The sequence below is a fragment of the Streptomyces sp. NPDC004539 genome (genome assembly GCF_040610055.1).
Classification (GTDB): domain Bacteria; phylum Actinomycetota; class Actinomycetes; order Streptomycetales; family Streptomycetaceae; genus Streptomyces.
Window position 1 is genome coordinate 1 of the sequence record NZ_JBEXLS010000033.1, and the last position, 114,828, is coordinate 114,828.

Consider the following 114,828-nt stretch of genomic DNA (forward strand, 5'->3'; position numbering starts at 1 on the left):
CGGCTGGTGCTGATGGCGGAAGTCCTCAGGGAGCGCCGCTCCCGGAGGCAGCCTGAGCTAGGAATCCCCCTGCTTTAGCTGGGGGAGGATGTCAATGTTCTGTCACAGGCCCGTGTGGGGTACAACCGACGTGTTGGGGTGGGGGTCTAGACAGGCGAGGAACATTCCGAGGGAGGCAGGGCATGGGGGACATACGCAGACGAGCCGCGATCGTGGCCGGGGTCACGGGACTTGTGGCGCCGCTCACGATCGGGCTCGGGGCGGGCACGGCACAGGCGGCGAGCTGTACGACGTCGGCGGGGCCGTACCAGAAGCAGGTGGAGAAGTTCCTGGGGCGGCCCGTGGACGGCAAGCAGTCCAGCGCGGACTGCAAGGCGATCCAGTCGTTCCAGACCAAGCACGGCATCACCCCGAACATCGGGTACGCGGGTTCCGTCACCTGGGGCGTGATGGATCTCATGAACAAGCAGAAGGCCGTGGGGAACAACCCCAACAAGGACGGCAAGTGCCCGACGAACAAGGGCCGGATCGCCTGTGTGAACCTGACGCTCCAGCTCAGCTGGATACAGGACGGCAAGAAGCTGGTCTACGGACCGGTCCCGGTGCGCACGGGCCGGGACGGCTTCGAGACCCGTACGGGGCTGAAGAAGATCTACTGGCGGAACATCGACCACGTCTCCACCATCTACAACGTGCCCATGCCGTACGCCCAGTTCTTCGACGGCGGCCAGGCGTTCCACTCGGTGGGCCTGAGCATGTGGAACCCGCCGGGCTCGCACGGCTGCGTCAACATGACGCCCACGGTGGCGAAGAAGTACTGGTCGCTGCTGCGCAACGGGGACGACGTCTTCGTCTACGGCCGCAAGCCCGGCACCTGACCGATCGCCGGTTTGTTCCGGGCAGTTGACGTGATCAGTAACACGGTCCGATATGCCCGGAATGAAACCTATTAACTCACGCGGTCTTCACCCCCCGCGCCGTAAGATTCACACCATGTCCATCACTGTTGAACCCCTTACCGAGCGATCGGCCGCGGAGGTCAACGAGGAGATCAGGGCCCTGTGGCTCAGGTCGGGCGGGATTCTGCGCGGAGACCAGCGCGAGGAGTACCAGCGGCTGGTGACGGAGTGGGCCGCTGTGTCCCACCGATCGGCCGACGCGGCCTGACGCCTCCCGCCTCCCTTACCTCGGGCACCCACCACGCGGTGGGTGCCCTTCTGTGTGTCCCCGGCCCCGCACCGCTCCCGGCTCCGCAACCCGCCGGCCCCGCCAACCCCCGGCCCCTCAGCTCCAGTTCGCCGAGTAGTACCGCTGGTACTCCTTGCGCTCCCGCTCCTCGCGCATGTACCGCGTGAAGAACAGCGCCCCCATGCTGGCCGCGATGATCATCAGCCCGGGGCCCACCGCCAGCGGATCGGTCAGCTTGGAGGCGAGCGTGGAGCCGATCCCGCCCACCGGAGTCGTCGAACCCGGCGCCGCCGCGCCCGGGGCGATCGCCGCCTGGGTCGCGGCGGGGGCCGGCGCCCCGCCGTTCTGCTGGGTCCCGTCCGCCTGCGCGGCCACGATCAGCTGCATCTTCGTCGCCGCCAGCGCCGCCGACACCGGCTGGAAGAACGTCGTCCCGCCCGAGGTGCAGTCACCGCTGCCGCCCGAGGTGACGCCGAGCGCGATGCCCTCGGAGAACATCGAGCCGCCGCTGTCGCCGGGTTCGGCGCACACGTTCGTCTCGATCAGGCCGGTGACCGTGCCCTCCGGGTAGTTGACCGTCGAGTTCAGCGCCGTGACCTGGCCGTCGCGCAGGCCCGTCGTGCTGCCGCTGCGGAACACCTTCTGCCCGACGACCGGGTCGGCGAAGCCGGTGATCTTGACGCCGTTGCCGTTGCCGATCGCGACGATGTCGGCGCCGTCGCCCGCCTTGCCGTTCGCGTACTGGATCAACGAGTAGTCGCCGCCGGGGAAGTTGGAGTCGACGGTCTGCCCGATCTCCTGCGACGCCTGGTTGTCCGAGAACCAGATCGAACCGTTCGGCCCGCAGTGTCCGGCGGTCAGGATGAAGTCCTGCTGCCCGTTGGTCACGTTGAACCCGGCCGAACACCGCCCGCTCGTCGACAGGATGGGCAGCGCGCCGTTGATCCGGGTGGTGAACTTCCCCTGCGTGCGCTCCATCTGGACGAAGCTGCCGATGCCGGAGGCGACCTTCGTCATCTTCGACCAGTCGTCCGCCGAGACCGTGCTGTCCGCCTGCACGACCACCTTGTTCGTGCGGTAGTCCACCGACCACGCGGTGCCCGGCACCCGGGGCGCCGCCGTCAACGTCGAGGTCGCGGACTTGAGTTCGTTCATGCTGTGGCCGACCAGCTTCGCCTGCGCGCCCGCCGCGCGGACCGCGTCCGCCGCGCTGTCGTCGGTGACCGCGACCACCGGCTTGCCGTCCGCCCCGATCCAGCTGCCCGCCGTCCGGGCCGTCCCCAGCTTCTTCGTCAGCTCGGTGCCGGTCTGCCCCGCCTCGTCGGCCGAACTCCGCACCAGCGCCGACGAGTTCGGCGTCTCACTCGCCATCGCCACCTGCGCGACCATGGCCCCTCCCAGGAGGAGTCCGCCGACGGCCGCCAGCCGTGTCACTCGCCGGACGGTGCGTCGTCGTACGTGCCTCATACCTGGCTCCCGAACCCGAACACGCGACGCTCGCCGCCGCGGGGCGCCGTGGTCGTGGAGCGCCCACTGTTCATACGCGCGCGACCGTACGGGTGTTCACCTCAAGTGATCGCGTTCTTCAGGTCGTTGCTCCCGAGATACGGCCGCAGCAGCTCACCCAGCACCGGGTCCCCCGCGCCGCTGATCTCGTCCCCGGCGATCTTGCGGGCGATCCCGGCGAGGAAGTCCGCGAGCTGGACGCGGGGGTCGCTGCGGGCCTGTACGAGCCGCATGCCGGCCAGGGCGGGGGCGCGTTCCCGGAGCCATTCGATGCGGGCCGGGGTGAGGAGGGTCTGGCGGTCGTGGACGAGGTGGACCGGGGCGGCGTCGGCGGACCAGTGGGCGGCGGTGGTGACGATCGCGGGGAAGAGGGGGTCCAGGAGGGGGATCAGTGCGGGTATTCCGGCGCGATAGGCGTACGCCTTTTCCCGGCGGTCGGTGAGGTGGGCCGGGAAAACGCTGGTAGCGGTGCGGCGGAGTGTGTCGAGAGTTCCGAAGAATTCCGATACGAGCACTGGGGAATCGACGTCGGCCCGTACCCGGAGCAGTCGATTGGCGGCCCGGAGAAAAGCGGTCCACTCCCGCGCCCCGAACTCCTCCCGCGACAGCGCCACCGCGTCCCCCGGAGTCCCGCCCAGCACCTCCACCACCCGCTCCACCAGGAACGACTCCTTGTGCACGAGCACCACATGCGCCGACCCGCACAACTCCCCGAGCAGCCACTCCAGCACCGCCCGGTGTTTCTCCCTGAGCAGGTGATTCGCCTTGTACTCCTCGGCGGGCGACCGAATGCGCCCCCTGATCTCCTCGATGATCCCCGCCGCGGATTCCACCGGGACGTCCACACTTCCGTGCGCGAAGAACAAGGTGTTCCCACCGACGAGATTCTCCCCGTCGGCCCCGGACTCGTCACAGGCGATCTCCCTCACGCCCCCATCCTGCTCTGCGGGGGTGGGGGTCGGACAGGGAATTTCCGCCGGGCGGGGTGACGAGGGCCAGCGGGGAACGGTGAGGGCCGACGAGGTCTGGTGGAGGCCGGTGAAGGGAGGTGACGGCGAGCGAAGGGGTTGGAGGCGGGGGAGGGGAGTTGGAGGCGGGGGAGGGGCGGCCAGTGCGGGGGGCTCAGCCGTTCCCGCGTCTCAGCCGTCCCCGCGCGGCGGCCGTTTTCCACGCCCTCAGCCGTTCCCGCGCGCTGCGCGTCAGCCTCTTCGAGCGCCGCCTGTTCTCCGCGCCCTAGCCGTTCCCGCGCTGCGGGTCAGCCTCTCTGCGCACCGCCTGTTCTCCGCGCCCTCGGCCGTCCCAGCGATCGTCGACACCGCCACGCGTCAACCTCCTCGCGTGCCGCCCGCTTGCCGCGCCGCAGCCCCCCCGCGTCGCCCGTCTACCGCGCTTCAGCCGCCCCCTGCACCCGCCCTCCCCTGCACCCACCCCCCTCCTGCTCTTCAGCCGTCGCCCCTCGCACCCACCCCTCCCACCCCTCAGCGGCCCCCCCCGCAACCCCCCTCTCACCCCTCAGCCACCCCCCTCCACCAACCTCGCACCCACGGCATCAAGCACCCACTCCAAGCCGCTCGTGAAGGTCGTCTCGGCGTCCACCTCCGTCCCGTCGTGGACGGCCTTGGAGAGGGCCGGGAAGCGCCCGGTGGCCAGCATGCGGGTGACGTGGGGGCCGGAGGCGCGTTGCCAGTCCTGGTCGGTCTGGCCGGAGGCACGTTCCGCACGGAGGTGGGCGATCTCGCGCCGGAGCGCGCCGGTGACGTAGGCGCTGACGGTCTCGGTGGCGCGCAGGGCGGTGTCGATGTCGGTGAGGCCGTCGAGGGCGGCGAGTCTGGCCTCGGTGACGGCGAGACCGTTGGGGCCGAGGGTGGGACGGCCGCCCAGGAGGTCGGTCAACCATTCGTGGCGCAGGGCGGTCCGCCGGGTGCGCAGGGCGAGGACGCGCAGCGCCGTCCGCCAGTCGTCGGAGGGCTCCTCGGGGAGGATCTCGGCCTGGACCTCGTCCACCATGAGGTCGAACAGTTCGTCCTTGGTGGCGATGTAGCCGTACAGCCGCATCGGACCGGCGTTCAGCCGGGCGGCCACCTTGCGCAGCGACACCGCGTCGAGACCGCCCTCGTCGGCGAGTGCGACGGCCGCGGCGACGATCCGCTCCCGGTCGAGCGGCACGGGGCGAGTCGGCGGCTCCGGCCGGTCCCAGACGGTCATGGTCACATCGTACTGTTGCGATACGTCGTAGCGCCTCAATACAGTGTATCGGCATGAGACAGCGCATCGCCGTGGTCGGCGCAGGCCCCGCCGGACTCACCTTCGCCCGCGTCCTGCACCGCCACGGCCACCCCGTCACCGTCCTCGAACGCGACCTCGCCCCCGACGCACGCCCACCGGGCGGCACCCTCGACCTCCACGAGGGCCTCGGCCAACTCGCCCTGGACAAGGCCGGGTTGTCGGCGGAGTTCCGTGCCCTGTCCCGCCCCGAGGGACAAGCCATGCGCATCCTGGCCCCCGACGGCACCGTCCTGCGCGACTGGAAACCGGCCCCAGGCGACCTGGCCAACCCCGAGATCGACCGCGGCCAACTCCGCGACCTGCTGCGCGCCCCGCTGGACGTCCGCTGGGGCCGGTCCGTGACCCACGTGGCGCCGGGCGTCCGGAACGGCGTACGCGTCCGGTTCGCGGACGGCCGCGAGGAGGTGTACGACCTTGTCGTCGGCGCGGACGGCGCCTGGTCCCGGGTCCGCCCGGCCCTCTCTCCGGTGACCCCGCACCACACCGGCGTCACCTCGGTCGAGACCTCCCTCGACGACGTCGACACCCGCCACCCCGCCCTCGCGAGGCTGATCGGCGACGGCTCCCTGGCGGTGTACGGCGTGAACCGCGGCCTGGTTGCCCAGCGGGGCGGTGGCGGTCACGTCAAGGTGTACGCCAAGTTCCGCACCCCCCTCGACAAGTGCCGCACCCCCCTCGACCAGGACGTGAACCTCGACCCGGCCGACCCCGAAGCCGTCCGGTCGAGCCTGCTCGCCCTCTTCGACGGCTGGGCCCCGCCCCTCCTCGACCTCCTGCGCCACGGCACCGCCTTCGTCCCCCGCCCCTTCCACACCCTGCCCGTCTCCCACACCTGGACCCACGTCCCCGGCGTAACGCTCCTGGGCGACGCCGCCCATCTGATGCCGCCGCTGGGGGCGGGCGCGAACCTCGCGATGCTGGACGGCGCCGAACTCGCCGAGGCGGTCCTGGCCGCCGACGACGCCGAGGACGCGGACGACGCCGACGACGCCGTCCGCGCCTTCGAGGAGCGGATGTGGGCCCGCGCCGAGCGGTGGGCCGCGATCACGACCGCCGGCCTGGAACGCCTGGTCGGTCCGGACCCCGCCGAGGCCCTCGCCCACTTCGACCGGGTCCAGCCGTCCTGACCCCCGTCCCCGCGCCGACCTCCACGTCACATCACGGCAACGTGCGCGCCATGTCTTGACATGCGGCCGAAACCGTTCGTAGCTTGAGCGCCTAATTTAGATTCGTGAAGCGAGTTCACGGATATGAACGGAGAGTGCCCATGGTGGATCGCCGACGAAGTCGTCGCCTGGCCGCCAGCCTCGGTGCCGCGGCGCTGATGTTCGGGGTCGCCGCGTGCGGCGGCTCGAACAGCGCCGGCAGTGGTGACCCGAACACCCTGGAGGTCTGGACCCGCAGCAACCCGGACCCCGCGGAGACCTACAAACGCGTCTTCGCCGCGTTCACGAAGAAGACCGGCATCAAGGTCGACTACCAGCCGGTCGTCAACTTCGACCAGCAGCTCCAGGCCCGCGCGTCCACCAAGGACCTCCCCGACGTCATGATCAACGACACGGCGCTGATGGGCAGTTACCAGAGCCAGGGCCTGCTCAAGCCGATCGACCCCGCGACGATCGCCGGCAGCGACCAGATCGACGCGAAGACCTGGGCGTCGACCGTCGGCCTGGACGGCACCCACTACGGCATCCCCTACTCCCGCCAGGCGTTCACCCTCTTCATCCGCAAGGACTGGCGCGAGAAGCTCGGCCTGCCCGTCCCGAAGACCTGGTCCGACCTGCTGACCCTGGCCAAGGCGTTCGCGGACAAGGACCCGGACGGCAACGGCAAGAAGGACACCTACGGGATGGTCGTCCCGGGCAGCGCCACGAACGGCTACGTCGCCTGGTGGGGCGCGAGCTTCCTGTGGCAGTCCGGCGCCCGCATCATCGAGCCCACCAAGACCGGCGGCTACAAGCCGGTCATGGACTCCGACGCCGCCGTCAACGCCGTCACCTGGCTGAAGAAGAACCTGTTCTGCACCGACGACAACGCTGTCATCCAGCCCGGCGCGATCACCGCCGTCACCGGCAACGCCACCAACTTCCAGGACGGCAACGCCGGGATGTACCTCACCGGCCCCTACAACATCGCCACCTACGACACCGCCCTCGGCAAGGACAAGTACGAGGTCGTCCCGGCCCCCGCGGGCCCCGCCGGCAACAACGACGTCCTGGCCGACGGCGAGAACATCTACTTCGGCGCCAAGACCGGCAAGACGAAGCAGGAGCAGGCCCTCGCCGCGTTCCTCGTCTCGCCGGAGGGCCAGGAACTCGCCATGACCGGCGACCACCAGCCCGTCGTCCGCATCCCCGTGAACTCCACGCTGAACGCGGCGACCGTCCACGACGACCCGCGCTGGGGCGTCGTGCAGAAGGCGTACGAGGACGCCTCGGTGCAGTTCCCGAACGCGCTCGACTGGGCGCCGTTCCGCCAGGACACCGCCGACGCGCTGAACTCGATCTTCACCTACTGCGGAGGGAACGTCCGCTCCGGTCTCAAGGAGCTGAACGAGACCCTCGCCGGTGACCTCAAGGACCAGGACCTGCTGAAATGACCGCGACCACCCCGACCCCGGTGCGCCGCGCCACGGGCATCGGCAGGAGAAGCGTCCTGCCGTGGGTCTTCCTCGCCCCCGCGCTGCTGCTCGCGCTCCTCTTCAAGTTCTGGCCCATGGCCAAGGGAATCTGGCTCAGCTTCTTCAAGGTGCGCCCCTTCCTCGGCGACCAGTGGGTCGGCCTCGACAACTACACGCGGGTTCTGAGCGACCACCGCTTCCAGGACGCCGTCGGCCACACCCTCTTCCTCGGCATCGGCCAGTCCCTCGGCGGCATCCTCGTCGGCTTCGCGCTCGCCCTGCTCCTGGAGGGCCAGAGCCGCTCCCTGAAGATCATGCGGACGGCCGTCTTCCTGCCCGTCGTCACCGCGACCGCCGTCGTCGGTGAGCTGTGGCGGCTGCTGTACTACCCGACCTCCGACGGCCTCCTCAACCACGTCCTGGGCTTCGTGGGCCTGGGACCGACCCAGTTCCTGGACAACCCGGGGACCGCGCTGTGGTCGACGATGGCCATGGGCATCTGGATGAGCGCCCCCTACAACATGGTGATCATCCTCGCCGGTCTCGCGGGCGTCGACCGCTCGCTGTACGAGGCCGCCGCGATGGACGGCGTCTCGCTGTGGCAGCGCCTGCGGTACATCACGCTCCCCGCGATCCGCCCCGCCCTCGGCATCGTCCTCACCCTCGCCGCCATCCGCGGCCTGCGCGTCTTCACCGAGGTCTACGTCCTCACCAACGGCGGCCCGGCCGGCTCCACCGAGGTCTGGATGACCCGCGCCTACACCCTCGGCTTCACCCGCAACGACATCGGCGGCGCCTCCGCGGCCTCCGTGGTCCTCCTGTGCGTGACGCTCCTGCTGACCGTCACGGTCAACTACTTCCGCAAGAGGGGAGACGTCCGATGAGCGCACCTGTCATCGACCCCGTCCGCGCACCGAAGACCCCGGCCGGCGCCAAGCCCGGCAAGGCCGCCCGCACCACCCCGGCCCGCTTCGACACCGCCCTCGGCTGGAGCGACCGTCCCGGTGTCGCCTGGGCCCTGCGCGTCCTGCTCTGCCTGATCGCCCTCGGCGTCTTCGCGGCCCCCTTCCTGACCATCTTCGCCGGGGCCTTCACCAAGAACCCCAGCGGCTCCTCGCTCTCCTTCCTCCCGCACCACCCCACCCTGCTCAACTTCAAGGTGGCGAACGAGCGCAGCATCTGGGACTACTTCACCAACTCCCTCGTCATCGCGGGCGGCGCCCTCCTGCTCCAGCTCGCCGTCTCCGTCCTCGCCGCCTACGCCCTCGCCCGGCACCGGTTCCGCGGCCAGGCGCTGATCATGACCCTGTTCATGCTGACGATGATGCTCCCCGAGGAGGTCATCGCGATCCCCCTCTCCCTGGTCCTCGGCCACGTCCCCGTCGTCGGCCTCGACCTCAAGGGCACCGTCTGGGGCGTCATCCTGCCGCTCGGCACCTGGGGCTTCTCGATCATGCTCCTCACCGAGTTCATGAAGGACATCCCGGACGAGATCGAGGAGGCCGCCCGCCTCGACGGCGTCGGCGAGTTCCGGATGCTGTGGCAGGTCGTCCTCCCGCTGTGCAAGCCCGCCCTCGGCGTCGCCGGCGTCCTCGGGTTCGTCATGATCTGGGACCAGTACCTGCTGCCCCTCATCGCCTCCAAGGACCCCACCGACTACACCGTCACCGTCGCCCTGTCGGTCCTGCGCACCGACCCCGAGGTCGGCTCCGGAGTCCTGCTGGCCGGCGCGGTCATCGCGCTCGTCCCCAGCCTGATCGTCTACCTGCTCCTCCAGCGCTCGCTGGTCACCGGCATCGCCGCCGGTGCCACCAAGGGCTGACCCGGACCCCCACCTGAGAGAAGACATGAAGTTCCACGGAGTGCTGTTCTTCCCGGTCACCCCCTTCGGAAAGGACGGCGGCCTCGACGAGGAGCGCCTCGCCCAGCACATCGACAACGGTGTGCGGGCGGGCGCGGGCGGTGTCTTCGTCGCCTGCGGCACCGGCGAGTTCCACGCCCTCACGCCGGACGAGATCGAACGCGCCACCGAGGTCGCCGTCAGGACCACCGCCGGACGCGTCCCCGTCCTCGCCGCGGCCGGCGGGCCCACCCCCGTCGCCCGCGACCACGCCGTACGCGCCGCCCGCGCCGGAGCGGACGGCATCCTGCTGCTCCCGCCCTACCTGGTCACCGCCCCTCAGCAGGGCCTCGTCCGGTACACCGCGGAGGTCACCGGCGCGGTCGGCCTGCCGACGATCTTCTACCAGCGCGGCACCGCCCGCCTCACCGAGGACACCGCCGCCGAGATCGCCGCCCTGCCCCACGTCGTCGGCCTCAAGGACGGCCTCGGCGACCTGGAACGCCTCCACCGCATCGTGCGCCGAATCCGCGCCGCGCGGCCGGAGTTCCAGTTCTTCAACGGCCTGCCCACCGCCGAGATGACCGCCCCCGCCTACCAGGGCATCGGCGTCGACCTCTACTCCTCGGCCGTCTTCGCCTTCGCCCCCGAGATCGCCCTCGCCTTCCACAAGGCCCTCGCCGAAGGCGACACCGCCCTCGTCGCGACCCTCCTCGACGAGTTCTACGCCCCCCTCGTCGCCCTGCGCGACGAGGTCCCCGGATACGCTGTCGCCCTGGTCAAGGCCGGGGTCCGGCTGCGCGGCCTGGACGCCGGCGGCGTCCGCGCCCCCCTCGTCGACCCCACCCCCGACCACCTCGACAGGCTCGCGAAACTCCTCGACCACGGACTGGAGACCGTCGCCGCATGAGCGCCACCCGTATCCGCGAACTGATCGTCACCCCGATCGCGTTCTCCGACCCGCCGCTCCTCAACTCCAACGGCTGCCACGAACCCCTCGCCCTGCGGATCGTCCTCCAACTCGTCCTGGAGGACGGCACGGTGGGCCTCGGCGAGTCCCCCGGCGGCACCGTCCGCCTGGAGCGGCTGGAGATCGCCGCGCGGACGGTCGTCGGCATGGACGTCTTCGACGCGACCGCCGTCAGCGCGGCCATCGACACCGCGCTGCGGCCGACGGTCGACTCCTCCCACGAACGCGGCTGGACCTCCTCCGCCGTCGAGGTCGCCTGCCTCGACGCGCAGGGCAGGCTCCTCGGCCGCCCGGTCAGCGACCTCCTCGGCGGCAGGGTCCGCGACGCGGTGCCGTTCGCCGCCTACCTCTTCTACAAGTGGGCCGAACACCCCGAGCTGAACGGCCGGCCCGCGATCACCGACGACTGGGGCGCCGCCCTCGACCCCGCCGGGATCGTCGAACAGGCGCGCCTCATGCAGGAGCGGTACGGGTTCAAGTCGTTCAAGCTGAAGGGCGGCGTCTTCCCGCCCGACGAGGAGATCGCCGCGATGCGCGCCCTCGCCGAGGCGTTCCCGGGGCAGCCGCTGCGCCTGGACCCCAACGTCGCCTGGACGGTGGAGACCTCGCGGTACGTCGCCGAGCGGCTCGACGGCGTCCTGGAGTACCTGGAGGACCCGACCCGGGGGATCGAGGGCATGGCGGAGGTCGCGAAGACCGCTCCCATGCCGCTCGCGACCAACATGTGCGTGATCGCCTGGGAGCATCTGAAGCCGGCGATCGAACAGAACGCGATCCAGGTCCTCCTGACGGACCACCACTACTGGGGCGGACTGCGCCGCACCCGTGAACTCGCCGCCGTCTGCGAGGCGTTCGGGATCAAGCTGTCCATGCACTCCAACTCCCACCTCGGCATCAGCCTCGCCGCGATGACCCACGTCGCCGCCGCGATCCCGAACCTCGACCACTCCTGCGACACCCACTACCCGTGGAACAGCGGCGACGAGATCATCGTGGGCGGCCCCCTGAAGATCGAGAACGGCGAGATCGCGGTCCCGACCGGACCCGGTCTCGGCGTCGACCTCGACCACGACGTCCTGGAGCGGCTGCACCGCCGCTACCTCGACTCGGGGATGAAGGGCCGCGACGACACCGGCTACATCCGCAACTTCCAGCCGGAGTACGAGCTGAGGCTCCCGCGCTGGTGAGTACCTAGACTGCGGACATGACACAGGACACGCCGATCGACCGGCTGGCCGCGGGCAAGTACCTGCTGATCACCAGCTACCGCAAGAACGGGACCGGGGTCTCCACGCCGGTCTGGGTGATCCGCGACGGTGACGCGCTGGGCGCCTGGTCCGCGGCCGACTCGTGGAAGGTCAAGCGGATCAGGGCCCGCGCGGACGTCATGGTCGGACCCTGCGACGCTCGGGGCAACCCGACCGGCGAGCAGGTCCCGGGCACGGCGGTGATCTGCGACGCGCCGACCTCGGCCCGGTACCGGACGCTGATCGCGAAGAAGTACGGGATCTTCGGCCGGCTCACGCTGCTCGGGAGCAGGCTGCGGCGCGGGACGGACGGGACGACGGGCATCAGAATCACCTTGTGACATGCCTGAGGGGCACGAGCCGATCAGCTCGTGCCCCTCAGGCCGTGAGAGAACTCAGGACGCGTCCGTCACCGTCCCCGTCACCGCCGTCCCCGGCACCTCCTTGCCGTCCTCGTCGGTCCGCACGATCCGCACCGACTCGGCGGGCTCCGTCACGGAGTCCTTGACGGTCTTCACGTCGAAGTCGGCGGTGGTCTTCCCCGCCTCGACGACGAGCCACACCCAGACGTCGGCCTTCGACAGGGCCCGCTCCGGGTCCGGCGACTGCCCCGAGTAGTCGGCGAGCCACCGCGGATCGACGTCCTTCGTCGACAGTTCGGTCCCCGAGGTCACCGGCACGACCCGCAGCGGGTAGTAGATGTCGACGTCGGCCGTCTGGGCGAGCGTCATCCGCCACAGCAGCGTCCCGCCCTCGGTCACCTGGTCCGTGACCGGTACCAGCGTCGACTTCGGCTCCGGGTCGTCGTTCAGCGCGGTGACCCCGCCCCGGTGGTTCCCGACGACCGCGCCCCGCACCGCCTTCACGACGATGTCCTGCTGCCGGTCGTACCCGAACCGGGTGTCGCCCTTCACCCGCACCGGTACGTCGATGGTGTTCGCGCCCGGCCGGACGGTCACCACCTTGTCAGCGACCTTCCCGGACACCGGGTCGATGACGTAGTACCGGACCTGCCCGCTGCCCTTCCCGGACACCTTCACCGGCACCCGGTAGGTACGGACCCCGGAGTCGCCCTCCTTGACGGTGAGCCGGCCGACGTCGACTCGGGGCAGCGCGGCGGCCTGCGTGGCGGGGGTACCGGGGCGCCAGCCCCACGCGTCCACCAGCCACGCCTTCCCGGACGCCGAACGCGGCGTGATCTCCAGGGACTTGACGCGCTTGAGGTCGAAGGTCTTCGCCGTCTTCAGCGGCACCCGCACCTCACGCGCCCAGTAGGAGGCGGTGCTCGCGCTCCCCGGCAGCCCGTCCACGGCGACCTGCCCGAGCTTCGCCCGGCGGTTCGCGGAGTCGACGAGGGTCACGTCGAGCTTGGTGCCCCTGCTGTTCGGCGGGACGAAGACGCGCAGCGCGAGCGCCTGCGAACCGGCCAGCGACAGCGGCTTCGCGGGGCTGATCCGCGCGGCCGTGCCCGGCTTGGACCAGGAGACGGCGACCGCGCGGCGGCCGGACTCCCGCTCGGTCTCCCACTGCGCGAAGTGCGGGGAGGACCCCTTGGCCCGGTCGAGCCCGCACGTCTTCTTCGTGTCGGGGTTGACCGCGTCGCACAGCCGCGCGCCGGACACGGTCACCGAGGCGTCCGGCAGGAACCCGGCACCCCGGTTCGCGCCGACGGCGTGCGTGAGCACCTGCGCCTTCCCGGCCGAGGGGGCGCGGACCGCGCTGCCGTCGAGGAGCGGGCGGACCCGGTCGTCACCGGCGACGAACAGCCGCGCGGCGGCGGCTATGTAGACCGCGCCCGCCTGGTGCTGCTGGTCGGCGGTCAGCCGGGTGGCCTTGCCGGGGGTGCAGACCGGGTCCGGGTGGTCGGGGTCGCTGCCGAAGTCGTCCCAGGCGGGGGCCTGCGCCTTGCCGGGCGTCCACTCCGTGTTGAAGTAGTTGTGGTTCGCGCCGACCACGTAGACCGCGCTGTGCAGGGCCTTGCCGTTGCTGACGGCGCGCGTGCCGTCGACGTACACCTCGCCCTGGAGGTCGGAGACGTCGCCGTCGCAGCCGGGCAGGATCGTCGCGGAGGGGACGTCGGCGACCGGGTTCTGGCCGAAGATCGTCGGTCCGATCAGGACGGTCCCGCTGATGTGCCAGCGCGCCTTGCCCGGTGCGCCGTCCTGCGCGGCCGGCGGCGGGTACAGGGTGTCCATGGCCGCCCGGTTGACGCCCTCGCCGCCGCGCGAGTGCCCGACGAGCAGCACCTTCGACAGGTCGGTCTTCGGAGCGCCGCGGACGACGCCGGGTGCCGACGACGGTTTCGCCGCCCAGTCGGCCCAGCGGGCGAGGTGGCGGCGGACGAGCGAGGAGCGGGCCTGCGCACCGGCGTCCGCGGCCTCCCAGTCCTGGCCGTTGATGCCGTTCGCGGAGATGGAGACCGTCACATAGCCCTGGGACGCGAGGAGTTGCTGGTCCTTCACGTACCCCTGGTAGCTGGGGATCTCCTTGTAGCCCTTGGCGCAGGGCCAGGCACCGGACGTGTCGTCCTCGGCGCCGGGCTTGTAGCAGGTCGAGTGCCGGCCGTGCAGGAAGAGCGCCACGGGACGCTTGCCGGCGGCGCCCTTGGGGGCGATGACCAGGCCCCGCATCTCCACGGGCACCTTGAAGCCGGGGAGTCTGACGGAGGGCAGGGAGTACTCGCCGCGCGTCGTGCGGTACGGGCCCGGCTTGCCGGGGTCCACCGGGTTGGCCGGCGGCGCGGGGGCCGCCGCCGGGGCGGCGAGGCCGGAGGGGGCCGCGGACTCCTCGGTGTCCAGCCGGCGTCCGCTCGCCTGGACTTCGAGGTTCTGGAGGTCCGCGAGCTGTTCGGCGGGGGACGCGTCGTCGAGGGCGAGCTTGAACGTACGGCCGTCGGCGGCCGGTCGCGGGACGCCCAGGAGACGGCCGTTCGCGTGGAACTCCACGCGGGCGTCGCCCATGGGCACGGGCTGCGGCGCGCGCCACAGCAGATCATGGCCGGAAACGCGCCAGCCGGGCGGAAGCGTGTTCGCCGCCGACGGCTCCTGCTGCGCCGCGGCCAACCCCGGTGAACCCGCCAGGACCGCGAGCGCGGCCACGGCGGTGACACCTATTCGCCGGGAACGGGACAAGGGAGTTCCCTCCTCGCACATGGAGTGCGGGCGTCCCGTCGGAACCGGGCGCCTCGCACGTCACGAAGGATGCGAAGCGCCGTCTGTGGGTTGACTGTGAGCTGACTGTTCAGACTATTGACCGAACATTTCGAGCCAGTCGACGAGTCAGCTCCAGGAGCGGTACGGCTCGTCGAGCAACTGGAACACCGGCTCGCCCCGCACCGGGTCGTGAGCGGTCGTCAGCCGCACCCGGTCCCCGCTGTGGATGCCGATCGCCGGACCGATCACCCGGCCGCGGACGACGAACCCCTCGGTCATCTCGACCATCGACACGTTCCGCGCGGCCGGGGTGTTGCGGTGCACGACCGTCGAGTGGCGGACGGTGCCGGTGCCCTCGCTGCGCTCCGTGCGCAGATCGCTGCCCCGGCAGACCGGGCACAGGACCCGGTGGTACATGGCCGTACCGCAGTAGTTGCAGCGCTGGAAGAGGATCGCCTCGTGGTCGGCGGTGCGGCGGTCGAGTACGGCGGCCCCGCCGGCCGCCCGCTGCGTGGCGTTCGTGTGGTGGTACACGCTGATCGACTCCCTGCGCTCGCGCGGACGGAACGCACGGTGCGCTGTCCGTGCCACCGTGCACACGGTCAGCGTATGGCACTCAGTGCCAACCGTAAAGGCACTGCGTACCCCTGAATTGGGGTCACCTACCCCTACTGGAGACCCCGACCCAGCGTCGTCTCGATCTCCTGGACCACCCGCCACAGCGGCGCGTCGCGCCGGGAGACCACCACGACGACGTCCTCGGCGCGTTCGGCGGAGCGCGCGGGGGAGCCGTAGGTGCTCTGCACGTACGTCAGCGCGTGGTCGACCATCGCGTTCGCGTCGCCCGTGCCGTCCGAACGCAGCCACGAGCGCAGGGCGTTGTTGTGCGCGGCCACCACGGCCGCCGCGATGACGTCCGCGCGCAGGATGCCGTCCGGCCGGCCGGCGAAGCGCGCGCGGAGGTACTCGGCGAGGGCGCGCTCGTAGCGCCACACCACGGACAGCTCGTAGGCGCGCAGCCCGGGGACGCGTTTGGTGAGCCGGTAGCGCTGGACGGAGAAGGAGGGGTTCTCGGCGTACATCCGCAGGACCAGGCGGGCCGCGTCGCAGACCCGGCGCACCGGTTCGCGGCCGGGGTCCTCGGCGGCGAGGAACGCCGTCATGTCCGCGAGACAGCGCTCGTGGTCGGGGAAGACCACGTCCTCCTTGGAGGGGAAGTAGCGGAAGAACGACCGCCGTCCGACCCCGGCGAGCGCCACGATGTCGTCGACCGTGGTCTGTTCGTACCCGCGTTCCAGGAAGAGCCGGAAGGCCGCCGCGACCAGCGCGTCCCGCATGGAGGGCTTGCTCATGGCACGGAACGTAGCACGCGACGGCACTCAGTTCCCTGAACCGGGGGGCCGGGAGGGAACTGAGTGCACCGTGGGGCGTTACTGGCGCTCGGCCGCCTCGACCACGTTCGTCAGCAGCATGGCGCGCGTCATCGGGCCGACCCCGCCGATCGGCGGCGCGAAGGAACCGGCGACATCGCTGACGTCGGGGTGGACGTCGCCGAGGATGCCCTCGACCGTGCGGGTCAGGCCGACGGACAGGACGGTCGCGCCGGGCTTGATCCAGTCCGGGGTGACGAGGTGGGCGACGCCCGCCGCGGCGACCACGACGTCCGCCTCGCGGGCGTGCGCCGCGACGTCCTGGGTGGCTTCGTGGCACAGCGTGACCGTGGCGTGCTCGGTGGCGCGGGTCAGCATCAGGCCCAGCGGGCGGCCGACGGTGATGCCGCAGCCGATGACGCAGAACTGCTGGCCGGTGATGGCGACGTTGTTGCGGCGCAGCAGGTCGATGATGCCGCGCGGGGTGCAGGGCAGCGGGCCCGGGATGCCGAGGACGAGACGGCCCAGGTTGGTGGGGTGCAGGCCGTCGGCGTCCTTGCGGGGGTCGATCAGTTCGAGGACCGCGTGCGTGTCGATGTGGGCCGGCAGCGGGAGCTGGACGATGAAGCCGGTGCAGGCCGGGTCCTCGTTGAGCCGCAGGACGGCCGCCTCGACGTCGGCCTGGGAGGCGTCGGCGGGGAGTTCGACACGGATGGAGGCGATGCCGACCTGCGCGCAGTCGCGGTGCTTGCCGCCGACGTAGGAGCGGCTGCCCGGGTCGTCGCCGACCAGGACCGTGCCGAGGCCGGGGGTGATCCCGCGCTCCTTGAGCGCACTCACCCGCAGGGCCAGCTCGGTCTTGATGTCGGCTGCGGCGGCCTTGCCGTCGAGAAGTGTCGCGGTGGTCACGGGAGCGGGACCCTTCGGGTGAGGAGGGGGAGGACGGCGAAGAGACGGTCGGGAGCCGGTGACGTCCTCGGCCCCCGTCCCTCCATGTTACGTCGTCCGGGTGAAAGATCGGATATCGAGCCGGGCCTGAACCCCGCCGCCCGCGCGCCCGTATCTCTCCCCGGGGATTCGTAGGAGAGGGGAGAGCGGCGTGCCGACACCGCAGGGCGGCGGCGAGAACTTCGAGCGTGAGGTCCTGGAACCCATCGTGGTCCTCAGGCCCCGCCGTACCGACGCGCTCGCGGACCTGTTCCGCGAGCTGACCGAACTGAGCACCGAGGACACCCCGGGCCAGGAGAAGACCCGTACCTACGAGGCGGTGAACGTCTCCGCGGAGCCCGAGACCCAGCGCATCCCGCCGGTCCCGCCGCGCCCGCGCCGCACCCCGCCTCCGCCGCCCCCGCCGGCCACCGGCAAGGGGGTGCGCCGCGCGGCCGGCGTCATCGCGATCTCGGCCGCCGTCCTGGTCGGCTTCGCGGCGGCGATCCTCCTGCTGCCCGGCCGCCAGAGCGACGCGGTGGCGGCCCAGCCCCCGGTCAGCAGCGCCCCCGTCGAACAGGCCCCGGCCCCGACCCCCGCCCCGAGCGCCCCCGCCGAGGACCCCGACGGCGCCGGCGTCCTGCGCGAGGGCGCCAGCGGCGCGGAGGTCGTCAACCTCCAGGAGCGCCTGCGCCGTATCCCGAACGTGTACGACAACGGTTCGACGAACGGTGAGTACGACGCGACGCTGACCGAGGCCGTGGCCCGTTTCCAGCTCTGGTACGGCATCCGGGGCGACGAGTCCGGGGTGTACGGCGACAACACGCGCCAGGATCTGGAGTCGCGGACCTCGTGACACCCGGGACGCGGTGAGTGTGTCCCATGTCACAATGCGCGCTGGGCCGGTGGGCGTTCGGCACTCCGGCCCACCGAGCCGAAAGCCGTGCCATGAACGTCACCCGCGTCCCGGGCCTCGTGCTGCCCGTGATCTCCCTGGTCTCTCTTCTCGTGGGGCTGATCTGGTACTGGCGTCAGCGGCGCAAGGAGGGGGACTGAGCCGCGAGCGCCTCGGCCACCGCCCGCACCCCGCGCGCGAGGTGCTGGAGCTGCGTCAGCTCGGCCGCGTACATCTTGATCGTGTGCTCGATCGCCGCCTCGTGCAGGCCCAGGGCCGGGAGGTCCGCGCGGGCGGTCTGGAGGGCGGTGCGGGCCACCCGGACCTCCTGCTGGACCTGGAGGTGCGCGTGCCGGGCGAGCAGGACGGGGTGGCGCAGCAGCGCCGGATACCCGGCGTAGCGGGCGGGGACCAGCTCGCGCAGCCATTTGACGGCGGAACGCTCCCAGTCGTAACTGCCGGGCGTTTTGACGTGCCGGGGCCAGTCCGGGCTGAGGCGCGGCGTCGTGAGACTCATGGGCGTGGCTTCCGATGTGCGGCGGTGCGACCGTCAGCAGTATTTATATATGCCGTCACCTTTGCAAGCAGTATGAAAACATTCACGCTTTCACGCGGTGCCCCACACGTTCCGGCTACCCGCCCGTAACGGGGATCGGCCAGGTCAGTCGGGCAGGAAGAACCGGTGCCGGTCCGCCACCTGCTCGTACTCCTCAAGACGCGCCTGCGTCCGCTCCGGGCCCGCGTCCGTCATCGCCTGGAGGAGCGCCGCCGCCATCACCCCGGGCGCCGCGTACGAGTCGAACACCAGCCGTGAACCGGTCCCCGTCGCGAACGTCACGTCCGCCTCGTCGGCGATCGGCCCCAGCGCCAGGTCCGTGATCAGCGCGACCTTCAGCCCGGCCCCGCGCGCCACCCGCACCGCCGTCAGCGTCTCCTGCGCGTGCCGGGGCATCGAGAACGCCAGCACCCACGTCCCGCCGGCCTCCCGGGACTGGAGCAGCGCGTCGTAGGCGACGCTCCCGCCGCGCGTCACCATCCGGACGTCCGGATGGACCCGGCGGGCCGCGTACGTGAAGTACTCGGCGAGCGACGCGGAGATCCGCAGGCCGAGGACGGTCAGCGGCGTCGACCCCGACAGGGCCCGGCCGACCTCGATGACCTGGTCCGGGTCGGCGAAGTCACGCCGCAGGTCCTCCAGGTTGCGGATCTCGGCGTCCACCGCCGCCTGGAGCTCGTTGCCCCGGTTCACCTCGGCCGGGCCGCGCGCACCGAGGGCGAGCGTCTGGAGCCGCTCCCGCAGCGCCGGGTAGCCGCTGAAGCCGACGGCCGCCGCGAACCGGGTCACCGAGGGCTGGCTGACCCCGACGCGTTCGGCGAGGTCGGTGATCGACAGGAGGGACGCCTCGGTGAGGTGCTCGATCAGGTACTGGGCGATGCGGCGCTGGCCGGGGGAGAGGTGGGGGCCGTCGAACAGGGCCCGCAGCTGGGAGGTCGGGGAGAGTTCCGTCTCCGGGACGGCCTTGCCCGAGGTGATCGCCGACGCCTGGGCACGGGCCTGCTGCGGCGAGGGTCCGGGCCCGTCTCCTTTGTCTGCCACGCGCCTCAACATAACCCACTCCAAGATCGGCTCACCGCCGGTAGACGGTGATCGAGTGCCCCACGTCGGCCACCGCCCGGCTGGTCCGCAGCAGCTCCGCCAGCCGCCCCCGCGCCTTGGCCGCCGCCGAGTCCGACACGACCAGCAGCCCCCGCACCCGCGCCTCGGGCACCGCCAGCGGATCTCTCCCCCGGACCCCGTAGTACGACGGCACCCCGGCCCCCTTGTAGACCAGCCACATCGGCTCGTCCCCGTACCTCTCCGCGAGCCGCCCGAGGTCCTGCCCCCAGTCCACGTTCGAGTCGTGCAGCCGCAGATGCGTACGCGCCGGACCTCCGAACGCCTCGTTGGAGTACGGCAGATAGTAGGGAAACGTGCGCAGCGAACTGACCGCGACGAACATCACCAGCGCCCATGGGACCCACGCGGCCGACAACGCCGGCCAGGGGCGCGGGGAACTGCGCGAACAACCACGAAGCACCCGCGGACGGCCGGCGGCCCACAGCGGCACGCACCCCGCCGCCACCGCGAGGAACATAGGCAGGAAGACCGCGTACCGCGTCCCCAGATCCCGCGACCCCGTCATCGCCGACGCCAGCAGCACCCCGGCCGGCAGCAGCACGAACACCGCCGCCCGCCGCAGCCTCGGTACCGCCAGCATGGCCGCCGCGCCCGCCGCCCACAGCGCGAGCATCCCCAGCGGCGTCTTCACCAGTAGCGCGGCCGGCAGGTAGTACCAGCGCGCCCCGCTGTAGAGGTGCCCGAACAGGAACCCCTCCCAGTGCTGGTTCTCGAACCGGAACTGCACCCGCATCCCGTCCCGGTAGGACGGCGGCACCGGCAGCAGCCGCACCACCAGCCCCCGCATCCCCCGCACGACCGGGATCTCACCCGGCGCGGGGCTCCACCGCAGCCGGGGGTCCACCACGAGGTACGACACCCACACCACGGCGAACGCGCCCGCCGTCACCCCGGCGGCCCCCACCAGCGCCGTACGGCGGCTGGTCCGCCACAGCGCCACCACCGCGAGCCCCGCGAACACCGGAACGGCCGTCAGCGTGCTCATCTTCGTCGCCAGTGCCGCCCCCAACGCCAGTGCGGCGAGCGGGAGATACAGCCGTGGACGCCGGTCCGCGCGCCACAGCAGCCACGCCGACGTCAGCAGGAACCCCGCCGCCGGGACGTCCAGCGTCGCCAGGGAGCCGTGCGCGATGACGTCCGGCGAGAACGCGTACAGGGCGAGCGCGACGAACGCGCCCGCGCGGCCGGCGACGTCCCGCGCGAAGAAGAAGACGACAAGCCCGAACAGCAGGGTCAGGGCGATGACGGGCAGCCGGGCCCACAGCATCAGGTCCCACGGGTCGTTGCCGGACTCGTAGAGGAGGTGACGGCCGAGCGCGCCCTGGTCGCCCGCGAAATCAGGGTCGACATGAGGGTCCGCGAGCGCCACTCCGGCGGCCACGATCAGCTTGCCCAGCGGCGGGTGCTCGGGGTTGAAGCGCACCTCGTGCGCGTGGAGGTAGTCGGCGGCCGTCCCGACGTACACCGGCTCGTCGATGGTCGGCGTCTGCTCGACGGCCGTCGTGACCATGACGGCGGCCATCTGCGCCAGTAACAGGAAGACCAGGAGAGGCGCCCACCAGCGGCGGGTGAACGTCCGTAGTGCCGTGTTCGCCATCGTCCGTCCTGGGGAGCCGCACGGAGGCGGGAGCGGCCCGGGCCGCTCCCGCCCCTCAGCACGTCACCGCTTCACGAGTCGTACCGACAGACCGTCCGCCGTGTAGAGGGGTACGGCCCGCAGGTGGGCCGAGTTCAGCTCCACCTTGTCGAACTGGCCGCGCAACTGCGAGGCGTCCAGGACGGGGACGACCGTCCCGGCGGCCGGCGGCTGCTTCGCGTCCAGCCGCAGCACCAGCGTGGCGCCCCGCTCCAGCCGGGCCCGGCCCGACACGGTCAGGACGGCGCCGTGGCTCTTGCGGATCGTCAGATCGAGCGTGGCCGCGCCCTGCGTCCAGGTCCCGCGCACCCGCACCGGCAGCGCGGCGCTCAGCGTGCCGCCCGCGAGGGTGACGTCGCCCTGGCCGAGCGCGTTCGCGTGCCCGGCGGCCAGCGTGCCCTCCTTGACGACCGTGCCGCCGTGGTAGCGGTTGTGGCCGGTCAGGGTGAGCGTGCCGGACCCCTTCTTGGTCAGGCCGCCGTCGCCGTCGATGTCGTTGCGCCAGGCGTCCGCCGCGTGGAAGCCGCCCTTGGCCGCGTCCAGGGTGACCGTGACGTCCGACTCGAACGTGCCGTAGCCGTCCGCCGCCGCGAACAGGTTGAGGCGGCCCCACTGCTCGAAGCCGTCCAGCAGGACGTACCCCGACTCCAGCGCGGTCGAGCGCAGCACCGCCCGGCGCTGCTCGGCGCTCAGGTACGGCTGACGGGTCTCCAGCAGGACCTCGGCGCCCTTGGGCACGGTCAGCGGGTAGGTACGGCCCTTGCGGTTCAGGACGTACGTCAGCTTGGGCTCGACCAGGCAGGCGTTGGCCTCGCGGTCGGCGTACTTGTCGGCGGCGTCCGCGTGGGCGTATCCGAAGAGGGTGTCCGGGGTCGTGCCGGTCTTCGCCGTGAAGTACGCCAGCGCCTGGGCGCGTGCGGCGGCCTTCAGCTCCGCGTTCGCCGGGTCGGCGAGGGTCGCGGCGGCGAGCGCGGTGGCCATGATCCGGCCGCCGAGGACGTCCATCGTGGAGTGCATGCCGGCCATGATCCGGGTGTGGCTCAGCTCCAGGGCGCGGGTCACCAGCTCCTGGAACCGCTCCGGCACGGCGTACGCGTAGGCGAGCGCGGCCAGGTGGAAGGCGTTGGTGTGGCCGCTCGGGAAACCGCCGTCGTCGACCGGCGAGGTGGAGCGCTGGCGCAGCAGCTGCTTCACGACGACGACCTTCGAGTCGTAGACCGGGTAGCCGAGTTCGTCGGTCTTCCCGGTGTCGACGACCTGGCTGTTCTCGTTCATGCGCCACGGACGCGGGTACTGGAACGCGTACTTGCCGGGGTTGCCGGACGCGAACGGGCCGCGCACGGTGTCGACGAGCTTGGCGACCTGGCCGAGGTCGGAGGTGTACGAGCCGGCGCCGAGCGCGGAACCGGCGGGCGCGTCGGCGGGGACGGCGTCGTCGATCTTCGTCGGCGGGGTGGTCTCCGGGGCGGCGGTGATCGAGGTGACCGCCTTGGCGCCGGTGCGGTAGAGCGCGGCCAGCGGGCCGAGGCCGCCGATCATCGCGTAGCTCTGGTGCTGGCGGTCGTAGACGAACGCCTCGCGGGCCTGCGCCTCGGTGCGCCGGGTGGTGAGCTGGATCGAGTACCGCACGTTGGCGCGCAGCAGCTCCCGGTCGAGGACCGTGCCGGTGTTCCAGGCGGTGCCCGTCTTCCAGATCTTCGTCATGCCGCCGAGGACCCGCACTACGGCGTTCGTCTCGGGCGTCAGGTTCGCGGTGATGTTCGTCTTGTAGTCGTCGACGAACGCCGCCGGTACGGCGGTCGCGGCCTTGGCGTCGGCGGCGCCGAGCCACGACACCAGCGTCGGCGCGGCCACCAGCGCGGCCGAACCGCCCACGGACGTCTTGAGGAAGCGCCTTCTGTTCACTGCGGCGGGGGACGACATGCGTGTGCCTCTCTGGAAGTGACGGAGATCGTGCGATCAAGGCGGCTCGGAGGCAACTGCCGTCGGCTGAGCCGGTGATGCGTACGAGCGAAGATCTACGGCGGAGTCGTGACCGTTCCGGGTGGGAACGGCGACCGGACCGTGTCCCGCGGGTGAACGGGAAGGTCCGGCACGGCTCTTTCTACGAACACATGTACAAGGAGAGGGAGTTCTACAGGAGTCCGCGCGCGAGCGCCACCGCCCCGTCGACCGGGGCGACCGTCAACGGCCGTGCCCTGGCGCCCGGTACGGCCTCGGCGAGGCCCGCGGTGAACGCGTCGTACAGCACGGGCTGGCCGAGGACGGTGCCGCCGGCCACCACCACGTCGTCCACCGGCACCCCGCGCGCGGCGAGCCGGGCGACGAGCGCGGCCAGGGCCTGGCCCGCCTCGGCGATCACGGTGTGCGCGAGGGGGGAGCCGGAGGCGGCGGCGGAGAAGACGACCGGCGCGTGCCGTCCCCAGTCCGAGGAGGCGTCGGCCGCGCTCTCCAACGCGGCCCCGAGCGCGGGCACCTCGGGCACGCCGAGCGCCTCGACGAGACCCTGGGCGAGCGGATCGGGTGCCTCGCCCCGGTCGTGCGCGGCCCAGGTGGCGCGGGCGGCCTCGCGGACGAGTCCGGCGGCACCGCCCTCGTCACCGAGGACCGCGCCCCAGCCGCCCACCTGGACCGCCGAGCCGTCGGAGAGCCGGCCCACGGCGACCGAGCCGGTGCCGGCGACGAGACCGACACCCGCGGCGAGCCCCGCGGCGGGGACGAGGAGTTCGGCGTCGCCCACGACGGCCGCGGGAACACCGAGGAGTTCTTCGAGAGCGGTACGGATGTCCGCGCACTGGCGCGGGGTCTCGCAGGCGTGCGCGCCGACCGCCACGGCAGACGGCCGCGCGCCCGCGGGCAGCGCCTCTCGGACGAGGTCGGCGAGCCAGCGGGCGGCGGAGGCGGTGTCGTGCGGGCGCCAGCCGCTGCTGGCACGGACGTGGTCGGCGACCGTCTCGTCCCCCGCGAGCGCGCGGAGGTGCGTCTTGGTGCCGCCCACGTCGATGCCGACCAGAAGCGGGCACGAGGGGGGTGCGTCCTGCACGGGTTCTTCCTTCGTCGAAAGCGCTGAGCTGCGACGGCGGGCGAACCGTGCGAAGTGTGAACGGATCTTGAACTTTTCTCGGGAAGCCCCGGGACGGGCTTCAGTTGGCCACGGCAGGCGAGTACCGTGGGGATTTCGTTAGGAAGTTAACTAACGAACTAGGGTGCGTCAAGAGGTGGTGTACACCCGGCGAGAGACTGTTTCTCCCGGCCGTGAGGCGTGAATTCCGGCTGACGGAAGGCGTGTTCCGTCGAGTGCCTGATGTCTAGACATTCAATCATTCGTAACTTCGACGACACAAGACGTCTTAGTGCTTGCCGACCGAAACTGTGGGGGAGTTGTGCAGCACCTCAGTGAGAGCGCGGGCGCGGTGTTCGCCGTGCTGGCCGCCTCCGGCGACGCGACCCGGCCCCGGCTGGCCCAGCTGGCGGGGCTCTCCAAGCCGACCGTCTCCAGCGCCGTCGCCGAACTGGAGACCGCCGGCCTCGCCGCCCGCACCGGCACCACGCACGGCGCCACCGGCCGCGCCGCCGCCGTCTACCGGCTCGGCCCCGCCGCCGGCACCGTCCTCGCCGTCGACCTCGGCTCCACCCATACGGCGGTACGCGCCTGCACGCTCGACGGCACCGTCGTCGCGTCCCACACCGCCCGCGACCAGGGCCACGCCGCCGACACCGTACGGGCCGTGCTCTGGGGGCTCGCCCGGGAGGCCGCGGGGCCGGTGCGCGGGGTGGTGGTGGCGGTACCGGACGTGGTGCGGCCCGGCATCCGCCCCGCGACCCCGGCCGTGGCCGCCGCCGTGGACGCCCTCGCCCTGCCCTCCCACCTCCCCGTCCACATCGAGAACAACGTGAACTGCGCGGCCCTCGCCGAACTGCACGAGGGGGCGGCCAAGGGGCGGCACACCTTCGGATACCTCCAGGTCGGCTACGGCATCGGCCTCGGCATCGTCGTCGGGGGCGAGGTGCTGCGCGGCGTCGGCGGGGCCGCCGGGGAGATCGCCCGGCTGCCCTACCCCTGGCTGCCGGAGCGCGAGGCGGTGCTGGAGGGCATGGAGGCGTACGTCGGGGCGGGCGCGCTGATGCGCAGGGTGCGGGAGGGGTGGCCGGACGCCGGGGCGCCCGAGGGGGCCGCCGAGCTCTTCGCGCTGGCCGGCGGCGGGCACGCGGCGGCGCGGGGGTTCGTCGCCGCGCACGCCCGGGAGGTGGGGAGACTGGCCGCCGCGACGGTCGCCGTACTGGACCCGGGGCTGATCGTGCTGGGCGGCGGGATCGGGGCGAATCCGCAGCTCCTGCCGGGGGTGCGGGCCGAGCTGGCGCGGCTGAGCTGGCCCACCGAGGTGGTCGGCAGCGAGATCGGCGAGGAGGCCACGGTGGCCGGTGCGGCCCGGCTCGCGGTGGCCCGGGGAATCCAAACCGTGACCGAGGGGTCGGACAAGAAGCATTGACGGACTCCGTCCGCTTCTGCCAATGTCCGGACAAGCGCTTTCTAGCCGGGCGGGACCCCGGCGCAGAGCGGAGAATCCGGCCGTACGGACCGTACGGACCCACGACGGCGTGTTCGTGGGGGACTCCGCTCGTTCAGGTGGCGCGGCCGGGCGAGGCCGCAGACCATGAGCGCACTCCACTCAAAGGAACCCGAGCCGCCTCACCGGCCGGAAGATCCGTCACGCACATCCAGGGAGGGACCCGGTGGGTCACGAGATCTCGCGCAGAACCATCTTCCGCGCCGCGAGCGGCATCACTGTCGCGACGGCGCTCGGCACCACGCTGAGCGCTTGCGGCGGCGGCACGGGCGCCGGCAGCAGCAACAGCAAGCTGACGATGACGTGGTGGGGCAGCGACCAGCGCCACGCCGCGTACAAGAAAGCGCTTGCTACGTTCCAGAAGGACAACTCGAAGATCAAGATCCAGGAGACCTACCAGGGGTACGACGGATACTTCGACAAGTTCAACACCAACGTCGCCGGCGGCAGCGCCCCCGACCTGATGCAGATGGACACCGCGCTCGTCGCCCAGTACGCCCGCAAGGGTGTCCTCGCGCCGATCGACGAGTACGTCGGCAAGTCCCTGGACCTCACCGGCTTCTCCAAGACGCTCCTGGCCGCCGGCACCGTCGACGGCAAGCTCTACGGCGTCCCCTCCGGCATCGGCGTCAACCAGCTCACCGTCAACCGCAGCGCGCTGGAGAAGCTCGGCCTGAAGCTCCCGGACCGCGAGTGGACCTGGAACGACCTCAAGGCGATCGGCCAGGAGGTCTACAAGAAGAGCGGCGGCAAGACGTACGGCGTCGACGACGGCGGCGGCTCCACCCTCCAGTGCTTCGAGATCTTCGCCCGCGAGAAGGGCCAGCAGTTCTTCTCCGACGACGGCAAGAAGATCGGCTTCACCCCGGACACCCTCCAGGAGTGGTGGGAGTTCTGGGCCGAGATGCGCAAGACCAACGCCTCCCCGCCGGCCGCGATCACCTCGGCCGCGCACAACGACCTCACCAAGAACGCGGTCGTCATCGGCAAGGCGCTGTTCACCTTCGACTCCGGCGTCTACGGCGCGGGCGGCTCGATCACCGACGCGCAGCTCGACTTCCTGCCCACCCCGCAGGGCTTCTGGTCCGGCGCGCGGGAAGGCAACTACGTCAACGGCGGTGTGCTGCTGAGCGCCACCAAGACCAGCAAGCGGATCGCCGACTCCGTCAAGATCATCTCCTTCTTCGCGCAGAACGACTCCGCGATCAAGGACATGCAGCTGCTGCGCGGCATCCCGCCGACCGAGAAGGCGCGCAACCTGATCGCCTCCGGCCTCACCGAGACCGACAAGCTGAACATGGCGAGCGCCGACTACATCTCCCAGCGGGTCGGCAAGGCCACCAACGTCCTGCCGAACCCGGTGCCGCCGCCGCAGGGCGCCGACCAGATCTGGGACCTGCTGTTCCAGTCGAACCTCGCCGTGGCCTTCGGCAAGGCGAGCATCAAGTCGCAGTCGGGCAAGTTCTTCGACCAGGCGGCAGGCATCCTGTCCGCCTGAGCGGACGCACGTACGGAAGAGGGCCAGGGAGATGAGTATGACCACCGCGAAGACCGACGAGGTCGTGAAGGAGTCGCCCGGAGCGACCCCCTCCGACCAGCGGGAGCGCGAACGGCAGCGGCGCCGCCTCGCGAGGAAGCGAGGCGGCGGCTGGTGGCCGTACCTCTTCCTGGCCCCATGGTTCGTCGGCCTGTTCGGCCTGACGATCTATCCGATGCTCGACTCGCTGTACCTGTCGTTCACCGACTTCGATCTGCTCACCCCGGAGAAGTGGGTCGGCACCGCCAACTACGAGCGGATGTTCACCGACGACCCGGTCTTCTGGGACTCGGTCCACGCGACCCTGCTGTACGTCGTCGTCTCCGTCCCCCTCAAGCTCGGTCTCGCGCTCGGCGTGGCCATGCTCCTCAACCGGGACATCAAGGGCATCGGCCTCTACCGGGCCGCGTTCTACCTGCCCTCGCTGCTCGGCGGCGCGGTCGCCATCGCCATCGTCTGGCGCCAGGTCTTCGGCGGCGACGGCCTCTTCAACGACTTCCTCGCCTGGTTCGGCATCAAGGGCCAGGACTGGATCTCCAGCCCCGACACCGCGATCTACACGCTGATCCTGCTGGCCGTCTGGCAGTTCGGCACCCCGATGGTCATCTTCCTCGCCGGCCTCAAGCAGCTCCCCAAGGACGTGTACGAGGCCGCCGCGCTCGACGGCGCGAGCCCGGTGACCCGGTTCTTCAGGATCACCCTGCCGCTGCTCACGCCGATCGTCTTCTTCAACGTCGTCCTCCAGATCATCGACGCGTTCAAGACGTTCACGCCCGCGTTCGTCATCAGCAACGGCTCCGGCGGACCCCTCAACTCGACGATGCTCTACTCCCTGTACCTCTACAAGAAGGGCTTCACCGACCTTCAGATGGGGTACGCCTCGGCGCTGGCCTGGGTGCTGTTCCTGGTCATCGCGGGCTTCACGGCGGTCAACTTCATCGCCAGCCGCTACTGGGTCCACTACGACGACTGAGTTTCTGACGACCGAGCGAGGAAGCAAGAAATGTCCGCCATCACCCCGTCGCCGTTGCAGAAGCTCCGCTCCGCCACCGGCGCCCGCCGTATCTTCATCCACACCGTGCTCATCGGTGTCGCGATCGTCATGCTCTACCCGCTGATGTGGATGCTCAGCAGCTCCCTGAAGCCCGACACCGAGATCTTCACCCACCCCGGGCTGATCCCGAACAAGCTCAACCCCGAGAACTACAGCGACGGCTGGAGCGGCTCCGGCAACTCCTTCTCGCTGTACATCACCAACTCGCTGATCGTCACGATCGGCGCGGTCATCGGCAACGTCATCTCCTGCTCGCTGGCCGCCTACGCCTTCGCGCGCTTCGAGTTCCGGGGCAAGAAGATCTGGTTCGGCCTGATGCTCGGCACGCTGATGCTGCCGACGCAGGCGGTGCTGATCCCGCAGTACACGATCTTCTATAACCTGACCTGGATCAACACCTACCTGCCGCTGATCGTGCCCAAGTTCCTCGCGGTGGACGCCTTCTTCATCTTCCTGATGGTCCAGTTCATCCGCTCCATCCCGCGCGAGCTGGACCAGGCCGCGATGGTCGACGGCGCCAACCCGTGGAAGATCTACTGGAAGATCATCCTGCCGCTGATGAAGCCGGCCCTGATCACCACCACGATCTTCACGTTCATCTGGACCTACGACGACTTCCTGCACCAGCTCGTCTACCTCCAGCAGAACGACAAGTTCACCGTCCCCCTCGGCCTCACCCTCTTCATGGACCAGACCAGCGGCTCCTCCTACGGCGCCATGTTCGCGATGTCGACGATCGCCCTCGCGCCCACCCTGATCTGCTTCCTCATCTTCCAGAAGCGACTGGTCGAGGGCATGGCCACCTCCGGCATGAAGGGCTGAGCACGCGTGCACCTCCTCCACCAACGAGGCTCCCTGCACGACCTTGCGGACACCCCCGAGGCGTACGACGCCGTCCTCGCCGACGTCGTCGAACAGGCCCTCGCCCGGCTCACCGCCGAGGGCAGCCTCGAACACCCCGACTGCACCGACGACATCGGCGACACCTCCCTCGGCGTCACCTCGCTGCTGGCGCTCGCCTGGCAGCGCTCCAAGGACCCCCGGCTCCCCGAGGCGGTGCGCCGCAGCCTCGCCTTCCACCTCGACGAGCGTGTCTACACCGAGGACAACCCCGGCTACCCGAACCTGCGCCTGCGCAACTCCGGGTTCCCGTACGCCCGTTACGTCCTCGCCCCCGGCGCGCACCCCATCGGGGACTGGCCGAGCACGGTGTGGGCGCTGCTCCAGGCCGTGAACCTCCTGGAGCTGTCGGACGGACTGGTCCCCGACGAGCAGCGCGCCCGGCTCCTCGAAGTGGCCCAGGGGTACTGGTACTGGCTCACCGAGGCGACCTTCTTCAACCCGCAGGAGGCCGGCAACCAGGCGATCGGCTGCGTCGTCGGCGGCCTGATGCTGGCGGGGCAACTCCCGCGGGAGCAGGCGGAGTCGGTCCGGGCCACGGCCCTTGAGCTGTACCGCTCGAAGATCCGCGCGCACCGCGTCGCCGACCGGGGCGCCCTGCTGCCCCCCGAGCACGGCGGCGCCTACGACAACAACTACGGCCCGATCTCCCTCTCCTTCCTCGCCCAGGCCCACCGGGTCAGCGGCGAGGAGATGTTCGCCGAGGACGGGGAGGCGCTGGCCCACTACCTCGACGCCCGCCTGACGGGCGGGGGCTTCGACAACGGCGGTCCGCGCTACAGCGAGCAGCACTCCGGGTTCGAGTCCGTCCTCGGGCTGCGCTACTTCGGCGCCCGCATCGGCGCCGACATCGGACGCTACCGGGGCGACACCCGCTGGGGCCGCTACGCCGTCAAGCCCGACGGCGGGGTCGACGGGCACTTCGCGTGGATGCTGGTCTGGCAGATCCAGGACGACAGCGCCTGGCACCGCGAGCCGTCCACCGACCCGGCCAGGCACCAACTCCGGGCCGGTACGGTGTCGGTGGCGTTCGACTCGAAGATGACGCCCTCGCTGGTCGAGGCGGCCGGCACGTACTACCTGCCGGCCGCCGTGAACCGCCAGCACGGCTTCGGGCCCGTCCTCGACGGGTTCCTCTTCACCCGCCCGATGGGCGAGGTCCGCGTCCGCGACCTCGAAGTCGACGGCCTCACCGCCAAGTCCGTGACCAAGCCGGTCGTCGGCCGTGACCACGTCCTGCGCAGCGTGCGCTCCCTGTACGTCACCGACGGCACGTCCCTCTGGACGACCGTCGCGGTCGAACGCCTCCCCGGCGAGGCGTACCTGCTGGCCGGCCTGCCTTACGCGGCGGACGACGGCGACCGGGTCCTGCGCACGTCCGAGGCGGCGGTCGTGTCGGCGGGGGAACTGCGCCTCACGCACCCCTCGGCCGAAGGGCCCGACCACTTCGACGCGCGCTCCGAACTCAGCCAGCAGGAAGCGGCGTTCGTCCTCGCCGCCGACCCGCGCGGCTACGGCAACCCCGACGAGGGCTGGGCCCACCTGATCAGCTCCACGGCGATCGAGGCGGGCCCCGTCACGGACGCCCCCGACGATCTGCACGTCTTCGCCGTCCGCCACGGCGGCACCGGACCCCTCACCCTGCACGCCGAGTGGACCGACAGCGGCCTCCTCCTGCGCACGGACGCCTTCACGGCCGTCCTCGGCGGCCTCGACCCGTCGGCGGAGCCGGAGGTCAGGCTCAGCCGCTGAGCCCACGCGGTTCTGTCTCTTCTCTGTCTCTTCGAAATCCCCCGCCGAAATTCCCGGCGGGGGATTTTTTTGATGAGCAAATTTCTTGCACGGACGCAAGCACCTCCGGTCAAGGGTGTCCTTTGTCTCATTTTCCGCACCCCTTCTTGCGCGTCCGGGGGGTGTTATGTTTTCGGCCTGGCCCAGGAACTCGCTTTCCTTTCGGGTCGATTCCTCCTTTTCTCTGGAGTTCTTTCTCATGCCTTCCGAAAGTGCGACCAGCACTGCCGCAATCAATGTCGACACATCGACAAAAACTCCGACCGGGACCCGGCATCTCGGGCTCGCGCTGTTCGTCATCGCGGCGGCCCAGCTGATGGTCGTCCTCGACGCGACCATCACCAACATCGCGCTCCCCGCGATCCAGACCGACCTGGACGTCTCGGACGCGAACCTCGCCTGGATCGTCAACTCCTACGCCCTGGCCTTCGGCGGACTCCTCCTGCTCGGCGGCAGGGCCGGCGACCTCTTCGGCCGCCGCCTGATGTTCCAGGCCGGCATCGCCGTCTTCACCCTCGCCTCTCTGCTCGGCGGACTCGCCCCCGGCGAGGGCCTCCTGATCGGCGCCCGCATCCTCCAGGGCGTCGGCGCCGCCCTCGCCGCGCCCAGCGCGCTCGCCCTGATCACGACGACGTTCCCGCAGGGCAGGTCCCGCAACACCGCGATGGGCGTGTACGCGGCGATGGGCGGCGTCGGCGCCACCGTCGGCCTGCTCCTCGGCGGCACCCTCACCGATCTCCTCGACTGGCGGTGGGTGTTCTTCGTCAACATCCCCATCGGGGTGGCCGTCCTCGCCGGCACCCGGACCTTGGTCGAGGCGGAGCGCCACCCCGGTCGCCTCGACATCCCCGGCGCGGTCACCGGAACGGGCGGTCTGATCGCCCTGGTGTACGGCATCACGCGGGGTGGCGAGCACGGCTGGACCGACACGGTCACCCTGGTCTGCTTCACGGCCGCCGTCGCGCTGCTCACCGCGTTCCTGCTGCTCCAGGCCCGCACCTCCGACCCGATGATGCCGCTGCGGCTGCTGAAGGACCGCAGCCGGTCCGGGAGTTACGCGACGATGCTGTTCATCGGCGCGGGCATGTTCGCCACGTTCTACTTCCTGACCCTCTACATGCAGCTCATCCTGGGCTACAGCCCCGTCCGGACCGGATTCGCCTACCTGCCCTTCAGCTTCGGCATGGCGGTCGCCGCCGGCGTCAGCTCCAAGCTGGTCACCCACTACGCGCCCCGGCTCATCGCCGGGCCCGGACTGCTCGTCGCCGCCGTCGGCATGTTCTGGTTCGCGACCCTGGAACCCGGCTCCTCCTTCACCGCCCACCTGATGCCCGCGATGTTCGTCACCGCCCTCGGCCTCGGCATGAGCTTCGTGCCCATGACCCTCGGCGCGGTCGCCGGCGTCGACCACCACGACACCGGTATCGCCTCCGCCCTCCTCAACACCGCCCAGCAGATCGGCGGCGCCCTCGGCCTCGCCGTCCTCACGACGATCGCCACCTCGGCGGCCGACGACAAGCTCCCGCACGCCGCCGCCTCCCTCTACCGGGGGCTCGCCACCCAGGACGCGGGCCTCGTCAGCCGCGCCGGTGAGGCCCTCACCCACGGCTACACCGTCGCGTTCGCGGCAGCCGCCGTGATGTTCCTGGCGGGGCTGCTGATCACGGCCCTCGCGATCAACGCGGGACGCCAGCACGCGGCGGACGGCGCGGGAGCCGTCCACATGGGCTGACCGGCCAACCGGGACACGGCGCCGAGCGGGGTACGTGACCGCTCGGCGCGGTGCGCTGTCAAAGGCCGGGTCCCGGCTTCGTACGTCTGCGGTCGGCCACCAGGCACAGGGCCGCCGCGAGAGTCGTCGCGAGGCCGCCGAGCCACAGGCCCGAGCGGGGGCCCAGGGGCGCGGCGAGGGCGCCGACGAGGAGGGAGCCCAGGGGAGTGGTCCCTTGCAGGATCAGGGTGTAGAGGGCCATCACCCGGCCGCGGAAACGGGGGTCGCTGCCGAGCTGGACGCGGTGGTTGGCGGCCTGGGCGAAGTACGTGGACGCCAGGCCCGTGAAGAACAGGGAGACCATCGCGAGGCCGAGCGTCGGGGCCGCTCCGGCGAGCGTCTCCAGCACGCCGAACACGAGCGCGGACCCCGCGACCAGCGTGCCCGAGGGCCGGTCGCGGCGGGCTGTCCCGGCGAGCGCGGCCAGCAGTGAACCGGCGGCCAGCGCGGTCGTCAGCAGCCCGAAGGACGTCGCGTCGGCGTCGTACACCGTTCTCGCGATCAGCGGCAGCGTCACCTGGAAGTTGAGGCCGAACAGGCCGACGGCCGCGACCAGGGACAGGGGGAGCGTCAGGTCGGGGCGGGAGGCGACGTGCCGCAGGGCGTCCACCACCCGGTGCCGGCCCCGGGCCGGCGGGCCCCTGAGCAGCTCCGCCGGCCGCATCAGGAGCAGACCCGCCACCGGGGCGGCGTAGCTTACGGCGTTGAGGAGCATGACCGGTCCCGTGCCGAGCCAGGCGATCAGCGCGCCCGAGGCCGCCGGGCCCACCACCCGCGACACGCTGAAGTAACTCGTGCTCAGCGCCGACGCGTTGGGCAGCAGCGCCGGGCCGACCAGTTCGCTGACGAACGAGATCCGGGTCGGCGTCTCGATCGCGCTGACCGTGCCGAGGAGCAGGGCGAACAGGCAGAGGTGGGCGAGCCGGACGGTCCCGGTGAGGGTGAGGAGCGCGAGGAGCAGGGCGAGCGTGCCGGACACCAGGTTCGCGCCGAGCAGCAGGACGCGCTTGTCGTGGCGGTCGGCGAGCCGTCCGCCGTACAGCGTGAGCAGCAGGACGGGCGTGAACTGGAGGGCCGTCACCAGCCCGAGCGCGCTGCCGGAACCGTCCGTCAGGGACAGCACCAGCCAGTCCTGCGCGGTGATCATCATCCAGGTGCCGGTCACCGACACGACCTGGCCGGCCGCGAAGAGCCGGAAGTTGCGGACGGCCAGGGAACGGAAGGGGGAAGAGGAGTCGAGGGCCGGGGTCACCCGCGCTTTCTGTCACGCCCGCCTCGCGCCGGACCACGGCACCGGCTCGAGAGCTGCCGGGAGCCTCGGGGACCGGCCGATCGCCGTCGCGGAGGAGGGCGGCGCACGGCACGCGCACTCAGATCGGCAGCCCCAGCAGGCCCCAGCCGCGCCGGGCCGTCTCCTCGACGACCGTGCCCCATTCGCCGATCAGCGCGTGGAACGCGTCGAAGCCGGGGAACCAGTCGCGGTCGGGGGCGTAAGCGGAGCGCAGGGCCGGCAGGAGCGGTCTCGCGCGAGACCAGTGGGCGGCGGTCGCGCGGACCAGGCCGGGCGGGCAGGCGAGGAGGGGGTGGGGGAAGCCGGGGAGGGGCTGGGGTTCGGGGGGCTCCTCGGGGCCCTCCCAGATGAGGGGGAGGAGGAAGGCGTCGAGGGACTCCCGCAGCGCCGGGTCGGCGGTGGCGCGCGCGGAGTCCCAGGCGTCGGCGGCGAAGAAGTGGGGTTTGTAGGAGCCGGTCGTGCCGTGGAACTCGTACCGGCCCGCCCAGGGCACCTCTGGCGACGCCGGGAACACCCAGCCGCGTTCCGGGACGTCCGGCCACGGCTCCGAGTCCGGGCAGGCCGCCTCGTACAGCAGCGCCTCCAGTTCCCGCTCCGGCGTCCCGCCCAGCCGCTCCCAGTCCAGCGCGAGCACCGTGATGTCCAGCCCCATGTGATCCACCCTACTCAGATCGACGTTATCGGCAGGGAACGGACGTGCGGGAGCGAACCGTTGGAAGAGGTGCACCGATGAAAGGTTCAGCCTCCTCACAGGAAGACGTATCACTCTCGTGTCCGTGAGAGAGGGGGAGAGGAAAGGAGCGTCCGCCGTGAGCCCGACCCAGGTCTCCGCCGCCGTCGTCGACGACGAGGCGCGCATCCGCGTGCTGATCGCCCGCTGGGCGCAGTCCGTGCACCGGGGCGACATCGACGGCGTGCTCGCCGGCCACGCCGAGCGGCTCGCGATGTACAACGTCGCCCCGCCCTACGAGGGCATCCGCTCCCGCGCCGCCTACCGCGTCATCTGGCCGCCCCTCTTCGCCTGGCAGGCCCTCGGCGCCCGCTTCGACATCGAGTCCCTGGACGTCACGGCCGGCACGGACGTCGCCTACGCCCACGCGCTGGTGCGCTGCGGCACCCCGCAGGAACTGGCCGAACGGCCCGAACTCCGGCTGCGGCTGACGTTCGGGCTGGTCAAGGAGCGGGGGGAGTGGGTGATCGCCCACGAACACCACTCGTTCCCGCACGACTGAGAACGACCGGCCGCCGTGGCGTGAACCCGTCTCCGCCGCCTGGGGGAACCGGAGACGCCGGATCGGGTCACCGCGGGTTACGTTGACGAGGGTCTCCGCACCCTCAGTGACAGTCGTCGGCCGTGGAGAGGGGCAGCGCGCATGACGTCCGAACCGTGTGTCGCTGTCGCCGCGCCGGTCCGGCGCCGGGTCCCCTGGCCCCTGCTCGGCTCGTTCGCCGTCCTGCTGGGCGTGGTCTGGCTGGCCCGACGGCACTGGTCGGTCGTCTCCGACGGGGCCGGCCGGCTCGTCGTCGCGGACCAGGGCTGGCTGCTGTGCGGCGCGTTCGCGACCGTCGGAACCTGGGGCTGCGCGGCGCTCACGCAGCAGGGCGCGGTCACCCCGAGCCTGCCGCGCGGGAGGCTCGTCGCCACCCAGTTCGCCGCCTCCGCCGCCAACCACCTGCTCCCCGCCGGGCTCGGCGCGAGCGCGGTCAACCTCCGCTTCCTGATGCGCTGCGGCCTGACCGCGACCCGCTCCGCGACGGCCCTCGGCGTGAAGGCGAGCGCCTCCGCCGTCGCCCGGATCACCCTCATCGTGGCCCTCGCCCCGCTGGCCCCCGGCATGCTGCGGATGCCCGAGGTCCCGGCGACCGTCGTCCTCGGCGTCGCCGCCGTGCTCCTCCTGCTGCCGGCGCTGCTGCTGTGGACGCGGTGCCGCCGGGCCCTGTCCGCCGTCGTCGCCGACATCCGGACCGTGCACGCGCGGCCCTGCCGGGCGGCGGCGCTGTGGGGCGGGGCGTTCGCGTTCGCGCTGCTGCACGCGTGCGTGCTGATCGCCGTGACCCGTGCCATCGGGCTCGCGCTCTCCCCGGTCCACGTCGCCCTCGTCTACCTCGCCGCCAGCAGCGCCGCCGCCCTCCTGCCCACCCCGGGCGGCATCGGCTCCCTCGACGCGGTCCTCGCGCTGTCGCTGACGGCGACGGGGGCACCGGCGGTCGCGGCGACCTCGGCGGTGCTGGGTTACCGGCTGCTGACGGTGTGGCTGCCGCTGGTGCCGGGGCTGCTGATGCTGGCGGTGCTGATCAGACGGCGGGCGCTGTGACCGCCTGCCGTCTCAGCGCGACTGCGTGAGCACCCTCTCCAGCACCCTCCGCTGTACGCCCTCCGGGTCCGGGCTCGACAGCCCCGCCAGCACGACCAGGGCCTTCCACAGCGCCCACCCCCGGGCCCGCCGCCACGCGTCGTCCGGCAGACCGACGGCCTCCCGGAACGCCTCGCGCTCGGCGCCCTCGAAGTACGTCCAGGCGATCACGAGATCGCACGCCGGGTCCCCCACACCGCACGTCCCGAAGTCGATGACCGCCGACAGACGTCCGCCCCGGACGAGGAGGTTGCCCGCGGAGACGTCGCCGTGGAACCACACCGGCGCCGACGGCCACGCCGACACCAGCGCCTCGCCCCACACCGCACGGCACGCGGCCACGTCCACCTCGTCGGCCAGCGTCACGAGGGACTCGGCCACCTGGTCGCCGTACACGCTGGGATGACACCCCCGGAACCACGAGTGCCGCCCCGCCGCCGGCCCGCCCTCGGCGGGGACCTCGCGCAGGCGGCGCAGGAACTCGCCGAGATCCCGGGCGAGTCGGACCCGGTCGACGGCGTCGGCGTCGGCGGCTTCGACGGTCTCGCCGGGGAGCCAGCGCCGTACCGACCAGGGGAACGGGTACGCGGCCGACGGGCGGCCGACGGCCACCGGCGCCGGGAGCGGCATCGTCAGCTCCTTCGCGAGGACCGGCAGCCAGCGGTCCTCCTTGGCGACCGCCGCGACGTACCCCTCGGCGCTCGGCAGCCGCACCGACAACTCCTCGCCCAGCCGGAACGTACGGTTGTCCCAGCCCTGACGGGCCACCGGCCGGACCGGGAGGCCGGACCACTCGGGGAACTGCCCGGCGATCAGGGAGCGGACGAGTCCGGCGTCGGGATCGGTCATGGGCGCAGTCTGCGCGAGCGCCCCGCGCGCTGTCCTCACCTTTTCGCGAGGTCCCTGCGGCAGCGCAGGATCTGCTGCGCCGGATCTCCCGTGTACATCCAGGGCGTCGGCGTCGCTCGGCGCCCCAGCAGATCGAGGAGCACCCCGGCGATCTCCGCCTCACCCGCCCGGCACGCCGCGTGCGCGAGATGGTTGACGTCCCGCAGCTCCGCGGGGGAGACGGGCAGGTATTCGGGCCGCGCGGACAGCCAGCGGTCCCAGGTCCGGCGTACGTCGCTGACGGCGCCGTCGTTGGTCCAGTGCTGGGCGATGCCGACGGCCGCCGGGCGGTCCTGGGCCAGGTCCAGGCTGTGCCGGTACTCCTCGACGCGCGCGTACTGGACGAGCACCGGCAGCGGACAGCCCGGCGGGGAGACCCCGGCGGCGTCGCGGGCGAAGTCGTACATCAGGCCGTGGGTGCCGTGCCAGCGGGCCGAGTAGTAGTGCAGCACCTGGAGGTGGCCCTCCATGCTGTACGGGTCCCGGCGGTGCAACTCGTCCCACCAGCGGGCCAGTTCGGACCGGCGCACGCCCGCCGGGTACAGCCGCGCGACCGAGATCAGCGACACCCACGGCGTCGGGTCCTCGGGATACGCCTCGCTCGCCGCCCGGCACGCCATGACCGCCGCGTCGACCCGGCGGGGGTCGATGGAGGTGCCCCGGCCCGCCTCGATCGCCAGGTTGAACGCCCGGGTCGTCTCCGTCGCCGCGCGCAGCACGAGCGCGTCCGCGTCGTACGGCTCGGCCGCGAGCCACGACTCGACCGTGGAGCCGCCCGCGCACACCTGCGCCAGCCGCCGCACCCGGTGCCCCCGCGCCGCCCAGTCCGGGCCGGTCGCGCGCAGCAGGTCGCGCAGGCCGTGCCATCTGCCGATCACGAGATCCGGCCGGGTCGCGGTGAGGGCCTCGTCCCCGCAGTCGGGGTCGAAGTCGGGCGAGAAACGGTCGCGCGCCATGGGGCCTGCCTCAGGGTCGGGGTCGGGGAGCGGAGGGGGCGCCGACGGGCCGGCCGCTGTGGGGAGACGGCCGGGGCGTCGTGCGCGGGGGGACGCGGGGCGTTCGGAAGAGGGGTCAGAAGTCCGTCGGGAGGCTGTCGTACGCGCCTCTGTGGCCCGGGACCGCGTGGGCGGGGATCGCGCAGGAGGCGTCGAGACGGGTCGGGCGGTAGTAGTCGCTCGTGCGGTAGCGCAGCAGGGGGACCAGACCGAGGGCGAGGCCGCCGAGACCGATCACGATCGCGGGGCCGCTCAGCTCGCCGAGGGACTCGACGAAGATCCAGAACATGAAGAGGGCACCGCACAGCGGCCACACCCCGCCCAGCAGGAACGCCGCCGGCGACCTGAGCAGCAGCTTCCGGTAGGCGACGACGGCGGCCAGCCCGGTGAGACCGTAGTACAGGGCGATCTGGAGCCCGATCGCCGAGATCGCGTCGGAGAGGATCTCGCCCACCGACCCGAGCGCGTTGGCCGCGACGAGCAGCACCAGCGCCACCGCCCCGACCACGGCGACCGCCACCCACGGCGTGTTCCAGCGCCGGTGGACCCGGCCGAACGCGGCCGGCATCGTCCGGTCGCGGCCCATCGCGAACAGCGAGCGCGTGACCTGCACGAGCGTCGTCTCCAGCGTCGCGATCGTCGACAGCATCACCGCCACGACCAGCAGTTTCCCGCCCCACCCGGGCCACACCGCCTCCCCGAGCGCGCCCAGCACGTTCGCCGCGTCCCGGTCGATCTCGTCCCGCGTCAGCACGACGTTGACGGCGATCGTGTAGACCTCGAACAGCACGAACACGACCCCGAGCCCGATCAGCCCGGCGAGCCCCGTCGTCCGGCGGCTGTCGCGCGTCTCCTCGCTGAGGTTGCTCGTGACGTCCCAGCCCCAGTAGTAGAACGCGGCGACCAGCGCCCCCGCCGCGAACCCGGAGACCCCGTCGAACTGGCCGAGCCCGAACCAGGACCAGTCGAAGGCGCGCGCCCTCCCGGAGTGCAGGAAGGCCAGCACGGCGAAGAGCACGAGGATCGCCAGCTCCACGCCCGACATGACGAGCTGCGCCCGGACCGTGAGCCGCGCCCCGCCGAGGACGACGCCCAGCATCAGCAGGAACCAGCCCGCGCCGACCGCCGTCGACCAGGCCGTGCTGTCCGCGAGCCCCTCGTCGAAGAGGGCCAGCGTCAGGGAGCCCGCGGGCAGCGAGCCCGCGACCATGAAGAGGGTCGTGGAGACCACCAGCGCCCAGCCGCTGAGGAAGCCGAGGAAGGGGTGGAGCGTGCGCCCCACCCACGAGTAGGCGGCGCCCGCGTTCGTGTCGATCCGCCCGAGATGGCGGTAGGCGAGCGCGATGCCCAGCATCGGGAGCGCGCAGTAGAGCAGGGCGGCCGGGCTCGCCAGACCCACCGCCCCCACCAGGACCGCCGTCGTCGCGGCGATCGAGTACGCGGGGGCGCTGCCCGCGATCGCCATCACCGCCGTGTCGAACGTGCCGAGGACGTTCGCCTGAAGCCCTCGACCACTGCTGTTGCTCATGGTGCGCTGCTTTCGTCGTGCACACCGCGCGGCGGGAACTGCCCGGCGGCGCGTGGGGGGTGGGGGGTTGCGACCGCCGCGTGCCCGCAGGGATGGCCTGGGGCGGCGACGGGAAAAGGCCGTGCGGAACCAGCCGCACGGAGGGGCGTGCCACCGCTCCGTCGGCGGCCGATCACACCGAGTGTGCGAGTGATGATAGTCCCAACGATTTAGCTTTCAAGATTGACCGTCGGGTAACCTCTACGACCGTTTTTCCCGAACTCCCGTGCCCCGTACGACGGTTCAGTCCCCGATCCGGTCCAGCTGACGCAGCCGGTTCGTCGCGTCGAGCGCCGCGACCTTGTACGACTCCGCCAGCGTCGGGTAGTTGAACACCGCGTCGACCAGATAGTCGACCGTGCCCCCGCAGCCCATCACCGACTGGCCGATGTGGATCAGCTCCGTCGCCCCGCTGCCGAAGCAGTGCACCCCGAGCAGCCTGCGGTCCTGCGGCGACACCAGCAGCTTGAGCATGCCGTGCGCGTCCCCGATGATCTGACCCCGCGCCAGCTCCCGGTACCGGGCCACCCCCACCTCGAACGGCACGCACTCCTCGGTCAGCTGGTCCTCGGTACGGCCGACGAAGCTGATCTCGGGGATCGTGTAGATCCCGATCGGCTGGAGGTCGTGCATCTGCCCGACCGGCTCCCCGAACGCGTGGTACGCCGCCGCCCGCCCCTGCTCCATCGAGGTCGCCGCGAGCGCCGGGTACCCGATGACGTCCCCGACCGCGTAGATGTGCGGGACCTGCGTACGGTAGTGCTCGTCGACGGTGATCCGGCCGCGCGGGTCCGCCGCCAGCCCCGCGTTCTCCAGCGCGAGTTCCTCCGTCAGGCCCTGCCGTCCCGCCGAGTACATCACCGCGTCCGACGGGATCTTCTTGCCGCTCTCCAGCACCGTCAGCGCGCTGTGCTGATGCCGCTCCACGGCGGCGACGGTCTCCCCGAACCGGAACGTCACGGCCAGGTCCCGCAGGTGGTACTTGAGCGCCTCGACGATCTCCACGTCGCACATGTCCAGCATCGCGGGCCGCCGCTCCACGACGGTCACCTTGCTGCCGAGGGCCGCGAACATGCTGGCGTACTCGCAGCCGATCACGCCGGCGCCGACGATCACCATCGAGCGCGGGACCCGTTCGATCGTCAGGACGTTGTCCGAGTCGAGGATCGTGCGCCCGTCGAACTCCACGGTCTCCGGACGCGCGGGACGGGTGCCGGTCGCGATGACGATGTGGTCCGCCGTCAACCGCCGCTCGTGGCCGGTGACTTCGCGCAGGGCGACGGTGTGCGGGTCGAGGAAGCGGCCGGTCCCCGCGAACAGGGGGACCTGGTTGCGGGACAACTGGCTGCGGATGACGTCGACTTCACGGCTCACGACATGCTGGGTGCGGGCCGTGAGATCGGCGACGGTGATGTTCTCCTTGAGCCGGTAGCTCTGCCCGTACAGATCCCGCTGGGTGAGCCCGGTGAGGTACAGCACCGCCTCCCGCAGGGTCTTGGACGGGATCGTGCCGGTGTGCAGGGAGACACCGCCGACCATGTCACCACGGTCGACGACGGCGACGGAGCGGCCGAGTTTCGCCGCGGCGATGGCGGACTTCTGGCCGCCGGGACCGGAACCGAGCACGAGCATGTCGAAATCGGGCACGGTCGGAGTGTGTCAGCGGGGAGGGTTTTCGGAAAGAGGACGTCTGTTTCAGGGCAGCAGCTTGTCCAGGGCCGCGGGGCCCTCCGCCGCCAGTTTCCGCTCGGCCCACGCGAGGTTCTGGGGGGTGAGGTCGCGACCGGAGGCGAGGACGAGGTCCTCCGCCGTCACCTCCGTACCGGTACGGGTGTGGAGCAGGGCGTCAGGGGTGGCGTGTTCCTCGGAGGGGTTCGTCATGGCCTGGACTCCTCTGGTGCGGTCGTCGAATCCACTATCGCCACACATCGGGCGGGCCGCATGTGCGCGTGCCCGGACGCGGACGCGGATACGTGGGGCGCGTGCCCGAAGCGGACGCCGGAAAACGCTTGGACGCCGTTCACCCGGTTGTCGTATCGTCTGACCGCACGCCCGAGACGAACGGAAGGAGGCGAGTGCCATGCAGTCCACGACGACCCCGCGCTCCCTCCCCGTCACCGTCGCGTGCCACGTCTGACCTGCCCGGGAGCGCCACGCAAGCATTCCGCTACCCGGAGGAACCGTGACCGACCTGGTCATCCGCGCGCTCGACGAGCGCGACGTCCATCTGTTCGACACCCTGCCCGACCCGCTGCGCGCCGCCGAGGCCCTGCGGACGGCCCACTACCGCCCCGGCTGGAAGCGGGTCGCCCTGCGGGACGGCCGCGTCGTGGCCCGCGCCGCCTGGTGGGGCGGCCCCGACGACACCGAACCCCTCACCGCCGAGCTGTTCGACTTCGCCGACGGCGAGGAGGAGGCGGGCGTACAACTGCTGCGCACGGCTCCCTGGCAGGTCGGCCTGGAGCTGAACCTCCCGGGCGGCTGGCGCGACGACCCCGCCCTCAAGGCCGCAGCCGAGGCCCGCTTCGACGCGGCCCGGCGGGCCGGACAGCGGCTCCTCGTCGAGCGGTACCTCTACCGCTGGACCCGCGAATGCGGGCTCCCCGACCGCCCCGGCCGTCTGGAGTTCGCCCCGGAACCCGACGACGCCGTCTTCTTCGACGCCCTGCGCCGCATCCACTCCGTCACCTTCGACGCGCACGCCCGCAAGGCCATCGAGGAGGGCGGCCTCGACCTGGCGGCCCAGGAGGAGATCGACTTCTTCCGCTGGTGCCCGTCCCCGCGCGAGTGGTGGCAGACCGCCCGCACACCTGAGGGAGACCTGGCCGGCATCCACATCCCCGCGCACAATCCGAGCGGCCCGTGCATCGGGTTCATCGGCGTCGTCCCGGAGCGGCGCGGGCACGGGTACGCCTATGACCTCCTCGCCGAGTGCACGCACTACCTCGTGGAACGGGGTGCGGAGTTCATCGCCGCGGCCACCGACCAGGGGAACTTCCCGATGGCCGCGCACTTCACGAAGGCCGGGTATCCCGTGGTGCGGGAGCGGGTGCACTTCGTGTGACGGGGCGTGTGGCGAGGTGTGTGACGGGGCGTTGTCAGTGGCGGGTGACAGGCTGGGTGACATCGGCGGCTGACTGAGAGGAGCGGGGGCCATGGGGTTCGACGGTGAGATCTGGCGAGTGCGGAGCGGCGCGGAGGAGGTCGGGGAGATCGCGATCGACGACAGCGACTTCCCGTGGCTGTCCGGCCGCTTCACGCCCGGTCCGGGGTACGCGGCCGTCGAACCCCTGTTCGTGCGCGAGCTGGCGCAGCTGAACGACGAACGGACCGAGGAGTGGGAGGCGCTCTACGACGAGATCACGCGGCGCGTCTCCCTCTCCTCGCCGGACGGGCCCGTGCCCGAGTTCCTGCTGCACATCGAGGGGGAGCGGGCCTGGTTCCGGTGGAGCGACGAGCCCTTCGACAGGGAGTGACGCAGGTCACACGCGAGGCTGTCACACTCCGGCGGCCCCGGTTGTCTAAGGGGTGTACTCAACGGTCACCGCATCAGGAGGACACCATGGAAGCCCGCCTCGACCTCTTCGGCAACCAGCTCTTCGGCAAGGTCCTGCGCCACGTCAACTCCGCCGGCAAGGTCGTCTCCGACTCCACCCTCCCGCTCGCCACCCAGGAACTGGTCAAGATCCGCGCCAGCCAGATCAACGGCTGCGGCTTCTGCACCGACATGCACACCAAGGACGCCACCGCCGCCGGCGAGACCCCCACCCGCCTCCACCTCGTCGCCGCCTGGCGCGAAGCCACGGTCTTCACCGACGCGGAACGGGCGGCCCTCGCCCTCGCCGAGGAGGGCACCCGCATCTCGGACGCCCACGGCGGAGTCTCCGACGAGGTCTGGCAGGACGCGGTGAAGCACTTCGACGAGGACCAGTTGGCTGCCCTGGTCTCGTTGATCGCGATCATCAACGCCTACAACCGGGCGAACGTGATCGTCCGCCAGCCGGCGGGGGACTACCAGCCGGGGATGTTCGGCTGAGAGGGGAGGGCAAGGGGGCGGCGTAGGGGTTGAGCGGGGCGGCGGAGTGGCGTGGCGAGAGTCTGCGCGGGGTGCGACGGGGGGAACCAGCGCGAGCCGCGGGGCGCGGCGGCGTGATGAGACGGGAGCCTGGGCTGGGAGCTGGGAGCTGGGAGCTGGGAGCTGGGAGCTGGGAGCTGGGGCTAGGCGAGAGGCGGGCCGAGGCGAGAGCCAAGGCTTGAGCCGCAGCCGCACCGGTATGGCGGCGAAGCCGCCTTCCAGGGGCGCGGGGAACTGCGCGACCAGCCACAACGAACCCGCACCCGCCAGACGAACAGGACGCCCCCTCCGCTGACGCGGACTCGCCTACTCCCCCACCCCCAAAACCCCCTCCGCCGCCTCCAACACCTCAGTCACCCGCAGAGCGAACCCCGCATCACAAGCATGAGGCCGCCCAGAAGCAACAGCCTCCAGCAGCGCGTCCACAGCCCCGCTCAACGCACCCACCGCATCACTCACCCCCTCCGGCAACACGGCAACCCCCGACTCCCCCCGCAACTCCACCGCGTTCCCCGAAGCGGCCTCAGGAGCCGTCAGGCTCAACGTCAGCGTGCTGGACGCCCCACCCGCATGCTCCAGCACCAGAAACACCGTGTCCCCGGGCCCGTGCACAGCCGCCCCCACCCGCGTCACATCCCCCAGCACCGGTAGCAGCACCGACAACGCATGCGGCCCCACATCCCACAACGCCCCCTTCTCCCGCCGCCACGCCGACTCCGCGAACGGACTCCCGGCCGACGTGAACACGGCCCCCAGCCACTCGGCCCGAGCCGTGAACCACCCGTCGGCCGCAGCCTGCTCCCCGATCCACGCGGAGATCACCGGATCGAACCGAGCCGTGAAGAACACCACCGACGCGGCCCCACTCTCCCGCGCCGCCTCCACCAGCTCCCGCCCCTCCCGCGAGGACAACGCGAGCGGCTTGTCGAGCAGCAGATGCCGCCCCGCCCGAGCCGCCCGCGTCGCCAACTCCGCCTGGATGTCCGGCGGCAACGCCACGGCCACGGCGTCCACATCGGAGATGAGCGCGTCGACGTCGTCGTACGCCCGCACCCCGTACTCCGCGGCGAGCGCCTTCGCCGCGTCCGCCCGCCGCCCCCAGACCCCGGCGAACTCCAGGGCGGGATGTGCCGCGAGGGCGGGAGCGTGGGCGAGGTGGGCCCAGGGCCCCGTGCCGAGCAGTCCGATACGCATGTTGACGTCCGCCTCTTCAGGGAACGGGCCAGGTCCGCACGAGCCTGACACATGCCCCGGGACTGTGCGCAAGCCCTGGCGAGAACGGTCTCATCCGCCGGACAACCCACCCGAAGCCCCCGATCCCTGATGTACTTCTCCCGACCGGATGGAAAGCGCTTACCACCCCGGTCGACAGTGAAGACATCCGTAGGTACACCGGAGGCCACCGCCCATGGCGTCGTCGTACGAGCGCCCGCTCGACCACCGCTACCGGGACGAGCACCCCGTCCGCACCCTCGCCTACCTCTTGCGCGCCGACCGCCGCAAACTCCTCGCGGCCGTCGCCGTGTTCACCGTGAAGCACAGCCCCGTCTGGCTGCTTCCGCTGATCACCGCGTCCATCATCGACACCGTCGTCCAGCACGGCCCGATCGACCGGATCTGGACCAGCACCGGCGTCATCCTGTTCATCCTGCTCGTCAACTACCCCCTGCACCTCCTCTACGTCCGGCTCCTGTACGGCAGCGTGCGCCGGATGGGCACCACCCTGCGCTCGGCGCTGTGCACCCGCATGCAGCAGCTCTCCATCGGCTACCACTCCCGGGTCAGCGCGGGCGTCCTCCAGGCGAAGGTCGTCCGGGACGTCGAGTCGGTCGAGCAGATGGTCCAGCAGAGCTCGGACCAGGGCCTCGGCGCGATCACCGTCCTCGTCGGCGGCCTGGTCGTCATCGGCGTGCGCACCCCCGAGTTCCTGCCGGTGTTCCTCGTGGTCGTGCCCGCCGCCGCGCTCGTCGTCGCCCGCCTCAGGGAGCGGCTGCGCAGCCACAACGAGAACTTCCGGCACGAGGTCGAGACCCTCTCCTCCCGCGTCACCGAGATGACCCGCCTCATCCCGGTGACCCGCGCGCACGGCCTGGAGCGCAAGGCGCTGCGCCGCATGGACGGCACGCTCAGCCGCCTCCTCGACTCGGGCCTCAGGCTCGACCTGGTCAACGGCCGCTTCGGCTCGATCGCCTGGGTCGTCCTCAACACGGTCGGCGTGCTCGTCCTGGCCGGCGCCGCGCTCGTCTCGTACTACGGCGCCTGGGGCGTCACCGCCGGCGACGTCGTCATGCTGAGCGCCTTCCTGACCACCCTCACCGGCTGCGTCACCACCCTCACCGGCCTCGCCCCGGTCATCACCAAGGGCCTCGAATCGGTCCGCTCGATCGGCGAGGTCCTCCAGGCCCCCGAGACCGAGGACAACGACGGCAAGACCGAAGTCACCGCCGTACGGGGCGCGGTGACCTTCCGTCAGGTCGACCACGCGTACGACACCGGCCGGGCCGCCGTCCGCGACTTCACCCTCGACGTCGCCCCCGGCGAGACCGTCGCCCTCGTCGGCGCGTCCGGCGCGGGCAAGTCCACCGTCCTCAACCTGGTCATCGGCTTCATCCGCCCGACCTCGGGTCAACTCCTGCTGGACGGCACGGACATGAGCACCCTCGACCTGCGCACCTACCGCCGGTACGTCTCCGTCGTCCCCCAGGAGTCCATCCTCTTCGACGGCACGATCCGCGAGAACGTCGCCTACGGGATGGAGGACGAGGCCGACGAGGGCGCCGTCCGCGCGGCCCTGCGGGACGCCAACGCCCTTGAGTTCGTGGACAAGTTGCCCCAGGGGCTGGACACGCTGGTCGGCGAGCGCGGCGCCCGGCTCTCCGGCGGCCAGCGCCAACGCCTCGCCATCGCGAGGGCGTTGATCCGGGACCCCAAGGTCCTCGTCCTCGACGAGGCGACCTCCGCGCTCGACACCCGCTCCGAGGCGCTCGTCCAACAGGCCCTGGCCCGGCTGCTCCAGGGGCGGACGACGTTCGTCGTGGCGCACCGGCTGTCGACCGTGCGCGGCGCTGACCGGATCGTTGTCATGGACGAGGGGCGTATCCGAGAGATCGGGACGCACGAGGAACTGTTGCGCCAAGGTGGGGCGTACACGGCCCTGCACGCGGGGCAGGTGGCCTGAGGAGGGGGCGGGTATGGCGGTCGAGGTGTGGCACGACTACGTCGCCCGTGAACTGGGGCCCGTGCTCGCGGTGTTGGCCGCGCGGCCGGGGGAGCGGAAGGAGGAGGGGGACGCCCTCGCCGATCCGGTGCCGGGGGCGCTGGAGTGGACGCTGCCGTGGGGGATGGACGACGGCAACGGGCTCGTCCGCGTCACCGTGTTCACCGAGATCGTGCCGGAGAGCTACGCGCGGCGCATCCGGGTCGTCGTCGCGGCTGCGGCCCGGGGGTTCCTGGAGGACGGCGGGCGGCTGGCGCTGCCCCGGTACGCCGACTGGGGTGCCGGGTACGGGAGCTCGCACGGCGAGACCGAGGCCGGCGGTCCGGGCCGGGTCCCGCCGCCGGACCGCGAGCTGACCCGGGGGATGGCCGAGCACCTGTGCCTGGCGCTCGGCGGCCTGCCGCACACGCTGAGTGACGAACCCGGCGGTGAGGTGGGCTTCTCGATAGCGGCCCGCCCCGTCTGATCCGGCGACCCAGGCCGGAAACAGCCGCCGGCTGAACGGTTCCCTCCGTTTGGTGAATCGTTTCCCCTCAATCCCCTGGGCCCGTTCACGAAACCACCGAATCACTCCCGTCGCACGGCTCCCTGGCCCCCGCCCCCGGCTCCGCCAGCCACTGCGCGATGGTCCGGGCGATCGGCTGCCCCGTCTCCACCTCGACGAACCCGAACTGCCCCGACTGATTGCACTCCAGGAACCACCAGGTCCCGTCCGCGTCCACCGCGAAGTCGAAGGCGCCGTAAGCCAGTTCGGCCGCCCGGAGATACCCGAGGACCCCCTCGGCGGTCCGGGGCGGCACCTCGACCGGCGTCCAGGGCATCGCCGGGGACGCGAACCGGACGTCGATCTCGGCGGGATCGGCGCCCGAGGCGACCCCCTTGCGCGCGGCCAGCATCCGCTCACCGACGACGGTGAGCCGGATGTCCGCCCGCTTGGCGACCCGGCGTTGCAGCAGGGTCGGCCCGAACGCCACCGCCGAGAAGTCCGCGTCCGGCGCGACCCTGCTGGTCGGCACCGCGCGCGGCGGCTCCTGCGGATGCGCCCCGGAGACCGGTTTCACGACCAGATCCGGGAACCGCTCCGCGAACTCCCGCGCCGCCTGCGGAAACGTGGTGATCAGGGTCGCCGGCACCGGCAGTCCGGCCTGCTGGGCGACCCTGAGCTGCCACGGCTTGTGCCGGGCCCGGCGGGCGGCGTCCGGATGGTTCATCCAGCGCGCGCCCGTCGAGCGCAGCATTCCGTACAGCGCCTGCGAGGACTCCTCCGTCAGCCACTCGGACGGCTCGGTGACCCGCGTCGCCGGGACCCCGGGGCGGCGTACCCACACCGACCGCAGCCCCTCCATGCTCACGATCCGCCCCGCGGCCCACAGATGGCCGCGGAAGCCGCCGTGGACGTACTCGCCGGAGAGCGAGACCCCGCCGGTCAGGTCGGCGGGGTCCAGCCGGACCACCGGGACGCCTGCCGCGTTGAGGTGGACGACGACCATGTCGGCCGTCACGTCCTCCTCGCAGGTGAGGATGAGAACGGTCATCTCAGTCGTCGAAGTGTGTCTTGGAGCCCGCCGTCGACGTCGTCGTCCCCAATTCCCTGAGCAGGTTGAGGTCCGCCGCGGCGATCCTGCCGTCCGAGAGCACGTTCAACTGCATTCCTGGGTCGTAGGCGTACGGAGTGGTGGTCGCCGACTCCGCCGCAGGGCGTGCGTAGTTGAGCGCGAACGGTTGCATCGTCTCTCCTCTTCGGTGCTGCGCCGACCAAGCCGTCGTCTGCCGCGTCGTCGCGTCGCCCGGTGGTTCTCTTGGGCTTCCATTGACTTATACGAATCGAACGGGTGATTGGTTTCCTCACGCTGCGTGATCATGGCGGGATCGGCGCTCAGTTCGTGAGACCGCGCGGTGGGGCGAAAAGGTTGATCCGGTTCAGACGGGACCTTTGGTGAAGCCTTTGTCAGACGAGGTCTTTGGAGGACGTGCGCAGGGAGCGGAGCGCGAGCAGCAGCACCCCGATGTCGTCCAGGTACACCGGGTCGGGCAGCAGGTCGGTCGGCAGGACGAAGTAGAGGACCGCGCCCCAGAAGATCCAGCGCGGCCCGGTCGGCAGCCCGGCCCGCCGCAGTTCCCGCCGGGTCCGCACCAGCCGGACGGCCACGGCGACGGCGGCGGCGAGCAGGGCTGCCGCGAGGAGGGCACCGACGACGATCACCGTCGTGGTCGTGTCCACGTCTCCTCCCGGAGGTCCGAGGGTGCCGCCGGTCGCGGCCCCTCCCTTCGGAGTACCCCGGCTCGGCGTTCGTATCGCTGAACGGCAGGGAGGTTCGGAAAGGCTTGGCTCACTCCACCGGCTCACCCGAGTGGCGCGAAGCCGTACGGGTGTCCCTAATGAGCAGGGTAGCCGCGTGCCGCACCTCGGGGGCGCAGAGGCGGCCGCACCCATTTCATGGAGAACAGCATGACCACCCGCTCTCCGTCCGTCCGTCCGAATCCGACCGTCATACCTGGGGGCGAGGCGCGGCCCGCCGCCACCGCACCCCCCGACACCCCTCCGCACGGCACCGCCGTCGACGGCCTCGTCCGTGCCGCGGTGGCCGACCGGCCGCTGGAGGAACTGGCCGAACTCATCACCCTCCTGGAGCAGTCGCCGGCCTCGGCCCGCGCCGCCGCCGACGCCCTGCGCGCCGCCGGGGTGGACCGCTCCGTCGAGGACGTCACCCGCCTCGTCACCCTCCTCACCCGCCCGCCCCGCCCCGCCGAGGGCGCCGACGAGATCATCCGCGCCGCGGCCGAACGCCGCCCCGTCGAGGACGTCACCCTCCTGATGGCGCTCCTGCACCGCACCCCCCTCGAACCGCACTGCGAGGAGGAGGCCCTGCGAACGGCCGCCACCCGCCGCCCCGTCGAGGAACTCGCCCAGCTCATCGGCAGGTTGAGCGAGGAGGAACGCGCGGCCCGCACCGCCCCCGATCGCACGGTCGTCGGGGCACCGCCCCCGCCGCTCCCCGAGCCGGGCGCCGCCCCGCGCCCCGCCCCGGAACCCCCGCCCGCCCGCGAACCCCGGCCGGCCGCCCCCGCGGCACAGGAGGCCGGACCCCGCCGCTCCCGCCGCTGGAAGCGCGCGAACCCGGCCCCCGAGGACGACCCGAACCCCACCAGGCCCCTGCGCGCGATGGCCGTACGGGGCGAGGTCCCCCGCGCCGCCCCGGTGGGCAGCTCCCGCACGGGGACCGCGTACGACGACGAGGCGAGCGCCCGCCTCGCCACCGCCGCCCGTCCCCGGCCGGCCCCCGACCGCGCCACCCGCCGGGCGGCCCGCCTCACGGCGCTGCTGCTCCTCGCGACCGGCGCGGCGACGCTCCCCCTCCACCGAGACGGCGAGTCCCCCCAGATCTACGGCCTGGTCCTGGGCGCGGCCCTGGCCTGCACGATCCTGGGGGTCCTCCTCACCATCCGCCCGGCCGTCCCGCTGCTGGCCCTGACCCTGCTGTTCCCGGCGGCGTTGGCGGCCGGCCGGCTCCTGCACGGACGGGTGGGCCCGGCGACGCTCACCCGGGCGATGGACCTGACAGCGGCCCCCGGCTGGCTCGCGGGCGGGGTCGCGGCCTGCGCGGCACTGGCGGCGCTGACGACCCTGCTCCTCGCGGCGCAGTCGACTCAGGGAAGGTGACCGTCGGTTGACGAGGTGGCCCGCACCGGTTCGTCCGGTGCGGGCCACTTTTCAGTCCTCTTTTCGGTCCTCTTTTTGGTCCTCGGGCTTCTTCGGCAGCTTGAACCGCTCGAACGTCCGGGTGATCTGCTGGAAAGGGGAGGACGCAGAAAACGCGGAAAACGCAGAAGAGGGCGAAGACGCGGAACGGGCCGGTGTCGGTTCCGAGACGCTGTCCACGGCGCCGGCCGACTCCCGGAACACCTCCAGCGCCTCGTGCGCCCGCTCGGCCGCCTCCCGGTACAGGTCACGGGACTTGGTCATCGCGTCCAGTGCCTCCGCGTACATCGCGACGAGCCGCCGCTCGCGCTCCAGTTCCTCCCGCAGGGTGAGGAGGTGCCAGTCCTCGCGCAGCGCGGTGAGCAACGCGTCGGCGCCGTCCGGCAGTTCCTGGGGGAGCGTGACGTACCGGTTCACCGCCTCGACGACCTCGGAGGGCTCCGAGCCGTCCAGGAAGACCGTGCGGACGGCGAAGTCGGCGGGGTCGGCGTCGCCCCGGGGCAGGATCACCGCGCCGCCGCGCGGGAGTTCGGCCCGGGTCTCCTTCAACGCCCAGTTCACCGCGCGCAGTTGCTGAGGGGAGGCGCGGTGCTCGACGACCCGGTCGCGCAGGCCGTCCGTCAGGAACCGGGTCAGGGGGAGTAGGCCGCGCGCGTCCGGCGTCATGGCCTCGTGGACGACGAGGTGGATCGACCAGTCGTCCTGCGCCGCGCTCTTCAGGACGCGGCGCAGGTCCTTGTCGTCCGAGGGGAGCGCGTTGGGCTCGCGGAAGCGCAGGCCGGGGAAGCGGGTGTGGTCCCACTCGCCGTCGATCTCCCACGGGTCCTCGGGCCAGAACCGGGTCGCGGGGGAGGGCCAGCGCCGGTTCCAGGGGCCCTCCGCCTCCGCGGCCAGCGACCAGGCGCGGGTCTGCTCCCGGTCCGCGTCCTCGTCCAGTTCCAGCCGGGCGCGGACGGTCAGCTCGTCCGGCACCAGCCAGCGGGCCTCGAACACGAGCCGGCCCTCGGGCCGCGCGTCCTCGGGGAGCTCCAGGAAGTCGACGATCTCCCCGGTCTCCTTGAGCCGCTGGAGATGCCCGCGCAGCACCTCCCCCGGGGCGGAACCGGTGTGGCGCCCCCGGGACAGCCACACGGTGGACGGGGTCGGGGCGGCGGTGCTGGAGGTCGGCATGAATCCATCTGTGGAGCGGAGGACGACGTGGGCCTCCCAGTATCGTCGCTCATCCCCGTACGTGATCAAGAGGGGGGCGCCAGGAACTCCCCCCGCGCCTGTGCACACCCCCGTACGCGGCGCGCACCCGGGGCGCGCACACCGCGCTCCACCACTGCCCCGCACACCCGTACCCGCACGGCCCCGGCCCCCGCCACAATCGTCCGGACGGACAGGGCCGGCCCGTCATCCGCGTCGGGGCGGGCCCTGTCCGCACGGATTTCGGACGCGCCCCTCCCGGGCTCCGTTCCCGTGGGCCCCCGTTCGGTGTCTGCCGGGTGTTCAGGGTCGTCCGCCACCTCCCGGCCGGCCCCGACGCCTGCGGGGGACCGTGTCGTGGAGGTCGGCGGGGTCGGGGGCGGGGGCGCTGAAGCCGCCCGGGACGGTCCGGCCTCCTTGCGGCGGGGGAGCGGGGGCCGCGGCGGGGGCCGGTGGCGCGTCGCCGCCCTGGCGGGCGCGGGGGGCCGCGCGGGCGACGACACGGGTGTGGGTCATCATCGGGGCGCAGGCGGAGCAGACCTCCATGAGGGTCCACACCTGGCCGACCGCCGGGTCGTGGCGCAGGGCCAGTACCACGCCCCCCGCACAGGAGATCCGGGTGCCTTCGTGGGCCGCGCACTTGAGCTGGCGGCAGCCGCAGGAGGCGTCGGGGCGGACGGTCGCCGCACGTGCGTGCGCGGCGGCGTGCGCCTCGGCGAAGCGGCGCAGGGCCGCGACATCACGGGAGCGGGCGGGCATCGGGCAGCCGGAGGAGCAGGCGACGGACGCGGTGCGGTCGCGGTGCCCCGTCACGCGGATCGTCCACGACCGTCCCGGGCGACGAGTTGATGGTGCGTCAGGGTACGCGAGAGCCAAGGCCATGTGTCCTTTTGTTGTCGAGAGTGCTGCGCGAAGGTGCGCAAGGTGAGATCTACCCGGGTCGAGGGCGGTTCACAGCATGCCGAAGCCTTCTCCTTCAACGGGGACGTCCGGCCTCCCGGCGCGCTCGTGTCGGCGCGATCGGTGTTCCGGCGTGCGAAATATATCGGCGGCCGATATATTCGGTTCCATGGGAACGAAGTCCATGACGCAGGCCGCGTTCTTCGTGCTGACGGCCCTCGCCGACCAGCCCCGGCACGGCTACGGCATCCTGCGCGAGGTCGAGGACCTCTCCGACGGCGAGGTCCAGCTGAGGGTCGGCACCCTCTACGGCGTCCTCGACAGACTCACCGCGGACGGCCTGATCGTCCTGGACCGCGAGGAGGTCCAGCAGGGCAGGCTGCGCCGGTACTACCGCCTCACCGACGAGGGCGTCGCCGCGCTGGACGCCGAGGCGGAGCGCATGGCCGCGGGCGCCGGCGCGGCGAAACGGCGCCTGGTCGAAGGCGGCCACGCCCCCGTCGTACCGCCCTTGACGGGCCCCGGACTCGCCGGAGGACTGGCATGACGACCCTGCTGGAAGCGCGTTACCGGGCCGTGCTGCGGCTGCTGCCCGCCTACTACCGGCGTGAGCGGGAGGAGGAGATGGTCGAGACGTACCTGTGGGACGTCGACCAGGAGACGCAGGACCAGAGCCGCCCCACGGCCGGCGAGGTCGCGAGCGTCGCCGCGCTCGCCGTCCGCACCCGCCTCGGCACAGCCGCGTCCCCGCGCCGGTACGCCCTGTTCGGCGCGTCCGTACGGCAGTTCGCCGTGTTCGCGCTGCTCCTCCAGGCCGCCTCGGCGCTCGTGGACCGGGTGCTCGAACTGACCTGGGGGAGCACCCACGGCCCGGCGCGGTGGGATCTCTTCCTGACGCGTTTCGACGGCCGGGGTCCCGGGAACAGCGTGCCGGTCGCCGTCCTGGAATGGACGCTCCCGCTGCTGTGGACCGTCGCCTACTTCGCACTCCTGCGCGACCGCAGACGCCTGGCCGGTATGACGGCGGCGCTGGCCGCGCTCCCCGAACTCTGGGTGTTCGTCGCCCCGTTCGTCACCGACGCCTACCCGCCCGACCTGGCCTACGCCACCGCCAACGGCCTCCTGGCCTGGCTCACCGTCCTCGCGCTGTGCGCCGCCCACCACCGCGACGCCCCGCCCGCCACCCTCCCCGCCGGCACCCCCGGCCTCGCCTACCTGGCCTCCTGTGTCGTCATGGGCGCCTCCCAGGTCGTCCTCCCGCTCGCCACGGACTCCGTGTGGGCGCCGGCGACCGCCGTCCTGCTCGCGGGCCTGCTCTGGCTCGTCCGGCGGCCCCGCACCCCGGAGACGGCGTTCGCCCTCGTCGCGCTCGCCCTGCTCCTGCTGGCCCTGCGCGTGACGACGCTGCTCCACTGGTTCGCCGTCCTCCCGGAGACCGCCCGCCTCGGCTCCGTCGTCCAGGCGGCGGGCCTCGTCCTGCTCGCCGCGGCGCTGGTCAGTGCGGGAACGCGCGGGGTGGGCGCGGGCGGGGCAGCTCGTCCCTGAACTCGGCGATCCGCGAGCTGATCTGACGCATCAGCACCGTCTCCGCCAGCCGGTCGAGATACAGGTTCCGCCGGGCCAGCGCCACGGCGTCCACACAGAAGTACATCGCCATCAGCGGATTCACGAACAGCTCACCCCCCTTGGTCCGCTCCGTGAACCGCACGTCCCCGAACTGCCCGCGTACGGCGGCGGCGACCGACCCCTGCACGATGCTCGGGTGACTCGCCGTCGCCTCCTGCGCGTGCGCGACGGCGTCCAGATAGGCGGCGCCCTCCGGGCTCTCCCGGGGTATCGAGAAGGCGCCCAGATAGCCGCCCTCCCGGTCCAGCGCGGCCAGATTCTCCAGTACCAGCGCGTGGTTGACGCCGTGATAGGCGTCCACCCCGAACCCCAGGCACGCCACCAGCCGCTCGGGGACGTCCAGCCCGGCCACGGCCGCGAGGCTCGCCATGTCCTCCTCCGGCGTCCCCAGGCCGTGTTCGTCGCCGCGCATCAGGATGTCGGTGCCGCCGTCGACCAGGACGACCGCGTCGATCCCGCCCAGGTGGCCGACGAGCGCCCGGTAGGCGTCCCGCAGCGGCGCGACCCCGGTGCGCGGGAAGGCGTACACCGTCGACGGCAGCCCCCGCCCCGCCAGCCACCGCGCGAGCGCCCGCTCCGGGAAGTAGTCCCCGCGCACGGGTGTGTCCGGGGTGATTGCCGCGACGTCCGGCTCCACCCACGCCTCGGTGGGCAGCCCGAACAGGTCCGCGAACGACAGGTTCGCCAGATGGACCTCCTTGCCGGCCGTCCGCAGCGCGAACGCCAGCGGCAGCCCGGCGTACACGTCGAATCCCCCGCCCGCACCGGCGACCAGGACACGTCGCGCGTCGCGCAGGCGGGTGAAGAGGGGAGGTTCGGTGAGGGAGAACACCGGGGGACCATAACAACGGCGCGGGGTGGGTCGTACAAGAATATGTACGACCCACCCCGCGCCGGCGGTCTGTCAGGCGCCGCTCTCGCGCAGCATGTCCTCGCGCTCGACGAGCTTGACGCGCTCGCGGCCCTGGGGCTCGCCGAGGGCCTTCTCGGCGGCGTCCAGCTTGTGCCAGCCCTCCCAGGTGGTGAAGCGGACCTCGCGCTCGGCCAGGAACGCCTCGACGGACTCCGGCTCCGGCGAGGACGGCGTCTGGAGACGGCCGTTGGCGTGGTCGGCGAGGAGGTTCGAGACCGTCTCGTTCGCGTCGCCCTTGGTGTGGCCGATGAGACCGACCGGGCCACGCCGAATCCAGCCCGTCACGTACACCGACGTGAGGTGGCTGCCGCTCTCCTCGATGACCCGGCCGCCCTCGTCGGGGACGGTGCCCGAGTCGAGGTCCCAGGGGAGCTTCGGGAGCTTCTCGGAGAGGTAGCCGACCGCGCGGTAGACGGCGCCCAGGTCCCAGTCGGTGAACTTGCCGGTGCCCTTGACGTTGCCCGTGCCGTCCAGCTCCGTGCGCTCGGTGCGCAGGCCCACGACCCGGCCGTCCTCGCCGAGGATCTCGGTGGGCGACTCGAAGAAGTGCAGGAACAGCTTGTGGGGGCGGTCGCCGACATCGCGGATCGCCCAGTTCTCCAGCGTCTTGGCGACCATGTCGGCCTGCTTGTTGCCGCGCCGGGTCGCGATCGAGCCGTCGTCGTAGTCGATGTCCTCGGGGTCGACGATGACCTCGATGTTCGGGGAGTGGTCCAGCTCCCGCAGCTCCATCGGGGAGAACTTCGCCTGCGCCGGACCGCGGCGGCCGAAGACGTGCACTTCGAGGGCCTTGTTCGCCTTCAGGCCGTCGTACACGTTGGCCGGGATCTCGGTCGGGAGCAGTTCGTCCGCCGTCTTCGCGAGGATGCGGGCGACGTCCAGGGCGACGTTGCCGACACCGAGGACCGCGACCTTCTCGGCCTCCAGGGGCCAGGTGCGCGGGACGTCGGGGTGGCCGTCGTACCAGGAGACGAAGTCGGCCGCGCCGTAGGAGCCGTCCAGCTCGACGCCCGGGATCGCCAGCTCGCGGTCGGCCATGGCGCCGGTGGAGAAGATCACCGCGTCGTAGAAGGCGCGCAGGTCGTCGAGGCTGATGTCGGTGGGGTAGTCGACGTTGCCGAAGAGGCGGATCTGCGGTTTGTCCAGGACCTGGTGCAGGGCCGTGATGATGCCCTTGATGCGGGGGTGGTCCGGGGCCACGCCGTACCGGATCAGTCCGAACGGGGCCGGCATCCGCTCGAAGAGGTCGATGGAGACACCGGGGTCGGCGGCCACATCGGACTTGAGCAGCGCGTCGGCGGCGTAGATCCCGGCGGGGCCGGCTCCGACGATGGCTACCCGCAGGGGGCGGGGCATGATCAGGTTCCCTTCGAGCGGCGATTGATCGACTCGACGGGAAGCCTAAACTAAGGCAAGCCTAACCCGGTACGCGGGTCCGGTCTATGAGCTCATAAACCGGTCTTATGAGTTCTCCCACGTCGGGTGCGACCAGCAGCTTATCGGTCTGCGGGGAGCTACCGGCCCGTGGGCAGGGGCTGCTCCGCCCAGATCACCTTGCCCGTCGACGAGTACCGCGTCCCCCAGCGCTCAGCGATCTGCGCGACCAGGAACAGGCCGCGCCCGCCCTCGTCGGTCATCGCCGCGTACCGCAGATGCGGCGAGGTGCTGCTCGCGTCCGAGACCTCACAGATCAGGGTCCGGTCCCGCAGCAGCCGTACACGCACCGGGGCGCCGCCGTAGCGGATCGCGTTGGTGACCAGCTCGCTCAGGATCAGCTCGGTCGTGAACGACAGGTCGTCCAGGTCCCAGTCCGCGAGGCGCCGGGAGACGGCGGCGCGCACCCGGGAGACCTCCGCCGGGTCCATCGGCACCTCCCACTCCGCGACCCGGTCCGGACCGAGCGCGCGGGTACGGGCGACGATCAGCGCGATGTCGTCGTTCGGGCGGGCCGGCAGCAGCGACTCCAGCACCGCCCGGCAGGTCGGCTCCGGGTCCGGCTCCGCACCGGCCAGCGCCTCCCGCAGCAGGTCGAGGCCGCTGTCGATGTCCCGGTCCCGGGACTCCACCAGACCGTCCGTGTACAGCACGAGCCGGCTGCCCTCGGGCAGCTCCAGCTCCACCGTCTCGAACGGCAGCCCGCCCAGGCCCAGCGGCAGCCCCGGCGGCACCTCCGCGAACTCCACCCGCCCGTCGGGGTGGACCACCGCGGGCGGCGGATGCCCCGCCCGCGCCATCGTGCAGCGCCGCGACACCGGGTCGTAGATCGCGTACAGGCAGGTCGCGCCGGTCACCGGGGCCGCCGACGCGTCCTCCTGGTCGATCCGGTTCACCAGCTCGTCCAGCAGCCCGAGCAGTTCCTCGGGCGCGAGGTCCAGCGTCGAGAAGTTGTGCACGGCCGTCCGCAGCCGCCCCATCGTCGCCGCCGCCAGCAGCCCGTGCCCGACGACGTCCCCGACCACCAGCGCGACCCGCGCCCCCGACAGCGGCAGCACGTCGAACCAGTCGCCGCCCACCCCGGCCTGCGCCGGCAGATAGCGGTAGGCGATGTCCAGGGCGCTCTGCTCGGGCAGCGTGCGCGGCAGCAGACTGCGCTGGAGCGTCTCCGCCATGCTGTGCTCGCGGGTGTAGCGGCGCGCGTTGTCGATCGTGACCGCCGCCCGCGCCACCAGCTCCTCCGCGAGCGCCACCTCGTCCGCGTCGAACGGCTCAGGACGCTCCGAACGCCAGAAACTCACCACGCCCAGCACCAGCGCGCCCGCCCGCACCGGGACCGCGATCAGCGAGTGGATGCCGAACTCGACGACCTGCTCGGTCCGTTCGAGGTCCTGCGCCCGCCACGCCGGCGACTCCTTCAGCCGCGCCTCCAGCACCGCCCGCCCCTCCACGAGGCTGCGGCCCTGCGGCGCCGACTCCACGAGCGCCAGCGGCTCGCCGACCGCGTACAGCGGAGCGCCCTTGCGGACCCCCGTCGACGCCGTGCGTCGCAGCGCCGAACCCGGCTCCGGCTCCTCGCCCTTCAGCACCGAGTCGAACAGGTCGACGGTCACGAAGTCCGCGAAGCGGGGCACCGCCAGCTCGGCCAGCTCCTCCGCGGTGCGCGTCACGTCCAGGCTCGTCCCGATGCCGACACCGGCCGCGTACAGGATGTCCAGCCGCTCCCGGGCCTCCTCCGCGCGTCCGGACAGCGCCCGCAGCTCCGTGGAGTCCCGCAGCGTCGCCACGCTCCCCGAGGGGCCGCCCGCGACCTCGGTGGGGCGCTGGTTGACCGCCAGCAGCTTGTCCCCGACGAGATGCACCTCGTCCGTCACGACCCGGCCCGACGCCAGCAGGTCCGCCGTCGCCGCGTCCAGACCGAGGCCCATGACGTACCGGCCCTCGGCGTTGTCCGGGAGGTCCAGGAGGCGGTGCGCCTCGTCGTTCGCCAGCATCAGCCGGCCGTCGCCGTCGACGATCAGGACACCCTCGCGGACGGCGTGCAGCACCGCGTCGTGGTGCTCGTACATGCGGGTCATCTCGCGCGGGCCCAGGCCGTGGGTCTGGCGCAGCAGACGTCTGCTGACCAGCGCGGTGCCGCCGGTCGCCAGCAGCAGTGCGGCGCCCGCCGTGACCAGGACCAGCGGGAGCTGCCGGTCGACGGTCCCGCCGACGCTCTCGGTCGTGATCCCCGCCGACACCAGCCCGACGACCGTCCCGTCCGCCGCCTTCACCGGCACGACGGCCTGCACCAGCCGCCCGATCGTCCCGTCGATGTCCTCGACGACCGTGCCGCCCTCCTGCGCGGGCGCGAGCGTCCCGACGAACCGTTTCCCTATGCGGTCGGGCTTCGGGTGCGTGTAGCGGATGCCGTCCGGGCTCATGACGACGATGAAGTCCATGTCCGCGGCCTTGCGGGCGGCCTCTGCGCGCGGCTGGAGCACCGCCGTCGGGTCCGGCGACGCGAGCGCCGCCACCATCCCGGGGGAGTTCGCGAACGCCTCCGCGACCGCCAGCGAACGGTTGCGGGCCTCTTCCGTGCCGTCGTGCCGGACCTGGAGCACCAGCGCGACCACGGCCGCGACGACGAGCAGCAGCACGACGCCGACCTGGAGCAGGAAGACCTGGGTGGCGAGGCTGCGCCTGCCCAGCGCCCGGCGCGGCGCCGCTCCGTACGGGATTCGCCGCTCCCGTGCGCGGCGGGCTGTGACGGACGGACGCGGAGCGTGTGGTCCACGGGGACGACGGGCCATGCGCCCATGTCTACACTGCCGGGCCGCGCGAGGCGAGAGGCGTCACAGAGGGTGAGCCGCCGCACGCGGGAAGCGGGGGCGGGCTGGCGGAGGGTGATCGTTCCTCGGGCGCCTTCGGGGGTTCGAGTGGAGTCCAGGGAACCGGCAGGTTCCGTGCGGAAGTTCACGCGCCGACGACGGGCGGGCGACCGCGTGGTGGCGCACGTCATGGCTTGGCCAAGTCATGACGGCACGTTGCGGCGGAGTTCACCGGCTGTCCCTGATGTCCCGATCGCCCCGCGAGGAGAGTGGGTGCCGATCTGGCCGTCACTCACCAAGGGGCACACATGGCCGAGTTGACCCGACGCAGACTCCTGGGGACCGCCGCCGGCACCCTGGGCGGCGCCGCCGCGCTCTCCCTCCTCCCGCCGAGCGTCCAGAAGGCCGTGGCCGCCGAACCGCCGGCCCGCGGCTCCCTGCGCGACATCGAGCACGTCGTGATGCTGATGCAGGAGAACCGCTCCTTCGACCACTACTTCGGCACCCTCCGGGGCGTCCGCGGCTTCTCCGACCCCGAGGCGCGGACCCTCGACACCGGCCGCTCCGTCTTCTACCAGCCGGACGCCGAGAACCCGAAGGGCTACCTGCTCCCCTTCCACCTCGACACGCACGCCTCCAGCGCCCAGGCGATCCCCTCCACCAGCCACGCCTGGTCCGTGCAGCACGAAGCCTGGAACAACGGCCGCATGGACCGCTGGCTGCCCGCGCACCGCAAGGCCGACGGCGTCAACGGCCCCTACGTCATGGGCTACTACACCCGCCGGGACATCCCCTTCCAGTTCGCGCTCGCGGAGACGTTCACCATCTGCGACAACTACTTCTGCTCGGTCTTCGGCCCCACCTGGCCCAACCGCCTGATGTGGATGACCGGTTCGATCGACCCGGAGGGCACCCACGGCGGCCCCATCACCAGCAACGTCGCCCCCAAGCCCTACACCTGGACGACCTACGCGGAACGCCTCCAGGCGGCCGGCGTCAGCTGGAAGGTGTACCAGGAGGACGACAACTACGGCTGCAACATGCTGGAGCAGTTCGCCACGTTCAAGAACGCCCGGCCCGGCTCCGACCTCTACGAGCGCGGGGTACGGCGGCAGCCGGAGGGCACGTTCGAGGACGACGCCCGTAACGACCGCCTCCCGGCCGTCTCCTGGATCATGCCGACGAGCTACCAGTCGGAGCACCCCGACTACCTGCCCGCCGCCGGCGCAGACTTCGTCGCCTCGAAGATCGAGGCCATCGCGGCCAACCCGAAGGTGTGGCGCAAGACGGCGTTCATCCTCAACTACGACGAGAACGACGGCCTCTTCGACCACGTGGCCCCGCCGACGCCGCCCGCCGGCACGCCCGGCGAGTTCATCAAGGGCCTGCCGATCGGCGGCGGCTTCCGCGTCCCGGCGATCATCGTCTCGCCCTGGACCGTGGGCGGCTGGGTGGCGACCGAGGCCTTCGACCACACCTCGGCGCTCCAGTTCCTGGAGCACTTCACCGGTGTCGCGGAGCCGAACGTCACCGGCTGGCGCCGGGAGACCTTCGGCGACCTCACCTCCGCGTTCCGCTTCCACCACTCGAGCCCCCGCCCGCCCCGGCTGCCCCACGACACGGCCGAGCAGCTGGAGAAGGCGAAGGAGGAGGTGGCGACGCTCCCGAAGCCGACGCTGCCGGGGGCGGACCAGACGTTCCCGAGGCAGGAGCGGGGGCGGCGACCGCATCTGTGAGAGCCCGAAAATGAGGTGGACCGGGCTCCTGTCATCCGCCGGGGTGTCCCGGCGTCTCAGCCCGTGACGCGCAAAGTGCGTTCGGCGAGGTCGAAGGCGGGGAGCATCGCCTTGTGCTCCTCGTCGTCGAGACCGCCGAGGTGCAGGACGACGGGGCCGCCGGGGGTGACGACGGCGAGGGCGCGCTCCGTCTTCACCTCGTCGAGGAGTTCGACCTTGACGCGGTAGGAGACCTCGACGCCGGTCGTGCCGCCCGCCGTGAACGTCTTGTACCGCTCCTCGCTCACGCCCTTCTCGGCGGCGAGGAAGCCCTTGAGGACCGTGCGCGCGTCGGCGCTGCCGGGCTCGCCCCGGTAGACGCGGAGGAAGCCGATGTGCCCGGCGGGCTTGGCGTCGATCTCGCAGACGCCGGTGACGGGGCCCTGGCGCAGGAGGCTGCCGAGCGCGTCGTCCGTGGCGTCCTTCGGGGCCTCGACGGCCTCCGCCTTCCACCGCGCGGCGGTCTGGAACGTGACCGGCAGCTCGCAGGCCGACCCCTTCGCCCCGAGGGTCACGCCCGAGGCGGAGGGCGTCGCCTCCGGGCTGCTCGCGGCGCCGCTCCCGGCGCTCTTCTCGGCCGCGCTCCCCGACGCGCCCCCGGACGCCCCGCAGCCGGCCAGCGCCCCCGCCACCAGCACCGCCGACAGCCCCCGCTGTATGTTCCCCACCCTGAGTTCCCCTCTCGTACGGATCTGACACGGACTGTAACCGAGGGCACTGACAAGGCCCCTGCGCAGGGTGTGGTGATGGTCACTTCGGTCCGGTGCCGACTGAACCTCGGGGCGTGAACCTCCGTCGTTGAGAGTGTGCGGGGCGTGGTGACCGGTTACGTACACCCCGCGCGGCCGGTACCGAAATCAACCTGAATGTCGATTCCGGGCGTCTCAGGAGTTAGATTCGATCTTTCCGAATGTGTGTGCGGGTGACCAGTGGGGACGACGGTGGGGCGAGAAGTGGACGAGAAGGCGGGGGTACGGCGGAGATCGCCGCTGTACCGGGGGGTCGCGTTCATCGGGCGGACCCTGTGGGGCGAGTTGCAGGGGATCGTCGTCGAGCCCGTGCGCGAGCTGTGGCGCAGGGGCCCCTCCGCCCTCTCCCTCGCCTTCGTCGCCTGCGCGGGAGTGATCTTCTTCCACGCGATCGCCCAGAACGACACCGGTGAGAAGATCGTCCGCGAGGTCGGCGGCGTCCAGGGCGACCTCCCGCTCTGGCAGGCCCTCCTGCGCACCCCGATCTCGCTCTACGTCCCGGCCCTCGACCTGCCGGTCTGGGCGGGCATCACCCAGCTGTTCCTGGCCTTCGCCCTCGCCGAGGTCGCCCTCGGCCGCGCGCGGACCCTGGTCATCGCCTACGCCTCCACGATGTCCGGCACGCTCACCGTCCGCGTCATGCTCGCGCTCGGCCCCGACCACTGGGGCGGTCTGTCGCCGGAGTTCGGCAAGGTCCTCGACACGGGCCCCTCGGCGGCCGTCGTCGGCCTCTTCACGTACATGTCCGTCATCCGCCGGGCCCCGATCGTCTTCACCCTCACGGGCGGTTCGATGGTCGTCGAGTCGATCGCCAAACCCAACCTCGCCGGCCGCGAGCATCTGATCGCCGTGGCGGCGGCCCTCGTCATGGGCCTGATGCACGGCCGGGGGCAGCGCTGGCGCGCGCGGGTGCGGGCGGCACTGCCGCAGTGGGTGCGATGGCCCGCCGTGGCGCCCGCGCGGGTGGTGCGGTCGGAGGAACCGGAGCCCAGGGCGGTCGAGGTGCCCACGGTGCCGGCGGTGCGGGTGCGGGGGGAGACGGCGCAGGAGTGCGGGCGCGTGCCGTGAGGCGGCGGCTCCCGGGCACGGTGTCAGGGGCGGGCGGCCCGTGGTCGTACGAGCCGATGATCCGCCCGTCCCGTTCGGGTGCTCCCTTCCCCGACCCGTCCACGCGGCACCCCGCCGGGCGGTAGACACGTCCCCCGGGGACCGCCGACCAGGGGCGGGCCGCGAACAGGGAGCGCTCATGGACTACTACGACCTCGGCGGCTACGGCCGGCTCGTCACCACCCCGTCCGCCGACGCCCAGAAGTGGTTCGACCGGGGACTGGTGTGGACGTACGCGTTCCACCACGAAGAGGCCGTCGCCTGCTTCGAGGAGGCCGCCCGCGCCGACCCGGAGTGCGCGATGGCCCACTGGGGCATCGCCTACGCCCTCGGCCCGAACTACAACAAGCCCTGGGAGTTCTTCGACGAGGAGGACCTCGCCCGCACCGTCGAGCGCACCCACGCGGCGGTCGAACGCGCCCAGGAGCGCGCCGCGCGCGCCCGGCCCGTCGAACGCGCCCTGATCGCCGCCCTCAGGACCCGCTACCCGCGCGCGCAGGCCGCCGAGGACTGCACGGTGTGGAACCACGCCTACGCGGACGCCATGGAGGCCGTGTACGCCCTCGCGCCGGACGACCCGGACGTCGCGGCCCTGTACGCCGAGGCCCTCATGAACCTCACCCCCTGGCAGCTGTGGGACCTCAGGACGGGCGAACCCGCCGAGGGCGCCCGCACCCTGCGGGCCAGGGAGGTCCTGGAACGGGCCCTGGCCGCCGACCCCGAGGGCACCCACCCCGGCCTGCCCCACCTGTACATCCACCTCATGGAGATGTCGCCCGCCCCGGAGGCCGCCCTCACCGTCGCCGACCGGCTGCGCCGCCTCGTCCCCGACGCCGGCCACCTCCTGCACATGCCCTCGCACCTGGAGGTCCTCTGCGGCGACTACCGCAGGGTCGTCGCCGACAACACCGCCGCGGTCACCGCCGACGCGAAGGCGTACGCGCGCGCCGGAGCGATGAACTTCTACACGCTGTACCGCGCCCACAACCACCACTTCCGGATCTACGGAGCGATGTTCCTCGGCGCCTCGAAGACCGCCCTGGAGGCCGCCCGGGACCTGGAGGAGGCCATCCCCGAGGAGCTGCTCAGGGTCGAGAGCCCGCCCATGGCCGACTGGCTGGAGGGGTTCCTCGCGATGCGCGTCCACGTCCTGATCCGCTTCGGACGCTGGGCCGACCTCCTCGCCCTGCCCCGCCCCGCCGACCCCGAGCTGTACAGCGTCACCACCGCGATGCACCACTACGCGCGCGGGGTGGCCCTCTCCGCCACCGGCCGCGTCCCCGAGGCGGAGGCCGAACGCACCCTGTTCCGGGCCGCCGTCACCCGCGTCCCCGACTCCCGGACCCTGTTCAACAACACCTGCCAGGACGTCCTCGCGATCGCCTCCGCGATGCTCGACGGCGAACTGGAGTACCGCAAGGGCCGCTTCGACCTCGCCTTCGCCGCCCTGGAACGCTCCGTCGAACTGAGCGACTCCCTCCCGTACGACGAGCCCTGGGGCTGGATGCAGCCCACCCGGCACGCCTACGGGGCGCTCCTGCTCGAACAGGGCCGCGTCACCGAGGCCGAGGCCGTCTACCGCGCCGACCTCGGCCTGGACCCCACGCTGCCCCGCGCGGTGCAGCACCCGAACAACGTCTGGGCCCTGCACGGCCTGCACGAGTGCCTGGTCCGGCTCGGCAAGCACGGCGAGGCCGCGCTGATCGCCCAACAGCTGACACTGGCGCGCGCGTTGGCCGACGTACCCGTGGAGTCGTCCTGCTTCTGCCGGCGCACGACCGCCGGGCGCGCGGAGAGCGGCGCCGGGGGCGGCTGCTGTGACGAAGCCCTCTGACGGCCGGCTTTCCCTAACCGTCAGTAACATGATCCACTCTGAATTTAAGTGAACCTTACAAACACCGCGGTGTCCGGCTCACCCCCCACCCCTGTCCCATCCTGTCGGAGGACCGTCATGCCCCTTTCCGAAGACCCGCTCCAGCAGGCCCGCGCCGCCTACGAGGACCACGCGCGCACCTGCCGGCAGTGCCACTTCGACACCGTCCCCTGCGCCGTCTCCAAACACCTCATGCGCGCCTACAACAACGCCCGCAGACAGCAGGCACGCAGCAACTCCGCCGCCTACTGAGCCCGTTACGGGCCCCGGGTACCGTTGCCGACCACCGTGGTACGCCACGATGTGGTAATCACGATCATGGCAACGACGCTCGGGACCCGAGGGGGACCACACGGCATGGCGGGCACACGGTGAACGAGACACGCGCGCGAAACGCCTTCGCGCAGGACTTCGAGGCCCGCCGGGCCCGCGACTGGGCCCGCCTCGCCCTGCTCCTGGTCGCCTGCATGGTCTTCACGGTCGTCGCGGGCGCCGGATCGGACGGCTGGCTCGTCCTGCTGACCGGCGTGGGCGGCCTCGCGCTCGCCGGAGCGGGCCTGTGGTGGGCCCTCGCACACCGCGGCTGGACCCGGTTCCTGGGCGCGCTCCTCGCGGTCCTCGTGCCGTGCGGCGTCCTCGGCCTCTACGCCTCCTCCGGCCTGTGGGTCGTCGCCGTCTTCGCGATCGGCCTGTGGACGGCCGCCCTCGCCAGCGCCCGCGCCGCCCTGCGCAGCGTCCGCCGCCCGCACAACAGACGCCGCAGACGAGGCCGCAAGACCCCGCCGCCCAGCCGCCCGGTGTTCCTCATGAACCCGCGCTCCGGCGGCGGCAAGGTCGGACGCTTCGACCTCGTCCGCCGCGCCGAGGCCCTCGGCGCCCGCGTGATCCTCATCTCCCCGGACGGCAGCACCGACCCCGAGGCCGAGGCCCGCCGAGCGCTCGCCGAGGGCGCCGACCTCCTCGGTGTCGCGGGCGGCGACGGCACCCAGGCGCTGGTCGCCGCCGTCGCCGCCGAGCACGACGTCCCGTTCGTCGTCATCGCCGCCGGCACGCGCAACCACTTCGCCATGGACCTCGGCCTCGACCGCACCGACCCCGTCACCTCCCTCGAAGCCCTCACCGACGGCGTCGAGTTCCGCGTCGACCTCGGGGACGTCGACGGGCGCGCCTTCGTCAACACGGTCTCCTTCGGGGCGTACGCGGAGATAGTGCAGAGCCCCGAGTACCGCGACGCCAAGGCGTTCACCGCCCTCGACCGGCTCCCCGACCTCCTCATGGGCGACGCCGGCGCGACCCTCGGCGTCCGCGCCGACGGCACCCACCTGCACGCCCCGCAGGCCGTCCTCGTCAGCAACAACCCCTACGCCCGCGCCGACCCCTTCGGCGGCGGCCGGCGTCCCCGGCTCGACTCCGGGTCCCTCGGGGTCATCGGCATCAAGGTCGAGGGCGCCGCCCAGGCCGCCGAGGTCGTCCTGCGCGGCGAGCGCGCCGGGGGCATCACCTCCATGAAGTCGGTCCGCGTCGAGGTCTCCGCCGACCGACCGGACATCCCCGTCGCCATCGACGGCGAGGCCCTCGTCCTGCCCGTCCCCGTCGTCTGCACCCTCCGCCAGGGCGCCCTGCGCGTGCGCGTGCCGCGCCGGCGTCCCGGAGCGACGTACGCCCCGCCGAACGTTGACTGGCGGCGCATCGTGCGTCTCGCGCTGGACCGGCCGGAGGCGCGTGCGGAGGAGGGGGAGGAGGGGGACGGATGACCGAGAACGGGGTGCACGCGCGCGTGCCTGCGGGTAATCCGGATGCCCCGCCGCCGGTCGCCCCCTGGCCGACGGCCCTTCACGAGACCGTCCTTGAGGAGACCGCCTTTCAGGAGACCGCCCATTGAGAAGCCGCCCCGCCGCCCCTCCGCCCTCGTCGGCCGCACGTCCGCGCGGCGTGCCGTCGGCCCCGAACCCGCCGTCCGGAGAAACGACCATGCCCCACCCGCACAGCAGCCTCAAGAGCCTCACCCTGATGCGTGATCTCGCCGCCCTCGACCAGGCCCTGTACGAGGCCGTGACCGTCACAAAGACGCCCACGCTGGACACGGCGCTGCGACGGCTGTCCACGGCCGCCAACCACTCGAAGATCTCCTTCGCCGCGGCGGCCGTGCTCGCCCTGCGCCCCGGCCGCACCCGCCGCGCGGCCCTGCTGGGCGTCGCCGCGGTGGGCGTCGCCTCCGTCACGGCCAACCTCGCGGGCAAGAAGCTCGTACGGCGCCACCGCCCGCACCGCGCGGAGGACTCCCCGTTCCCCGGCCGGCACGTCCCGATGCCCGACTCGGCGTCCTTCCCCTCCGGACACACCGCCTCCGCCGTCGCCTTCGCCGCCGCGGTGAGCACCGCCCTGCCCGTCACGACCGTCCCCCTCGGCCTTCTCGCCTGCGCCGTCGGCTACTCCCGTATCCACACCGGCGTCCACTACCCGGGCGACGTCATCGCCGGAGCCGTCCTCGGGACGGGAGCGGCGGCGACGGTGCTGGCGATCGCGGGGGCGCGGGAGGGGTGACGGGGGAGGGGCCGGCGGCACATCGGATCGGCGCCGGCCCTGCTCCACAGGGGCCTCGTGCGGCCCTCTGGTGGCCTCTGGGGAGGTTGGGGGCAATCCCCGGCCGCGGCTCGCTGTTCGTCCGTCAGTCGGCCGACAGGAGCTCCGGTCGGTCGGGGAGGCTCATGCGTGCCTCTCCCGAACGCCGCTCACTCTCGGAATCCCGAACCGCCGTTCAATTCCTGACGCGTGTAACCCTCACGCAGGACGGACCGCCCCGCGCAACGCCGTCTCCCCCGCGTGGAAGATCGACTCCTCGCGGACGAACGCGCCGGGGCCCGGGGCGTGGATCATCATGCCGTTACCCGTGTAGACACCGGTGTGGCCGAGGCCGTCGAAGAAGAAGACCAGGTCGCCGGGTTGGAGTGTGGCGACGTCCACCGCCGTGCCGACCTGGGCCTGTTCGGCGGCGCCCCGGGGGAGCGGGACGCCCGCCGCCGTCCACGCGGCCTGCGTGAGCCCGGCGTTGTCGTACGAACCGGGTCCCTTCGCGCCCCACACACAGGGCTTGCCGATCTGCGCCCGCGCGAAGGCGACCGCCTTCTCGGCCTTGGCCGTCGGGGAGGTGGCGGCGGCCGGGGCCTGCGGGGGGAGCGGGGCGGCGGTCGAGGCGGGGGGAGCCACCGGGGCGGGCGCCGGGGCCGCGTACGCGGTGGCGGCGGGGGGTGCCTGCATGGCGGGGGCCATGGGCGGCATGGGGGCGGCGGGCTGCGCGGGCATCTGCTGGGCAGGCATCTGCTGCTGGACGGGTGCCTGCGGGGGCATCGGGGCGGGCGCCGCCATGGCCTGGGCGGGCATCGCCTGGGCCGGCATGGCCGCAATCGGCATGCCCTGGGTCTGCATGCCCTGGACTGCCATGGGTGGGGCCGTCATGGTCGCCGCGAAGGCGGGGTCGACGAGGGCCTGCGGTGCCATCGGGGCGGGGGCCGGCGCGGGGGCCATGGGCTGGGGTGCGGCCATCGTCTGCTGCGGAGCCATGGGCTGGGGCGCGGCCATCGCCTGAGGTGCGGCCATCGCCTGGGGCGCCATGAGCGTGGCCGTGAAGCCGGGGTCGACGGGCGCGGCCATCTGCTGGGGCGCCATCTGCGGGGCGACGGGGGCGGGTTCGGGCGCCGGGGCCGGCATGGGCACGGCGAACGTCGAGGTGGCGGCGGGGGCCGTCCCGGCGGACGGCGGGGCCATCAGGGTCGCGGTGTAGGCCGGTCCGGCGGGGGCCTGGGGCGCGGCTGGCGCGGGCGCCTGGGGTGCCATCACGGCGGTCGCGTACGCCGGTTCGGCGGGCGCCGACGGGGACATGACCGTCGAGGTGAACGTGGGTCCGGCGGGCGCGGCCGTCGGCGCGGACGCGTACGCCGGTTGTGAGGGGATGCCGGCGGAGGGGCTCATCACCGTCGAGGTGAGGGCCGGTTCCGGGGCCGCCGCGCCCGGTGCCGTCACGGCCGACGCGAACGCGGGCGCCGGGGATGCGGCCGAGGGGGACATCAGGGTCGACGTCAACCCTGGGTCGGACGGGGGCATCGCGTTCGACGAGTACGCCGGTTCGGCGGGCATGGGCGCGGGCGCGGCGGAGGGCGTCATCACCGTTGACGCGTACGCGGGTTCGGCGGGCATGGGGGCCGCCGAAGGGCTCATCACGGTCGACGTGAAGGCCGGTTCGGGAGCGGCCGGGGCGGGCGCCGAGGGGGCCATGGCGGCTGTCGCGTACGCGGGCGCGGCGGGCGCCGCCGGGGCCGAGGGGGACATGACCGTCGAGGTCAGGGCCGGTTCGGCGGGGGCCGGGGCGGCGGCCTGCGGCTGCCCGCCCTGCCAGGCCGACGTGCCCGACGGGTCGTACGTGGCGAAGGCGCCCGTCTCCCAGGTCGGAACCGACGGGAACGCGCCCGTGTCCCGGGCGGCCTCCGCGGGGTTGTACATCGGGAGGGAGCCGGTGTTCCAGGCGGCGGCTGCGGGCGCGAGCTGCGCGGCGGGCGCGGCGGCCGGGAACGCGCCACCGGGCTGGGCCGCCGGAGAGGCGTACGCGGGGAACGTGCCGGTTTCCCACGACGGGACGGAAGGGAGGGCGCCGGTGTCACGTGCCGGGTCGGCGGGGTTGTACATCGGCAGCGAGCCGGTGTCCCAACCCGGCCCCGAGGGGCGGGAGCCGGGGGCCTGCGCGACGGGAACCTGCCCGGTGCCGGCGGGCATCTGCATGACCGGTATCTGCCCGGTGGCCGTCGGATCGGGGGACATCCCCATGACCGGGACCGGTCCGGTCGCCGTCGGCGAGGCGGGCATCTGGACGACCGGGATCGGCCCCGTGGCCGTCGCCGCCGGCATCTGGACGACGGGTATCTGCCCGGTCGACGTCGGAGTCGCCGCCATCGGCACGCCCGGGGACGACGGGAGGACCGGGATCTGTCCGGTGACGGTCGGGTCGGCGGACATCTGCTGCGCGACGGGTGCCTGCATGACCGGGATCTGTCCGGTGGCCGTCGGGTCGGGCGACATCTGCGGGGCGAGCGTCGGCATGACGGCCGTCTGGGCCATGGCGGACGGGACGACCGGGATCTGGCCCGTGGACGCCGGGTCGACGGGCATGCGCGCGGGCGCCGGGGGCAGCGCGGCCAGGGGGGCCGGGGGGAGCGCGGGGGCTCCCTGGGTGGACTGGCCCGGGGGCAGCGCGGGGGCCGAACGGCCCGCGGAGAGGCCCTGCCTGCGCTCCAGGGCCGCTTCGAGCTCCTGGATCGTCGGCATGCCGTCCGGCTTTCCGGGGCGCCCGGGACGGCTGCCGGCCGCGCGGTCGCGCGGGAGGACGGCGGGGACGGTCGGGCCGATCGAGTCGCGGGCGCGCTCGAAGAGCTGCCGGGCGGCCGAGTCCGCCTCGGAGGGGGAGGGCGCCCGGCGCGCGCCACCACCGCGGGGCGCCGACGGGGCACCGCTGCGGGAACGCAGCGACATCGCGCGCGTGGCGTTGAAGGTGCCGCTGTCGCTCTCGGCCCGGTTGTAGAGCGAGGTGACGGCCTGTTGGATCTCGGACCTGCTCGGCGCGGGGCCGTCCTGGAGGCGGGAGGAGTCGGAACGTCCCGCACCCGCAGGGCCCTGGCCTCGGTCCGTCGCCATGGAGGACGTGCTCCTTCCGTGCACCGCCTGCCGCGTGGGCGGCCGGGACCCACGCGCCTCGACGGCGGCCGGCCCCACCTCGCCGGATCGCCCCGGGCTCGGCGGAGGCCGCGCGGCCCGGCGGTTCGCCGGAGTCGGTCGTGCGGCCCGGCGTCAACTTAGCCAACTTGTGTGGCTGGCGTGAAGATTGAAGCGTTAAATGTCCGATACGTAGTCGTGACCTTCGTCTCTTTCTGGCTGGTGACCGGCGGTAACACCCCCAAGTGGGGAGTGAGTTGCCGACTCTTGGGGAACAGGATGCGTGCTTCCCGATGTGTGCGGGATACAACTGGCTGTCATGCGTGTCGACTACTCGCCCGGCTCCCTGGGCACCGCGGCCTTCTACCGGCTGCTCACCGCCGTCGTCGTCCCCCGGCCCATCGCCTGGGTCTCCACCCTGACACCGGACGGTACGACGGCCAACCTGGCCCCGCACTCGTTCTTCACCGTCGCCTCCACCGACCCCCCGGTCGTCCAGTTCACCTCCGTGGGCCGCAAGGACACCCTCCGCAACATCGAGGCGACCCGCGAGTTCGTCGTCAACCTCGCGCCGGAACCGCTCTTCGAGCAGATCAACGACACCGCGACCGACTTCCCGGCGGGACAGGGCGAGTTCGACGCCGTCGGCATCGACCGGGAACCCTCCCTGAAGGTCAAGCCCCCGCGCGTGGCCGCCTCCCCGGTCGCCCTGGAGTGCCGCCTCCACACCACCCTGGGCATCGGCAACTCCACCCTCGTCCTGGGCGAGGTCGTCCATGCCGCCGTCGACGACTCGGTGCTGGTCGACGGCCACCCGGACATCCACCGTCTGCGCCCCCTGGCCCGACTCGGCCGGGACGAATGGGGCCTGTTGGGCGAGATCCGCGACCTGCCCCGGGTCCCTTTCCGGGACTGGCCCAGAAGCTGAGCCCGAGTCACCCCGCAGGGCCCGGCTCCTCTGACAGGATCGCCCCATGACGACCCGTGACCACACAGACGGCTCCTGGTACTCGTTCCGGTCGAAGAACTCGGCCCTGTCGATCGGTTCGGTGAACTCGTTCCTCTCCGTCGGCTCCGTGGGCAGCGCGCTGTCCATCGGCTCCGTCGGGAGTTTCCTGTCGGTCGGCTCGATCGGCTCCGCCGCCTCCGTCCTGTCCGCCGGTTCCTGGCTGAGCGTCGGCTCCGCACTCTCCGCCAACTCCACGGGCGAGGTGCTGGCCTGGCGCTCGCAGCGCCGTACGACCGCTGTGGCGGCCGTCGCCGGGCTCGTCCTCGTCGGCCTCTGGACGACCCGCGCGAAGTCCCCGGCGCGCGGCTGAGGAACACCCCGCGCAAGCTCCTGACCTGCGACGCCCCCCGATCCCGGGGGGCGTTGTCAGTGGTGCCCGATAGCTTGATCGATGTCGCGCCGATCCGGCGGAAGACATCCCTCAGAGCTGCAAAGGAGCTGGTGCGTTGTCGGATTCGCAGAAGGTGCCGGAATGGGAGCGGTCGAGCACCGCCCGGGTGCTCGCGCCCGCCCGGCCCCGCAAACTCGCCAAGGTCCCCTTCGTGGAGCTGGCCGACGGACGCCTCCAGGGCGTCGTCTCCAGCGGCTCGGACATCGAGCGGGTCTACGTCTCGTCGATCGCCGCCGGGGCGTACGCCTACGCGTGCAGCACCAACAACAACCGTCCCTGCGGCGGCGCCCGCGGCTCGTTCTGCAACCACATCCGCGCGCTGGTCACCGAAGCGGTGCTCCAGTACGGCGCCGGGCGCGTCGCCCGCTACCTGCGCGTGGACACCGGTGACGCCGCCGCCGACGCGGGCGCGCTGATCACCGTCATGACCGGCACGCACCCCGCGCCGGACCCGGGCAAGGCCGCCGCCGCGGTGTTCAGCCGCTTCCTGCGCCACCTCGCCTACCTCGAACTCGCCCCGACCACCGCCCCGTTGCCGGAGATGCAGTGGTTCCCGCCGACCCGGGCGGAGGCCGCCTGATGCGCGCCGACACCCTCACCGAACCGGTCGACGGCCTGGCCGACGCGCTGGCCGCCGTCGACGCCCTGGACCGCGCCCTCACCGCCGGCCTCCTGCGCCCGCGCCCCGCCCAGGCGGCCGACCTGGCCGTCCTCGCGGACGCCGTCGCCGCGAGCCCCCTCGCCTCCCGTGTCGCCGAAGCAGCCGAGAAGGCCGCCGCCGGCACCGCCGCCGAGGACCACTTCCTCGCCCTCGCCGCCGCCCGGACGGCCCTGCTGGGAGCGGCACACGACGCCCTCGCGGAGCGGATCGCCGAGGCCACCGGGCGGGCTGCCGACTCGACCGCCCCACGGGAGAAGGCGGTCGACGGCACGGACGGCACCGGGGGGCCGGAGACCGGGGCCGAGAACGCGAACACGGACACGCGGATCGGCACCGCCGAGCAGAGCCCGGCCGACAGCGCAAGGCCCCCCGGCGCTTCGGACCCCTCCGCCTCCGGCCACTCCTCCGCCTCCGCTGCGGAGCCCCCGGACACCCCCCGCGACACCACCAACCTCCGCGCCGCCGCCCGCACCTGGCTCACCGACCTCGCCCGCGCCGGCTGGCAGGGCATCGACCACGAACTGATCGCGGGCGCCGCCCCGGTCGTCTCCGCGCTCCTCGCGGAACCCTCCGCCCGCCGGCTCGCCGCCCTCCTCGACGGATTCGCCGCCGAACTCGCCGCCTCCTGCCCGGGCACCGCCCTGGAGAGGGTCCCGGCCCGCCGCTGGGGCGACCTGTGGGCGCGCGCGACACTCCTCACCGCCCCCGGCGCGGACCCGGCCCCCGCGACCGGCACGGCCACCGGCCGCCTGCTCCCCCTCGGCGTCGACCTCCACGAACACGCCACCGCCGTCCAGGCCCAGGTGCACGCGGTCCTCGAACCGGCGGACGGCACGCCGCCCCGGCTGGTGCGGGCGAGCGTGTCGGCGCCGAAGCCGGACACGGTCGTCGGCGCGGGCGTCTGGCAGCTCCTGCGCCCGCACATGACCCTCCTCGCGGCACTCGGCGAAGGCCGCTCGACGGAGCTGGACGGCATGCCCGTCACCGCCGAGGGCGACCTCCTGTGGGACGACGCCCACGCACACGCGGGTGAACCGGCGGACGCGTTCACCACCGCCCGGGTCGCCCTCCCGACGGCGCTGACCGCGCCGACCGCACCCCTCGACCGGCACCCCGCGCGGCTCGCCGTACCCGTCCTCCTGGAGGGCTACACCGTCCGACAGGACGGCGACGGCGTGGAGTTCGTCCTCGCCGGGCAGCCGCTCGCCGTCGACACCGACCGCATCCCCGCCGCGAGCCCCCTCACCCCGGACGCGGTCGCCGCGTCGGGCGCGTGCGTCGGGCTGCTGCGCTGGGACGGCGGCCGGTTCACCGTGCAGCCGCTGGCCGTCGAGACCGTCGTCCGGAAGAAGGCCGTCGCGCTGCACGCGGGGGCGTGGGCCGGGGGGACCGCCGACAAGGCGGGGGTGAAGGCGGAGAAGGCGGCGACCGACGCGGTGGCCGTGCTGCGCGAGCGCGCCGGAAGGCTGTTGAGGAAATGACCCCGGAGATCGCCGAAGAGGCGTACGACAACCGGCGGCAGGTGCTGTACTGGCGGCTGCTCGCCCGGCTCTTCGACCCCGAGGAGCGGCCCGCGCTGGAGTCCGCGAGCCTCGCCGTCGTCGAGGACATCGGACTGCCGCCCGCCCTGCTGGACCCGCGGGCCTCCGTCGACTCGGTCGTCCAGCGCCACCCCGCGCTGGGAGATGAGATCGACGCCCTGACGGCCGTCGAGGAGCCCGGCGCGGAGCGGGACCGGGCCGCCGAGGTGCGGCGCGCGGCGCTGATGTCGAAAGTGCTGCTCAACGTGTTCGCGACCGGCTCCGGGCCGGTCGACGCAGGGCAGTTGGCGCGCTGGCAGACCGACGCTGGCTGGCTGGAGCGGGCGTTCGGCTGTACGCCCGGCGAACTGCGCGGCGGCCGGGGAGCCGGCCCGGGTGCGCCGGGCGCCGACCCGAACCGGCCGGTCCCGGCCGTCGGCCCCGAACTCGCCGCCATCGAGGCCGACCTGGTCAGCCGGATGCACCTGCGGGAAGTCCTCGCCGACCCCGAGCTCGCCGCGCGCCTCACTCCCAGCATGTCCCTGATCGAACAGCTCCTGCGCGACAAGAAGAACCTCGACGGCGTCGCCCTCACCAACGCCAAGGCGCTCATCCGCAGATACGTCGACGAGGTCGCCGAAGTGCTGCGCACCCAGGTGGAGAAGGCGACCGTCGGCGCGATCGACCGCTCGGTCCCGCCCAAACGCGTCTTCCGCAACCTCGACCTCGACCGCACGATCTGGAAGAACCTCACCAACTACAGCCCCGAGGAGGAACGGCTCTACGTCGACCGCCTCTACTACCGGCAGACGGCCCGCAAGACGACCCCGCAGCGCCTCATCGTCGTCGTCGACCAGTCGGGCTCCATGGTCGACTCGATGGTCAACTGCACCATCCTCGCGTCGATCTTCGCCGGACTCCCGAAGGTGGACGTCCACCTCATCGCGTACGACACCCGGGTCATCGACCTCACGCCGTGGGTGAACGACCCGTTCGAGGCGCTGCTGCGCACCAACCTCGGCGGCGGCAACGACGGGCCGATCGCGATGGCCATGGCCCGCCCGAAGATCACCGAACCGGCGAACACCGCCATGGTGTGGATCTCCGACTTCTACGAGTTCGACCGCTCCCAGCCGCTCCTGGAGGGGATCGAGGCCGTCCACCGCTCCGGGGTGAAGTTCATCCCCGTCGGCTCCGTCACCAGCTCCGGCCGCCAGGAGGTCAACCCCTGGTTCCGGGAGCGGTTCAAGGCCCTCGGCACCCCCGTGATCTCCGGCCGCATCGAGAAGCTCGTCCACGAGCTCAAGAACTTCCTCACCTGACCAGCCAGAAAGGCCCTCACATGTCCGACCTGTTGCGCGCCCCCGCCGAGCTCAAGTACGCCGAGGAGCTGGACTGGCTGGAGTCGGTCGACGACAGCCCCAAGCCGTTCACCTGGCGCCTGTCGCCCAAGATGATCCGCCTGTTCGTCCTCGGCTCCGAGCGCGCCGACGGACTGGAGCGGGAGATCTCCCAGAAGTGGTTCGGCGACCGCGCCATCGTCGAGCGGGCGATCGTCACCCTCGCCTCCGACCGCGGCCTCCTCCTCATCGGCGACCCCGGCACCGGCAAGAGCTGGCTCGCCGAACTGCTGGCCGCCGCGATCTGCCGCACCTCCACCCTCGTCGTCCAGGGCACCGCCGGGACCACCGAGGACCACATCAAGTACTCCTGGAACGTCTCCCAGGTCATCGCCAAGGGCCAGTCCCGGGAGTCGATGATCCCCTCGCCGATCATGACCGCCATGGAGACCGGCGCGATCGGCCGCGTCGAGGAGCTGACCCGCTCCACCAGCGACGTCCAGGACGCGCTGATCTCGATCCTCTCCGAGAAGTACATCTCCGTCCCCGAACTCGACAGCGACAGCATCGTGTTCGCCAAGCCCGGCTTCTCCGTCATCGCCACCGCCAACAGCCGCGACCGGGGTGTCAACGACCTCTCCTCCGCGCTCAAGCGGCGCTTCAACTTCGTCCGCATCCCGGTCGTCACGAACAAGAAGAGCGAGGCGGAGATCGTCCGCTTCCGCACGGAGGAACTGCTCAGGCGCCACCAGATCGAACTCGACGTCCCGCCCACCCTCCTCGACGTCCTCCTCCAGAGCTTCGCCGACCTGCGCGCCTCCTCGGCCGCCGCCGGCAGCGACGACGAGAAGCTGGAGTCCGCGCTGTCCACCGCCGAACAGATCGGCGTCCTGGAGGACGCGATCCTGCACAGCAACTTCTTCGGCCAACAGGCCCTCACGGCGCGCACGCTGGCGTCCTCCCTGGTCGGCTCCCTCGCCCGGCGCGCACCCGAGGACCTCGCCATCCTCAACAAGTACCTGCACGGCGTCGTCGAGCCGCGCGGCAAGGAACAGGGCGGCTCCTGGCCCGAGTTCCTCGAAGGCGGACGCGCCGCGATCGCGAGCCTCTCGTGACCGGCCCCTTCGACGCGCTGCGCGCCCAACTCGACGAGGCCGCCCAGACGTTCGCCGACGGACCGGACGCCCTGGAGGGCATCCTGCGCGGCATCGTCGACGACGTCGACCGCGCGATACGCGAACCCCTGGAGATCTTCCCCGTCTGCCACCACTCCCCGGCCTCCGCGCTCGCCATGGCCCGCCGCCTGCGCGAGAAGCAGCCCCGGGTGATCTACCTGGAGCTGTGCGAGGACATGGCACCGCTCCTCACCGAACTGCGCAACTGCCGCCTCCCCGTGGCCGTCCAGGCGTTCGCCGGGGAGGTCGAGGGCTTCCCCGTCGACTGGGCGCCGCTGTCCGTCGTCGCCCCGATCACCGAGGCGTCCGCCGAGTACCAGGCCATCGCCTACGCCCTCGACACGCCCGGCGTCGAGCTGGTCCTCGTCGACCGGTCCGCCGACCACGTCTTCCAGTGGGAGACCCCGCCCGGCGCCGAACCCGCGCCGGGCGACGAGGAGGGCGCCCTGCACGGGGACGCCGTCGGCGTCGAGATCGGCGACCTGCGGCCCCGGTTCGCCGAACTGGAGGAGCACCTCCTGCGGCACGGCCGGGTGCGGCACTGGTCCGAGTGGTGGCACCAGTACGTCGAACTGCCCCTCGGGGACGGCGACCACGACACGTACCGGCAGGTCATGCTCCTCATCGGCAGCCTCTTCCGCCGTCTCGCCCCCGGCGACAGCCGGCGCGTGGCGGTCGACGAGGACCGCGAGCGGTACATGTGGACGCGGATGCGGCAGCACCTCGCGGTGAGCGGCGCCGACCCCGCCGACTGCCTGTACGTCTGCGGCGCCTTCCACGCGGCCAGCCGGGTCGCCGAGTTCGGGATCGACGGCACCGACACGTTCACCGTCACCCCGCCCAGCGGCACCAAGTGGCGCCACGGCCTCATCCCGTCCAGCAACACGGCCATCGAGACCCAGTTCGGGCTCGCGTCCGGGTCGGTGTCCATCGCGGCGACGGAGTGGGCGAAGAACCTCAAACGCGGCCGGGTGAAGCCGTACCGGCTGGAGGGGCAGGCGGGGGCGGGGAAGGGGCGGGGGAAGAAGACCGGGGGGACGGGCTCCGCCGGGGCGGCTGTGCCGGCGGCGGCAGGCTCTGTGGCTGCGACGGCGGCTGCGGGCGGCCCGGGAACGGCCAAGGCCGCGGCTGCGGGCGGTGCGGCGACGGCTGCGGCTGCCGTCGCGGGCGGCCCGGGCGCGGTCACCGTACCGGCGGTCCCCGAAGCGCCCGGACAGGCACCGGCCGGCTCCACCTCGGCATCCACCGGCTCTACCTCGGCACCCACCGGGCCCGCCCCGACCCTGCCCGGTGCCCTCGGCCCCACGCCGGGTGCCGTCGCCGTACGGTTCGAGGCCCCGCCCGCCACCGGCCCCTCTCCCACCGACACCGCCCCCGACCGCCTCACGGGATTCCTCCAGCGCCCCCCGACCCTCGACCCCATGGACGAGGCGGAACTCCTCGGCTGGTCCGTGGACATCGTGCGGGCGGCCCGGCGGAGCGGGTACCTCGCCTCGACCGCCGACGCCATCGCCGTGTTCGAGACGTCGATCCTGCTCGCGGGCATGCGCGACCGCGCCAAGCCGACGCCGTACGACTTCCAGGACGCGGCGGTGACCTGCATCGAGAAGGACTCGGTGCCGGGGCGGCGGGACGTCGGCCGGCTCGTCGAGATCATGATGGGCGGCGACCGGATCGGACAGGTCGGGTACGACGCCCTGCCCCCGCTTGCGCGGGACGTCCACGACCGCCTGCTCCCGCTGAACCTGCGGCTCCAGCAGCGCGGCGTGCAGCGCGCCCTGCTCGACATCGCCGGACAGCCGGAACTGGCCGCCTGCTCCGACGTGCTGTGGATACTGCGCCGCCTGCTGCCGCAGGGCGCCGCGCGGCCCATCATGGGCGAGCGCGCGCTCGGCGAGCGCTCCCTCCAGGAGTCCTGGGACCTCGCGCTCGGCACCCACCAGCGCGAACTGATCGAGCTGGGCTACGAGGGCGTCAGCGTCGAACAGGTCCTGGAACAACGGCTGCGCCGCACCGCGTACGGCCCGCAGGCCACCGCCGCGACCGTCCTCGAAGCCGTCGAGGACGCCACGCTGTATCTGCGCAGCCGCCGCCTCGCCGACGAACTCGGCACGCACGCCCTGGAGGTCCTCGCCCGGGAACGCACCGTCGACGGCGCTCCCGAGGTGCTGCGCCGCGTCCGCCGCCTGCTGGCGTACTACCGGACGAGCGAACCGGCGCTGCCGGGCTGGATCGAGTCGTTCGTCAAGACCGGCTACGCCCACTACTGCACGCTGCTGCCGACCGCGTTCACCGACGAGGACGCGAGCGTACGGCAGGTCGCCGCGATGCTGGGCTTCCTGTTCGGCATGGAGAGCCTCGCCCTCTCCCTCGGCTGCGACCGCACCCAGCTCGAACTGGCCGTCGCCCAGTCGCACCCCGAGGACACCGCGAAGACGGCGCTGCTGTGGGCGGCCCAGACCCACCTGGGCACCCTCCCGCGCGCCGAACTCAGCGCCCGCTGCGACGCGTTGCTGTCCAGCCCGCTGGTCGTCCCGGCCTACCCGCGCTACCTGAGCGGCTTCCTGCACGCCCTCGAACCGGTGCCGCAGCTCGCGGACTTCGTCGTCGAAGCCGTCTCCCACGCGTTCGGACGGCTGCCCGACGCGGTGCTCCTGCCCTGGCTGCCGACGCTGGTGACGACCCTGCGCGCGGGCGGCGCCGAACTCGCCCCGCTGATCGTCCGCGAGGCGGACCGCCTCTTCCCGGCGCGGCTGCCCGCGCTGGACGCCTGGACGCCGCCGTGGCGCGAACAGGCCCCGGAACAGGGCGAGTCCGTGCCGCGGGCGGCGGCCTCCGCGCTCCTCGCCGCACATCCGGCGACCTGCGACGCGCTGGCCGGACTCCTCGGCTGCGACGACGGGTGGGGTGCCGGGCCGACCGCGAAGGGAGCGGCACTGCTGGAGCGGCACCCGGACACCGCACGGGAGTCGGCGGCGCTGCTCAGTCGGTGAGTTCCGCGAGGACCGACCTCAGCCGGTCCGCGAACTCGCGGGGATAGCGGGCGTATCCGGCATGGCCGCCCGGGAACTCGACCAGCTTCAGGCCGAGTTCACCGGCGAGGGCCAGTGCGGGGCGGTGGATGGTCTGGTCGCGGGAGCCGGCGCCGCCCGCGACGACGAGGCGGCCGGAGAGCGGGGTCATGGCGGTGAGGTCGGGGAGGTGGGTGGAGGAGGGGTGGAGCATGTGGGCGAGGAAGAAGCGCGTGTTGTCGTGCGCCTCGGGCAGATCGGGGGCCGGGCGTCCGCCGAACAGCACCGCCAGCGTCTCCATCGCGGCGGCCTCGCCCGCCGTCCGCAGTGTCAGGCGGACCTCCTCCACCAGGGCGAGATACTCCGCCGCGTCCGGCAACAGGCGGAAGGCGGGCGGTTCGTGGACCACGAGGGCCGCGACCCGCTCCGGGTGGCGGCTCGCGAAGTGCAGGGCGGCGAGCGAGCCCGAGCAGCTGCCGAAGATCCGCGCCGGTTCGCCGTCCGGTACGAGATGGTCGAGGAGCCGGGCGACGTCCTCGCCGTGCTCCTCGATCCGCTGGTCGACGGGCGGGCCGGTGAGGACGCTGCGGGAATTGCCGCGCGGGTCGCAGGAGATGACCCGGTGATCGGCCGCGAGCGCGTCCGCGAGGCCGGTGAACACCGCGGCGTCCGAATTGCCGCCCGCGAGCAGCAGCAGGGGCGGGCCGTCGGTGCCGCGCGTCTCGTGGTAGAGCGTCGCGCCGGGGACCGGGAGGGTGCCGGCTCGCGCGGGTGAATTCATCGAGTCCCCCAGTGAAGTGCCGTCGGACGACCTACAGTTACTGAACGCGTACTCAGCGTACGGGTGGCGTGTGGGACCAGGTAAGGGGGCCTGATGGGCGACGGACCGCGCATTCTGCTCAACGCCGAGGCGTTCGGCTTCGGCCCGGCGGCGGCCTCGGCCGTGCTGGCCGACGAACTCGCCGCGCGCGGCGCCGAGTTGGGGTACGTCGGTGGCGGGCACACGCTCGATCTCCAGCACCGGCCGCCCTACACGGCCGTCCACGACATCACCGGCCTGACCGAACCCGCCCGCCTCGACCGGCTGCGCGGCCTCGCGGGGGAGTACGACGCGCTCCTCACGTCCATGGACTTCGCCCTCGGACTGACGGCCCGGCGGGCCGGTTTCCGGGTCGCCGTCTACGACGCGCTCGCCTGGTTCTGGCCGGGGCTCTGGCCCGTCGTCCAGGACGCCGGCGTGCTGCATCTCGCGCAGGACTTCTTCGGCGTGCGGGAACGGGTCGCCGAGGAACCGGCGCTGGCCGGGCGGACGGTCGTGGTGCCGCCGCTCGTCGAGCCCGGGCCCGGGTGGCGCGGCGGCGGGGGTCAAGTCGTCGTCAACCTCGGGGGGTTGTGCAATCCGTTCTGGGCTGCCGACGAGGTCGAGACGTACGCCCGTCTCGTCGTCGCCGGGGTGCGGGAGGGGGTGCCCGCGTCGTACTCCGTGACCGTCGTGACCAGCGAGGCCGTCGTCCGGGCGCTGGGGACCTCCGTGAGCGGGGTGAACGTCGGCACGTACCGGCGCGGCGAGATCCTCGGTCTGCTGCGCGAGGCGCCGTACGCGTTCATGACGCCAGGGCTCGGCAACATCTACGACGCCGCCGTCAGCGGGGTGCCGACCGTACTGCTCCCGGCGACCAACACGACTCAGGCGCGGCAGGCCGAGGTCGTCGCCGCGCACGGCTACTGCGACGGCCGGATCGACTGGGCCGACCTCGGGTCCGCCGTCGACTTCGGGGACGGGGAGCCGGAGATGGCCGGGGTACTGACGGCGGCGCTGCGGGAGTTGAGCGAGAGCGGCGACGCGCGGTTCGCGCTGCGGGTCGGGGAGTCGGTCCGGGAGATGGGGTCCGGCCGGGCCGGTGGGCTGCTGGAACGCTTCGGGAGCGGCGGGGCGGGGGAGGCCGCGGCGGCTGTGCTGGCGTGGGTGCGGGGTGGGGATGTCTGAACCGGGGTGACTGGATCGGGGATGGCTGGGTCAGGGGTGACTGGATCGGAGGTGCCTGGGTGGGGGTGAATGGATCAGGGTCGGCTGAAGAGGAGGCGCTCCTGGCGAGGGTCCGGCGTCTGTGGGAGGGGCTGGCGGGCGCGGGCGCCGTCTTTCCGCCGGACGGCGGTACCCGCGTCGTCGTCTCCCCGGGCTCCCGCCTCTGCCCGCCGTCCTGGACCGGCGCCGTCCGTATCGGCACGGCCGTCCTGATCACCGCCCCCGACGAACGCACGGCCCGCCAGGCCCTGCCCCGCCTCCGCGCACTCCCCTCGGGCGCGGACGTCCTGGGCCCGGCGACCCTGGCCTACCTCCCACCCGGTTCCTTCCGCCCCCACCCCACCACCGCAACCCCCACCACCCCGGACTCCCTCTCCCCCCTCCTGCGCACCGCCGGCCCCCACGACACCGCGGAATCCGGCCTCCCCGACATCGACTCACCCGCCTTCACCCTCCACGACGGCCCCACCCTCCTCGCCGCCGCCGGCTACGAAGTCTGGCCCGCCTCGACCGCCCACATCTGCGTCCTGACCACCCCCGCAGCCCGAAACCGCGGCCTCGCCACCGCCGCCGCATCCGCCGCCGTCCAACACGCCCTTGAGGCGGGCCTGCTGCCCCAGTGGCGGGCCGGGAACGACGCGTCGCGCAGGGTGGCGGAGAAGTTGGGGTTTCGGGAGGTGGGGGAGCAGGTGAGTGTGTGGGTGTAGGCGTGGGTGGTGTCCACCCAGATGGTTCGATGGCTCATTGGATCAGGTCGGTGTGCGGATGCCCGGGTGAGGCCGGGCAGACGTAGATCTGCATGTTGTCGGTGCTGCCGACTTCGACCTTGGTCGGCTGTGAGGGGCGCTGGCCGCAGCAGTGACCGCCAGAGGTGGCGGCATCCTGGTCCTCGTGAGGTGCCCAGCTGTGCCCGTCGCCGCCGTCCCATTCGAAGGAGGCGATGGTCAGCAGCGGGACCATCCGCTCGTCGCAGACGGTGCAGTACCGGGGGTGGGGGTCGGTGCGGCCCCACGGAGGCCAGCCGCCGACCTTCCATCCGGGCGAATCCGCGAGATGGGTGTCATAGAAGTCCTGCGGATACTCCGCGCAGGAGCTGTCCAGGTCGGCGCCGGCCTCCTGCAATCTGCTCCGGTCTCCCACCATCAGCCGCATCCGCGGGCTCAGTTCGAGGCTGCCGGGGTACTCGGTGATCGCTTCTGGTGCGAGTACGCAGGGCTCGGGCACGTAGCCCTCATGGTTCACCTCGTACGGCTCCGGCGGTGTGGCGAGGACATCGCCGACCGTGGCGGCGGACCGCCAGAACAGCGCGGTCGACGGTTTGTGATCCGGATCGTGATCGTAGGGACACCAGAGGATCTGGAGCAGATCGGCCTGTCCGGGCGGCCTCAGCAGAGGTATGTCGCGCAGATACAACTGGGCCACGGGCAGCATGGGGACCGGGCAGTCAGCGGGCGGCGGAGCGGTGGCGAGTCGCTCCGCGAGCACCGCGGCGTTCCGCTCCTTGAGCGTCGCCTCCTCGGGCGTCGTCCCGGGACCACCGTGGTCACCGTGCCACCGGACCCGCATACGCCTCAGAAGCCGCACGTCGGCCGGTGACTCGCGGAACCCGCTGTCCCTGTGCAGGTGCGAGGCTTCGCAGTGCGGCCACGGCTCCTCGGCCGGCCACAGCAACGGCCCCCCGACCGAACTCTCCCCGGCGGACGGCGACCCGGGACGGGGGTGCAGCCGGATCGCGGGCCGCGCCGACGGCGCCAGCTCGGGGAAGACCGCGGTCACGTCCACGGGACGCGGCGGAGTGGTACGCACGAAGACCATGCGGGTGATCCTGCCACCAGGCACTGACAACCCCCGTCCGTCCTGCAAAAGCTCACCCACCCACCCGCCGGACACTCACCCGGCGCCGTTCCGGGTCTATCTCCGTGACCACGACGTCGATCTCGTCGCCCACCGCGGGACCTGACTCGCGGAGCAGGCCCTCGACGCCTTTCGTCAGTTCCACGAAGACCCCGATGGGGACCACTTTGGTGACGCGGGATCGGAGGGGGCGGTCGAGGGGGACGGTGGTGGTGAAGGTGTGGAGGGGGTCGGGGTGGAGGGCGCGCAGGGAGAGGCGGGCTTCGGCGTTCCAGGTGTCGTGGTGGAGGAAGACGCAGGTGACGGGGGCGCCGACGGTGACGACTTCGGTGGGGGAGTCGAAGCGGTACCAGGAGAGGTCGGGGTGGGTGATGAAGCCGACGCCCGGGAAGACGGGATGGCGGGGGCCGGTGTCGAGGGCGACGAAGACGCCGTAGGGCTCGATGGAGGCGATGTGGCCGGTGAGGTGTTGGCCCGGGGAGAGAGATTCGAGGAAGGCGTGGAGTTCGGGGGAGGCGGTGATCACGGGGGTAGTTTCGCATGGCGGGCAGAGGGGGCGGACGGGAATTGGGGTCACGGGTTCGTTTGTTCGGCAAGGGTTGTGCGGGCGCTTTTTTGAATTCGTTGCTCACAGTTCCGAATGCCTTGTCAAGCGCGATTTTTCCCACACCGGAAAGGGGTTCGGGGAGGGCCGGAGAGGTTCTGGGGGCGGTGTTACGGTGAAGGGGTGGGTAATCGTCTCGTTGTCAAAGGTGCTCGGCAGAACAATCTTCGGGACGTTTCCGTGGAGGTGCCACGGAATGCGTTGACCGTGTTCACGGGGGTTTCGGGTTCGGGGAAATCGAGTCTGGCGTTCGACACGATTTTCGCGGAGGGGCAGCGACGGTATGTGGAGTCGTTGTCGGCGTATGCGAGGCAGTTTCTGGGCCAGTTGGACAAGCCGGATGTGGACGCGATCGAGGGGCTGTCCCCGGCGATCGCGATCGATCAGAAGACGTCGAGCAGGAACCCGAGGTCGACGGTCGGGACGATCACGGAGGTGTACGACCACCTGAGGCTGCTGTACGCGCGGATCGGCCGCCCGCACTGCCCGGAGTGCGGGGAACCGGTGCGCGGGCAGACCCCGCAGCGGATCGTCGACCAGGTGCGGGCGGAGCCGGAGGGGACGAGGTTCCAGGTGCTGGCCCCGGTCGTCCGGGACCGCAAGGGCGAGCACGCGGAGGTGTTCCGGCAGCTCGCGGCGGACGGATTCAGCAGGGTCCGGGTGGACGGACGGGTGCTGTCCCTGAGTACGGTGCCGGCGCTCGACAGGCGCAGGAAGCACGACATCGACGTCGTCGTCGACCGCCTCGTCGTCAAGGACGGAATCCACCAGCGCCTCACCGAATCCGTCGAGACGGCACTCGCACTCGGCGGCGGCACCCTGCGCATCGACTTCGTCGACGACCCGGACCGCGAGCGACTGTTCTCCGAGAAGGCGGCCTGCCCGCAGGGCCACCCCCTCGCCCTGGACACCCTCGAACCCCGCCTCTTCTCCTTCAACGCCCCCTGGGGCGCCTGCCCCTCCTGCACGGGACTCGGCTCCCGCACCGAGGTCGACCCGAGCCTCCTCGTCCCGGACGACACCAAGTCCCTCGCCGAGGGAGCCGTCGCCCCCTGGACGAACACCAGCGGCGCCGACTACTTCACCCGCATCCTTGAAGCCCTCGCCCAGGCCCGCGGCTTCAGCACCGACACCCCCTGGCGCGAACTCCCCGCTCCCGTACGGAAGATCGTCCTGTACGGCTCCGACGACCGCCTCCACCTCGCCTACCGCAACCGTTTCGGCCGTGAACGCGACCACACCGTCCGCTACGAGGGAGTCGTCCCGCACATCGAGCGCCGCACGGCGGACGGCGGGGAGCACCGCTTCGCCGGCTACCTCCGCGAGACCGCCTGCCGCGCCTGCGACGGCACCCGCCTCGCCCCCGTCGTCCGCGCCGTCACGGTCGGCGGACAGGGCATCGCCCAGGCATCGGCGCTCCCGCTGGACCAACTCGCCCTGTTCGTCAGGGAACTGACCCTCACGGACAGCGAACGCCGCATCGCGGAGGCCGTCGTCGCGGAGATCGGCGAACGTCTGCGCTTCCTCCTCGACGTCGGCCTGGACTACCTCTCCCTGGACCGCCCGGCCGCGAGCCTCTCCGGCGGCGAGGCCCAGCGCATCCGCCTCGCGACCCAGATCGGCACGGGCCTGACGGGCGTCCTGTACGTCCTCGACGAACCGTCGATCGGCCTGCACCAGCGCGACAACGAACGGCTGATCGGCACCCTGGAACGCCTCAGGGACCGCGGCAACACGGTCATCGTCGTCGAGCACGACGAGGAGACGCTCCGGGCCGCCGACTGGGTCGTCGACATCGGCCCCGGCGCCGGAGTGCACGGCGGACACGTCGTCCACGCCGGCACGGTCGCCGAACTCCTCGCCCACCCCGACTCGTTGACCGGCGCCTACCTCTCGGGCCGCCGCCGGATCGCCGTACCGCGAGAGCGCCGCACCCCCGACCCGGAACGGCTGCTCACTGTCCACGGCGCCCGCGAGCACAACCTCCGCGACCTCACCGTCTCCTTCCCCCTCGGCCTGTTCACCGTCGTCACCGGCGTCTCGGGCTCCGGGAAGTCCACGCTGGTCAACGACATCCTGCACACGGCCCTCGCCCAGCGCATCCACCGCGCCCACCGCGTCCCCGGCCGGCACCGGACGATCACCGGCGCCGAGGACCTCGACAAGGTCGTCCAGGTCGACCAGTCCCCGATCGGCCGCAGCCCGCGCTCCAACCCGGCGACGTACACAGGGGTGTTCGACCATCTGCGCAAGCTGTTCGCGCAGACCCCGGAGGCGAAGGTCCGGGGCTACGGGCCCGGCCGCTTCTCGTTCAACGTCAGAGGGGGCCGCTGCGAGAGCTGCCTCGGCGACGGCACGATCAAGGTGGAGATGAACTTCCTGCCGGACGTGTACGTGCCGTGCGAGGTGTGCGGCGGCGCGCAGTACAACAGGGAGACCCTGGAGGTGAGTTACAAGGGCAAGTCCATCGCGGACGTCCTCGCGATGACCGTCGCGCAGAGCCGGGACTTCTTCGAGGGCCACCAGATCATCTCCCGCCACCTGCGCACCCTCGACGAAGTCGGCCTGGGATACGTCGCGTTGGGCCAGCCCGCCACCACCCTCTCCGGCGGCGAGGCGCAGCGCGTCAAACTCGCCGCCGAACTCCAGCGCCGTACGCGTGGCCGCAGTCTCTACGTCCTCGACGAACCCACCACCGGACTCCATGTCGCCGACGTGGAACGGCTGCTGACGGCCCTTCAGGGACTCGTGGACGGCGGCGACACGGTCGTCGTCATCGAACACAACCTGGACGTCGTCAAGGCGGCCGACTGGCTGATCGACATGGGCCCGGACGGCGGACACCGCGGCGGACAGGTCGTCGCCGAAGGCACCCCGGAACAGGTCGCCGCCCACCCCGCCTCCCACACCGGCCGGTTCCTGCACTCCCTCCTGGAGACGCCGTGACCCTCCTCGACCTGGAGCAACCCGTCGTGGCGGCCGAGGAGGACGCCGACGCCCCCGAGCCCCGGCTCACCACCGCCGGCGCCTCCGACGACCCCGTCAAGGACTACCTCCGCCTCATCGCCCGCGTCCGCCTCCTCACCGCCGAACAGGAGGTGGACCTCGCCAAACGCGTCGAGGCGGGCCTGTACGCCGAGCAGCTCCTCACCGAGGAGAACCCCTACGACACAGCCGAGTTGAGGCTCCTCGCGGCGGACGGGCAGCGGGCCAAGGCCCACCTCGTCGAGGCCAACCTCCGCCTCGTCGTCTCCGTCGCCAAGCGGTACACCGGACGCGGACTCGCCTTCCTCGACCTGATCCAGGAGGGCAACACCGGCCTCATCCGGGCCGTCGAGAAGTTCGACTACACCAAAGGGTTCAAGTTCTCCACGTACGCCACCTGGTGGATCAAACAGGCCGTCAGCAGGGCCCTCGCCGACCAGGGGCGCACGATCCGCGTCCCCGTCCACGCGGTCGAGATCATCAACCGTGTCGCCCGCGTCCGCCGGGAGATCCTCCACGACACCGGAGTCGAACCCACCCCCGAGCAACTCGCCGCGAAGGCCGACGTGTCGGTGGAACGCCTCGCCGAACTCGACGGCTACACCAGGGAACCCGTCTCCCTCGACACCGCCCTCGCGGACGACTCCGGCACCGAGTTCGGCGACCTCATCGTCGACACGGACATCCCCTCCCCGGTCGAACAGGTCACCTTCGGCCTCCTCCAGGAGGCCCTGCGCACGATGCTCGACGCGATGACCGCCCGCGAGGCCGGCATCATCTCGCTGCGCTACGGACTGTTCGGCGGCCGGCCCCGCACCCTGGAGGAGATCGGGCACGTCTACGGCGTCACCCGCGAACGCATCCGCCAGATCGAGGCCAAGACGATGTCCAAACTCCGCCACCCCTCCCGCTCCCAGGCGCTGCGGGACTACCTCGACTGACGGCCTCGCCCGCATACGGGACGGCGGCCCCCTGCGGAGCCGGCAGCCTCTTGCAAACACCGCGAAACGGTTTGTTAGGCTCCGTTCGCCTCCCGCGGGGGAAGTCCGGTGCGAATCCGGCGCTGACCCGCAACGGTGTGCGCGGAATCCTTTCCGCGCGAGCCCGATCGCCCACGGCCGGCACGCGACCCGTACGACCGCTCGCCGTGGACTGCGAGAGGGACCCGCAAGGTGCCTTCCCGCGCGACGCCCTCCCCTCGGCGGCCTCACCCGAAGGACCGCCGTGCGCCGAACGCCCCTCGCGCTGCTGACCGTCGCCCTCGCCCTCCTCCTGCTGCTCTCCCTGCTCGCGGGAGTCGCGCTCGGCTCCTCCGACATCGGCGTCGGCGACTCCCTGCGCCTCCTGTGGGCCGGCCTCACCGGCGGAACCGTTTCCGCACAGGACGCCGCCGACTACACCATCGTCTGGGAGATACGCCTGCCCCGCGTCGTCCTCGGCGCGGTCGCCGGCGCCGGCCTCGCCTCCGTCGGCGTTGCCGTCCAGGCCATGGTCCGCAACGCCCTCGCCGACCCCTTCGTCCTCGGCATCTCCTCCGGCGCGGCCGTCGGCGCCAACGCCGTCATCCTCATGGGCGCCTTCGCCGCACTCGGCGTCTGGGCCCTGTCCGCCGCCGCGTTCGGCTCGGCCCTCGCCGCGATGGTCCTCGTCTACGCGGTCGCCCGCACCCCGCGCGGCCTCACCCCGCTGCGCCTGATCCTCACCGGGACGGCGCTGGCGTACGGGTTCGAGGCGCTCACCACCGTCATGGTGTTCAGCGCCACCCGCGGCGAGGCGGCCCGCTCGGCGATGATGTGGCTGCTCGGCAGCCTCGGCGGGGCGACCTGGGCGCAGGTGCCGATCGCCGCCGTCACCGTCGCCGCCGGGTGGACGTGGCTGCGCCGCCGGGCCGGGGCGCTCGACGCGATCGCGATGGGCGACGAGACGGCGGCCTCCCTCGGGGTGCGGCCCGGCCGGCTGCGGCGGGAGCTGTTCGTCGTGACGGCCGCCGTCACCGGGACCCTCGTCGCGGTCAGCGGCGCGATCGGCTTCGTCGGCCTGATGGTCCCGCACCTCGTACGGATGGCCGTCGGCGCGAGCCACCGCCGGGTGCTGGCGCTCGCCCCGCTCGCCGGAGCCGTCCTCCTGGTCTGGGCGGACATCCTGTCCCGGCTGCTCGTCGCCCCCGCCGAACTCCCGGTCGGCGTGATCACGGCCGTGGTGGGGGTGCCCGCGTTCCTGCTGCTGATGCGGCGCGGCGGCCACGCCTTCGGCGGAAAGTGGTGACCGGCATGCGCCTCGACCTCGACGGCGTGACCGTCTCCGCGGCCGGCACCCGCCTCGTCCACGACATCCGCCTCACCGTCGAACCCGGCACGGTCGTCGGCCTCGTCGGCCCCAACGGCAGCGGCAAATCGACCCTGTTGAGATGCGTCTACCAGGCGCTGCGCCCCGACACGGGCACGGTCCGCCTCGACGGCGAGGACCTGCGGACGACGTCCCCGCGCGCCGCCGCCCGGGTGCTGGCCGCGCTCCCGCAGGAGTCCGGCGCCGAGTTCGACTTCACGGTCGCCGAGGTCGTCGCGATGGGCCGCCTCCCGCACGAGCGGCGCGGCGTCGGCGAGGACCGGAAGATCTGCGCGGAGGCCATGGCGGCGACCGGCGTCGGCCACCTCGCCGACCGGGGCTTCCTCGCCCTGTCCGGCGGCGAACGCCAACGCGTCCTGATCGCACGGGCGCTGGCCCAGCAGCCGCGCGTCCTGGTCCTCGACGAACCCACCAACCACCTCGACATCAGCCACCAGTTGGACGTCCTGACCCTCGTCCGGGACGCCGGGCTCACCGTCCTCGCCGCCCTGCACGACCTCAACCTGGCCGCCGCGTACTGCGATCGGCTGTACGTCCTCGCGGACGGCCGGCTCGTCACCTCCGGGACCCCCGAGGACGTGCTGCAACCGGCTCTGCTCGCCGAGGTGTTCGGCGTCCGCGCCCATCCCGTGCGCCACCCCGTCACCGGTGCCGTGCAACTCCTCTTCGACCGCCTGTAAGGAACCCCCCATGCGCTCCTTCCGTCAACTCGCCGCCGTAGCCCTGTGCCTGGCCGTCACCGGCTGCGGCGCCTCCGTGGAGAAGACCTCCACTGCGGCGGCCTCGGCCAAGCCGGTCACCATCACGAACTGCGGGAAGAAGGTCACCTTCGACCACGTCCCCGAACGGGTCGTCACCAACGATGTCGGCATCACGGAGCTGATGTTCGCGCTCGGCCTGGAGGACCGGATGGCCGGGTTCGCGATGCCCGACGACAAGGGCGATCTGACCGATGTGCCGTGGAAGGACGGCTACCAGAAGGTCAAGTGGCTCTCCAAGGACCAGCTCACCAAGGAGAACGTCCTCGACGCCCGCGCCGATCTGGTCTTCGCCGGCTGGAACTACGGCTTCCGCGAGGACAGCGGCTTCACCCCCGACGCCCTCGCCAAGCTCGGCGTCCCCTCCTACATCCTCACCGAGTCCTGCCGCAACGGCCGTACCGAGACCTCGCGGGGCATCATGCCGCCCCTGGAGGCGCTCTACACCGACCTCACCACCCTTGGGCAGCTCTTCGGCGTCGAGCAGCGCGCGGCGGCCCTGATCGCCTCCTTCAAGAAGGAGATAGCCGCCGTCCAGGCCCCCGCGAAGCGGCCCAAGGTGTTCCTCTACGACAGCGGCCAGGACTCCCCGTTCACCTCCGGGAAGTACGCCGCGCCCGACCAGATCATCAGCGCGGCCGGCGGTGAGAACGTCACCCACGACGTCGACGACTCCTGGACGACCGTCGGCTGGGAGACCGTCGTCGCCCGGAACCCGGACGTCATCGTCATCTGCGACTACGGGGACGTCAGCGCCGAGCAGAAGCGGAAGTTCCTGCTGTCGTACGCGCCGCTCAGGAACGTCGCCGCCGTCAGGAACAAGCGGATCTTCGTCCTCGACTACGTCGACCTCGTCGAGAGCCCCCGCAACCCGTCGGCGATCGCACGGCTCAACGCGTATCTGAAGACGGTCGCCTAGGGTTCGCGCGTCTCGGACTCCAGCGAGGCGCGGGTCGCCGGGCCGTACACGCCGGAGTCGTCCGAGAGGATGAGGCGGGTGAACTGGTAGGTGCGGACGGCGCTCTGGACGCTCTCGTCGTAGACGCCGGTCGCCTCGCCGTCGTAGCGGCCGATCTGCTTGAGGCGGAGCTGGAGTTCCCGCACCTGCGGGCCCGTGTCGCCGAGGCGCAGGACGCGCGGGGTCTCGTCGCCGTCGCCCTGGGTGGGGGTGGGGTCCGGGGCGGTGGTGGGGGAGGCGGCCGAGCCCGATGTCGGGGTCGACGTGGGGGCGGTCGACGGGGAGCCGGTCGGGGAGGCCGTGGCGCTCTGCGTGGACGACGCCGAGGACGACGGGCTCGTGGACGTGGAGGGGCTGGGGGAGCCGGGTGTCTCCGTCGCGCTGGCGGAGACCTGGTCCGGGACGCTCTCGCGCAGGTCGTCCTGGAGATGGTCGGCGCGGGACGGCGTCTGGTACATCGAGACGCCGACGAGGACGCCCGCCGCGATCGCGAAGGTGGCGGCGGAGACGGTGACCAGGGCGATCCGGCTGCGCTTGGCGGGGGGCTTGTCGTCGGCGTCGGAACCGGCCTGAGGGAGCAGCACGGTGTCGGGCTCGGGGTCGGGCTCAGGGAAGTCGCCCGGGCCGGAACCCTCGCCGGGCGCGGGGAGGAAGCTGTACCCCGAGTCCTGGGCAGCCTCCGGGGCGGACTCCCTGGTTCCGTCGTCGTCGCCGGACACCGCCCTGCCGTTGTGTTCAGTCACGCCTGGTCCCTCTCCATGAGATCTCCGATCCTATGCGGAAGTCCCACTTTCAATCTTCACGGGTCTCCACAAGTGGAGGGCCCGGCACGGGAGTTGGGACCGGCGGCGCCTGTCCGGCCTACCGGCTCCAGGCCCCGGAGGCCGCCGCCCGCGCCGCGTACTCCGTGAACGAGACCGGCTCCCGTCCCAGCAGCCGCGCCACCGTGTCGCCCGGCGCGGCCGTGTGCCCGTCGCGCATCACCGCGAACAGGGCGTCGAGTTCATGGACCGCCTCCTTCGCGAACCCTTCCTCCAGCAACTCGGCACGGTACTCCTCCGGCGTCAACTCCTCGTAAGCAATGGGCCGTTCGGCCGCGCGGGCGATCTCCGCGACCGCGTCCGCGAAGGTCAGCGCCCGCCCTCCCGTCAGCTCGTACACCTCCCCTTGGAGCCCCCGCGACGTCAGCAGGACCGCCGCGACGTCCGCGATGTCCCGTACGTCCACGAAGGGTTCGGGGACGTCACCGGCCGGCAGGGCGAGCCGCCCGGCGCGCAACGGGGCCCGCCAGAGGTCCTCGTCGAAGTTCTGGTGGAAGTTGTTGGGCCGCAGGACCGTCCACTCGACGCCGGACTCCCGAACGGCCTTCTCCCCGGCGGTCATTCCCCGGAAGGTGTCCGCCGGAGCCCGGTCCACGCCCCGCCCGGACAGCGCCGTGAACCGGCGGACCCCGGCGTCGACCGCCTGCCGGACGAAGGGCTCGGCGAGCGCGGGGTCCTCGGGCGCCAGCAGATGGACGGCGCCGATGCCGTCCAACGCCCGCGCCCACGTGTCCTGTTCGGCCCAGTCGAAGCGCGCCGCGCCGGTCCGCGACACCACCCGCACCCGCCGCCCGGCCGCCCGCAGCGCCGGGACGAGCCGCCGGCCCACCTTTCCCGTCGCGCCCAGTACCAGAATCGTGTCCGTGGAGTTCGTCATGCCCCTCAGTCAACTGGGGCGTCAAACCGGGGGACATGGCCGATCGTCCGCGGGAACTGCCTGATCGTCCAGGCCCTAGGGTGTCCCCATGGAGCCGTTCGACGATCTGTTGCAGGGCGTGCGCGCGGACGGGGCCGGACTCCGCCGCACCGACCTCCCACCGCCGTGGTCGCTCCCCCTGGGCGGCGGCAACTCCCTCACACTGTGCGTGGTGTTGGGCGGCACGGCCCGCCTCGACCGGGGCGAGGAGGTGCGGGCCGGCGACACCGTCGTCGTCCGGGGCCCCGACACCGTGCGCCTGCGCTCCGACACGGACCGCGCGACCCTGCTCACCGGCGTGTACGACGCCCGGGGCGCCGTCGGGAGACGGCTCGTCGGGGTGCTGCCGGGGGTGATGGTGGTCCCCGGCGACGACGACTGCGCGCCGCTCCTGGACTTCCTCGCCGGACCGGCCGACGGCGGCGCACCCGTCGTCCAGGACCGGCTGCTGGACTGGCTGCTGGTGTGCGCGCTGCGCGGCTGGTTCGACCGGCCCGGGAACGTGCCGCCGGGGTGGTTCGGGGCGCTCGGGGACGAGGTCGTCGGGCCGGTGCTGCGGGTGATGCACGCGTCCCCGGAGCGCGCGTGGACGCTCGTCGGGCTGGCCGCCGAGGCGGGCGTGTCCCGCACGACCCTCGCGGACCGCTTCGTCCGCCTCGTCGGCACCCCGCCGCTGACCTACCTCACCGTCTGGCGGATGAACCTCGCGGCGGACCTGCTCACCGGGACCCGGGAGACGGTCGGCGCGGTCGCCCGGAAGGCCGGGTACGCGGACGCGTTCGGGTTCAGCGCCGCGTTCAAGCGGGTGTACGGGGTCAGCCCGAGCGTCTACCGCAGGTCCCGGGCGCCCGAGACGACGGCCGGCAGCGGGACCGGCTGATAATCTCACCGCGGCCGTGAACCGTCGCGGCCGTCGACCGAGGAGGTGGGACCCATCACCGCAGGACCAGGCAGGGCACTCACCCCCGACGACACCGGCCGGCGCGTCTGACCCGAGGTCGACCACCGGGAGTGCCCTGGGAAACCGGCACCCCGAAAGGCCAGCACCTCATGACGTACGACGCCTTCCCCGCCCCCGACGGCACCCCGCTCGCCCTCCACGCCACCGGCGACGGCACCCCCCTCGTCTGCCTTCCCGGCGGCCCCACCGACTCCGCCTACCTGGGCGACCTCGGCGGCCTCACCGCCCGCCACCGGCTGATCCGCCTCGACCTCCGGGGCACCGGCCGCTCCGCCGCCCCGGCCGACCCCGCCTCCCTCCGCTGCGACCGCATGGCCGACGACGTCGAGGCGCTCCGCGTCCACCTGGGCCTCGAAAGGATGAATCTCCTGGCCCACTGCGCGGGCGCGAACCTCGCCGCCCTGTACGCGGAACGCCACCCGGGACGCGTGCACCGCCTGGTGCTCGTCACCCCCAGCACCCGCGCCGTCGGACTGCCGGTCCCCGGCGGACTCCGGCTGGCCACGGCCCGGCTGCGGCACACCGAACCCTGGTTCCCGGAGGCGTACGCGGCCCTGGAGGCGATCGTCTCGGGACACGGGGACGACTGGGAGGCCGTCACCCCCTTCTCGTACGGCCGCTGGGACGCGGCGGCGCGGGCACATCACGCCGCCGAATCACTTGATCCGGTGATTCTCGGGGCGTACGGGGCTGACGGCGCGTACGACCCGGCACGCACGCGTGCGGCACTCGCCGGGTTCGGGGCGCCGGTGCTGGTGGTCGCGGGGGAGGTGGACGTGGTGGCCCCGCCGAGGGTGGTGAAGGAGTTCGCCGGGCTGTTCCCGGGGGCGGAGTTCGTGGTGCGGGAGGGCGGCGGGCACTTTCCGTGGATGGACCGGGCCGAGGAGTTCGCGCAGGTCGTGGACGGGTTCCTGCGGGAGTAGGGGGCGTTGTCAGTGGCGTCTGCGAAGGTGGGGGCAGTGGCGATCGACGAGGGAAGGAAGGGCGCTGGGATGGGCGGGGGAATCTGGGAGGGGATGCGGTGGGAGGAGTGGCGGGACCGCGAGAGCGTCCGCGCGCGGCTCGACGCGGGGGCGGACCCCGAGAGCTGGTCCAGCGGCGGACGGCCCCTCCACCAGGCGGCGTTCGCGGGCTCCCCCGAGGTCGTCGCCGAGATCGCCGCGCGCGTCGCCGACGTGGACGCCCTCCAGGAGGGGGTGACGGCCCTGTGGGAGGCGCTGGTGTACGGCCGGGTCGACAACGTCCGCGCGCTCGTCGCCGCCGGTGCCGATCCCTGGCTGCCCCAGCTCGGCGGCTGGTCCCCGGGGCGCCTCGCCCTCGCGGGACCGACACCGGAACTCTTCGAACTTCCCCCGGGACAGCCCGGCTTGACCGAGCCGGAGCGCCGCGCGGCCGACGAGGGGGCCCGGCTGCTGTCCGCCCTCGGGGAGTTCTACCACGACGGCATGAGTGTCGCCTGCGTCGCCGGGATCGACGCCGACGAGGCCGTACGGCGCCTGGAGGCGGGAGAGGTCGACCCCGAGACGCTCGACGAACTCCTCGCGGACCCCTACGACTTCGACATGGACGAGAGCCTGCTGATCGTGGGGGTGACGACCGTGCCCGGCGGGTGCGTCGTGTCCCAGGCGTGGGGGTACGGGGCGTCGATGCCGGGCGTGCTGAAACTGCTGACCGGGGGGACGCGCGGGTACGGGGTGTACGCCAATCCGAAGAGCGGCAACCAGGGCCGGATCTTCCGGGACGGCGTGGCCGAAGGATGGGATCTGCACCCCGGGGGCGGGCCGTACCAGGGTGACGGCCCCGAAGAGGTCCTGGCGAGCTACCTCTACCACGTCGAGCCGATGGCGTACGCCTGCTCCTGGGCCGGACTGCGGCCCGAGGACGCGCGGGCGTTCACGGGGACGCCGGACAGGTGGGTGGCGCTGCCGGACGGGGACTACTGGGACTGGAAGGAGTAGAGGCAGCCGGAGCGCACGGGCGCCGTGCGCACAACCGTGCGACCCGTGGGCGCCGTTGGCGGGGCGCGGGGGAGAACGGATGGTGGAAGCCGTCACTCCGGACAGGCGCTTCGGGAGGGGGCCCGCCGGGCATGGTCACTGGGGCGGTCCGCCCGGTCGAAGGCGCCTGGGCTCGGACATCAGCACATTTCGTACGTCACCGGACCCGCAGCAGGGGTCCGCAGGGAGGGGAGCCATGTCGTCGTCCTGGTCTGCTTCGGAACACCGACCGGATGAGGAACGGGCACAGCCTGTCGTGGGACCGGCGGGGACCCCGGCCTCCGCCGCCGTCTTCCTGGTCCTCACCGTCGAACCCGGCGGCGAACCCGTGGTCCGGGACCTGCTCGCCGGCCTCGCCGGACTGGTCAGATCGGTCGGCTTCGGACACCCCGAAGGACAGCTCACCTGCGTCGCGGGCATCGGCGCCGACGGCTGGGACCGGCTCTGCGGCGACGGAGAACGCCCCGCCGCCCTGCACCCCTTCCGCCCCCTCGAAGGCCCCCGGCACCGCGCCGTCGCCACCCCCGGCGACCTGCTCCTCCACCTCCGCGCCACCCGCCCCGACCTCTGCTTCGCGCTCGCCACCGAGCTGGTGAAGCGGCTGCGCGGCGTCACCGTCCTCCAGGACGAGGTGCACGCCTTCGCCTACTTCGACGCCCGCAACCTCCTCGGCTTCGTCGACGGCACGGAGAACCCGGTCGGCCTCACCGCCGCCGAGACCGCGTACGTCGGCGCGGAGGACCCGGGGTTCGCGGGCGGGTCGTACGCGATCGTCCAGAAGTACCTGCACGACACGGAGGCGTGGGAGAAGCTCCCCACCGAGGAGCAGGAGGGCGTCATCGGGCGGACCAAGGCGACCAACATCGAGCTGGAGCGGCCCGGCTCGCACGTCGACGTGAACACGCTGACCGGTCCCGACGGGGAGGAGCAGCGGATCTTGCGGGCAGCGATGCCGTTCGGCCGGCCGGGACACGGTGAGTTCGGCACGTACTTCATCGCCTACGCGCGCGACCCCGAGGTCCCCGAGACCATGCTGCGGCGGATGTTCCTCGGCACCGAGGACACCGGGCCCGACCCGATCCTCGACTTCTCCGAGCCCGTCACCGGCACGCTGTTCTTCGTGCCGCCCGCGGAATTCCTCAAGAGGTTGGCGGCCCGCTGAGGCGCTACCCCTCTACGGTCCTGTAGAAGTATCCCCGGGTGATCACTCAACCCGCCCTTGTCCGGGGCGGGTTGACCGGGTGTGCCCTCTCGTACGCGTGATGAAGGAGCTAGGGCAGCAGGATGCCGCACATGCAAGACCGGGCGATCGAAGCGGACGCCGTCGAAGTGGGCGCCGTCGCGGCGGCGCCGGGGAAAACCGCCCGTCAGGAACTGGCCGACCGCTGCCGCGCCGTCGCCGAGTCCCGCTGGTTCGCCCTCACCGTCTTCGCGGTGATCCTCCTCAACGCGGCGCTCCTCGGCGTGGAGACGTACGCCGGGCTGGTCTCCCGCTGGCACACGGGATTACGGTTCGCCGAGCACGTCTGCCTCGCCGTCTTCACCGTCGAACTCCTGATCCGGCTCGGTGCGCACGCCGACCGGCCCCGGGACTTCTTCAAGGACCCCTGGAACCTTTTCGACCTCGCGGTGATCCTCACGACGTTCCTCCCGGTCGTCCGCGAGAACACGACCGTCCTGCGCCTCCTGCGCCTGGCCCGCGTCCTGCGCAGCGCCAGGTTCCTGCCCCAACTGCGGGTCATGCTGGTCGCCGTGGTCCGCAGCCTGCCCGGCACGCTCAGCTTCCTCCTCGTCGGCGCGCTCCTGCTCTACGTGTACGCCATGGTCGGCTGGGTCTTCTTCAGCCACGAGGACCCCCAGCACTACGGCTCCATCGGCCGGGCCGTCCTCACCCTGTTCCTCCTCATGACCCTGGACGGCATCGGGGACGCGGTGCACTCGGGGCTGGAGATCTCGCGCTGGAGCCTCGTCTACTACGCGTCGTACGTGCTGCTGGCCTCGTTCGTGCTGGTCAACGTGTTGATCGGGGTGGTGATCACGTCGCTGGACGAGGCGCGGGACATGGAACGGGAGCAGGAGAGGGAGCGCGAGGGGTCACGGGACCCGGACGGGGAGCGGGTGAACACGCCGCGGCCGGTGCGGCGCGAGCGGTTCCGGGCCGCCGAGGACGACGAACTGCTCCTGGCCCGCATCGCCGCCGCCCGCCAAGCCCTGGACGACCTCGAACGGGACCTCGCGGGGGCGGGCCGGCCAGGGCCTTGACCTCAAGTCCGCTTGAGCTCGTACGGTCCCGCCATGACGACCCAGCACCTCACCGACGCCGAACTCGCCGCGCAGCCGATCGCGTACTGGACCGGCGTCGCGTACGAGGCGACCATCGCCCACGTCCGCTCTCACATGGCCGAACTCGGCACCTCCCAGCCTCAGTTCTGGATTCTGCGCCACCTGTCCCGACACGACCTCTCGGCCGACGGGCAGGGCAGGACGGTCCCGGAGCTCCGGGAGGCCATGACCGGCTACCTCCGGCCCGAGGACGATCTGGCCGCCGAGTCGGAGACCCTGCTGGGCAAGAGGTGGATCACCCGTGACGGGGAGGAGCGGCTGTGGATCACCGAGGCGGGGGAGGACGCGCGTCTGGAGATCAAGCGGCACGCCCCCGCTGTCCGCGAGCGGATGCACGAGGGCGTCGACGACGCCGACTACATCACCACCGTGAAGGTGCTGCGGCGGCTGATCGAGAACACCGGTGACCCCGGCGGGGCGCTCGGATGAGGCTCAGGTGCCCTGCAAGCGGGCCGTCGTCCGGGTCAGGGCCGTGGTGAAGGGGTGGGCCGGGCGGGTCAGGATCTGATTCGCCGGGCCCTCCTCGACCAGTTCGCCCGCGTCGAGGACCGCGACGCGGTGGGCGAGGGCGGCGGTGGTGAGGTCGTGGGTGATGAGGAGGAGGGTGAGGTCGGGGCGGGTGCGGAGGAGGGCGGTGAGGGTGTCGAGGATCGTACGGCGGGTGACCGGGTCGAGGGCGGAGGTGATCTCGTCGCACAGGAGGACACGCGGGCGGGCGAGCAACGCGCGGGCCAGGGCGGCGCGTTGGAGTTCGCCGCCGGACAGGGCCGCCGGGCGGCGGTTCCACAGGGGTTCCGTGAGGGCCAGGCCCCCGAGGGTGCTTCGCGCTTCCTCCCGCGCCGCGGCCTCGGTCGCGCCGCGTAGGCGGATCGCCGTGCGGGACACCTGGTCGAGGATGGTGCGGTGTTCGTCGAACGAGGCCCGCGCGTCCTGGAACACGTACTGGACGGCGGCGAGTTGGGAGCGGGTGCGGTCGCGGAGGCTGTGGGGGAGCGGGGTGCCGTCGAGGGTGACCTCGCCGTCGTAGGCGCGGTGCAGGCCGGCCAGGGCGCGGGCCAGGGTCGTCTTGCCGCTGCCCGAACGGCCCACGACGGCGAGGCATTCACCTCGGTGGAGGGTGAGGCGGGGGATGCGGACGACCGGGGCGCGGCGGTGACGGGCCGTCAAGTTCTCGATCTGGAGGACCGGTTCGCCCGGCTCGGTGTCCGGTGGGGTGAACGGCCTTTCCGCGTCGAAGAGTTCGCGGGTCCAGGGGTCGCGCGGGGTGAGGCGGAGGCCGTCCGCGCTGCCCGACTCGACGATCCGGCCCGCCCGCATGACGTGCACCTCGTCGGCCAGGGCGCGCACGACGTCGAGGTCGTGACTGAGGAGGACGACGGCGATGCCCCGGGCGGCGAGCGCGGCCAGTTCGTCGACGACGCGGCTCTTCGTCAATGTGTCCTGCCCGGTGGTGGGCTCGTCGGCCACGACGACCTGGGCGCCGAGGAGGAGGGCCTGCGCGAGGGTGACGCGCTGCTGCTGGCCGCCGGAGAGCTGGTGCGGGAAACGGCGCAACAGGCCCTCGGGATCGGAGAGCTGCGCGTCGGAGAGCGCGCCCAGGACCAGCCCCCGGCGCTCCGCGCGCGGCCGGGTGCGGGCGAGGTCCGTGAGGAGCGCCGAGACCCGGCGGGCGGGGTTCAGGACGGACGCCGGATGCTGCGGGACGTACCCGGCACGGCCGGCGGCCCGGACCTCGCCGGTGACGGCCGCGCCCGCCGGGAACTCGCCCAGCAGCGCGAGCCCCGTCGTCGTCTTGCCGCTGCCTGACGCCCCGACCAGCGCGGTGACCCGGCCGGCGGGCACCCGCAGACTCACCCCGTCGACGATCGCCCGCCCCCCGATCTCCACCCGCAGCTCCCGCAGTTCGGCCACGACGGACCCCGACCCGACACTCATGTGGACGACTTCCCTTCTTCCCGGAGCGGCGCCCCGCCCTCGCGGACCGACTCCACTTCCCGCTGACCCGAGGCCACTTCCCTACGACCCGGCCCCGCTTTCCCACGGCCCCCCGGCACATCCCTGTGCCCCGAAGCCGCCCCCTTACGCCCCGCCCCCGCCGGCTTGCGGCTCAGCGCCGCGTCGAACAGCAGATTCGTCCCCGTCGTCAACGCGACGATCAGCAGAGCCGGTACGACGACCGCCCACGGCTGCACGAACAGCCCCGTCCGGTTCCGGTCCACCATCACCGCCCAGTCCGCCGCGTCCGGCTCGACCCCGACCCCGAGGAACGCGGCCGTCGCGACGAGGTACAGCACCCCGGTGAGCCGGGTCCCCGCGTCGGCGGCCAGCGTCCGTACGCCCGACCGCGCGACGTGCCCGACGGCGATCCGCCACCAGCTCTCGCCCTGCATCCGCAGCGCCTCCACGGCCGGACGCGACGCCGCCTCCCCGGCCGAAGCGCGGACGATCCGCGCCGCGTCCGGCACGTTCACCGCCGCCACCAGCAGCGCGAGCCCCACCGCCCCCGGCGAGAACACGGCCGCGACCAGCAGGATCAGCAACAGCGAAGGCACCGCCAGCAGCACGTCCAACGGCCGCATCAGCACCTCCTCCAGCCACCGCCGACGCGTCAGCGCCGAGCACAACCCCACGGGCAGCGCGACGAGATACGCCAGCACGGTCGCCGCGAGCGCCGTCACCACCACCGGCCGTCCCCCGTGCAGGATCTGCCGGACGACGTCCCGCCCCACGAAGTCGGTGCCGAGCCAGTGCCCGCCCCCGAGCGTGAACGACGTCCCCCGTGGCCCGGGTTCACCCGCGAACAGCGGCCCGAGAAGCGCCAGAGCCAAGGGGACGGCGACCAGCACCGCCCCGGACACGAACCGTCCCTTCACGCAGCCACCTCCGCCCGGGGCACGAACCGGTGCGCCACCAGATCCGCCCCCAGATTCAGCACGACCGTCACCACCCCGAACACCACCGCCAGCCCCTGCACCACCGGCACGTCCCGCTCGGACACCGCGTTCAGCAGCACCGTCCCCAGCCCCGGAATCACGAACAACGCCTCCACGACGACGACCCCGCACACCAGCCAGTCGACGGTCCGCGCCAGTTGCTGCACGGCCGGCGCGAGCGCGTTGGGCAGCGCGTGCAGATACCGCACCCGGGCCTCCGGCACCCCGTACCGCCGGGCCTGCGCCACATAGGGCGACGCCAGCGCCTCGACCATCCCCGCCCGCACCAGCCGCGACAGCGAACACACCGGCCGGGCGAGGAGAACGAGCACCGGCAGCACCAGCACGGCCGGACGCGCGAGCAGGTCCGTGCCGTACCCGAGGGCCGTCGGCGGCAGCCAGTCCAGCCGCAGCGCGAACACCGTCACGAGCAGCACCCCGAGCGCGAACTCCGGTACGGCGTACACCCCGAGGGCCACCGCACTCGCCAACCGGTCCACGAGACCGCCCTCGTGACGGGCCATCAGGACGCCGAGCCCGAAGCCGGCCGGGATCAGCAACAGCAGCGTCAGCGCCGCGAGCAGCAGGGTCGGGCCGAACCCCTCGGAGAGGTAGGTGGCGACCGGCCGCCCGGAGACCAGGGACGTGCCCAGGTCCCCGTGCAGCAGCCCGCCCGCCCAGCCCAGCAGCCGTTGCCCGGCGGGCTCGTCGAGGTGCATCGCCTCCCGGATCGCCGCGATCCGCGCCGGATCGGGCTGATCGCCCGCGAGGGCGACCGCCGCGTCGCCCGGCAGCGCCTCGGCCAGCGCGAAGACCAGCAGCACCACGGCCACGGTCTGTACGACGCCGAGCAGCAGCCGCCGGACGACGAAGGAACCCAGAAAGGTCACGCGAGCCACACCTTGTCGAACCGCGCCCAGCCCAGCGTGTTGGCGGGCGCCTTCGCGTCGACGCCCTTGACCCGGCGGCCCGTTCCGATGATCCAGTCCGCGAACCCCCACACCAGGAACCCGCCCTCGGTGTACAGCCGCCGCTGCATCCGCGCGTACACGGCGGCCCGCTCGGTCGCGTCGGACGTCGACTGAGCCTGCCGGTACAGCGCGTCGAAGTCCTTGTGCCGCCAGTGCGTGGCGTTCGTCGTCGAGTCGGTCAGCAGCCGCTGCGAGATGTGCGCCTCGATCGGCATCGCGCCCGAGCGGTAGCAGGCGAGGACCCCGGAGTCGAGGATGTCGCTCCAGTACGAGTCCTTGCTGCCGACCCGCACCTCGACCGTCACCCCCGCCTTCGCGGCCTGGTCGCGGAAGATCCCGGCGGCCTCCGTGAACCCGGCGGCGACCTCCGAGGTGTCCAGCGTGACCTTGAGATCCGAGGCCCCGGCCGCCTTCAGCAGCGCCCGCGCCTTCGCCAGATCCTGGGCGCGCTGCGGGAGTTCGGCCGCGTAGTACTCGTACCCCTTGCCGAACAGGTCGTTGCCGACGACGCCCGCGCCCGACAGCGCCCCGTCCACGAGTTCCTGCCGGTCGGCGATGAGGAAGAACGCCTGCCGGACCCGGGGGTCGTCGAACGGCGGCCGGTCCGTCTTCATCGCGAACCCCTGCATGGCGCTGCCCCGCAGCCGCACGATCTCGATCCGGCCGTGCCCCTCGTGCGCGCGGGCCGTCGTCGGGTTCAGCTCGTGCGCGTACTCGATCTGCCCGCCCAGCAGGGCGTTGACGCGCGCCGACTCCTCGTTCGCGACGACGAACTCCAGCTCGTCGAGGTGCGGGGCGCCCTCCCAGTACGCGTCGTTGCGCCGGAAGACCGCCGAGCGCCCCGGCGCGAACGACACGAACCTGAACGGCCCCGACCCGACGGGCTTCGCGTCGAAGTCGGTCGCCTTGTCGGGCACGATGTACGCCCCGAACGCGGCGAGCACGTTGGGGAATTCGGCGGTCGGCCGCTTCAGCACGAACTCGATGGTCCGCGTCCCCGTCGCGCGGCTCGCGGTGAGGTCGATGGGCTCCAGGGACGCCTTGGCGCGGAACGTCTTCGCCGGGTCGGTGATCCGCCGGTAGCTGTAGAGGACGTCCTGCGCGGTCACCGGCCGCCCGTCGTGGAACTCGGCCTCGCGCAAGGTGACCTGCCACCGGTCGAGGGTCTTGTTCGGCTCCCACTTCGCCGCGAGCCGGGGCACGGCCGCGAGGTTCGGGCCGTAGTCGGCCAGCTTGTCGTACTGCGCCTTGGCGCGGGCGACGTCGCCGAAGAGGTTCGCGAGGTGCGGATCGAGGTTCTCGCTCGCGCCACCGCCCGCGAAGGCGGCCCGCAGCCGGCCCCCGCGCACGGGAGTACCGGAGGAACCCCCCGCGGAGCCACCGGAGTCACCGCACCCGTTCACCGCCAGCGCACCCAGCGAAGCCGCCCCCGCCGCCAGAAAACCCCGGCGGCCCAGAGAAAAACGCATCGGACATCCTCAAGAAGAAGTAGTGAGTCGAGCGATCACATGCAGCCGGTCCGCATCCGCCGCGGACCCCGGCAACAGCCCCTCCCGCCAGGGAGGTTCGGTACGTGGCCCCGGCCCGTCGTGCAGCTCCAGCACCTCGAAGCCGTGCGAGGTCAGCCGGTGCCGCAGCTCCAGCGGGAACAACAGCCGCCACGCGGACCGCTGTTCGACGGGACCGTCCTCGGTGTCCCAGACCCGGACCCGGCGCAGCAGCTGAGCCGTACGGTCCACGGCGAGCGTCGTCGTCGACCGGTACGAAACCCCCTCCCAGACGAAGGAGTTCACGGCCGGCGCGTCCAACAGGTCCGTCCGGCCCAGGAAATACGCCCCGTTGCGCATCTCCGCGACGAACAGCCCACCCGGCGCGAGCGCCCGCCGCACCGACCGCAGACAGCCGTCGAGCTGGTCGTCGGTGTGGCAGTACAGCAGCGCGCTGTCCAGGCAGAGCACGGCGTCGAACTCGCTCGCGCCCAGGTCGAATCCGTGCAGATCGGCGGTGACGTACGACGGCCCGGGATGGACGGCCCGCGCGTGCGCCAGCATCGCCCCGGACAGGTCGGCCCCGGTGACGGTACGGCCCGCGCCGTGCAGGAACGCTGCGTCGCGCCCGGTGCCGCAGCCCAGGTCGAGGACGCGCGCGCCGGCGTCGTACCGGCTCAGGCGGTCCTCGGCCCAGCGTCCGGCGAGCCGTTCGGCGTCGGGGAAGCGGGCCTCGTACAGGGCGGGGTTGTCGCTGAGGAAGTTGGCCACGGCTCACACCCCCGCCACGGCGACGGCCCGCGCCTCGGACGGCAGCGACCCCAGCCGGTGCAGCCACGCCACCCCGGCCGCCGACAGCAGCCCGAACCCGGCGCAGCACACCCACGGCAGCCAGGCCACGTCCCCCCGGTCCCCGGCGTCCATCGCCCACCCGACGACCGCGTTGCCGACGGCCGCCGCGATGCCCGAGACGACGTAGAAGATCCCGAAGTACGTGCCGGTCAGCTCGGGCCTGCCGAACCGGGGGATCAGCTCCATGACGAACGGCTGGGCGACCATCACCCCGAGGTACAGCAGCAGCGTCCCGGCGAGCACGGGCAGGACCCGCAGGGCTGTCGGCCCGTCGGAGACCCCGGCGACGACGGCCGGCGGCAGGAACCCGACGGCCATCACCCCGAGTCCGACGGCGATCCAACGCGCCCTGTTCCCCCGCTCCTTGAGGGCGGCGGTGATCCGCAGTTGCAGTGCCAGGTTGGCGAGCGTGCCGACCAGGAAGACGATTCCGGCGGCCCCGTCCCAGCCGGTGGCCCGGCGAGCCCCGTCGGGCAGCAGCAGGTACAGCTGGTTCTCCAGGGTGAACATGCCGACCATCGCCAACGCGAAGGCCAGGAAGGCGCGTTGGCCGAGCACCTCACGCCAGTCCCCGAGGACCGTGCCCTTGCTGGGGGCGACCTCGCGGGCGGGCAGCACCAGCGCCTGGGCGACCGTCAGCACCGCGAAGATCGCGGCGGCGGTCAGCGCCGACGTCCGGAAGTCCACCAGCAGCAGCGCGCTCCCCAGCAGCGGCCCGACCAGCGCCCCGGCCGTCGCGAACACGTTGAACAGCGCGAACGCCTCGGCCTTGCGCTCGCCGGACTCCTGCGAGACGTACGCCCGCACGGCCGGGTTGAACAGCGCCCCCGCGAACCCGCTCAGCACCGACGCGGCCAGCAGCACCGGCAGGCTGTCCCCGAGTGCGAACAGCGCGAACCCGACGGTCCGCAGCGCGCACCCGGCGATGATCACCCCGCGCGCCCCGAGCCGGTCGGACGCCGAGCCGCCGATGATGAACAGCCCCTGCTGGCTGAGGTTCCGCACCCCGAGGACCACCCCGACGACGGCCGCCGACAGCCCGAGGTTCTCTCCGAGGTGCGTCGCGAGATAGGGGATCAGCAGATAGAACCCGGTGTTGACACCGAACTGGTTGACCAGCAACAGCTGGACGGCGAGCGGGAACCGCCGCATCTCACGCCACGTGCGCACGCGACACACCCCCGAACCGCACCCCGAGCCCGGGCAGCCCGCTGGTGCGGACGTACCCGTCGTCGCCCCCGATCCCCGACCACGGATCGCGCGCCAGCAGCAGATGCCCGTCCAGGTCCACCCACCGCGCCCGGTCGGCGAGATGCACGGCGGGCGCGATCCCCAGACTGCTCGCGGTCAGACACCCCAGCATCAGCGCCGTCCCGCTGCCCTCGATCAACTCCGCGATCCGCAGGGCCGCTCGGACCCCGCCGCACTTGGCGAGCTTGACGTTCACGCCCTGCACGCGCCCGGCGAGCCGGCGTACGTCCTCGATGTGGACGGCGTCCTCGTCGGCGATCACCGGGATCGGCGAGGAAGCGGCAAGCTCCGCAAGCCCTTCGGGATCGCCGGGCGCCACCGGCTGTTCCACGGCCTCGACGCCGAGTTCGGCCAACCGGGGGAGTACCCGGCGCGTGTCCGCCGCGCTCCAGGCGCCGTTGGGGTCGAGCAGGAGCCGTGCCTCGGGTGCCGCGTCGCGGATCACCCGGACCCGCTCGACAGCCTCCTCGGCCGCCCCGGCCTTCACCTTGATCACCCGGAATCCGCAGGCCGCGAGTTTCCGCGCCTCGGCGGCGGCCTTCGCGAGCGTGGTGATGCCGATGGTCCGCGCGGTCGCGGCGACCGGCGCGGCGGGGGAGCCCAGCAGGGCGTGCACGGGTTTCCCGGCCCGCTTGCCGACGAGGTCCAGCAGAGCCGACTCGACGGCCGCCGTGACCGCCGGGGGCGTGTCGGCGCCGGTCGACTCACCGTCGTACAGGGCCGTTTCGGGGTCCGGGTAGCGGGTCAGGTCGACGGACGACAGGTGGTGGGTCAGGGTCTCGGCGTCCAGGCCGTAGTAGACGCTGCTGACGGCCTCGCCGTGGCCTCGGGTGCCGTCGGGGTCCTCGACGGTGAGCCAGACCGCGTCGCGGGCGGACATGGTGGAGCGGGAGATGCGCAGCGGCTCGGTGAGGTCGAGGCGGACGGTGCGCAGGGTGGCCTTCACGGGGTCCTTTCCGGGGAGTTCAGCGGATCGGTGACGCGGGTGCAGCGGGCCCAGCCGGTGGCCTCGGCGGCGGTGGGGTGCGGGATCTCGACGGGGCGGGTCGCGGCCGTCGCGAGGGAGAGGCCGTGCGCGGTCGCGAAGTCGTCGTCGAAGACGGAGTTCAGGTAGCGGTGGGGGCCGTCGGGGAAGACGGTCGCGACGACCGCGCCCGGGTGGACGCGGGCCGCCCAGGCGGCGACGCGCGCGACCGCGCCCGTGCTCCAGCCGCCGCTGACGAAACTCTCCCGGGCCAGCCTGCGGCAGGCGTCCACCGCCTCGACCGGGCCCAGCCAGTGGACCTCGTCGAACGCGTCGTAGTCGACGTTGCGCGGATGGATGCTGCTGCCCAGCCCGCGCATCAGGCGGGGCCGGGCCGGTTGGCCGAAGATCGTGGAGCCCGTCGAGTCCACGCCGATCAGCCGGAGTTCGGGCCAGTGCCGGCGCAGCGGACCGATCACTCCGGCGCTGTGGCCGCCCGTACCGACACTGCACACCAGGATGTCCAGATGGTCGAGCTGCACGGCGAGTTCGGCGGCCAGGGAGGCGTAACCCGCCGTGTTGTCGGGGTTGTTGTACTGGTCCGGCCAGTACGCGTCCGGCAGTACCGACAGCAGGTCCCGCAGCCGGGCCAGGCGTGCCGCCTGCCAGCCGCCGACCGGCGCCGGACGGTCGACGAGTTCGAGCCGGACTCCGTGCGCCCGCAGCAACTGCCGCATGGACGGCTCCAGTTCGCTGTCCCCGACGAGGACCACCGGATGCCCGAGCGCCTGCCCGGCGAACGCGAGCCCCACCCCGAGCGTGCCCGACGTGGACTCCACGACCGGAGCCCCCGGCCGGAGTTGACCCCTCTCCCGGGCGCCGAGCAGCATCGACACGGCCGCCCGCGCCTTCATCCCGCCCGCCGCGAGCCCCTCCAGCTTCGCCCAGAACCCGGGCTGCGGTCCGGGCAGACCGGCGGTGATCCGCGCGAGGGGCGTACGGCCGAGCAGCTCCAGCAACTCCGGCCGGGCCACGGCGCGTTCGGCGGTCGTCGTCATCGCGCGCCTCCCGCCCGGTAGCGGTGGACGGCACCGGGACCGCCGTCCAGCCAGAAGAACGGGTACGGTTCCGCGCACACCGCGCTCACCCCGTGCCCGAGGAAGTGCGGCAGGATCGCGCTGCCGGTCTGGGCGAACATCACCAGCGGCCGTCCGCCCGCGCGTTCGCGCAGCGCGTCGAACGTGCCGTTGCCCAGGGTCATCCCGGACACCAGCAGCGCGTCACAGCCCTCCATGGCGGCGAACGCGTCGAGTGCGACCGGCTCGCCCCACTCCGTCGTACCGCCCTTGAGATCGCACGCCACATAGCGCAGCCCGCGCGAACGCAGCGCCTCCAGCAGGGAGTTGACGACCCCGACGACCAGGACCGTCGACCCCTCGGGCACGTCGAGCAGGTCGACGACGGCCTTGGCGCGCGCCCGTGACTTCGCCAGGGACGTCCCGGCGGGCAGCGCGACCCGCTCGCCGCCGTGCGGGCCGGCGTGCATGAGGTAGGCGTCCAGCGCGGCCACCCGCACCGGGAGCAGGGGGTGTTGGAGGAGCTGGGCGACGTCGGCGCCGACACAGTCGTCGAGCGCCTCCTCGGGCAGGGCGCCGGGCTCGACCGCGCACGATCCGACGGCCTCTCCGATGCGCAGGCTGAGGACCTCGTTGCGGTAGCCGGTGCCGCGTCCGTCGTGCCGGACGGCCTGCTGGGTGCGGAAGGCTACCGCGACGCGGACGTCCGCCGGGTCGGGGCCCGACCCGCCGCGCAGGGCCCGGTCGAGGAGCGCGTCGAACGAGGTCCGTGTGAGGGCGGTCACCGGATCACCAGCCCGGCACGCAGGGTGGTGAGGGCCGATTCGACGCGGGTTCTGGCGCCGAGGCCGTGCGGGTCGCCCGCCATGACGTGGCCGAGGTACTCGTTGTTGCTGCCGGCCGCCTTCACCTGCCGTCCCGGCTCGGCGAGTTGGACCTCCAGAAGGCTGTCGGGCAGGCCGGTCCCGTCGAGGGCTTCGAGGGTGCCCGAGGTGTCGGGGACGACGAAGCCGATCGCGGCGCTGGCGAGGCCGGTGTCCTTGCGGGCCAGGTCGGGGGCGTGGCCCAGGGCGACGTCCACGAACGCGGCGGCCAGGTCGATGCCGGTGACGTGCCGGACCAGTTCGGTGATGCGGTTGCCCGCCGGGCGCGGGTTGACCTCGACGATGCGCGGCCCCGACGAGGTCAGCTTGACCTCGGTGTGCGCGACCACGCCGTCCACCAGGCCCAGCGCCTTGAGAGCGGCCAGCGCGGTCTGCTCGGCGGCCTCCGTGTCGGCCGGGGTGAGGGCGGCGGGGAACATGTGGCCCGTCTCGATGAACGCGGGGGCGCCGCCGACGCTCTTGTCGGTCACCCCGATGACGTGGACCGCGCCCGCGTGCGACACCGTCTCCACGCTCACCTCCGGGCCGTCCAGCAGCTCTTCGAGGAGCACGGCCGGAGCGCGGCGCTGGCCGCGCGCGTTGACCGGGAACTCCGTCAACGCGCGGTAGGCGTCCGCGAGTTGGCTCTCGTCGTCGACGCGGCGGACGAACATGCCGGCGCACAGGTCGACCGGCTTCACAACCAGCGGGTAGCCGATCTTCCGGGCGGCGCGGGCCAGTTCGGACCACTCCGTGCGGACGGCGAAACGCGGGCCGGGGACCGAGGCGCCGGCCAGGACCCGGCGGGTGGCGTCCTTGCGGCAGGCGTTCTCCACGGCCTCGGCGCCCGGACCGGGGAGGCCCAGGTGAGCCGCGATCCGGGCGACCGTGGGGAGGTAGTAGTCGCAGGACGTGACGACCCCGTCGTACCCGAACACGCCGTGCAGGCGGGCGACTTCGGGGAGCAGGGTGTCCGTGTCGTTGGTGTCGGCGGTGATGATGTGGCGGGCGCCGAGCAGCGGGTGTGCCGTGCCCTCGGGCGCCGCGCGCAGGTAGTGGTGCAGGTCGCGGGTGAGGAACGTGAACGTGTGCCCGCTCTCGCGGATCGCCCGGGGCAGCAGTCTGCTCATCGAGCCGACCCAGCTCTCGACCACCAACAGATGAGCCACGACTCCCCTTTCAGGGACAGGAGTTCAGTACTCGGCGCAGGCCGGAGCACGCCTTCGCGGAAGGCGGCCCCGGTTGTGACGTGGACACGTTATCGATAATCATTTTCATTGTCATCTGGCTGTCCATGACTTCCCATGGTTCTCCGAAGGGGTTCCCTTGACCTTCCTGTCGCGCTGCGCGGTGCTGCTCACCGCCACGGCGCTCCTGTCCGTCCCGGCCCCGGCGTCCGCCGCCCCCCAACCCGCCCTGCGCTTCGGGCCCTGCCCCGACACCGTCCCCGCCCCGCCCGCCCCCGACCGCGTCGAGTGCGCCACCCTGAGCGTCCCGCTCGACCACCGCCGCCCCGACGGCCCCCGCATCGGCATCGCCGTCTCCCGCGTCCCCGCCTCGGGCTCACCCGCCGAACGCCGCGGCGCCCTGCTCGTCAACCCCGGCGGACCCGGCGGCTCCGGCCTCCCCTACGCCGTCACCAAGCGCGCCAAGCTCCCCGAGAGCGTGCGGCGCGCGTACGACGTCATCGGCTTCGACCCGCGAGGGGTGGGCGCCAGTGCGCCCGCCGACTGCGGGGCCATGGGCGGGCTGTTCGAGAGCCCCGCGCCCGACCTCGAAGGACGCGCCTACCTGGCGTCCCTCAAAGCACTCGCCGACGACTGCGCGGGCAACGCCCTGCCCCACCTCTCCACCGAGGAGACCGCGTACGACATGGACGCGATCCGCGCGGCGCTCAGGGAGCCCGCGCTGAACTTCCTCGGGGTGTCCTACGGCAGCTACCTGGGCGCCGCCTACACCGCGCTGTTCCCGCACCGGACCGGGCGGATGGTGCTCGACAGCGTCGTCGGACCGTGGGACTGGTACGACTTCGACGTGATCCAGGCGCGGGCGCTGCTGCGGCAGCGGGAGACGTTCTTCGAGTGGGCCGCGGCGCATCCCCAGCGGTTCGGGCTCGGGGACGCGGCGGCGGAGGTACGGCAGGCGTACCTGCGGGTGCGGGACGGGTTCAGCGCGCCGGGCGAGGACGGCCCCGGCTCCTTCGACCGCGTCGTCTACCGCGCCCTCGGCCGCACCGAACGCTGGACCCCCCTCGCCGACGGCCTGCGCGCCCACCTCCGCGACGGCACCACCGAGGGCCTGCGCCTGCCCGCGCCCTTCGACAGCCCGGCCTCCCGGAACTACGAGGCCGCCAACCGCGTCGTCAAGTGCGCCGACGGCCCCGCCCCCACCCCCGCCCGGATACTCGCCGACCGGCACCACCTGCACGGCCTCGCCCCGGCCCCCGTCCTCACCGGCATGGAGGCGGCGGCCTGCGCCTACTGGCACCACCGCCCCGCCCACCGCACCCCGCTCGGCAGCCCCGACGCCCCGCCGCTGCTCCTCGTCGCCTCCGCCCACGACCCCGTCACCCCCGCCGAGGGCGCCCACGCCCTGCGCCGGCTCCTGCCGGGCTCGCGGATCGTCACCCTCGACGACGACTACTCGCACGGCGTGTTCGCCAGTCGGGGCAACGCCTGCGTCGACGGAACCGTCGCCGCGTATCTCCTGGACGGGGACGTACCGGCCGCCGACGTCCGCTGCGCCGGACCGGGGCTGCCGGCGGTGAACTGACCGGGTGAGCCAACTCCCCCGGCCGGGCGGGGGAGTTGATGACTGGTGGTTGGCACCCATTTTACGTGTGGGGAAGTGGTGCTGAATTGACGGAAGTTGTGAAGGTGAATCATGATTCAACCAACCTCACCGCGCTCGCAGCAGCGGGTGAGGCGTTGCGAGTACCCCCTCCACGCGTGTCCGCGGACACTTCCGCCCGCGTCGAGCGCTCGCATCGAGAGTCACCTCCCACACCACGACTGCACAGAGGCTCACTTTGTCCCGTACGCAGTACTCCACCTCGCGGCGTTCCAGGAGCCTGGCGCTGCTCGCGGCGACCGCCTTCGCCGCCTCCGCCGCGCCCCTGCTCGCGGCGGCCCCGGCAAGCGCCACCTCCGGCGCCGGCTGCTCCTCCGCCACCATCCAGTACCGCCTCGAAGGCGGCGAATGGACCTCCACCGGCGGCTTCAAGGCATGGAAGTCCGGCCTCGACAAGGTCGAGGTCCGCCTCGCCCCGGGCCAGCAGGTCGGCGCGGACTGCAAGTACCCCGTCTCGCTCGCCAAGTACACGACGGAGGGCCCCAGCTGGCCCACCTCCGGCAAGCAGACCCTCGTCGAGAAGACCTCCGTCTACCTCGGCAAGGACGATGTCGCCGGCAAGGACGACGACGGCCGCACCTGGCAGAAGCTGAGCGTCAAGACGCCCGACTGCTACGGCCAGATCGACCTCTACGGCGACGACGTCACCTACGACGGCGGCACCGGCGAGGGCCACGGCCCCGCGCCCTACCAGCCCGGGAACGTCGTCACCCCGAACTACCTGATCGCCGCGTGGAACGGCGGCGACAAGGAGTGCGTGCCGGACGAGGGCACCACCCCGCCCCCGTCCGCGCCGGGCACCCCCGAGGAGCCCAGCACGCCCCCGGCCGCGGAGACCACGCCGCCCGCCGGGGAGACCACCCCGCCGGCCGCGCCGCCCACCACGCCGGTCTCCGAGTCCACCCCGCCCACCACCCCCGAGGTGCCGCCGCTGAAGGGGACCCCGCCGGCCTCGCCGACGCCGACCCCCTCGCCCAGCGAGTCGACGCCGCCGCTGGCCGAGACCGGTGCGAGCACGCCGGTCGGGCCGATAGCCGGGGGCGCGGCAGCCGTCGTCGCCATCGGCGCGGGCGCGATGTTCTTCGCGAACCGGTCGCGCAAGAAGGGGGCGGCGCAGTAGCCGCCTGACGTCACAGGGCCCCGAAGGGCCGCGCAGGGCCTCTCCGCCTCGGCGGAGGGGCCCTTTCGTCATGGGTACGGTGGCCCGGTGGCGCGCGCGACGCGTGAATGGGTAAATCCGGTGATCTGTTGACTTTCGGTTCGGTGAGCCAGAGGATTCCGGGGGTGACCCCTCTTGTGAGCCCCGCCCTCCCCGCCGCCCTCGACGAGGCCGCCCACCGCTGTCTGGTCGCCGGATTCGCCGGTACCACCACCGTGCCCGACGACCTCAAGGCGCTCATCGAGCGAGGGCTCGGCGGAGTCATCCTCTTCACCCGTAACATCCGCGACGCCGACCAGGTCCGCGAACTGACCGGCACCCTGCGCGGGCTCCGCCCCGACCTGCTCATCGGCATCGACAACGAGGGCGGCGGCATCGGCCACCTCGTCACCGCCGGCGCGCCCGAGGTGCCCGGGAACTTCGCCCTCGGCGTCGTCGACGACCCCGCCCTGACCGCCGCCTGCGCGGACGCGCTCGCCGCGCACCTCGCGAGTCTCGGGATCAGCGCGTCGTACGCGCCCGTCGCCGACCTCCAGCACCGGGGGGAGAACCCCATCGTCCGCACCCGGGCGTTCGGGTCCGACCCCGAGGTCGTCGCCCGGCATCTGCGGGCGTGGATCTCCGCGACCGAGGCGCGCGGGGTGGCGTCCTGCGCCAAGCACTTCCCCGGGCACGGGGGGACCGTCACCGACAGCCACTACGAACTCGCCGTCGATCCACGGGCGGCCGGGGAGCTGGACCTTGCGCCGTTCCGGGCGGCGATCGAGGCGGGGGTGCCGATGCTGATGAGCGCGCACGTGGTGTTTCCGGCGCTGGACGCGGAGCTGCCGGCGACGCTCAGCCCGTACGTCATCGGGGAGTTGCTGCGGGGGGAGCTGGGGTTCGACGGGGTGCTCGTCAGTGACGCGCTGGAGATGAAGGCGATCGCCGACCGGTACGGGGAGGCTGCGGGGGCGCGGCTCGCGCTGGGCGCGGGGGCGGATCAAGTGATCGTCGCCGTGCCGGAGTTGGAGACGACGCTGGCCTGCCGGGATGCCGTGCTCGGTGCGCTGCGGGAGGGATCTCTGTCCGAGGGGCGGGTGTGGGAGGCCGCCGGGCGGGTGCGGAGGCTGGCCGAGAGGTACGCGGTGCCTGTCGTGCCGGGGGAGAGCGGGGCCGGGGATGTGGGGTTGGCCGCCGCTCGACGGGCTGTGAGCAAGGGGGAGTTGGCGGCGGGGGTGGAGGGGGCGTACGTCGTGGATCTGTTTCCCCGGCCGCATCCCGCGTTGAACTGGGGTGGGGAGAGTCTGGTGAGTGCCGTGCGGGAGGTCGATCCCTCGGCGGCGGGGGTGGTCGTCGCCGGGGAGCCCGAGGACGGGGAGGGGTTGGTGGACGAGGTGCTGAAGTCGGCTGCGGGGAGGCCGTTGGTGGTGGCCACCTGTGATGGTGAGTTGTATCCGTGGCAGGGGTGGGTGCGGGAGGGGCTGGTCGCGGCTCGGCCCGATGCGGTGGTGGTGGCCACCGGGTTGCCTGGGGTGGGGGATGAGGGGGCTGTGCTGTCCTATGGGCGGGGGAGGGTGAATCTTCGGGCTGCGGCTGAGGTGGTGGTGGGGGCGCAGATCGATACAGCCCCGCGCCCCTGAAAACCAAAAGCAACTGCTTACTCGGC

At 72.4% G+C, this 114,828-nt stretch carries 101 protein-coding genes and 1 riboswitch (1 of these 102 only partly in view); of the genes, 55 read left to right on the plus strand and 46 right to left on the minus strand.

Annotation, left to right across the window (positions count from 1 at the left end):
* Positions 1-182: 182 nt before the first annotated feature.
* Positions 183-878, plus strand: a complete 696-nt coding sequence (locus ABZX85_RS43160) for a L,D-transpeptidase (protein WP_355882292.1) — start codon at positions 183-185, stop codon at positions 876-878.
* A gap of 115 nt (positions 879-993) precedes the next feature.
* Positions 994-1,167: a hypothetical protein gene (locus tag ABZX85_RS43165; RefSeq protein WP_355882295.1), complete on the plus strand. Its 174-nt coding sequence runs from the start codon at positions 994-996 to the stop codon at positions 1,165-1,167.
* Between the two features lie 117 nt (positions 1,168-1,284).
* Here ABZX85_RS43165 and ABZX85_RS43170 read toward each other — a convergent pair whose 3' ends face one another.
* The 3 genes from ABZX85_RS43170 to ABZX85_RS43180 form a co-directional block, all read right to left on the minus strand.
* Positions 1,285-2,622 (minus strand): S1 family peptidase, encoded by a 1,338-nt coding sequence (locus ABZX85_RS43170; RefSeq protein WP_355882298.1) that lies wholly within the window; start codon positions 2,620-2,622, stop codon positions 1,285-1,287.
* A 134-nt stretch (positions 2,623-2,756) separates the two neighbouring features.
* Positions 2,757-3,623, minus strand: coding sequence for a hypothetical protein (locus ABZX85_RS43175; RefSeq protein ID WP_355882301.1), 867 nt, complete (start codon positions 3,621-3,623; stop codon positions 2,757-2,759).
* Between the two features lie 583 nt (positions 3,624-4,206).
* A complete protein-coding gene (locus ABZX85_RS43180) occupies positions 4,207-4,899 on the minus strand; it encodes a TetR/AcrR family transcriptional regulator (RefSeq protein ID WP_355882304.1) in 693 nt (230 codons plus the stop codon).
* A gap of 53 nt (positions 4,900-4,952) precedes the next feature.
* On the opposite strand from ABZX85_RS43180, the gene ABZX85_RS43185 reads away from it, so the two are divergent.
* The 7 genes from ABZX85_RS43185 to ABZX85_RS43215 all read left to right on the plus strand — a co-directional run bounded on the left by ABZX85_RS43185 (position 4,953) and on the right by ABZX85_RS43215 (position 11,998).
* Complete coding sequence (locus tag ABZX85_RS43185) at positions 4,953-6,107, plus strand: NAD(P)/FAD-dependent oxidoreductase (RefSeq protein WP_355882307.1); 1,155 nt, start codon at positions 4,953-4,955, stop codon at positions 6,105-6,107.
* Positions 6,108-6,247: 140 nt separating this feature from the next.
* Entirely contained in the window at positions 6,248-7,579 is a 1,332-nt protein-coding gene (locus ABZX85_RS43190; RefSeq protein ID WP_355882310.1) for a sugar ABC transporter substrate-binding protein, read from the plus strand.
* The gene (locus tag ABZX85_RS43195; RefSeq protein WP_355882313.1) at positions 7,576-8,484 is read left to right on the plus strand and encodes a sugar ABC transporter permease; all 909 of its coding nucleotides are present in this window, start codon (positions 7,576-7,578) and stop codon (positions 8,482-8,484) included. The genes ABZX85_RS43190 and ABZX85_RS43195 overlap by 4 nt, the downstream gene beginning before the upstream one ends.
* Positions 8,481-9,422 carry a carbohydrate ABC transporter permease gene (locus ABZX85_RS43200; protein ID WP_355882316.1) on the plus strand — a complete coding sequence of 314 codons (942 nt, stop codon included), beginning with the start codon at positions 8,481-8,483 and terminating at the stop codon, positions 9,420-9,422. Before ABZX85_RS43195 ends, ABZX85_RS43200 begins: the two co-directional genes overlap by 4 nt.
* A 25-nt stretch (positions 9,423-9,447) precedes the next feature.
* Positions 9,448-10,350: a 5-dehydro-4-deoxyglucarate dehydratase gene (locus ABZX85_RS43205; protein ID WP_355882319.1), complete on the plus strand. Its 903-nt coding sequence runs from the start codon at positions 9,448-9,450 to the stop codon at positions 10,348-10,350.
* Positions 10,347-11,597 carry a glucarate dehydratase family protein gene (locus tag ABZX85_RS43210; RefSeq protein ID WP_355882322.1) on the plus strand — a complete coding sequence of 417 codons (1,251 nt, stop codon included), beginning with the start codon at positions 10,347-10,349 and terminating at the stop codon, positions 11,595-11,597. Before ABZX85_RS43205 ends, ABZX85_RS43210 begins: the two co-directional genes overlap by 4 nt.
* A 17-nt stretch (positions 11,598-11,614) precedes the next feature.
* Positions 11,615-11,998: a PPOX class F420-dependent oxidoreductase gene (locus ABZX85_RS43215; protein WP_355882325.1), complete on the plus strand. Its 384-nt coding sequence runs from the start codon at positions 11,615-11,617 to the stop codon at positions 11,996-11,998.
* 54 nt (positions 11,999-12,052) lie between these two features.
* Here the strand turns inward: ABZX85_RS43215 and ABZX85_RS43220 are convergent, their stop codons facing one another.
* The 4 genes from ABZX85_RS43220 to ABZX85_RS43235 all read right to left on the minus strand — a co-directional run bounded on the left by ABZX85_RS43220 (position 12,053) and on the right by ABZX85_RS43235 (position 17,088).
* Positions 12,053-14,788, minus strand: coding sequence for a hypothetical protein (locus ABZX85_RS43220; protein ID WP_355882328.1), 2,736 nt, complete (start codon positions 14,786-14,788; stop codon positions 12,053-12,055).
* Positions 14,789-14,935: 147 nt separating this feature from the next.
* On the minus strand, positions 14,936-15,343 hold the full coding sequence (locus ABZX85_RS43225; protein WP_355882575.1) for a hypothetical protein: 408 nt from the start codon (positions 15,341-15,343) through the stop codon (positions 14,936-14,938).
* 134 nt (positions 15,344-15,477) lie between these two features.
* A complete protein-coding gene (locus ABZX85_RS43230; RefSeq protein WP_355882578.1) occupies positions 15,478-16,146 on the minus strand; it encodes a TetR family transcriptional regulator in 669 nt (222 codons plus the stop codon).
* Between the two features lie 93 nt (positions 16,147-16,239).
* Entirely contained in the window at positions 16,240-17,088 is an 849-nt protein-coding gene (locus ABZX85_RS43235; protein ID WP_355882331.1) for a bifunctional methylenetetrahydrofolate dehydrogenase/methenyltetrahydrofolate cyclohydrolase, read from the minus strand.
* Positions 17,089-17,278: 190 nt separating this feature from the next.
* Here ABZX85_RS43235 and ABZX85_RS43240 point away from each other — a divergent pair, with 190 nt between their 5' ends.
* Entirely contained in the window at positions 17,279-17,962 is a 684-nt protein-coding gene (locus ABZX85_RS43240; RefSeq protein ID WP_355882334.1) for a peptidoglycan-binding domain-containing protein, read from the plus strand.
* 175 nt (positions 17,963-18,137) lie between these two features.
* Here the strand turns inward: ABZX85_RS43240 and ABZX85_RS43245 are convergent, their stop codons facing one another.
* The 5 genes from ABZX85_RS43245 to ABZX85_RS43265 form a co-directional block, all read right to left on the minus strand.
* Entirely contained in the window at positions 18,138-18,518 is a 381-nt protein-coding gene (locus tag ABZX85_RS43245; RefSeq protein WP_355882337.1) for a hypothetical protein, read from the minus strand.
* A gap of 144 nt (positions 18,519-18,662) precedes the next feature.
* A complete protein-coding gene (locus tag ABZX85_RS43250) occupies positions 18,663-19,598 on the minus strand; it encodes a MurR/RpiR family transcriptional regulator (RefSeq protein ID WP_355882339.1) in 936 nt (311 codons plus the stop codon).
* Between the two features lie 31 nt (positions 19,599-19,629).
* Positions 19,630-21,276, minus strand: coding sequence for a phospholipid carrier-dependent glycosyltransferase (locus ABZX85_RS43255; protein ID WP_355882341.1), 1,647 nt, complete (start codon positions 21,274-21,276; stop codon positions 19,630-19,632).
* A gap of 63 nt (positions 21,277-21,339) precedes the next feature.
* Complete coding sequence (locus ABZX85_RS43260; protein WP_355882344.1) at positions 21,340-23,238, minus strand: phosphatase PAP2 family protein; 1,899 nt, start codon at positions 23,236-23,238, stop codon at positions 21,340-21,342.
* 211 nt (positions 23,239-23,449) lie between these two features.
* A complete protein-coding gene (locus ABZX85_RS43265; protein WP_355882347.1) occupies positions 23,450-24,358 on the minus strand; it encodes a BadF/BadG/BcrA/BcrD ATPase family protein in 909 nt (302 codons plus the stop codon).
* A 340-nt stretch (positions 24,359-24,698) separates the two neighbouring features.
* Between ABZX85_RS43265 and ABZX85_RS43270 the strand changes: the two genes are divergently transcribed.
* The 6 genes from ABZX85_RS43270 (at position 24,699) to ABZX85_RS43295 (ending at position 32,897) form a co-directional block, all read left to right on the plus strand.
* Positions 24,699-25,805 (plus strand): ROK family protein, encoded by a 1,107-nt coding sequence (locus tag ABZX85_RS43270; protein ID WP_355882350.1) that lies wholly within the window; start codon positions 24,699-24,701, stop codon positions 25,803-25,805.
* Between the two features lie 244 nt (positions 25,806-26,049).
* Positions 26,050-27,381: an extracellular solute-binding protein gene (locus ABZX85_RS43275; RefSeq protein WP_355882353.1), complete on the plus strand. Its 1,332-nt coding sequence runs from the start codon at positions 26,050-26,052 to the stop codon at positions 27,379-27,381.
* Positions 27,382-27,418: 37 nt separating this feature from the next.
* Positions 27,419-28,393 (plus strand): sugar ABC transporter permease, encoded by a 975-nt coding sequence (locus ABZX85_RS43280; protein ID WP_355882356.1) that lies wholly within the window; start codon positions 27,419-27,421, stop codon positions 28,391-28,393.
* Positions 28,394-28,423: 30 nt separating this feature from the next.
* Positions 28,424-29,296, plus strand: a complete 873-nt coding sequence (locus ABZX85_RS43285; RefSeq protein ID WP_355882359.1) for a carbohydrate ABC transporter permease — start codon at positions 28,424-28,426, stop codon at positions 29,294-29,296.
* Positions 29,297-29,302: 6 nt separating this feature from the next.
* Complete coding sequence (locus tag ABZX85_RS43290) at positions 29,303-31,126, plus strand: hypothetical protein (protein WP_355882362.1); 1,824 nt, start codon at positions 29,303-29,305, stop codon at positions 31,124-31,126.
* Between the two features lie 238 nt (positions 31,127-31,364).
* Entirely contained in the window at positions 31,365-32,897 is a 1,533-nt protein-coding gene (locus ABZX85_RS43295) for an MFS transporter (protein WP_355882365.1), read from the plus strand.
* Between the two features lie 58 nt (positions 32,898-32,955).
* Here the strand turns inward: ABZX85_RS43295 and ABZX85_RS43300 are convergent, their stop codons facing one another.
* The gene (locus ABZX85_RS43300; protein WP_355882368.1) at positions 32,956-34,188 is read right to left on the minus strand and encodes an MFS transporter; all 1,233 of its coding nucleotides are present in this window, start codon (positions 34,186-34,188) and stop codon (positions 32,956-32,958) included.
* A gap of 118 nt (positions 34,189-34,306) precedes the next feature.
* On the minus strand, positions 34,307-34,879 hold the full coding sequence (locus ABZX85_RS43305) for a hypothetical protein (protein ID WP_355882371.1): 573 nt from the start codon (positions 34,877-34,879) through the stop codon (positions 34,307-34,309).
* A 157-nt stretch (positions 34,880-35,036) separates the two neighbouring features.
* Between ABZX85_RS43305 and ABZX85_RS43310 the strand changes: the two genes are divergently transcribed.
* Positions 35,037-35,459 (plus strand): nuclear transport factor 2 family protein, encoded by a 423-nt coding sequence (locus tag ABZX85_RS43310; protein ID WP_355882374.1) that lies wholly within the window; start codon positions 35,037-35,039, stop codon positions 35,457-35,459.
* Positions 35,460-35,600: 141 nt separating this feature from the next.
* Complete coding sequence (locus tag ABZX85_RS43315; RefSeq protein WP_355882377.1) at positions 35,601-36,542, plus strand: YbhN family protein; 942 nt, start codon at positions 35,601-35,603, stop codon at positions 36,540-36,542.
* A 12-nt stretch (positions 36,543-36,554) separates the two neighbouring features.
* Here the strand turns inward: ABZX85_RS43315 and ABZX85_RS43320 are convergent, their stop codons facing one another.
* The 5 genes from ABZX85_RS43320 to ABZX85_RS43340 all read right to left on the minus strand — a co-directional run bounded on the left by ABZX85_RS43320 (position 36,555) and on the right by ABZX85_RS43340 (position 41,912).
* Entirely contained in the window at positions 36,555-37,430 is an 876-nt protein-coding gene (locus ABZX85_RS43320; protein ID WP_355882380.1) for an aminoglycoside phosphotransferase family protein, read from the minus strand.
* Positions 37,431-37,465: 35 nt separating this feature from the next.
* Positions 37,466-38,425 (minus strand): hypothetical protein, encoded by a 960-nt coding sequence (locus tag ABZX85_RS43325; RefSeq protein ID WP_355882383.1) that lies wholly within the window; start codon positions 38,423-38,425, stop codon positions 37,466-37,468.
* A 115-nt stretch (positions 38,426-38,540) separates the two neighbouring features.
* Positions 38,541-39,992 (minus strand): APC family permease, encoded by a 1,452-nt coding sequence (locus tag ABZX85_RS43330; RefSeq protein ID WP_355882386.1) that lies wholly within the window; start codon positions 39,990-39,992, stop codon positions 38,541-38,543.
* Positions 39,993-40,274: 282 nt separating this feature from the next.
* Complete coding sequence (gene sthA / locus ABZX85_RS43335; protein WP_355882388.1) at positions 40,275-41,678, minus strand: Si-specific NAD(P)(+) transhydrogenase; 1,404 nt, start codon at positions 41,676-41,678, stop codon at positions 40,275-40,277.
* A 48-nt stretch (positions 41,679-41,726) separates the two neighbouring features.
* The gene (locus ABZX85_RS43340; RefSeq protein ID WP_355882390.1) at positions 41,727-41,912 is read right to left on the minus strand and encodes a hypothetical protein; all 186 of its coding nucleotides are present in this window, start codon (positions 41,910-41,912) and stop codon (positions 41,727-41,729) included.
* 301 nt (positions 41,913-42,213) lie between these two features.
* Here ABZX85_RS43340 and ABZX85_RS43345 point away from each other — a divergent pair, with 301 nt between their 5' ends.
* The 3 genes from ABZX85_RS43345 to ABZX85_RS43355 all read left to right on the plus strand — a co-directional run bounded on the left by ABZX85_RS43345 (position 42,214) and on the right by ABZX85_RS43355 (position 44,067).
* The gene (locus tag ABZX85_RS43345; protein WP_355882393.1) at positions 42,214-43,095 is read left to right on the plus strand and encodes a GNAT family N-acetyltransferase; all 882 of its coding nucleotides are present in this window, start codon (positions 42,214-42,216) and stop codon (positions 43,093-43,095) included.
* Between the two features lie 91 nt (positions 43,096-43,186).
* Positions 43,187-43,507, plus strand: coding sequence for a hypothetical protein (locus ABZX85_RS43350; RefSeq protein WP_355882396.1), 321 nt, complete (start codon positions 43,187-43,189; stop codon positions 43,505-43,507).
* Positions 43,508-43,593: 86 nt separating this feature from the next.
* Positions 43,594-44,067: a carboxymuconolactone decarboxylase family protein gene (locus tag ABZX85_RS43355; protein WP_355882398.1), complete on the plus strand. Its 474-nt coding sequence runs from the start codon at positions 43,594-43,596 to the stop codon at positions 44,065-44,067.
* A gap of 345 nt (positions 44,068-44,412) precedes the next feature.
* Here ABZX85_RS43355 and ABZX85_RS43360 read toward each other — a convergent pair whose 3' ends face one another.
* On the minus strand, positions 44,413-45,300 hold the full coding sequence (locus ABZX85_RS43360) for a Gfo/Idh/MocA family oxidoreductase (RefSeq protein ID WP_355882400.1): 888 nt from the start codon (positions 45,298-45,300) through the stop codon (positions 44,413-44,415).
* A gap of 214 nt (positions 45,301-45,514) precedes the next feature.
* Here ABZX85_RS43360 and ABZX85_RS43365 point away from each other — a divergent pair, with 214 nt between their 5' ends.
* Both ABZX85_RS43365 and ABZX85_RS43370 read left to right on the plus strand, forming a co-directional pair.
* Positions 45,515-47,284 (plus strand): ABC transporter ATP-binding protein, encoded by a 1,770-nt coding sequence (locus ABZX85_RS43365; RefSeq protein ID WP_355882403.1) that lies wholly within the window; start codon positions 45,515-45,517, stop codon positions 47,282-47,284.
* Positions 47,285-47,297: 13 nt separating this feature from the next.
* Positions 47,298-47,789, plus strand: a complete 492-nt coding sequence (locus ABZX85_RS43370) for a hypothetical protein (RefSeq protein ID WP_355882406.1) — start codon at positions 47,298-47,300, stop codon at positions 47,787-47,789.
* An 85-nt stretch (positions 47,790-47,874) separates the two neighbouring features.
* Here the strand turns inward: ABZX85_RS43370 and tgmB are convergent, their stop codons facing one another.
* The 3 genes from tgmB to ABZX85_RS43385 form a co-directional block, all read right to left on the minus strand.
* Entirely contained in the window at positions 47,875-48,858 is a 984-nt protein-coding gene (tgmB, locus tag ABZX85_RS43375; RefSeq protein ID WP_355882409.1) for an ATP-grasp ribosomal peptide maturase, read from the minus strand.
* Position 48,859: 1 nt separating this feature from the next.
* The gene (gene tgmA, locus ABZX85_RS43380) at positions 48,860-49,051 is read right to left on the minus strand and encodes a putative ATP-grasp-modified RiPP (protein ID WP_355882412.1); all 192 of its coding nucleotides are present in this window, start codon (positions 49,049-49,051) and stop codon (positions 48,860-48,862) included.
* Between the two features lie 220 nt (positions 49,052-49,271).
* Positions 49,272-49,544 (minus strand): YkvA family protein, encoded by a 273-nt coding sequence (locus tag ABZX85_RS43385; RefSeq protein WP_355882415.1) that lies wholly within the window; start codon positions 49,542-49,544, stop codon positions 49,272-49,274.
* Between the two features lie 228 nt (positions 49,545-49,772).
* On the opposite strand from ABZX85_RS43385, the gene ABZX85_RS43390 reads away from it, so the two are divergent.
* A complete protein-coding gene (locus ABZX85_RS43390) occupies positions 49,773-50,984 on the plus strand; it encodes a hypothetical protein (RefSeq protein WP_355882418.1) in 1,212 nt (403 codons plus the stop codon).
* A 51-nt stretch (positions 50,985-51,035) separates the two neighbouring features.
* Here the strand turns inward: ABZX85_RS43390 and ABZX85_RS43395 are convergent, their stop codons facing one another.
* A complete protein-coding gene (locus ABZX85_RS43395) occupies positions 51,036-52,193 on the minus strand; it encodes a hypothetical protein (protein WP_355882421.1) in 1,158 nt (385 codons plus the stop codon).
* Between the two features lie 321 nt (positions 52,194-52,514).
* Positions 52,515-53,024, minus strand: coding sequence for a hypothetical protein (locus tag ABZX85_RS43400; protein WP_355882424.1), 510 nt, complete (start codon positions 53,022-53,024; stop codon positions 52,515-52,517).
* A gap of 271 nt (positions 53,025-53,295) precedes the next feature.
* Between ABZX85_RS43400 and ABZX85_RS43405 the strand changes: the two genes are divergently transcribed.
* Together ABZX85_RS43405 and ABZX85_RS43410 are read left to right on the plus strand one after the other, a co-directional pair.
* The gene (locus ABZX85_RS43405; RefSeq protein ID WP_355882581.1) at positions 53,296-53,658 is read left to right on the plus strand and encodes a PadR family transcriptional regulator; all 363 of its coding nucleotides are present in this window, start codon (positions 53,296-53,298) and stop codon (positions 53,656-53,658) included.
* A complete protein-coding gene (locus ABZX85_RS43410) occupies positions 53,655-54,656 on the plus strand; it encodes a hypothetical protein (protein ID WP_355882427.1) in 1,002 nt (333 codons plus the stop codon). The genes ABZX85_RS43405 and ABZX85_RS43410 overlap by 4 nt, the downstream gene beginning before the upstream one ends.
* Here ABZX85_RS43410 and ABZX85_RS43415 read toward each other — a convergent pair.
* The 3 genes from ABZX85_RS43415 to ABZX85_RS43425 all read right to left on the minus strand — a co-directional run bounded on the left by ABZX85_RS43415 (position 54,607) and on the right by ABZX85_RS43425 (position 59,876).
* Entirely contained in the window at positions 54,607-55,569 is a 963-nt protein-coding gene (locus ABZX85_RS43415; protein ID WP_355882429.1) for a DUF1152 domain-containing protein, read from the minus strand. The genes ABZX85_RS43410 and ABZX85_RS43415 overlap by 50 nt on opposite strands.
* A 72-nt stretch (positions 55,570-55,641) precedes the next feature.
* Complete coding sequence (locus tag ABZX85_RS43420) at positions 55,642-57,006, minus strand: FAD-dependent oxidoreductase (RefSeq protein WP_355882432.1); 1,365 nt, start codon at positions 57,004-57,006, stop codon at positions 55,642-55,644.
* A 158-nt stretch (positions 57,007-57,164) separates the two neighbouring features.
* Positions 57,165-59,876 carry a SpoIIE family protein phosphatase gene (locus tag ABZX85_RS43425; protein ID WP_355882435.1) on the minus strand — a complete coding sequence of 904 codons (2,712 nt, stop codon included), beginning with the start codon at positions 59,874-59,876 and terminating at the stop codon, positions 57,165-57,167.
* A 326-nt stretch (positions 59,877-60,202) separates the two neighbouring features.
* On the opposite strand from ABZX85_RS43425, the gene ABZX85_RS43430 reads away from it, so the two are divergent.
* Positions 60,203-61,630 (plus strand): alkaline phosphatase family protein, encoded by a 1,428-nt coding sequence (locus ABZX85_RS43430; protein ID WP_355882438.1) that lies wholly within the window; start codon positions 60,203-60,205, stop codon positions 61,628-61,630.
* Positions 61,631-61,686: 56 nt separating this feature from the next.
* On the opposite strand, the gene ABZX85_RS43435 is transcribed toward ABZX85_RS43430, so the two are convergent.
* Positions 61,687-62,337 carry a lipoprotein gene (locus ABZX85_RS43435; protein ID WP_355882441.1) on the minus strand — a complete coding sequence of 217 codons (651 nt, stop codon included), beginning with the start codon at positions 62,335-62,337 and terminating at the stop codon, positions 61,687-61,689.
* A gap of 285 nt (positions 62,338-62,622) precedes the next feature.
* Between ABZX85_RS43435 and ABZX85_RS43440 the strand changes: the two genes are divergently transcribed.
* The 5 genes from ABZX85_RS43440 to ABZX85_RS43460 all read left to right on the plus strand — a co-directional run bounded on the left by ABZX85_RS43440 (position 62,623) and on the right by ABZX85_RS43460 (position 67,942).
* Positions 62,623-63,486 (plus strand): hypothetical protein, encoded by an 864-nt coding sequence (locus tag ABZX85_RS43440; protein WP_355882584.1) that lies wholly within the window; start codon positions 62,623-62,625, stop codon positions 63,484-63,486.
* Positions 63,487-63,664: 178 nt separating this feature from the next.
* A complete protein-coding gene (locus ABZX85_RS43445) occupies positions 63,665-65,359 on the plus strand; it encodes a hypothetical protein (protein WP_355882444.1) in 1,695 nt (564 codons plus the stop codon).
* A gap of 117 nt (positions 65,360-65,476) precedes the next feature.
* On the plus strand, positions 65,477-65,650 hold the full coding sequence (locus ABZX85_RS43450) for a hypothetical protein (protein WP_355882447.1): 174 nt from the start codon (positions 65,477-65,479) through the stop codon (positions 65,648-65,650).
* 119 nt (positions 65,651-65,769) lie between these two features.
* Positions 65,770-67,152: a diacylglycerol kinase family protein gene (locus ABZX85_RS43455; RefSeq protein ID WP_355882449.1), complete on the plus strand. Its 1,383-nt coding sequence runs from the start codon at positions 65,770-65,772 to the stop codon at positions 67,150-67,152.
* Positions 67,153-67,369: 217 nt separating this feature from the next.
* Positions 67,370-67,942, plus strand: coding sequence for a phosphatase PAP2 family protein (locus ABZX85_RS43460; RefSeq protein WP_355882452.1), 573 nt, complete (start codon positions 67,370-67,372; stop codon positions 67,940-67,942).
* Between the two features lie 237 nt (positions 67,943-68,179).
* Here ABZX85_RS43460 and ABZX85_RS43465 read toward each other — a convergent pair whose 3' ends face one another.
* Positions 68,180-71,080, minus strand: a complete 2,901-nt coding sequence (locus ABZX85_RS43465) for an NlpC/P60 family protein (RefSeq protein ID WP_355882454.1) — start codon at positions 71,078-71,080, stop codon at positions 68,180-68,182.
* Positions 71,081-71,417: 337 nt separating this feature from the next.
* Here ABZX85_RS43465 and ABZX85_RS43470 point away from each other — a divergent pair, with 337 nt between their 5' ends.
* The 7 genes from ABZX85_RS43470 (at position 71,418) to ABZX85_RS43500 (ending at position 80,187) form a co-directional block, all read left to right on the plus strand.
* Positions 71,418-72,026 (plus strand): flavin reductase family protein, encoded by a 609-nt coding sequence (locus tag ABZX85_RS43470; protein WP_355882457.1) that lies wholly within the window; start codon positions 71,418-71,420, stop codon positions 72,024-72,026.
* A 46-nt stretch (positions 72,027-72,072) separates the two neighbouring features.
* Positions 72,073-72,417 carry a hypothetical protein gene (locus ABZX85_RS43475; protein WP_355882460.1) on the plus strand — a complete coding sequence of 115 codons (345 nt, stop codon included), beginning with the start codon at positions 72,073-72,075 and terminating at the stop codon, positions 72,415-72,417.
* Positions 72,418-72,553: 136 nt separating this feature from the next.
* Positions 72,554-73,078: a hypothetical protein gene (locus ABZX85_RS43480; protein WP_355882463.1), complete on the plus strand. Its 525-nt coding sequence runs from the start codon at positions 72,554-72,556 to the stop codon at positions 73,076-73,078.
* The gene (locus tag ABZX85_RS43485) at positions 73,078-74,640 is read left to right on the plus strand and encodes a hypothetical protein (protein WP_355882466.1); all 1,563 of its coding nucleotides are present in this window, start codon (positions 73,078-73,080) and stop codon (positions 74,638-74,640) included. The genes ABZX85_RS43480 and ABZX85_RS43485 overlap by 1 nt, the downstream gene beginning before the upstream one ends.
* The gene (locus tag ABZX85_RS43490) at positions 74,637-76,001 is read left to right on the plus strand and encodes a VWA domain-containing protein (RefSeq protein ID WP_355882469.1); all 1,365 of its coding nucleotides are present in this window, start codon (positions 74,637-74,639) and stop codon (positions 75,999-76,001) included. Before ABZX85_RS43485 ends, ABZX85_RS43490 begins: the two co-directional genes overlap by 4 nt.
* A gap of 20 nt (positions 76,002-76,021) precedes the next feature.
* Complete coding sequence (locus ABZX85_RS43495; RefSeq protein WP_355882471.1) at positions 76,022-77,134, plus strand: AAA family ATPase; 1,113 nt, start codon at positions 76,022-76,024, stop codon at positions 77,132-77,134.
* Complete coding sequence (locus tag ABZX85_RS43500) at positions 77,131-80,187, plus strand: hypothetical protein (protein WP_355882474.1); 3,057 nt, start codon at positions 77,131-77,133, stop codon at positions 80,185-80,187. Before ABZX85_RS43495 ends, ABZX85_RS43500 begins: the two co-directional genes overlap by 4 nt.
* Here ABZX85_RS43500 and ABZX85_RS43505 read toward each other — a convergent pair.
* On the minus strand, positions 80,177-80,986 hold the full coding sequence (locus ABZX85_RS43505) for an alpha/beta hydrolase (RefSeq protein WP_355882476.1): 810 nt from the start codon (positions 80,984-80,986) through the stop codon (positions 80,177-80,179). The genes ABZX85_RS43500 and ABZX85_RS43505 overlap by 11 nt on opposite strands.
* A gap of 93 nt (positions 80,987-81,079) precedes the next feature.
* Between ABZX85_RS43505 and ABZX85_RS43510 the strand changes: the two genes are divergently transcribed.
* Together ABZX85_RS43510 and ABZX85_RS43515 are read left to right on the plus strand one after the other, a co-directional pair.
* Positions 81,080-82,192 (plus strand): hypothetical protein, encoded by a 1,113-nt coding sequence (locus ABZX85_RS43510; protein WP_355882479.1) that lies wholly within the window; start codon positions 81,080-81,082, stop codon positions 82,190-82,192.
* Positions 82,193-82,257: 65 nt separating this feature from the next.
* Positions 82,258-82,938 carry a GNAT family N-acetyltransferase gene (locus ABZX85_RS43515; protein WP_355882482.1) on the plus strand — a complete coding sequence of 227 codons (681 nt, stop codon included), beginning with the start codon at positions 82,258-82,260 and terminating at the stop codon, positions 82,936-82,938.
* A 34-nt stretch (positions 82,939-82,972) separates the two neighbouring features.
* Here ABZX85_RS43515 and ABZX85_RS43520 read toward each other — a convergent pair whose 3' ends face one another.
* Together ABZX85_RS43520 and ABZX85_RS43525 are read right to left on the minus strand one after the other, a co-directional pair.
* Complete coding sequence (locus tag ABZX85_RS43520) at positions 82,973-84,046, minus strand: hypothetical protein (RefSeq protein WP_355882485.1); 1,074 nt, start codon at positions 84,044-84,046, stop codon at positions 82,973-82,975.
* A 52-nt stretch (positions 84,047-84,098) separates the two neighbouring features.
* Entirely contained in the window at positions 84,099-84,611 is a 513-nt protein-coding gene (locus ABZX85_RS43525) for a S1 RNA-binding domain-containing protein (protein ID WP_355882488.1), read from the minus strand.
* A 201-nt stretch (positions 84,612-84,812) separates the two neighbouring features.
* Here ABZX85_RS43525 and uvrA point away from each other — a divergent pair, with 201 nt between their 5' ends.
* From uvrA to ABZX85_RS43550, 5 genes are all read left to right on the plus strand, one after another.
* Positions 84,813-87,635, plus strand: a complete 2,823-nt coding sequence (gene uvrA / locus ABZX85_RS43530) for an excinuclease ABC subunit UvrA (protein ID WP_355882491.1) — start codon at positions 84,813-84,815, stop codon at positions 87,633-87,635.
* Positions 87,632-88,615: an RNA polymerase sigma factor gene (locus tag ABZX85_RS43535; RefSeq protein WP_355882494.1), complete on the plus strand. Its 984-nt coding sequence runs from the start codon at positions 87,632-87,634 to the stop codon at positions 88,613-88,615. Before uvrA ends, ABZX85_RS43535 begins: the two co-directional genes overlap by 4 nt.
* A gap of 64 nt (positions 88,616-88,679) precedes the next feature.
* Positions 88,680-88,809: riboswitch (cobalamin riboswitch) on the plus strand.
* Positions 88,810-88,898: 89 nt separating this feature from the next.
* The gene (locus ABZX85_RS43540) at positions 88,899-89,939 is read left to right on the plus strand and encodes an iron ABC transporter permease (protein ID WP_355882497.1); all 1,041 of its coding nucleotides are present in this window, start codon (positions 88,899-88,901) and stop codon (positions 89,937-89,939) included.
* Between the two features lie 5 nt (positions 89,940-89,944).
* The gene (locus ABZX85_RS43545; protein WP_355882500.1) at positions 89,945-90,700 is read left to right on the plus strand and encodes a heme ABC transporter ATP-binding protein; all 756 of its coding nucleotides are present in this window, start codon (positions 89,945-89,947) and stop codon (positions 90,698-90,700) included.
* A 10-nt stretch (positions 90,701-90,710) separates the two neighbouring features.
* A complete protein-coding gene (locus tag ABZX85_RS43550; protein WP_355882503.1) occupies positions 90,711-91,697 on the plus strand; it encodes an ABC transporter substrate-binding protein in 987 nt (328 codons plus the stop codon).
* Here the strand turns inward: ABZX85_RS43550 and ABZX85_RS43555 are convergent.
* Positions 91,694-92,479 carry a peptidoglycan-binding domain-containing protein gene (locus ABZX85_RS43555; RefSeq protein ID WP_355882505.1) on the minus strand — a complete coding sequence of 262 codons (786 nt, stop codon included), beginning with the start codon at positions 92,477-92,479 and terminating at the stop codon, positions 91,694-91,696. The two genes, ABZX85_RS43550 and ABZX85_RS43555, sit on opposite strands and share 4 nt — an antisense overlap.
* 118 nt (positions 92,480-92,597) lie before the next feature.
* Positions 92,598-93,434, minus strand: coding sequence for an NAD(P)H-binding protein (locus ABZX85_RS43560; RefSeq protein ID WP_355882508.1), 837 nt, complete (start codon positions 93,432-93,434; stop codon positions 92,598-92,600).
* 88 nt (positions 93,435-93,522) lie between these two features.
* Between ABZX85_RS43560 and ABZX85_RS43565 the strand changes: the two genes are divergently transcribed.
* The 6 genes from ABZX85_RS43565 to ABZX85_RS43590 all read left to right on the plus strand — a co-directional run bounded on the left by ABZX85_RS43565 (position 93,523) and on the right by ABZX85_RS43590 (position 99,203).
* On the plus strand, positions 93,523-94,353 hold the full coding sequence (locus ABZX85_RS43565) for an AraC family transcriptional regulator (protein ID WP_355882511.1): 831 nt from the start codon (positions 93,523-93,525) through the stop codon (positions 94,351-94,353).
* Between the two features lie 170 nt (positions 94,354-94,523).
* Positions 94,524-95,357, plus strand: a complete 834-nt coding sequence (locus ABZX85_RS43570; RefSeq protein ID WP_355882587.1) for an alpha/beta hydrolase — start codon at positions 94,524-94,526, stop codon at positions 95,355-95,357.
* A 69-nt stretch (positions 95,358-95,426) separates the two neighbouring features.
* A complete protein-coding gene (locus ABZX85_RS43575; protein ID WP_355882514.1) occupies positions 95,427-96,392 on the plus strand; it encodes an ankyrin repeat domain-containing protein in 966 nt (321 codons plus the stop codon).
* 235 nt (positions 96,393-96,627) lie between these two features.
* Entirely contained in the window at positions 96,628-97,593 is a 966-nt protein-coding gene (locus ABZX85_RS43580; RefSeq protein ID WP_355882517.1) for a Dyp-type peroxidase, read from the plus strand.
* 122 nt (positions 97,594-97,715) lie between these two features.
* Positions 97,716-98,693 (plus strand): ion transporter, encoded by a 978-nt coding sequence (locus tag ABZX85_RS43585; RefSeq protein WP_355882520.1) that lies wholly within the window; start codon positions 97,716-97,718, stop codon positions 98,691-98,693.
* Between the two features lie 33 nt (positions 98,694-98,726).
* The gene (locus ABZX85_RS43590) at positions 98,727-99,203 is read left to right on the plus strand and encodes a MarR family winged helix-turn-helix transcriptional regulator (RefSeq protein ID WP_355882523.1); all 477 of its coding nucleotides are present in this window, start codon (positions 98,727-98,729) and stop codon (positions 99,201-99,203) included.
* A 3-nt stretch (positions 99,204-99,206) separates the two neighbouring features.
* Here ABZX85_RS43590 and ABZX85_RS43595 read toward each other — a convergent pair whose 3' ends face one another.
* Genes ABZX85_RS43595 through ABZX85_RS43640 form a run of 10 tightly spaced genes read right to left on the minus strand, consistent with a single transcriptional unit; the run spans position 99,207 to position 110,340 of the window.
* The gene (locus ABZX85_RS43595) at positions 99,207-100,709 is read right to left on the minus strand and encodes an ATP-binding cassette domain-containing protein (protein ID WP_355882526.1); all 1,503 of its coding nucleotides are present in this window, start codon (positions 100,707-100,709) and stop codon (positions 99,207-99,209) included.
* Positions 100,706-101,647 (minus strand): ABC transporter permease, encoded by a 942-nt coding sequence (locus ABZX85_RS43600; protein ID WP_355882529.1) that lies wholly within the window; start codon positions 101,645-101,647, stop codon positions 100,706-100,708. Before ABZX85_RS43600 ends, ABZX85_RS43595 begins: the two co-directional genes overlap by 4 nt.
* Complete coding sequence (locus tag ABZX85_RS43605; protein WP_355882532.1) at positions 101,644-102,597, minus strand: ABC transporter permease; 954 nt, start codon at positions 102,595-102,597, stop codon at positions 101,644-101,646. Before ABZX85_RS43605 ends, ABZX85_RS43600 begins: the two co-directional genes overlap by 4 nt.
* Complete coding sequence (locus tag ABZX85_RS43610; protein ID WP_355882535.1) at positions 102,594-104,147, minus strand: ABC transporter substrate-binding protein; 1,554 nt, start codon at positions 104,145-104,147, stop codon at positions 102,594-102,596. The genes ABZX85_RS43605 and ABZX85_RS43610 overlap by 4 nt, the downstream gene beginning before the upstream one ends.
* Positions 104,148-104,156: 9 nt before the next feature.
* On the minus strand, positions 104,157-104,936 hold the full coding sequence (locus ABZX85_RS43615) for a class I SAM-dependent methyltransferase (RefSeq protein WP_355882538.1): 780 nt from the start codon (positions 104,934-104,936) through the stop codon (positions 104,157-104,159).
* Positions 104,937-104,939: 3 nt separating this feature from the next.
* Positions 104,940-106,187 (minus strand): MFS transporter, encoded by a 1,248-nt coding sequence (locus ABZX85_RS43620; protein ID WP_355882541.1) that lies wholly within the window; start codon positions 106,185-106,187, stop codon positions 104,940-104,942.
* Positions 106,171-107,214 carry a dipeptide epimerase gene (locus ABZX85_RS43625; RefSeq protein WP_355882544.1) on the minus strand — a complete coding sequence of 348 codons (1,044 nt, stop codon included), beginning with the start codon at positions 107,212-107,214 and terminating at the stop codon, positions 106,171-106,173. The genes ABZX85_RS43620 and ABZX85_RS43625 overlap by 17 nt, the downstream gene beginning before the upstream one ends.
* Positions 107,211-108,290 carry a PLP-dependent cysteine synthase family protein gene (locus ABZX85_RS43630; RefSeq protein ID WP_355882547.1) on the minus strand — a complete coding sequence of 360 codons (1,080 nt, stop codon included), beginning with the start codon at positions 108,288-108,290 and terminating at the stop codon, positions 107,211-107,213. The genes ABZX85_RS43625 and ABZX85_RS43630 overlap by 4 nt, the downstream gene beginning before the upstream one ends.
* On the minus strand, positions 108,287-109,093 hold the full coding sequence (locus ABZX85_RS43635) for a DUF364 domain-containing protein (RefSeq protein ID WP_355882550.1): 807 nt from the start codon (positions 109,091-109,093) through the stop codon (positions 108,287-108,289). Before ABZX85_RS43635 ends, ABZX85_RS43630 begins: the two co-directional genes overlap by 4 nt.
* Complete coding sequence (locus tag ABZX85_RS43640; RefSeq protein WP_355882553.1) at positions 109,090-110,340, minus strand: ATP-grasp domain-containing protein; 1,251 nt, start codon at positions 110,338-110,340, stop codon at positions 109,090-109,092. The genes ABZX85_RS43635 and ABZX85_RS43640 overlap by 4 nt, the downstream gene beginning before the upstream one ends.
* 157 nt (positions 110,341-110,497) lie before the next feature.
* Between ABZX85_RS43640 and ABZX85_RS43645 the strand changes: the two genes are divergently transcribed.
* From ABZX85_RS43645 to ABZX85_RS43655, 3 genes are all read left to right on the plus strand, one after another.
* Complete coding sequence (locus tag ABZX85_RS43645) at positions 110,498-111,943, plus strand: alpha/beta hydrolase (protein ID WP_355882556.1); 1,446 nt, start codon at positions 110,498-110,500, stop codon at positions 111,941-111,943.
* Positions 111,944-112,199: 256 nt separating this feature from the next.
* On the plus strand, positions 112,200-113,141 hold the full coding sequence (locus ABZX85_RS43650) for a hypothetical protein (protein ID WP_355882559.1): 942 nt from the start codon (positions 112,200-112,202) through the stop codon (positions 113,139-113,141).
* A 164-nt stretch (positions 113,142-113,305) separates the two neighbouring features.
* Entirely contained in the window at positions 113,306-114,802 is a 1,497-nt protein-coding gene (locus tag ABZX85_RS43655) for a glycoside hydrolase family 3 N-terminal domain-containing protein (RefSeq protein WP_355882563.1), read from the plus strand.
* A 17-nt stretch (positions 114,803-114,819) separates the two neighbouring features.
* On the opposite strand, the gene ABZX85_RS43660 is transcribed toward ABZX85_RS43655, so the two are convergent.
* Positions 114,820-114,828 carry the 3' portion of a glycosyl hydrolase gene (locus ABZX85_RS43660; protein ID WP_355882566.1) on the minus strand. 1,290 nt of this gene lie beyond the right edge of the window, so only the last 9 of its 1,299 coding nucleotides appear in the window; its start codon lies off the right edge, out of view — the gene reads right to left on this strand; its stop codon occupies positions 114,820-114,822.

Bases quoted from the DNA above. Each gene is read 5' to 3' on its own strand.
- ABZX85_RS43260 (WP_355882344.1), bottom strand. From the start codon at position 23,238: ATGTCGTCCCCCGCCGCAGTGAACAGAAGGCGCTTCCTCAAGACGTCC.
- ABZX85_RS43425 (WP_355882435.1), bottom strand. From the start codon at position 59,876: ATGGCCCGTCGTCCCCGTGGACCACACGCTCCGCGTCCGTCCGTCACA.
- ABZX85_RS43420 (WP_355882432.1), bottom strand. From the start codon at position 57,006: ATGCCCCGCCCCCTGCGGGTAGCCATCGTCGGAGCCGGCCCCGCCGGG.
- ABZX85_RS43180 (WP_355882304.1), bottom strand. From the start codon at position 4,899: ATGACCGTCTGGGACCGGCCGGAGCCGCCGACTCGCCCCGTGCCGCTC.
- tgmA (WP_355882412.1), bottom strand. From the start codon at position 49,051: ATGCAACCGTTCGCGCTCAACTACGCACGCCCTGCGGCGGAGTCGGCG.
- ABZX85_RS43390 (WP_355882418.1), top strand. From the start codon at position 49,773: ATGACCACCCGCTCTCCGTCCGTCCGTCCGAATCCGACCGTCATACCT.
- ABZX85_RS43505 (WP_355882476.1), bottom strand. From the start codon at position 80,986: ATGAATTCACCCGCGCGAGCCGGCACCCTCCCGGTCCCCGGCGCGACG.
- ABZX85_RS43470 (WP_355882457.1), top strand. From the start codon at position 71,418: ATGCGTGTCGACTACTCGCCCGGCTCCCTGGGCACCGCGGCCTTCTAC.
- ABZX85_RS43520 (WP_355882485.1), bottom strand. From the start codon at position 84,046: ATGGTCTTCGTGCGTACCACTCCGCCGCGTCCCGTGGACGTGACCGCG.
- ABZX85_RS43585 (WP_355882520.1), top strand. From the start codon at position 97,716: ATGCCGCACATGCAAGACCGGGCGATCGAAGCGGACGCCGTCGAAGTG.
- ABZX85_RS43465 (WP_355882454.1), bottom strand. From the start codon at position 71,080: ATGGCGACGGACCGAGGCCAGGGCCCTGCGGGTGCGGGACGTTCCGAC.
- ABZX85_RS43305 (WP_355882371.1), bottom strand. From the start codon at position 34,879: ATGGGGCTGGACATCACGGTGCTCGCGCTGGACTGGGAGCGGCTGGGC.
- ABZX85_RS43245 (WP_355882337.1), bottom strand. From the start codon at position 18,518: ATGAGTCTCACGACGCCGCGCCTCAGCCCGGACTGGCCCCGGCACGTC.
- ABZX85_RS43550 (WP_355882503.1), top strand. From the start codon at position 90,711: ATGCGCTCCTTCCGTCAACTCGCCGCCGTAGCCCTGTGCCTGGCCGTC.
- ABZX85_RS43590 (WP_355882523.1), top strand. From the start codon at position 98,727: ATGACGACCCAGCACCTCACCGACGCCGAACTCGCCGCGCAGCCGATC.
- ABZX85_RS43460 (WP_355882452.1), top strand. From the start codon at position 67,370: ATGCCCCACCCGCACAGCAGCCTCAAGAGCCTCACCCTGATGCGTGAT.
- ABZX85_RS43370 (WP_355882406.1), top strand. From the start codon at position 47,298: ATGGCGGTCGAGGTGTGGCACGACTACGTCGCCCGTGAACTGGGGCCC.
- ABZX85_RS43285 (WP_355882359.1), top strand. From the start codon at position 28,424: ATGTCCGCCATCACCCCGTCGCCGTTGCAGAAGCTCCGCTCCGCCACC.
- ABZX85_RS43565 (WP_355882511.1), top strand. From the start codon at position 93,523: ATGGAGCCGTTCGACGATCTGTTGCAGGGCGTGCGCGCGGACGGGGCC.
- ABZX85_RS43320 (WP_355882380.1), bottom strand. From the start codon at position 37,430: ATGACCGATCCCGACGCCGGACTCGTCCGCTCCCTGATCGCCGGGCAG.
- ABZX85_RS43510 (WP_355882479.1), top strand. From the start codon at position 81,080: ATGGGCGACGGACCGCGCATTCTGCTCAACGCCGAGGCGTTCGGCTTC.
- ABZX85_RS43325 (WP_355882383.1), bottom strand. From the start codon at position 38,425: ATGGCGCGCGACCGTTTCTCGCCCGACTTCGACCCCGACTGCGGGGAC.
- ABZX85_RS43165 (WP_355882295.1), top strand. From the start codon at position 994: ATGTCCATCACTGTTGAACCCCTTACCGAGCGATCGGCCGCGGAGGTC.
- ABZX85_RS43365 (WP_355882403.1), top strand. From the start codon at position 45,515: ATGGCGTCGTCGTACGAGCGCCCGCTCGACCACCGCTACCGGGACGAG.
- ABZX85_RS43395 (WP_355882421.1), bottom strand. From the start codon at position 52,193: ATGCCGACCTCCAGCACCGCCGCCCCGACCCCGTCCACCGTGTGGCTG.
- ABZX85_RS43445 (WP_355882444.1), top strand. From the start codon at position 63,665: ATGGACTACTACGACCTCGGCGGCTACGGCCGGCTCGTCACCACCCCG.
- ABZX85_RS43475 (WP_355882460.1), top strand. From the start codon at position 72,073: ATGACGACCCGTGACCACACAGACGGCTCCTGGTACTCGTTCCGGTCG.
- ABZX85_RS43230 (WP_355882578.1), bottom strand. From the start codon at position 16,146: ATGCGGGACGCGCTGGTCGCGGCGGCCTTCCGGCTCTTCCTGGAACGC.
- ABZX85_RS43340 (WP_355882390.1), bottom strand. From the start codon at position 41,912: ATGACGAACCCCTCCGAGGAACACGCCACCCCTGACGCCCTGCTCCAC.
- tgmB (WP_355882409.1), bottom strand. From the start codon at position 48,858: ATGACCGTTCTCATCCTCACCTGCGAGGAGGACGTGACGGCCGACATG.
- ABZX85_RS43560 (WP_355882508.1), bottom strand. From the start codon at position 93,434: ATGACGAACTCCACGGACACGATTCTGGTACTGGGCGCGACGGGAAAG.
- ABZX85_RS43450 (WP_355882447.1), top strand. From the start codon at position 65,477: ATGCCCCTTTCCGAAGACCCGCTCCAGCAGGCCCGCGCCGCCTACGAG.
- ABZX85_RS43485 (WP_355882466.1), top strand. From the start codon at position 73,078: ATGCGCGCCGACACCCTCACCGAACCGGTCGACGGCCTGGCCGACGCG.
- ABZX85_RS43280 (WP_355882356.1), top strand. From the start codon at position 27,419: ATGACCACCGCGAAGACCGACGAGGTCGTGAAGGAGTCGCCCGGAGCG.
- ABZX85_RS43195 (WP_355882313.1), top strand. From the start codon at position 7,576: ATGACCGCGACCACCCCGACCCCGGTGCGCCGCGCCACGGGCATCGGC.
- ABZX85_RS43205 (WP_355882319.1), top strand. From the start codon at position 9,448: ATGAAGTTCCACGGAGTGCTGTTCTTCCCGGTCACCCCCTTCGGAAAG.
- ABZX85_RS43210 (WP_355882322.1), top strand. From the start codon at position 10,347: ATGAGCGCCACCCGTATCCGCGAACTGATCGTCACCCCGATCGCGTTC.
- ABZX85_RS43215 (WP_355882325.1), top strand. From the start codon at position 11,615: ATGACACAGGACACGCCGATCGACCGGCTGGCCGCGGGCAAGTACCTG.
- ABZX85_RS43495 (WP_355882471.1), top strand. From the start codon at position 76,022: ATGTCCGACCTGTTGCGCGCCCCCGCCGAGCTCAAGTACGCCGAGGAG.
- ABZX85_RS43360 (WP_355882400.1), bottom strand. From the start codon at position 45,300: ATGCGTATCGGACTGCTCGGCACGGGGCCCTGGGCCCACCTCGCCCAC.
- ABZX85_RS43190 (WP_355882310.1), top strand. From the start codon at position 6,248: ATGGTGGATCGCCGACGAAGTCGTCGCCTGGCCGCCAGCCTCGGTGCC.
- ABZX85_RS43295 (WP_355882365.1), top strand. From the start codon at position 31,365: ATGCCTTCCGAAAGTGCGACCAGCACTGCCGCAATCAATGTCGACACA.
- ABZX85_RS43545 (WP_355882500.1), top strand. From the start codon at position 89,945: ATGCGCCTCGACCTCGACGGCGTGACCGTCTCCGCGGCCGGCACCCGC.
- ABZX85_RS43255 (WP_355882341.1), bottom strand. From the start codon at position 21,276: ATGGCGAACACGGCACTACGGACGTTCACCCGCCGCTGGTGGGCGCCT.
- ABZX85_RS43610 (WP_355882535.1), bottom strand. From the start codon at position 104,147: ATGCGTTTTTCTCTGGGCCGCCGGGGTTTTCTGGCGGCGGGGGCGGCT.
- ABZX85_RS43595 (WP_355882526.1), bottom strand. From the start codon at position 100,709: ATGAGTGTCGGGTCGGGGTCCGTCGTGGCCGAACTGCGGGAGCTGCGG.
- ABZX85_RS43630 (WP_355882547.1), bottom strand. From the start codon at position 108,290: ATGACGACGACCGCCGAACGCGCCGTGGCCCGGCCGGAGTTGCTGGAG.
- ABZX85_RS43490 (WP_355882469.1), top strand. From the start codon at position 74,637: ATGACCCCGGAGATCGCCGAAGAGGCGTACGACAACCGGCGGCAGGTG.
- ABZX85_RS43430 (WP_355882438.1), top strand. From the start codon at position 60,203: ATGGCCGAGTTGACCCGACGCAGACTCCTGGGGACCGCCGCCGGCACC.
- ABZX85_RS43160 (WP_355882292.1), top strand. From the start codon at position 183: ATGGGGGACATACGCAGACGAGCCGCGATCGTGGCCGGGGTCACGGGA.
- ABZX85_RS43405 (WP_355882581.1), top strand. From the start codon at position 53,296: ATGACGCAGGCCGCGTTCTTCGTGCTGACGGCCCTCGCCGACCAGCCC.
- ABZX85_RS43410 (WP_355882427.1), top strand. From the start codon at position 53,655: ATGACGACCCTGCTGGAAGCGCGTTACCGGGCCGTGCTGCGGCTGCTG.
- ABZX85_RS43200 (WP_355882316.1), top strand. From the start codon at position 8,481: ATGAGCGCACCTGTCATCGACCCCGTCCGCGCACCGAAGACCCCGGCC.
- ABZX85_RS43330 (WP_355882386.1), bottom strand. From the start codon at position 39,992: ATGAGCAACAGCAGTGGTCGAGGGCTTCAGGCGAACGTCCTCGGCACG.
- ABZX85_RS43350 (WP_355882396.1), top strand. From the start codon at position 43,187: ATGGGGTTCGACGGTGAGATCTGGCGAGTGCGGAGCGGCGCGGAGGAG.
- ABZX85_RS43185 (WP_355882307.1), top strand. From the start codon at position 4,953: ATGAGACAGCGCATCGCCGTGGTCGGCGCAGGCCCCGCCGGACTCACC.
- ABZX85_RS43315 (WP_355882377.1), top strand. From the start codon at position 35,601: ATGACGTCCGAACCGTGTGTCGCTGTCGCCGCGCCGGTCCGGCGCCGG.
- ABZX85_RS43570 (WP_355882587.1), top strand. From the start codon at position 94,524: ATGACGTACGACGCCTTCCCCGCCCCCGACGGCACCCCGCTCGCCCTC.
- ABZX85_RS43580 (WP_355882517.1), top strand. From the start codon at position 96,628: ATGTCGTCGTCCTGGTCTGCTTCGGAACACCGACCGGATGAGGAACGG.
- ABZX85_RS43355 (WP_355882398.1), top strand. From the start codon at position 43,594: ATGGAAGCCCGCCTCGACCTCTTCGGCAACCAGCTCTTCGGCAAGGTC.
- ABZX85_RS43575 (WP_355882514.1), top strand. From the start codon at position 95,427: ATGGGCGGGGGAATCTGGGAGGGGATGCGGTGGGAGGAGTGGCGGGAC.